This window comes from Psychroflexus salis, from assembly GCF_014640175.1.
Taxonomy (GTDB): domain Bacteria; phylum Bacteroidota; class Bacteroidia; order Flavobacteriales; family Flavobacteriaceae; genus Psychroflexus; species Psychroflexus salis.
This window is the reverse complement of sequence record NZ_BMGL01000010.1, coordinates 57,672-154,959: the sequence shown is the minus strand read 5'-3', so window position 1 is coordinate 154,959 and position 97,288 is coordinate 57,672. Positions and strand designations below refer to the sequence as shown.

Below are 97,288 nucleotides of genomic sequence, written 5' to 3'. Positions count from 1 at the left end.
AGATCCCGCTGGATTTGCAAATCAAACTGGCATTGATTTAGTTACCAACTCTTTCTACGATAGTGATATTACATCAACAGACAATAGTGATGCAACGGGCGAGACTACTGTAAATTTAAATTTAGATTCCACTTTTCTAACCGCTGGTTGGGATTTTGTCTGTGAAACGGACAATGGAACAGATGATATTTGGAGAATTGCTTCAACTGAAAACAATGGATATCCAATTTTTAATTCGAATTTTGAATTACCAGATTTAAGTCCAGCAGGAGATGGAACACCGGGTAATCCATATTTAATCGCGAATTTAGGAAACTTGATTTGGTTGGCTAATAATAATACGGAATGGGATAAGTTTTATCTTCAAACAGCAGACATAGATTTAAGTGCTACAATCGAGTTTGAATGTGATGGCGATAATGCTTTTCAAATTATAGCACAAGGAGAATTAGAAGCCTTTTCAGGAAATTATAATGCTCAAAATTTTACCTTATCTAACTTAAATTTAGATTTTAGCGATAACCGAATTGGATTTTTTGGAACGCTTGATAACGCTACAATTAGTAATCTTAATTTTGTTAATGCTTCCGTAATGGGAAACAGCAACTTAGGTGTTTTAGCTGGAATTATAAACAATAATTCCAGCATAGAAAATTGTTCGATAGACGGTACTGTAGCACAAAATAATGAAATTGACTTGATAAATATTGGTGGTCTTGCAGGTAGCATTAATAACTCGTCTGCATCTAATATTAATCTTGGTGATACAAGTTTAAGCATAACTTCTTTTGGAGATTATGCTGGTGGATTAGCAGGACGCACTAGTTCAGCTATCATAACTAACATTAATTTGTCTGGAAGCATAATTTCTGCAGGAGACTATACTGGTGGATTAGCTGGAGAAATAAACGCAACTAATCTTTCTGCAATAACATCTTCTCTTTCAACTGAAGGATTAAATTTTGTTGGTGGTATTGTCGGTGAAGCTAATAATGCTAGTACAATTACAAATGTATCGACGTCTGGAAATATAACGGTAAGTACAGCTTCCACAAAAATAGGTGGATTAGTTGGATATTTATTAAATTCAGAATTGACTACCACTTCAAACTTTACCGCAAGCATAACCGCTTCAAGTTCAGACGAAGTAGGTGGTGTTGTAGGAAACATGGAAAATTCAACTTTAGCATCTTTCAATCCAACTCCTAATGCAATAGCAGGTAATAACCAAGTTGGTGGTGTTGTTGGTTTAGCATTAAATAGTTCGATAGAGAATGTAGATGTTGTGTTTACTTCGATAAATGCTAACAACCAAGTAGGTGGTATTGTTGGTTTATTCGATCAATCTACAAGTGCAAGTGTTTCAAGTTTATTTAATGCGCTAGAAAATAATCAAATAACAGCTAACGACCAAGTAGGAGGTGTGTTTGGAAGGGTGCAAGGCGATGTAAGTGGAGATGGAGTGAGTATTTCTTCCATTACCAATCAAGTTGCCATAAATGGGAATGAACTTGTAGGTGGTTTAATTGGAGATTTAGATGCTACCGTAACTATTGAAGCTATTGTTTTAAGTCAGGTTAGTCTAGAAGCAGAATCTAAAGTTGGAGGTCTTATCGGCCAAACATCAACAGGAGTTACTTTGCAACAAGTAGGTGTAAGTAATGTAAACATATCTGGTGTAGATGGTTCACAAATAGGTGGTTTAATCGGTGTTTCTAATGGTACTGTTACAGAATCTTATGTAAAGAGTTTTTCTATTGATTATAGCACTTCATTAACTAATGCTGGTGGATTTGTAGGACAAATTGATGCTGGAAGCTTAACAGACAATTATGTTTTATCTACCAGTGCATCACCTAATCCTTTTTCTAATGTTGCAGTTACCAACAGCGCAGGTTTTGTAGGAAACGCTGTAGGTGGAACAATTTCTAGAGCTTACGCTGCAGTTAATTCAAGTTTAAATGGATTTACGGGTACAAACACAGGAACAACTATAACTAATAGTTTTTATGATGAAGACTTAGCTGTTGGAAGTACAGATACTTCAGCAACTGCCACGGCGACTAGCGATATGAACTTAGAAGCAACTTTTACTGCAGCTGGTTGGGATTTTGAATGTGAAATTGAAAATGGAACTTTATATACATGGGGTATTAATACAACTGATAATGAAGCATACGCATTCTTACGTTGGGAAGGTTTTGAAAGTGAGTGTGTTTTAGATGCAAATTGGATAGGTGTAATTAGTTCAGATTGGGCCGATGCATCAAATTGGGCTGAAGCTACCATACCAGAAGCAGATAATGACATTAGTATACCAGCTTCAGCACCTAACTACCCGTTGTTAGACGCTGATAGATCTATTAAAAATTTATTTATTGAAGATGGAGCTACATTAAGTATTGGAGAAAATAACACACTTACTTTAAGAGGTAATATTGTAGGACAGGGAACCATTGTTGGTAGTATGGATTCATCTATATTAATAATTGGAAATGGTGAATTAACACTACGAATGAATCAAGATATTCAAGAAGATACGAATATGCTCTCTAATTTAACTATCCAAGAGGGATCAGCAAACGAAAGAGCATTAATTTTAGAAAGTCCAGTATTTCTAAACAATGTGCTAAGTTTAGAATCTGCAACTACTAGTTTACGAAGCGATTTAAACCTTACGTTGTATTGCGATTTTAATTCTTCTAACTTAAAGGTAGCACAAGTAGATCAGCAATTAGGAGAGATTACTGGTGGCTTAGTTGCTGAACAGTGTTTCCCAACACGAAGAGGCTTTCGATTTATTTCACCGTCTCTAATAATGTCTGGTACTATACATGATAATTGGCAGGAAGGTGCATCTTCACATAATGATAATTCAGTACCTACTGGATATGGTACGCACATTACTGGTAACGGTTTTGAAAGTGCAACACCTACTCTTAACCAAAACAACAATGGTTTTGATTGGAACCCTTCAGGAAATCCTTCCATGTTTAACTTCTTTAGTACAACACAAGCTTGGGAGCCACAAAGTTCAACAAACCTTGGTTTAGGGCCTAGAAGTGCAAGAAGAATATTGATTAGAGGTGATCGTACAATTGACATAACACAAAACGATGCTCAGCCAACTAGTACGAAATTAAGAACTAGAGGTACTCCAGATGCAACTGCTAGTATTTCTGTGAATTTTGATAATAATTATCAAGAAGGTGACTTAATTTTCTCTGGAAATCCTTATTGGGCACAAATAGATATTAATCCAATAATAAATAATAATTCGAGTTTACTAAATTACTTTTACTACTGGGATCCAAGTTTAGGAGGTACACCTACAGCTGGCGAACCTGGTGGAAGAGGAGCTTGGGTAGCTTATTTAACAGGAGCTTTTGACGAATTATCAGCTGGATCTGTAATAGAATATGACTTAAATGGAGAAGCAAGCTTATCGAGCTCTAATGTTTCTAACCTTATACAACCAATGCAATCCATTATGTTTGTTGCATCCGGTGGTTCTGTTGCCATTAATTATCAGCAAAGTAACAAAGCTGTTAACGAAACTCAAGTTCAGACTTTCTCTAACGATGACTCTAGTAAGAAGCGGGTTAATGTAAAACTCTTTAAACAAAACGATCCTACTTCAGCTTTAGATGCTTTTAGAGTAATTTTTATAGAAGGTGCAAATAATGATATCGGTGCAGGCGATATTCCAAAATTATCGAATATAGATGAGAATATATCTAGTATGCAAAATGGTGAATTATTAACTATACAGCTTAGAGATATTCCTGAAGCTAATGATGAGTTAAGTATGTTTATTGGTAATTACAAACACACTGAATATACTTTAAACATATCGAATGAAAGTTTTGATGGATTAGATGCATATTTAATAGACCAGTATACCAATGATGAAGTTTTACTAAGTGATGGCGAAAACTACTTCGATTTTAGTATAGATGCAAATATAAATGCATCTTCAGCATATAATAGGTTTAAAATAGAATATAGAGTATCAGATTTATCTTCAACAGATTTTGATGCTTCGTTAATACAAATGTATCCAAACCCTATTGAAAATAATTTTGTAGTGAGATTACCTAAAATTATTTCTGACTTAAATTTTGAAATCTATACCATGTTAGGGACTCAAGTACCTAATAAAAATTACGCACAAACTATTAACAATAATGAATTAAGGGTAGATCATTTTAATGAAGTTCCTGGAGTTTATTTTATAAAATTATTTAATGAAGGTGAACATATGAAGACCTTAAAATTCATTAAAAAATAGTTATAACCTAAATTTATAGATAAGTCAAAGCTCAAATTTATGAAGCTAAAAAGCTAAAACATTTTTTAGCATGCCTTGTTGTTAATTCGAATAAATTGGTATATGAATTATATTAATGAATAAGATTGTTTGAATGATGTGAAGAAAAACTATACAATTAAATTTTTGGTAATTTAGGTGTATAGTTTTTTGTATTAAAATACTTTAGATGAATAAAAATTATTAAATGAAGTAGTTAAATAGCTATTTTTATAAGTGGTATAAATTACTAATTTAACCAACTTAATTTTTAAGTATTAATTCGTTATTACCTTATTTCGCATTTAGATTTTTATAATTTGAAAAGGTCAATAGTATAATCTAAGAGTTCTTTTCCACCGCTTTTGCCATGTCCCGGAATTACATAATCTACATCCGTAAATTCGTTTTTTACTTTTTCAACTGTTAAAGCCCAATCTTCTGTATTTGCATCTGCCAGGTTTCCTTTTGATGCATTCAATTCTTTTATTAAGCAACCACCGAATAAAGTCTTTTCACTAGGAATATAACCTACGATATTATCTTTTGTATGTCCTTCTCCAAAATATTTTGTAAAGACTAATTGCTTACCAATTTGAAATTCATTTAGATTGGTAAGTAGGTTTTGGGGTAATATTTTTTCGTTGTTTCCTTTAGCAAGTTGAATAGTTTGTTTAGTAGCATAAGATTGAATTCCTTTTGTATGGAAAGCACCTAAACCACCCAAGCAGTCGTTATGAAAATGTGTGACTACTACAGCTCTAATATTTTTTTGGCCAATCCAATTAATTAATTCCAAAGAAGCTTGATTATTAGTTGGCGTATCAAAAACAATAACCTCGTTGTCTTTAACGTAAACCATTCCGTTGCAAGGATAACTCTTGTAGTTTTTAGCATCTAAATAAGTAACATGCTGAAAAACATGTTCACTAATTTGAATGATTTTCAGTGTTTCGGATTCGTATGCCTTAAGAATTTTTTGATCTTGTTGACAACTATTAAAAATTAAGGCTATCAGGCTTATTTGCAGTAAGTACTTCTTCATATTTTGCAAGAATTTTATGTATTTAAAAGTAAATTAATTGCTTAACAAAAGCAACTTAAAAATTCTTATTTAGCTTTTTTGTTAATCGCTTTTGGTAAATTTATTTATTTCACGTATCAATCCATTCCAATAGCTATATTCTCCTCTTTCAGAAATATAGCTACCTTTATTGTTCATTATTACGTAACCACCACAAGGATAAGGAATAGGGTAAAATGTCTTTTCAATTAAATTGTTAATGTCAGGTTTCCAATCAATTTCATTACCAGATCCTTTTAATCCTTGCGTTGATTTATACACAAAAACTTGTTTTAAATTGTCTATTTTATCAAATTTTCTTCGATACTGATTATATTTTGATTTAAAGTTCGATTTATAAGCTTTTGTACTGCATTTGTCACTTCCAGGATAATAATTAATCAACAATATATCATTTTCACCGAATTCTTCATTTTTACTTTTAAAAAATGTGGTTTTGATAGAGTCTAATACCTTTAATTGTACTTTTCCTTCCTTGTACCTGGACACCTTCACATTTAAAAAAGTAGAGTCTAATTCAAATCTCAGCGTGTAGTCAAGCGCTTGATCAGACTTACGTTCAAACTCAGGTTTGGATATATATTCAAAATTATCATTAATATAAAGTTCCTTTTTTTGACCCAATAAAATACAGTTACATAAAAATATTAGTAATATCGTTGATATGATTTTCATTCTTCGTTTTTTTAGCTGTTGTAAATCCTATTCTTTACTATTTAACGTATAAAATCTATTTCTATCTTTTTATCGCTGTAATACACCCTTATAATTTCCCGTTTTAATCTTCTGTCTATTTCTTGTAAAATAGCACATACTTCTTTTAATTTCTATTCGTGTAGCACCAGATAAAGTTTTATAAAATATTTTACTTAATTTTTATTTGTAAAAATACTTTTACCTTCGTTTTCTTCAATTACCAAAGACTTTTTTTGCACGAATTTAAGTCTATAATTAATATGATTAACACTGCATTATCTTTCATTTAATTGGCAATCAATCTGTAACATAAGCTTAAAAGTACGCATTCATTTCAAATTAAAGCGTTCAACTAATGAAAATGATATAATTTGATTTTGTTACTTAACAGATTTATTATTAACAGATTATTTCTAAATTGTTTTTATATGTAATATAAATACTACAAAATACCTTATTTTGCGCAATTGTTTAGAACTAGAGATTCAACCTTATTTAACTTAACAACTATGCGTAAATTACATAAGACTTTATTACTTATAGGTTTATTGTTTCATGTTTTGGGTGTGTTTGGACAAGTACAGACCTATTATCAAGATATTGATTTGAGTAAGACTGGAAACGATTTATATGTAGAGCTTTCAGATCTATTGATTAATACGCATAGTGGTGTAAGTTATTCAGCTATATGGAATATTCTGCAACAAGCAGATTTAGACCCAGACGATAATTCCCTTACTGATGTTTTATTGGTGTATGGTTTTGACGATTTAGATGATGTTTACACCACCGACCGTACACGCGATAAAAATTTAATTTGCAATTTTTCTGGTAGTTGTACAGGTTTTTGGAATCGGGAGCATGTTTTTCCGCAATCTTTAGCAGATCCACCTATGAGTACAAGTAGTATAGGAACAGGAACCGATGCGCATAATCTGCGCGCTGCAGATGCACAGGCTAATAGTCAACGCGGTAATAATCAATTTGCTCCCGGTAGTGGAGATCCCTTTTATGGCGGTGTTGATTTATATTATCCGGGTGATGAATGGAAGGGAGATGTTGCGCGTATTATATTGTATATGTTTTTGCGCTACCAAGAAGAATGTTTGCCTACTTATGTTGGTAATGATACAACAACTTACGACACGCAAATACCTGATATTTTCTTAGAGTGGAATGCAGAAGATGAAGTTTCAGATTTTGAGATTAACCGTAATGAAGTGATTTATGGAGAACAAGGAAATCGCAATCCGTTTATAGATAATCCTTATTTAGCTACTTTAATTTGGGGCGGGCCAACTGCAGAAAATACTTGGCCACAAAATGGTTCAGATATTGTATTTGATACTAATTTTAGTACTCCTGAAAATATTGCTTACATCAATTATACAACAACATCAACACTTACTGCATCAAATTCCATAGAAATTGGTCGTTTTATTTTACGCGATGGTGGCAATTCTGGCGATTTAGATACTAAAGATACCGAATTAACTTCCTTAAGTTTCAGTGTAACTGGGCAGGAAGTGATTCATAAAGCAGCCCTTTATCAAGAAGGTGTTTTTCTTTCAGAAATACTAGTCGACCAGCATGACATTCAATTTAATAATTTGCAAATTGAAGCATTGGATGGGGCAGAAAGTGTCTTCAGTTTATATGTTTCATTTGAAAACACTGTTGCCGATCAAACCCAATTTGTATTTAGAGTACGAGAAGCTGTTGCTGAAGCTACAGGAACTAGTTTTGCTTATGCGAATGCAGGCGGAGCAGAAACAAGTTTACTTTTGGATGAAAACCGCATAAACGTAGAAGCAACTGCATTAAATTTTGCTGTGCAGCCTAGTGATGTAAATTTACAAAGCCTTATGCAAGCTCCACCTGTAGTTGAAGCTATTGATGCTAACGGAAATGTAGATTTAGACTTTATGGAAGAAATACAATTGAGTACGACTTCTAATTTTACAACCGATAGCAATAGTAGCCAACAAGCTGTTTTAGGTGAAAGTGTCTTTAATAATTTAGCTTTCGATATGGTTGGTCCGTCTTTCAGTTTAACTGCTTCGGCTAACGGTATTGCACAAAGCCTTGAAAGTGATTCATTTGCTGTTATAGATGCTCCAGTTTCGATGCAAGTCGGTGAAGTTTTTATAACAGAAATTAGCGATCATCCTACCTTTACTTTGGAGTTTATGGAGCTCTTTAATTTTAGTGAAAAACAAATTGATTTAACAGGAGCTAAAATAGTTATGTTACCAGACGAGACTGTTTGGGGTTTTGGTGCTAGTTCTGGAAATTCTATTGCCAATGCTGTAATACCACCCAAAAGTTTTGTGGTAATTAGTCGTGGCGGTACTTTAACTGATTTTGAAACAGCTTATGGTGCACTTCCTAGCAATACAACTTTTATCCAAGGTACGCAGGGAATGTTTTTTGTGCCTAACTCTACTAGAGAATGGCAATTGATTCAAGGTGGAACAGAGAGTTTAGTCGATGGAAATTTGATTGATGATAATGTAGGTTTTGGTGTTGATGCTAATCAACGGATATCGCGCAATTTATATCATAATTCCTTTATTAAAAATAATAGTAATACTGCAACACCTGGTAGCTTAGACGATTTAATTTATGTAGATGGAGATTGGGTTAATAACAGCGTACCTGATTTAAACAGTGAACAAAAAAACGTTTATTTTTTTGATGATTATGTATTAGATTCATCTTTTAAAGCAAAAGAAACAGGAATTAAGTCTGATTTTGTACTCCATCTTAATGGAAATATGCTTGAAGTTACCGATCATGTTCATTTTGAAAGTGCGGCTGCATCTACAGCTCAGTTAGCCGACCTGCAAGGTGGGAGTGTAGTAGGAGAAGCAATAGTTGAACGTTTTATACCTAAAAGAATTGATTCTGTTAGAGCATTTCGATTTATTTCATCTTCAGTTGGTAATGTATCTTTAACAGATTCATGGCAACAGCAAACACATATTACAGGTGCAGTTGGTACTGTAGGAGAACAAAGCAGCAATGGTTTAGATTATACTTTGTCTGGTAACCCATCTTTATTTACTTATAATGAAACTTGGAATCCTGTATTAGAGACACTCACCACAGCATTAGTACCTGGTCGTGGTTATCGGATGTTTATTCGTGGTGATCGCAGTGTAACCTTAAATAATAATAATGCTTTAGCCAATGATGTAAAATTAAGTGCTAAAGGAAACTTGGCAACTGGAAACTTAGTAGCTCCCGATATTTCTACAATTCCAAACAAATATTCATTTGTAGGAAATCCTTATCAGAGTATAGTAGACTTATCACAATTAAATTATGGAAGTGGTATTTTAAGCGATTATGCTTATTACTGGGATGCTAGTCTAGCTAATCAAGGTGCTTTTGTAAGTATAGATATCAGTACAAATACATCAAGTATTATAGATACTAATATTCCAGATCCTGGTAGTTCTAATGTAAATCGTTTTTTACAACCTGGTCAAGCTGTGTTTTTTCAGAACGATGGTTCTGGAAGTGGTTATAACATTTCTTTTACTGAATCTTCAAAAGCTTCACAAGAAAATTCTTTACAAGTTTTTAGTACTTCAACAACTCCTTATATAAATATACGCATATATGAACAACATAAATTTCAGCAAGGTTATTCAGAACAGGATGCAACTGGAATTCGTTTTTATGAAACAGAAGCTGATGTTTTACCTCAAGCTTCTAAGTTGGGTAACTTAAATGAAAATTTAGCTTTCGATGTTGGTCCAGCATTACTTTCCATTTATAATACGACTAAACCTGATGTCGATACGGTTTATCCTTTATTTCTTAATAACTTAGAGAATGAAAATTATGTATTTCAATATAATATCAATCACATAGATAATGCTGTAGAAGTACGACTTTATGATGCTTATTTAGATGAAAGTATAGTACTCCATAATGGTGAGAATATTTACGCTTTTGGTGTTGATACATCTGTTCCTGAAAGTTTAGCTTACAATAGGTTTTCATTGGTTTATGAACAAACTAATTTGGGTACTGATTTAACTGATTATAAAGATTTCTCGTTTTACCCCAATCCTGCTAATCAAGAGTTTTTTGTTAACCTACCACAGAAGTTTAATGAAGCAAATTTGCGAATGTATAATTTACAAGGACAAATTGTAATTCAACTTAAGATGAATCGATTAAAAACTTCGATAGATGTTTCTAATCTGTTATCTGGTCTTTATGTTATTGAAGTTTGTGATGAAAATGCAGAATGTTTTAGGGATAAGTTGGTTATTGAGTAAAATTAATCAATAGTTTGTATCGTATTAAATATTTTTCAAGCATACTCACAAATGTGATTTTTTTGGTAACCTAAATGCGGTACAATAGTAAAACAAAAAGCCGATTATAATTAAATAATCAGCTTTTGTTAAGTCGGGGTGGCAGGATTCGAACCTGCGACCTCCTGCTCCCAAAGCAGGCGCGATGACCGGGCTACGCTACACCCCGAGTGGTGTAAAAATTTCAAAATAACAATTAACCAAATAATATGGTTAGAACTTATACCCAACCGAGCGTAGTTTATGCCGCACTTGTTGCGGTACTACACCCGAGTGGTGTGATTTTATATAATTTGAACTATTGTGCTTTTGGCAAATAATCCAAAAAAACAGCGGAGAGACAGGGACTCGAACCCTGGCGACACTTTCGCGTCGACAGATTAGCAATCTGCTGCATTACCACTCTGCCACCTCTCCAATTTTATATAGGAACTTGTTCTTTTTGCGGTTGCAAATATAGATATAGACCTGATTGTAGCCAAATTTAATTGAGCTTTTTTTTAAAGTTTTTTAGCTAACTATTAAAGCTAATTTTAATCTTCTGGTAATATTGGATTTAACATACAATCTAATTCGCTAATAAAATAAAATTCAGGGTAGATTAATATATCATTTACTTCATCGTATAATTCAGATTTAAATACAAAGTCTAAATCATATTTGGTGCTTGATATGTTCGCTAAATTAACTTCAGAAGCTTGGAGCTTCTTTGCATTCTCGATCGAAATTTTAAAATAACTAAAGTTTGTAATGTTATAATAGGGTGCTGAATCGTCTGCTATGTTTACATAACCACATCTTTTAGGTCCGATTTGTGGTAGTTTAACTGTAAGGCCATTTTTCAATTTTAATTCTATGCTAGTTGAACTTCCAAAGCAGATGGGTTGTAAAATATCTTCGGCGTCTTCATGAATTTCTACCAATAGTATTAAATCATCTTTTGTTTTTAATAGGGTAAAATCAATTACCCTTCCGCTTGAAGGCGTCGTCCATTCTTCGACCATAATGGCTTCAGTTTGTAAATTTTCAATTTCTCCATTTGCACTTATAGTGTACGAAGTATAATAACAGGGCTCAGATTGAATAGGCTGAGGGTAGTACAGTATTTCTTCTTCAATAATTTGAGCAAAATTTATTGTTGTAACCAGGAAAAATATAAATGATAAAAATTTAGTCATACGAACTACCTTATTTTTCAACAATTAATTGTGGGTGTGTTACACATTCTAAGTAATCAATAAAATAAAAACTTGGGTAATTTACTCGATCATTTACATCATCGTAGATTTCAGTTTTAAAAATAAAATAAAGCTCATTATCTCCAGCTTTTAAATTTCCTGAAATTAATTCTACTTCTTTTAATTTATCAAATGCATCTTCTTTAATTAAAAAAGAACCCCGATTTTTTACATTATAAAATCCTTCTTGTGCAGACTCTAATTGGTTTCCACAAAGTTCTGCACCTACTTGCGAAAGCATTATATTTTCACCATTTTGAAGCTTTAAGTTAAAACTAGCTCCGGGGCCTATGCAAATTGGTGACAATGCTTCTCTGGCATCTTTGTAAATTTCAACGTTTAAAATAATATTTCCACGGTAATTTATTAAACTAAAATCTATTACTCTTCCTATTTCAAAAGTGGTAAAACTGTCTATTAATTTGGTATCGGTTCTTAAAATTGCAATGTGTTTATCTTCTCCAAGTTCTACCTGATCGTAGGTGCAATCTACTTCGTTTTGTGTATCTTGACTATAAACGGAATGGCTTAAAACCATACTTATAATTAGTAAACCTAATATTCTTTTGTACATAATATGTATTTTTTTTGTTGGTTTTTGTCGGTTGTAAAAAAGGCATATTGGTTTCCGCCTTCATTTATCTTAAATAGCTTAATCAAATCTTTTGCCATAATTGGAAAATTTCGAGTAGAAACATTTATTTTCTTGTTTTTCAATGTTTTTTTTAAACTTTTTGGCTTGTAGTCAATAATTTCCTTAATTAAAAAAGCCCTTCCGGGAAATGCTTTTATTAATTGATTAGATGTAAATAAATGAGAGTTTGGATGTAATTTTTTTAGTTGAAAAACTTCAGCTAAATCTTCAAATTTTCCTACTTTCATTAAAGCTGCATTGGGTTCGTATAAATACTGAAGTGGTTCAGAATAAATTAATGCATTTGTTGATTGGTTGTAACAAAAATTAAACGTGTTGGTTATACTCGACTTATATTGTATGGTTTTAATAGTTGGTTTTTGTTTTTCTACAGAAAAATCTAACTCCCAAAGCAATTCTTTTAGCTCATTACCTACACAAACCACATGTATTTTATTTACATACTTTAAGTTTTTAATACCATAACAAATATCGATTAACGGACTAGTTTTAATTAATGCTTTTTTAGATTTATCTTTCATTAAATTAAGCACATCCAGAATATTAGGTTCACATTCTTCAAATAAAAACACCTTTTGTTTTGCAGTGTTTCTTCGAGATGGATCCATGTATAACCAATCTACTCTTGTATGTAAATTTTCTAAATAAAGTTCTGCTGGAGATACTTCAAACTCTACGTTATTTTTTTCAAAAACTTCGCAAATATTGTGTTTTACAATCTCAGCGAGTTCATTGTCTTTTTCAATATATATAATTTTTTTGTTGGTGCCCGATAAGGCAAAAGTATCAATACCAAAACCACCCGTAAGGTCGCAAACTATTTTATTCCCTTGAATAATTTTGGACTTGTATTGGGCAGTTTGTTCAGATGAGCTTTGCTCTAAATTTAGTTTTTTAGGAAAAACAACAGTAGTGTTTTTTACCCAATTTGGAAGTTTCTTACCCAAATTTTGTCGAGCTGCAATTTGTTGTGCTATAAATGTTGTAGATACATCGCTAAATGGAATGCCTTTTAAAATAAGCTTTGAAACATTTTTACCTAAATTATTTTGAATGAATTTTATGTGTTCTTTACTTAGCATAGTACAAATAATGTTCAAATGTAATCTATAGTTGAATCTTTTACTAAAATGAAGCCAATATTTAAGAAGAATTAATATGGATGGTACAAAAAAATTAAATTTGAAGTAAAAAAATTATGTTTGGATTGTTTAAGAAGAAAAGTGAAATAGATCAATTAAGAGATCAATATAAAAAATTGCAGAAAGAATCTTTCGATTTATCTAAGTCTAATCGTTCTGCCGCCGATAAAAAGTTAGCTGAAGCTGAAGAAGTGTTTAAAAAAATTGAAGCATTGAAAGAAAAGGAGAATTAAAAGCCGCTTTCCTGCTTGTTCGATGCTTTGTTTTCTTCAAAATGATCAAACAAATACTTTTTGTTAAAAATATAAAGTAAAGGTACGTAACTCCCTTTTTCTTTTACACAATAGATGTTTACGTAATTTTTGTTTGTTGGATTTTGAAGCACTAAGCCATAAGCAAAGGCTTCTCCAACAAAGGCTTGTGGCCTAGACCATGCATCATTTGTATGGGTTATTTTATAGCCTAAATCTAGTAAGAAATCTCTGCTTTTTTTTAGGTGTGTTACGGTTTTTATATAATTAAAACCATTGCCCATATTAGAAGGAATTAAGCTTACCACTTTAAGTTGTCCATCTTCATTGTACCGAAATCGCTCTACATCAACTTTCCAAGATACTTCTGTTGAAAATGGTATTGAATTTAATTTTTCAGCATTAGAATTATAAGCAGCAAGTACTTCTTGTTTGCTCATGTTTTCATTAAATACTTTATAAATATTTTGTTGACTAAATCCTGTAATTGAATGGAACAGGAGAAATGTTAATATGATTTTTTTCAATTTGGTGCTTTTCATCAAAAATACAACTTCTATGTTGATTCCTTTTGGCTGAGTTGAAGAAGTTTCAAAACATCATAAAACATTAGTAAATTTTAATAGTGCAGATACAATTTCAATTAAATGAAGCAACACTGCTATTAAAACAATTCAAATTGAAGGAATTTTGGTTCTAACTTAAAATACGCTCTTTAATTACCGATTGCACAATATTAATGGCAACATTATTGTATTTGTTGTAAGGTATAATGATGTCTGCAAACTCCTTAGTGGGTTCGATAAATTGCTGGTGCATGGGTTTTAAGGTAGTTTGGTAGCGGTTTAATACTTCATCTAAATCACGTCCACGTTCCTGAATATCGCGCTTTAGTCTTCTTATTAAACGTTCGTCGCTATCGGCATGTACAAACATTTTTATATCGAACATATCACGCAATTCTTTATGTGCTAAAATAAGAATCCCTTCTACAATCATTACTTTTTTAGGAAGTGTAGTTACTGTTTCTCCTGTACGGTTATGTTCTTTAAACGAATATATGGGTTGCTCTATGGGAACGCCAGCTTTTAAACTGCTTAAATGCTCTTGAAGCAACTCGAAGTCGATCGATTTGGGATGATCAAAATTAATTTGTTTTCGTTCTTCAAAAGTAAGATGACTCGTATCCATATAATAAGAATCTTGGTAGATTACATCTACTTCGTCGTGTTGTAATTCGTCGATAATTTGGTTTACAACTGTGGTTTTTCCACTCCCTGTCCCACCTGCGATTCCTATAATAAGCATGAATACAATTTTGGACAAAAATACATTTTTATCTGTTTTTGATTGTATAACTTAAAAACTTATTGTTTTTTATAATATGAGCTTGCAATTTTCACACAAAAAGGGAAGATTTTAAGGTAAAAGCTTTCGAAAAGAAAAAGATTATAAAAATGAAAGGAATTCGATTACTCAAATACACAATTTATATTTACAATAAATTCAAAAATTGAAGTCCTAGCATAACACCACCTGTAGAATTTCCGTTATGAAACGATTGCACATAATCTAAACGAAAAAATCGAAACTTTCCAAAGCCTAAATTTTCGAGTCCAATATTCGCTTCAAAATATGGATTTCGCTCTTTAGTAAGTAAAGCTCTGCCACCTAGAACTAAATTATAGTTTAATTGATTGAGCAACGGAATTCGATTTAAAATCAGGCCTTTAAATTGATGTTCTGCATGTATTTCTGCATAACTGTGTTGAGTGGAAAAGGCATAATAATCCAAAAGCAAAAATCTTCCTACATAACTTGATGCAGATTCTACAAAAGTTTGGTTTCCGTTGAAGTGTTTGTAATCTAAAAAAGACATTTGTTTGCTATTGTTATTAATCCAACCCGCATTTACTGCATAATTGAAGCTTCCTAAATTGGCCAAATTAACATCTTGCTTAATTTGTGTACGAATCATATCGAAATTATAATCGCTTACCGAACTTCCAAAGCCTTTTTCGTACACAAAACTAATGTTAGGATAAGCTGGATTATTCATGTTGAATTTTCCGTCAGGACGGTTAATGTATTTTTGTCCAAATCTAAAAGTGGCTCCAATCCTTGCTTTAAAAATCTGATGATTTTTAAATAAGGTTTCACCCAATTGTTCAGAAAATAGGGGATGATTGCTAGTAAATCCATCAGGATTATTTACCCAAATTTGAGAATTGGTGGAATTTTTAAGAGCGTTCCTATCTTCAAAAGCAAAGCTTGCGTAAGCACGAAAACCATTTACAATTTCATCGGCAAATATAGCTTCTGCATAGTTACGTTCGTATAATTTTAAAAAGCTACGTTCGTAAAAGGTGGCAGCGATAGTGTTTATAAGTGGACTTATGGGTTCAGTACTATTAATTTGTTGGGCTTCGCTTCCAACAGAAATTCCTAAATATGTATCTTTAAAATTATTGAATTTATGACGGTAATTTAAGCTTCCACGTAGTTTTTCTTCAGAAAAGCCATAGTTTAACTTCGCACTTATGTCCCAAAATTGTTTATAAGAATTGTCTTCATCTTTTTGGAGATAGGTAAAAGACGTATTTATATTCCAACCTTGTACATTGTTGTAATTTAAACTTGTTGGCGAAAAACCAGTGTAGGAAAAACTTCGATTTTTGTATGAATTTTGCCAAGTGTAACCAGTTATGGGACTCAAGATTTTAAATTTATTTCGAACTTGGTCAACCGAATCTAAATAGCTTTTCGATTTTCGTAATTGTTGAATGCTGTCTTTTTTAAGGTAGTCGTTTTGTTCAACTTTAGTTAAAGGAACTGGACGGATGCCTTCCCAAAATATTGAATCACGTTTGTTGGCATCGCGTTCGTAAAATACAATTTCATTGGTAAATTGCAACTTTTCTTTAGCTGGTGTAAGTTCATAATTTTTGTAAAAACCTAAAAATTTTCCATTCCCCGACATGCCTAAAATTTTCCATGTAAAGTTGAAGCCTTTCGATAAACTCAGCCAAATTTCTTGCTCAGCATCGTAGGTAAATTCTTGCTGAAACTGAACGCTTTCTAAAGGTGGTATTTGCGTTGCTTCTCCTGTTGTACTTAAATCTACTCCGTAAATTTCCCAAGTGTCTTCTACAATATAGATGTAACCCGAAAATACTTTATCTTTTTTTCGCTTAGGAATTACTTCTACTTTATTGATTAAAAATCCATTGGAATCGTAAAAAATACCATCTAATTTATAATCATAATAATTGAAGGCATAATCGGCAATAGGAGAAATCATTTCGATATTGAAGCTAATGGTGTTGTTGTAAAACGAAACATTAAAGTCTTCTGCATTGTTCCAACTAAACCCATTATCGTTACCACTAACTTTAGATGCTGTAATTTCTTCTCTAAATTGATCTGGCGATTTATAGTAAATTTTAGAAACGGTTTCACTTAAATAAATAATCCCACTTCTGGTAGAGTCTAAAGTTCCATCGAAATCTCCTACTTCTACACCTAATATTTTCTCAGGAATATTTTCAGCTCTCCACAAACTTCGCGAATAAAAGTCTGCCACAAATGCATCAATTTTACTTTTATTCTCTTTTCTATGGTCTATAGCTTGTTCAATTATTTTTAAAGCAGGATTTTCGTCTGCATATACAACTACATTATCTAAACTGGTTACTTCTTCAATTAAAACAAGGTCTAGCTGTTGATTTTTATCTGCATCTTTTACTTCAATTTTTTCGGTTTTAAAGCCCAAGTATTGAAAAACTAAAGTAAATTCTGTATCAACTTCTTTCAGCTTTAACTCGTAGATGCCTTCTGTGTTGCTTGTAGTGCCTGTATACGAGCCTTCAATGTATATGTTTACATCTGCAAGACTTTCGCCAGATTGGTTTGTGATTTTTCCTGAAATAGTTTGCGCTACAATCCAAAAGCAATTGAGTAATAGGAGAGTGGTTAGTAGAGATTTTTTCATTAATACGATTTTTGAATCCGATCTAATTTGCGTTTGGTGTCTCGTTCTTTAATGGTTTCGCGTTTATCGTACAGCTTTTTTCCTTTGGCTAAAGCAATTTGTAATTTAGCAAAACCACGATCGTTTATAAAAAGCAGCAACGGAACAATGGTTAAACCCGAATTTTTTACTTCTTTGTAAAGTTTTTTAAGTTCTTTTTTATTCAGCAGTAATTTGCGTTCACTTTTAGGATTATGGTTAAAATGAGAAGCATGTGAATACTCCTGAATATTCATATTTACAACAAAGAGTTCACCTTTATCGTTAAACTCGCAAAAACTTTCAGCAATTGTTGCTTTACCTTCTCGAATAGCTTTAATTTCTGTGCCGCGCAAAACAATTCCAGCAATATATTTATCTAAAAATTCGTAATTAAATTTTGCTTTTTTGTTCTTTATTTTAATGTTGTTTCCTTTCATGAATATTCCTTCAATTGAATGACAAAGCTAATTAAAAACATTTGATGTCTTACCAAAAGTAAAACAACTATAAAACTTAACTTTAGCGTATAATTTAGCATTTCTTTAATTAAATAGCTTTCAAATAACTTGCCTTAAGTTCTTAAATTGTTACTTTTGTAGGACTTAATTTTAAGCAAAACCTGAATATGAATTTACACGAATATCAAGGAAAAGAAATACTAAATAGTTTTGGTGTTAACATTCAACGCGGAATTGTAGCACAAACTCCTGCAGAAGCTGTAGAAGCGGCTAAAAAACTTACCGAAGAAACTGGAACGGGATGGCACGTTATTAAAGCACAAGTCCATGCTGGTGGTCGCGGAAAAGGTGGTGGAGTTAAACTTGCCAAAAATTTAAAAGAAGTAGAACAAATTGCTGGTGATATTATCGGCATGAATTTAATTACTCCGCAAACTTCTAAAGATGGAAAAAAAGTACACCAAGTTTTAGTAGCTGAAGATGTATATTATCCAGGTGATAATGATCCTGAAGAATATTATATGTCTGTTTTACTTAATAGAGCTACTGGAAAAAACATGATCATGTATTCTACCGAAGGTGGTGTAGATATTGAATCGGTTGCAGAAAAAACACCTGAATTAATTTTTACAGAAGAAATTGATCCTGCTACTGGAATTTTACCTTTCCAAGCTAGAAAAGTTGCTTTTAATTTAGGATTAAGCGGAAAAGCCTTTAAAGAAATGACCAAATTTGTAACTGCTTTATACCAAGCTTACGACGGTTCGGATTCTTCTTTATTTGAAATTAATCCGGTTTTAAAAACTTCTGACGATAAAATCTTAGCTGTAGATGCTAAAGTAAGTATAGACGATTCAGCTTTATTTCGTCATAAAGATTATGCCGAATTACGCGATAAAAGAGAAGAAGACCCAACAGAAGTTCGTGCTAAAGAAGTTGGTTTAAGTTTTGTAAACTTAGACGGAAACGTTGGATGTATGGTGAATGGTGCTGGTTTAGCCATGGCAACCATGGATTTAATTAAATTTGCTGGTGGCGAACCAGCTAACTTTTTAGATGTAGGTGGTACTGCAGATGCCAAACGTGTAGAAGAAGCTTTTAGAATTATTTTAGAAGATGAAAAAGTGGAAGCTATATTAATTAATATTTTTGGTGGAATTGTACGTTGCGACCGGGTTGCAAACGGAGTAGTGGAAGCTTATAAAAATTTAGGCGACCAAATTAAAGTGCCAATTATTGTTCGTTTACAAGGAACTAATGCAGAAGAAGCTAAAGAAATTATAGACAATAGCGGATTAAACGTGGAGTCGGCTGTAATTTTTCAAGAAGCTGCAGATAAAGTACAGAAAGTGTTGGCTTAATTTCAACATAAAAATAAATTTAGAAAAAAGCCAAATCTTTAGATTTGGCTTTTTTTTTAGGCCTATCCCAATAGTTACCAATCCGTAAAAGTAATGCCAACACCCAAGGTAGTTTATTTGTGGTTGTAATCGATTAAAGTCTCGCCATAACCTATAAATAATAGCCCATAAAGCTTTGTGGATGAATTGTAAAACTTAGCAGCAAGCATAAAATAAGGTATCGAATTCTCATTGTAATTCAATTCAATTTTTTAATTTAAGATGGTCAATTATACTTAGAAAATAATACTTCATGAATATATGTTCTTAAAAACTTAAAAGTTTTATTGAAGCATTAGTTCATTGCTTTCTATACAAAATGCATCCATTAATTTTCTTTTTATTGAATAAACTAGAATTCGACGAATTTATCGAATTACAAATAAATTATAATGATGATATAAAAAGATGAATCTAGTTTAATTTCAAGTTTATTTATAACTCTGGTGTAAGGAATAACATACAATAGTTTAAGATTACTTATTTTTGAAACAAATTAAAATTAATGACCAACAACGATATTTTTAAAAGAATCCGTTTTATTGAAGGTTTTAACAATGCTAAATTGAAAGCCATTTTTGAAGAAGTAGATTACGATGCCAATTTAGTTGATGTAGAAGCTTGGCAAAAAGATGAAGAAGCTACTGATTTCAAAGTTTTAAGCGATGTGGAACTGGCTTTGTTTTTAAACGGACTCATCAATTTTAAACGGGGAAAGAAACCAGGTAAGCAACCAGCTATCGAAACTGAGTTAGAAAATAACGATGTGTTGAAGAAAATAAAAATTGCTTATCAATTAACAAGCGATGATATTTTAAAACTCTTTCAATTAAAAGGCAAACAATTAAGTAAAAATGAACTCAGTGCCTTTTTAAGAAACCCCAATCAAGATCAATATCGCAGATTGCAGGATCAATACCTTAGAAACTTTTTATCTGCTTTACAAATGCATTTAAAAAAGTAATTTTAATTTTATTTATAGTACCTAAAGACTTTATAAATTTTGTAAAATCCAATTTTTAGCTCGCTCAACTGAGTTTGGACGAAGTAAAATCTTTCTGTTTTTATCGATTAAATATAAAGTAGGCGTACTAAAAACATAGTAATCACTTACAGCTTGTGTATCCCATTTTTTATAATCGGATGCTGCATAAAAGTCGAAATCTTTTGTGAAATTTTGAAATTGCTGTTTAGAAGTATCCAATGAAATCATTACAATTTCAACGCCTTTTTGTTGAAGATTAGCGTATTCTTCTTGTAGTTTAGGTAACTCTTCTACACAAGCTGGACACCAACTCGAACCAAAAGCAATTAAGTAATATTCGCTTTGTAATTCATTTAAATTAGAAACAGAAATTTTAGTACCAGACTTAAAAACATCACCATCAAAAACAATATTATTTGCAATATTGCCTGGTTTCATTTTTCGGTAAACTTCCAATTGTTTTTCTAAGTTACTATTTAGGGTGCAACTGCTTTCATTTAAAAGCTTAACCGCTAAATATTCAGATGCTTCAAATAAACTTCTACTTTCTAAAAATTGAAACAAAAATTCGCCTGTTTGATTCATTTTTTCATCATCAAAAGCCAGGTTTTCAACAATAATGTCGATAGATTTTTTCATTTCTGCGAAAGCTTCATCTTGGCTTAAACCTGAATTTTCAATAAGCCAAAAATGGCCTTCAAAAGCATCTTTGTATAAACCACTTTTATAAAACAAATCATTATCGTGTTTTATATTTCTAAAGGCAGTTAAATTTTCAGGGATTAATTCGGGCTGATTTTGAGCGATATAAGAAACATCGCTCACAATTTTACGAACTGGTATAAACCATTGAATATAGGAGTTTTCAGGCAATTTTTGAATGAGATGCTGATTCACTTTTTTTAAAGATTCAATTTCATTGAGAATGTTTTCTAGGCTATTTTGTCTAGCTTTTAAATGTGAATTGTTCCTGTAAGTTTCAGCTAGGTACTGCCAAGCACCTAGAACATTTTGATTGATGTCAAACTCCTTTGTGTAAGTATTAAATAGTTTGTTTTGCTTTCCCTGTAAAAATTTCAAATTATTCTTATCAGAAAGTGCATTTGCTTGTATGCTAATGTTTTCTTTGGCAAGTACAAGGATTTGATTTTCGACTTGCGAGATACTTAAGTATCCTATTCCATAATCTTCGGCAGTGTAACTCATTGAAAAATGACCCTTGGCATCAGTTCGTGTTTCTTCAATTAAATAAGCCTGTATGCCTTCAAAACCAAGTAATTGTATTTTTTGATTTGCATTTTTAGCTAATGTTCCTTCTACTGTAAATTGTGCAAAGCAAGACAGATTAAAAAGATAAATCAAAAAGCTCAATACAAAGCATATACGCATTTTCATAAGTAAATTTTGCTTCAAAAATAGGAAAAACTTTAGTAAAAATGGGACGATGTATTATGGAAGTCTTTATATTATAAATGTTCTTTTAACGATACTAAATAGACCAGCCTTATTACAATTTCTTATATTTGAAATATGGAAAATTTGGAAGAAAAACTCATGTCGAAAAAGAAGCCAAGCTTCCCAATTAACGATTTACTTCATAAATATTTACAACACTACAACCGCAATACAAAAATCCCTGTTTTTTATGACGACTTACTTCGGTTTTCGGGTTCGATTGTGGTGTACGATCGCAACGACGAAGATACGCTTTGGGTACGTTGTTATTACCCGGATTACGAACGCGATGATATTGATAATTCTCTTAAAAAAGTATATTTATTACTGCATTCTGACGGTAAAGCAGATCGGCTTGATTTTTTAAGTATCGATGCAATTGATTATTGTACATTTGGGAATTCTAAACCCTTTAGAATAAAAATCAGGAACGTACTAAACGATAATTTCACGTACTTTTATGTAAAAAAAGCCGATGCTTCTCGGATTTATGGATTGGATTTTGAACATATTTTATCGCCACACCGAATTAATTTTTTAGTGTATAAAGACACTTTAATTGAAGAACATATTGCAGGAATCCCAGGCGATGTGTTTATAAAAGAAGAGCTAGATAAGTGTGATAACTTAGCGAAAAATCAAATTGCTAAGGAGTTTGTTAAGTTTAATGAACGTTGTACACTACGGCTGTTAGGCGATATGCGTTCGTATAATTATGTGGTGATTCCTACACACGATTTTGACCATGTTAATTATCGTATTCGTGCTATAGATTTTGACCAGCAAAATTATGAAGGCAGTTTAAAAGTTTACCGACCACAGTTTTTTAAAGAAAATTATAAAATGGTTATGTTGGTAGCCGACCGATTAGAAGAATCATCTATAGAGCAATACAGAAATGAAGAACGCTCCCAAGTAGCAAAACGATTAATTACATCTCAACGTAGATTTAGAACCTTAATTCGTTGTATGATTAAGGATCACGTATCTAAGCCAGAAAATGTAAAACAATTGCGAAAAGAATTAGTAGATTTTACCAAAGATGTTAAGTTTAAGCGAGCAAAAACAATGGGTAATATTTTAAAAACTGCTTTAGACTTTGTAAAACGAAATTACTTAGAAGATGAAAGATACCAATAAACAAAAACAATTTAAAAATAAGTATTGGCTTTATGGCGGTATAGGAACCGGTTTACTCGGCTTTGGCTTATCTGCTCTAGTCGAAAGCGGTTTTTTAAAGCATAGTAATGCACCGATTTGGCAATGGGTTTTGGCAGGAACTTTATCTTTAATTGTAATTATGGCAGGTGTAAATTTGTTGTTTGCATCTTTTGAGCATAAACTAAAATTAAACAATAAACAATGAAAGAAGATCTTATAATTCAGAAGCTTAAGGCTATTGTAGAACCTTATGTAAACAACCAATCTGCTTTTAGCAACTTATCTAAAGAGAGTAGTTTTATTTCAGATTTGGAAATTAATTCGGCTCATTTAGTAGATGTAATTTTAGATGTAGAAGACGAATTTGATATTCGTATTGAAAATGAAGAAATGGAACAAATGACGAGTGTTGGGGCTTCATTAAATATTATACAGCAAAAAATAAGTTAGTGTTAGGTAATGATGTAGTAGACTTAGAACTTGCTCAACATCAAATTCGTTGGGAAACTAAAGCTTTTCAGCAAAAAGTATTGCATCCACTTGAAATTAAAAAATATAAGGATAAAGTTTTAGGCTTTACCGATTTTTGGAAAATTTGGTCGTGTAAAGAAGTCGCATATAAAGCTCATCAACGTAAATTTAACTTAAAACCACGCTTAAATCCTTTTGATTTTTCTGTATCTGAAATTTCAACTAGTAGGAGTGAAGTTAAAATTGATAATTACAAATGTGAAGTAGCATCGTTTATCAATCCAAATTTTATTTATTCTATTATCCATAATCCTGAAGCTGTTTCTTCTCAAAATTTTGAAATTTCTTCATATAATTCATACTTTAAAAAAGATTTAAACAGAAATTGTTTAAATCACATGCTACATAAAGACAAAAATGGAATTCCTTATATTAAAATCAATTCTTCTTTTAAGCCCATATCAATTACACATCATGGTAAATATGTTGCTTTTCAATTTCAAGATAAAACTGATTTAAATTTCCTATGGAATGCAGATATTTTAAAATCTTAATACTGGCACAATTCATGTTTAATTATTATTGTTCGTATTATTTTTGTACTTTTAAATTATGAGACATTCAAGTTTTTATACAGCCTTTTTTTGTTTTGCTTTAACTTTTCAGTTTAGTATAGCACAGCTAGATCGTTCAAAAAACTCTTCAAAAACAGTAGATTTAAGACCGCTTTCTGGCAAATCTTTTCCTAGTCCTAATTTCGGAATCCCCAATCGAAACAAAGAGGGTTTATCTTTAGAAAAAGAAGGCTTTAATATGTCGAAACAACCAAATTTTATGGATCCTTCAGATTTGTATGAAGATAAAGTAAATAAACGCATGAAAGGTCCACAACGCGAACCAAAAGTCTTAGATGAATACAAAAACGATATGGATTTTGGAGAGTATAGAACTTCTGCAGGAAAAATTACTATTGTATGCCGAGACCACATGATGTTTGATGGAGACCGTGTTCAAATTTTACTTAATGGAGAAATTTTAACCGAAAATGTTTTACTAGAAAGTCAGTTTAAAAGTTTTATTATTGAATTAAATGAAGGCTTTAATAAAATTGAGTTTGTAGCGCTAAATCAAGGCTCTGCTGGTCCAAATACAGCCGAATTAAAAGTGTTTGATGAATTTGGCAACCTTATGATTTCGAATGTTTGGAATTTATTAACGGGCGTAAAAGCTTCGGCAATGGTTATTAAAGAATAATCTAAGATACCTTTACATTTTATTATGGATGTCATCCTTATTTTAGATATTTTAGGCGTTATAGCATTTTCTATTTCTGGAGTACTTACTTCCATGAGAAAGCATATGGATGCTTTTGGTATTTTAATTATTGCCTTTGTAACTTCTGTAGGTGGCGGAACTTTACGCGATGTTTTACTCGATGTGCCTGTAGCTTGGTTAACCAATATGACGTACGTATATACCATTATTGCTGCTTCACTTTTTGCCGTAGTATTTAGAAAACGATTAACCTATTTTAGAAAATCACTTTTTTTATTCGATACCTTAGGAATAGGCTTGTATACCGTAGTAGGTGTAGAAAAAGGAATAAACGCAGAATTAAATCCGATAATATGCATTGCTTTTGGTACAATGAGCGCTTGCTTTGGCGGAGTAATACGAGATATTTTATGCAATGAAATACCTGTAATTTTCAGAAAAGAAATTTATGCAACTGCTTGTATACTTGGTGGTTTTACTTACTTTGCTATTGCTCATTTTAATTTACCTAGCAGTATTGTATTTATAGGCGCATTTAGCGTTGTAGTTAGCATACGTTTAGTAGCTGTAATATTTAAAATATCCCTACCCAATATTTATAAACTATACGATTAATCTGTCCCTATGAATTTATCAGAATTTAAAGTAATCGAACCTATACAACTCAAGCAATTACCAACGGAGTTAGACCTTCAACTAAGCAATAAAAAGCTTAAAAAACAGCTTCGAAAAGAACGAAGAGATTTAGGTGAAATGCAAAACACATTATATGCACACAATAAGTATTCTGTTTTAGTTTGCATACAAGGTATGGATACTTCGGGAAAGGATAGTTTAGTTCGCGAAGTTTTTAAAGACTTTAATGTTCGTGGGGTAAATTCTTATAGTTTTAAAAAACCAACTGCCATAGAGCTACAACACAATTATTTATGGCGACATTTTAAGGTTTTGCCAGCTCGTGGTAAATATGCCGTTTTTAATAGGTCGCATTACGAAAATGTTTTAATCTCTAGGGTAAAGCCAGAAATTGTGCTAAATGAAAATATTCCAAATATCAATTCTATAGAAGATATTACACCTCAATTCTGGGAAAATAGACTAGAGCAAATCAAAGATTTTGAGCAAATTATTCACCAAAACGGATGCATTGTTTTTAAGTTTTTTCTGCATATTTCAAAAGAAGAACAAAAAAATAGAATTCTACGTAGGCTTAACAAACCAAGTAAAAATTGGAAATTTTCTCCAGAAGATTTAAAAGATCGTAAATTATGGAACACCTATATTGATTGCTATGAAGATGCTATTAATTCAACTTCTAAAACACATGCACCATGGTATGTTATCCCTTCAGATAATAAACATCAAGCACGATTATTAGTTGCCAAACTTATAAAGGAACGTATGCAAACCTACACCGAAATACAAAATCCTATTTTAGCGGAAGCTTTACAAAATCAAATTTCTAGTTATAAAGACGAATTGGAAAATTCATAATTAAACATTACAAATTACGAAGAATATTTTATGCACATCAATGCATATGCAGATAAATATATAATTGAACATATTTTATTTATGAAAGAAAAGCCACATTCTTTTTGGATACAGAAAGCTATAGCCCTAGCAAAGCAAGGTCAGACTCCATTTGGAGCACTTCTTGTAAACACAAAAGATGAGTTTATAACTGCTTACAACACGACAAAATTAAACGGACCCACTGCACATGCAGAAATGAATGTAATTCGACAAATGCATTTGCTTGATTATACAGAAACAAAAACATTAAGACTTTATACAAGCGTAGAACCTTGCCCTATGTGTATGAGCGCAATAGTTTGGGCTGGCATAGGTAGTGTAATTTATGGAGCAAGCATAGACGATGCTGCAAAATATGGCAAACAAATTCATGTTAATTCTTCAGAAATAGTTTCAAAATCATGGCTTTCAATACAAATTATCCATCATATTGAACGCAGTTTATGTTTGGAGTTATTTGAATAATCTTTTGAATAAGAACAACTTGTTTTAATATTGATAAAATAAAATTAAACTGTATTTATTATTTATTGGAAGCTCTTTTTAATTTATCATTTAAAGTAATACCAAGTCCTTCCGAAGGAAGTTTTTCGGCTAAAATTATATCTAATCCTAAATGGTCTAATCGATGTAGTGCAGCATATAAATTTTTTGCAGCTTCATTTAAATCACCTGTAGCTGTTAAAATTTCTTGATACTCCGGATTCACATTCGGGCTTAATTCTTTAAATCGCAATAATCCTATTTTTAAATTATCTTTTGAAGCTATAAACTGCACTTCATCTTGCAAAGAATTTACAAGAAATGTTGGAGTAGAAGGAGCGTAGTGCTTAAAAAGCATTCCTGGTGCTTGCGGCCTTTTATCCTTAGTTTTTGAAAACTGCAGCGGTTTGCCAATACAAGTTTCAATTTCTTCAACAGATAATGCGCCTAATCTATACAAAACCGGACATTCATTTTCAAAACCTACAATAGTAGATTCTATTCCGTGTTGGCAAGCACCTCCATCTAAAATAAGCGGCAATTGGTCTTTAAAGTATCTGTTAACATGTTGTGGAGTAGTAGGACTAATGCTAGTAAAAGGGTTTGCACTAGGTGCTACAAGCGGAAAAGACAATTTACCGAGAAGTTGTAAAGTTAGGCTATGATTAGGAACACGAACTGCAACCGTGTCTTTTCCTGCGGTAACTAAATTAGATATGTAATCTTTTTTAGGCAAAACCAGTGTAAGTGGTCCTGGCCAGAATTTTTCAGCTAACAATATTGCATCTTTAGGAATGTTTTGAGCAACTTCACTTAATTTATTTATACTCTGAATATGAACAATTAAAGGATTAAAAAGTGGTCTTTTTTTTAAATTGAAAATAGATGTTATAGCTTTATCACTAAAAGCATTTCCTGCTAAGCCGTAAACAGTTTCTGTAGGAATTGCCACAAGTTGATTATTTTCTAAAATCTTTACCGCTTCATCTATATTTTTACTTATCATTTTAATGAAGAGTTTTGTTCCACCACAAGCGCTTTTCCTTTGTGTAATTCATTAAAACTTCCGTGGTGATAAACTAAATTACCATTTACAAATGTGTGGGTAACCTGTGTAGTAAAGGTAGTATTTTCTAGAGGCGACCAACCGCATTTATACAAAATAGATTCTTTGGTAACTTGCCAATTAGCTGCTAAATCTACAATAGTAAGGTCTGCGTAATTACCTTCTTTAATGTAACCCCGTTTTTCTATATGGTAGAGTTTAGCTGGGTTATGACACATTTTTTCAACAATTTTTTCTAAAGAAATGGATCCTTGTTTATATAATTCTAGCATTACATTCAGTCCATGTTGTACCATAGGTGCACCCGACATAGATTTAAAGTAAGTTTGTTCTTTTTCTTCTAGGCTATGTGGAGCATGGTCTGTAGTAATTAAATCAATTTTATCTTCGATTAATGCTTTTAGTAGTGTTTGTCTATCATTTTCTGTTTTTATAGCAGGATTCCATTTAATTCGGGTGCCCAAATGCTCATAATCTTTTTCAGAAAACCATAAATTTTGGACGGCTACTTCGGTGGTGATTTTCTTCTTTTCTAGTGGAATTTCGTTAGTAAATAAATTGGTTTCTTTTCCTGTGGTTAAATGTAGAATATGTAATCTAGCATTGTGTTTTTTAGCTAGAGCTATTGCATTTTTTGTAGCTTCGAAACAAGCTTTTTCGCTTCTTATGTGTGGATGGTATTGTATAGGAACATCTTCACCATATTTTTCTCGATAAGCTTTTTCATTAGCTTCAATAATAGCTTCCTTCTCTGCATGAATAGCTATAATAGATTTACAATTTGCAAATAATTTTTCCATTATTATTGGATTATCTGCTATTAAGTTTCCTTTTTTTGTAAAGTATAAGCCATCATCAGATACAGCCAATAAATGTCTTGTATCCAGTTGTATAACTTCATCTATATTGTCTGCATTTACTCCTAAAAAAAAGCCGTAATTAGCAAGTGCTACTTCCGAAGCTCTTTTATATTTTTCATTCAAAATATGCATATCTAGTACGTTAGGGAGAGTGTTAGGCATGTCTATAAATGAAGTTACGCCACCAGCTACAGCTGCTTTGCTTTCAGTATACAAATCTCCCTTATAAGTAGGCCCAGGATCGCGAAAATGAACCTGTGCATCAATTACACCTGGTAAAATATATTTACCCTTTGCATCAATTTTATTTTCATATAAAGATTCGTTTATGTTACCTATTTCTGAAATTTTACCATTTTGAATACCAAGATCAGCTTGTATAATTTGATGATTATTAACGATGTGGGCATTTTTAATTAAAGTACTATTTTTCATGATCTTTTATTAAGAATTTTAGGAATAAACTGATGCAATAATCAATTTCATGTATATCAACTTACAGGAATTTAAAGTATTCAATTATGCCTAAGTATATAGGAATACCAAAGGTAATATTAAAGGGAAATGTAATTGCTAATGCCATGGGTAAGTACAAACCAGGATTTGCCTCTGGAACAGATAATCGCATAGCCGCTGGTACAGCAATATAGGATGCACTAGCCACTAAAATTGAAATTAACAAACAATTTCCTGTACTTTCTAAAAAGTATGGGGCAATCAAAGCCACTAATGAGCCATTGAATAGTGGAATTAGCATTGCGAATATCAATGCAGACCAGCCGTTGCTTTTAAAAGTTTTTAAATGTTTACCGCTCGAGAGACCCATGTCTAACAAAAAGACCGCCAGAAAACCTTTAAAAATATCGGTTGTAAAGGGTTCAATTCCTGCTGCTTGTTCATCGCTAGCTAGAAAACCAATTAATAAACTACCTATTAATAAAATTACACTTCCATTTCGTAAAGAATGTTTTATGGTAGCTCCTAAATTAACTTTTGTAGAGCTAGATTTTGAAAAAATAGCAAGAAGTATTACTCCCATAATAATAGCAGGAGCTTCCATAGATGCCATAACGGCTACCATAAAACCATCGTAGGCTATGCCTTGTAAATCTAAGAAGGAAACGGTAGTTAAAAAAGTAACAGCACTAATCGACCCATAGGCAGCAGCAATAGCAGCAGCATTGTATTTTCCAAATTGTTTTTTAGCTATCCAAAAAGTATATATAGGTATAACCGCAGCACTAATTATACCAATTATAAACGCCCAAATTATTTCATTACCAAAAACACTATGTGCAAGCTCTTGTCCACCTTTAAAACCGATAGAAAACATTAAATATAGCGAGATAAATTTAGAAGAATTTTTAGGGATTGCTAAATCACTTTTAATTAAAGAAGCAAAAATACCTAGGCCAAAAAACAGCAAAGCAGGATTGGTTAAATTGTCTAACAGTAGTTGAATATCCATAACTATATCTATATTTTGAATGTGCAAATATTCCATTAATGTTTCATTAATTCATATTTAAAAATTGTATGATATATATAAACTACTTTTATGCAAAGATGTTTGGCAAATTTCTTCAATTCATAAGTAAGATTTAATAAGTTGGTGGTTAAAGATTTATAGCTTAATAGGTAATAAAAATCAGCTAAAAAACCGAGTGAAAAATACTAATTTAGACATTTAAGCTTGTAAATTTTATTTATACACTTTAGTATTTTTTGTCTCGAAATAACCCTTTTAATTTAGTTATTTGAATTTTAGCTATGCAGTCTTAACTATAAGAATTTTTAAAAATGTGTAGCGCATTTATGATTAATAGTTAGGATTAACTTCTTGCCTTCATTAATAAAACACTTACTTTAGCAGTATATTTAAATGAAACCTTAATATGCAAATTGAGAATTTTATTTATTGTTTAGAAGCAGTTACAGATGTAGATGAAGTAAAGACTACCGAGGTTGTTAAAATCTTAGAAGATATTGCGCTTACTCAAAATATAGCCAGTATTTATAAAACCTGCGATACCATTGAAGGATTAGAAGAAAGCCTTAGTTTTTTATTGCACGATGACCATCACTTTAAAGATTATGAATTAATATACCTTGTTATTCCTGGTGAAGCCAATAATTTTTTAATTAATGGTTATTATTACAGTATAGAAGAAATTGCAGAACTTTTTGAAGGTAAAATGAAAGGAAAAGTTATTCATTTTTCCAATCGAAAAGTTTTAGACCTTAGTGATGAAGAGTCGCAATACTTTTTAGATGTAACAGGAGCAAGGGCGATTTCGGGTTATGGTTATCCTTCAGAAAATACATCCAGCGCATTTACGATAGATCGTGTTTTTTTTAGTTTGTTTTATGAAAATGATGATCTTGCAGAAGTTGTCGAAAATATGTTTCAAAAACATTATAAGCTCTGCAAATTTTTAAATTTTAGACTATATTATTAAATGAAGTATATTGACCCAAATTATAAATAATGTGTTAAGGCTTTTTCATTTAGATTTCCCTTTCATATTCATTTTTAATGAAGAAAAAGTCAGTCCGCTTTTTCTTCAAATTATAACTGCTTTTTTAGTGGTTTTAGTTTTGTTTATTTTCTTTTATCAAATTATAAGTTATTCTGAAAGTTTATGGGTTAGACATATTTCACCAAAACCCTTTTATTTACATCTATACATAAAGAAAAAAAAGCTTACAGCCGACCAACTTTACATTTTAGAAACCGAATTTAGCTTTTATCGAAACCTAAAATCCAAACAAAAAATATATTTTCAACATCGTGTAGCCAATTTTATGGAGCTACATCAATTTAAAGGCAGGTCTGGCGTGTATGTAAACGACAAAATGAAGATATTAATCTCTTCAACTGCCATTATGCTTACATTTGGCTACAGAGATTATATGATAAATTCGTTGAGTAGATTTATAATTTATCCTGATGTGTTCCGCTCTAAAATTAATAAAGCAAACCATAAAGGCGAGTTTAATCCTGCGTATAAAGCTATTGTTTTTTCATGGAAAGATTTTATGGGAGGTTACAATATAAATAATGATAACTTTAATTTGGGTATACATGAAATTGTACATGCCATGCATTTTGATTTTCGAAAACCTAATAACGATTCTATTAGTGCTATTATATTCATGCATTACTACAAAAAAATATTAAAGTTGATGCAAACCGACACAAACTATAGAGAACGACTTTTAAAATCTGAATACATCAGAAATTACGCTTTTACTAATAATTTTGAATTTATTGCTGTACTAATTGAGTCTTTTTTCGAAACACCACAGGAGTTTAAAAGCCAATTTCCTGAAATTTATAACTATGTAAAGCAAATGTTGAATTTCGATTTATATGCTTATTAATTGAATACATTAGCCATAACGGTTTATTTCAAATAAATTTAATGATAAAGTGATTCTAAATAGGATAAATATATTGAGTTAGATTTTTAGTGATGTTTGTAGGATACTAATAACAAGAAAGGTTTTCAAAGGAGTAAGACCCCGCATCTTGTGCGGGGTGACAGTAAAGTATAGGCTGTTTTTTAAAATTATAAGATTCCGAATCAGTTCGCTTTGCTCTCTGTTCGGGATAAGTTCAACTACGCAAATCGGAGATTTGCTGTTTCACTTACTTCCCGATACAGAAATTAGCGAAAATGTTTCCTAGTAATTCATCATTGGTGACTTGTCCTGTGATTTCCCCAAAATGAAATAAAGCTTGTCGGATATCGATGGCGAGTAAATCGGAACTTAAACCCATATTTAATCCTTCCTGTACTTTATTGATTTCTTCTAAGGCTAAAAGTAGAGCAGAGTAGTGGCGTGAATTGGTTACGATGGCGTCGTTGTTACGTAAAGCGCCTGTATCTACAAAATTGAGTAATTGTGCTTGTAATTCTTCAATTCCTATTTTTTGTTTAGCAGAAATAAATTGAATTTTGGGTAAAGCAGACTTCAATAAAGCTTGTTGCTGTTCTGTTAATTCATCTACCTTATTGGCCAATAAAATAAAAGGACGCTCTGGAAATTGAGCAGCTAGTTTATCGAGTTCTAGCTTAATGTTGTTGATGCGTTCTTGTATTAGTGCTTGCCCTTCATCAAATAAATCGGGAGAATTTAATAATTGAATAACCACTTGGGCTTGTTCAATTTTTTCGAAGGTTTTTTTGATGCCTAAACCTTCAATTTGATCTTGGGTTTCTCGTATACCTGCTGTATCGATAAAACGGAAACCAATACCACCAATACTAATTTCATCTTCTATGGTGTCGCGTGTAGTTCCGGCGATGTCGCTAACAATAGCCCGATCTTCATTGAGTAAGGCATTTAGTAAAGTCGATTTTCCTACATTAGGTTCACCTATGATGGCTACAGGAATTCCGTTCTTCAAAACATTACCAACCGCAAAAGAATCGATTAATCGACTCAGCACTTTTTGAATTTTAGTTACTAAACTTTGAAATTCTTCTTTGTTGGCAAACTCAACATCTTCTTCAGCAAAATCGAGTTCCAATTCAATTAAGGAAGCAAAATCTAAGAGCTCTTTTCTTAGAACAGCAAGTTCGTTAGTAAATCCGCCCCGCATTTGTTGCATGGCTAATTGGTGACTAGCAGCATTATCACTTGCAATGAGATCTGCAACAGCTTCTGCTTGACTCAAGTCCATTTTTCCATTTAGGAATGCGCGTAAGGTAAATTCCCCAGCATTGGCTGCACGACAGCCTTTTTGCATTAAAAGCTGAATGATTTCTTTTTGAATAAAAGCGCTACCATGGCAGGAAATTTCTACTGTTGGTTCACCTGTATAGGATTTATTTCCCTTAAAAACACTAATTAAAACTTCATCTAAAATACGTTCACCATCAACAATATGGCCCAATTGAAGCGTATGACTTTTTTGTTGAAGTAAAGGAAGCCCTTTTTTAGATTTAAAAAGAAGATTACAGATGCTCAATGCATCTTTACCGCTAACGCGAATAATTCCGATAGCACCACTTCCTGAAGGTGTAGCTAAGGCTACAATTGTATCTTGATTTAGCATATTGCAAAATTACAAAATTAGAAGTTTGTAAAATTGCTATACTTTAGCAAATCAATTGAAAAAAGAATTATAAAGTTGAAGCTAAAAGGAAGTTTATGTATACAAATGTTCAGCTGCAGTGCCCAATTTAAACTACCACAACACAATAAACTACTATTTTTGAAGCTTTTAATTTTACCTGTTACTGCTACAAAAAGAAAAAGCTGCGAATTTCGCAGCTTTTTCCATCATCACATCACATCATCAAAACAACTCAATCAAAAACCTAATTTACTGTGATGCTACCAGACATGCTTCCGTGTACTGTACATACATAATTATCAACTGCATTCGCTAAGTCTGGTGTTAAAGTAAAACTAATTACATTTCCATCAATTTGTACATCAACATCAGCGTCATTTTGGAAATCTGCACTAGCTCCATTTTGAGCAATTAATAAATCGCCTGCTGCATTTCTTAATGCAAATGGGTGGCTTGATGCACCGGTTACATTTAATACATAGCGTGTACCTATAGTTAGAGTCCAAGTACTGTTATTTTCATTTAAAGTAGTTACGTTTTCATCGCCTTGAATATCCGAAACAAAGTAAGCAGAAGCACCATCATTTTCTACAGTCATTCCAACAGATTCTGAAGTTTCTAATGCTGGTAATAAAACGCCTTCATCAATAACATGCACAACACCATTTTCTATTTCAACATTAGCCGTAACTACTGCATAAGTTGCGCCTGTAGTATCGGTTACTTCTACGGTTGAACCAGTTCTGGTTACAGTTAAATCTTGTCCTGCTAGTGTATTATATTCGGTAGATCCTTCGGGCAGGTCTTCAGCAAAAGCAACTGCAGGAATTACATGAAAACCAAGTACCGTTGCTAAATTGTCTACTCCACCTATGGCAGCCACTAATTCATCTAAGCTTTCTACTTCAAATGCATTTAGTGCATTTTCAAAAGCGTTATTTGTAGGAGCAAAAACGGTAATAGCTTCTGCATCTAATAATTGTTGGTCCAATCCGTCAACTGCACTAATTGCAGCTAATAAGGTTGTTAAGCCAGCTTCTTGAGCAGCTTCAATTAAATTTGGTAGATTTGATGCTAATTCAGGCAAAACCACACCATCAATTACGTGTACAACACCATTTTCTATGGCTACGTTTGGAATAGTTACATTATAAGTACTGCCTTCGGTATCTGTAACGCTAACTGCATCTCCTGTTCTAGTTACGGTTAATTCTTGACCAGCTAGAGTAGTGAAATTACTTGCTCCTTCTGGTAAGTCTGCTGCAAAAGCTACTGCAGGAACAACATGAAAACCTAATACAGTTTCTAGATTTTCTAATCCAATTGTTTGTACTAATTCGTTTAAATCTGCTACTTCTAAAGCTGTTAGTAAGTTTCCAAAAGCTTCATCGGTTGGGGCAAATACGGTAATCGCTTCAGCATCTAATAATTGTTGGTCTAAACCATCGATAGCTCCTATAGCTTGTAACAATACATTTAAATCTGCAGCTTCAGCAGCTTCAACTAAATTGGGAAGTGGCGCTTCTGGTAAAATAGGTAATAATACTTCATCGATAACGTGTACTACACCGTTTTCTATTAAAACATCTGCATTAGCTACAGTAGCTTCATTTCCTAAAGCATCTTCTATAGTTATTACTCCGTTATTTTTACGTACAATAATTTCTTGGTCTGCTAAAGTAACAAAAGACTGCTCGGCCTGTAAATTAGCAGATAAAGCTACGGCTGGAACAACATGAAAACCAAGAACTGTTTCTAAATTTCCAACTCCGCCGATTGCTTCAACTAATTCGGGTAATGTTTCAACTTCATACGCAGCTAATGCGTTAGCGAAAGCTTGGTTGGTAGGAGCAAATACAGTAATTTCTTCTTGACTTAACAAAGTTTCTCCTAAACCATCTACAGCTGCAACTGCATCTAATAAAGTGGTTAAACCAGCAGTTTCTGCAGCTTCAACTAAATTGGGTAAGTTTCCTGGATTGTTGTAATTAGAATTGTCATCATCGTCTGAGCAGGAAAAAATTCCAAAACTCAGAAAACATAGCATAAGTAATTTACTTATTGATTTCATAGTAATATTGTTTTTGTTTTACATCAATAAGACATATACAGCTTAATTTTTCCTACTTAGATTATTTGTTTTAATACCAATTTAACAGGAAAAAATGATTAATCTTAAAAATTTAAGAAGCAGTTCGTGAAGTGATAACCTTTCTTTGTTTGAGTTAATCATTTGAAATACATATTCATATGCATAAAGCACATTTTTTTTAATGGAAAATAAAAAATGGCTTACATAAAATTAAATCAATAGAATTTGCTTTTATAAATAGGATTTTTTGGCATGTATTGTGGAATTATACAGATCGGAAAATGCTGAAGTTTTTTAGTCTGGGTTAGATTGAAAATAAATAATTGAGTAATCTAATATTGTTTAAAATTGAATTTAGTCCAATTCTTTTAGGCATTCAATTTAACATGAAATATGATTGATTCACAAAAAAAGCGACACCAATAGGTATCGCTTATCAATTCATAAAAAAGTACTTGTTTTACTGAATAGTAATCGGAAAAGTAGCTTCAATATCGGTTTCTCCACCTACATTAGTTGAGTCACCAGCAGCTGCTCCTTCTGCAAACTTATCTCCATCGTGTACTAAAATAATCGATAAGTTTCCTGAGCTAGCTTCGCCTGTAGTTAGAGTAAAATCTACTCCAATAGGGTTGTTGTTAGCATCAGCATCTTCATAAGTAAAGGTAGTTTGCAAGCTGGTTGCGCTTACAAAAAATACTTGGTGTTCTGCACCTTCTTCAACTACTTCTAAAGTAATATTTTCTGCAGGATCTTCTAGTTCATTTAAAAACAAAATACTGCCTTGGTAGGTTGTATTTGCCTCTAAATTGTCTGCTGTAATTACTGGACTTTCTGGCCCATCGCCGTCTAAATCTCTAGATTGAAATGTTTTGGTTTGATTAGTAGCATTATCTACCAAAGTAACGGTAAGGGTTGTAATCACTTCTTCTTCGTTAATTAGTTTTACATCATCATCGTCTGAGCAGGATGCAAAAATGAATAATAAACTTAAAAGACTGGTAATTTTTAATGATTTCATAAGTAAAAAATTTAGGGTTAATAATTGTTTTTAAAAGTGTTTAGGGTTAATAATTAAATTGAATTTGTAATTGAATATTTCTTCCCATCTCGTCTGCATAATAACGTTGCCTATTTAAATAGTTCCGATAGGAAGTATTGAATATATTTTGAACTTGTAAACGAACTCGCAAGTCTGTTTGATTAAATTTAAATGGCATTTCCGCAGTAACATGAAATAATTGAAAAGCCGCTGGCGATTCACTTATATTGATAAGCGTAGGCTCTAATTCTCCTGTTTCTGTATTCAATATTAAAGTAGAAAAATCTAAATCTGGGAACCGCTCTTGTTTAGCAAAAAATTCGTGAGAAACAGACAGGCTTAAATTATTCCAATTCGGTTGATTGTGCACCAATTCCAATCGCGTATTTAAAGGTGGCATATTAATAATAGGTTGGTTTAAACTTACATCTTCTGCATAGATGTAGGCTATTTGACCTTGCAAGCTAGTTTGTTTATTGAATTGGTAACTAGCTTCTGCATCGATTCCCCATAATTGAGCTTGAGTTTGTCGGTATTCAAAAACAGGAAAAGCTCCTCGAATGGTTGTTTCTATTCCACTAGGTTCTAAAACCATAAAATTATCGATTGCATTAAAGTAGGGGTTTATTTCAAACTTTAAATTTTTAAAAGCTTGAGAAAGTGATAAGTTAACTTTATAGGATTGTTCTTGCTTTAAACGTAAATCACCTAATTCAATATTAGCAATGCTATGGTGTAAGCCATCGCTAAAGAGTTCTGATGGATTTGGGTTACGAGTGGCCAAACTAAAATTGCTTCTTATTTCGGTTTCTTCTCCTAGTTTAAATAAAGCTCCAAGGCTACTGGAAAAATTATGAAAATTAAAAACTGGATTGGTGAGCAGTTGAGTTCCGAAATCTTCAAGGATAATATCAGCAAAATCAATTGCATAACCTCGTTCTTCCCAACGGCTTACTCTGTAAAACTTTAACGCATCTATATGCGTAAAGTCGTAACGCATTCCTGCATCAATAGTTATTAATTTATTTAAGTTATAGGTAGAAGTAACAAAACTTCCTAACGTAAACATATCGTAATCGGGTATTAAACGGCGCACTCCAGTTTCAGGATTAGCATAATTATTCTGAAAGCTGGTTTCAACTCCTATATCTAAAGCTAAACGGTCAAATTGTCTAACTTCTAATTGAGTTAATACTTGATGGGTTGTTAATTCTAAATCTAAAGCAGCTTTTTCACTACGCTCGCCCCGTCTTACGTCAAATTCTTTTCTTCTATTAAACTGAAAAGCATATTGCGCTTTTAATTTACCAAGATTTTTAATCTTTTTGAAATAATCCAACTTGACTAAATGATGATTAACCTGTTGTTTTGGGGAATTAATTTGATAATTAAAACCATCTATAAAACTAGGAACTAAGCTGTTAATTGAATTTTCTAAATCGCGTAGGTTTCCAATATGTGAAGCTCTTAAAATTCCTATTTCAGTTGAAAACAAACTGTAATATGCGTTGAAACCAGAATCGATTTTATTTAGTCCGAAACCAAAAGAGATATTGTTTTCTTGCACACCTGTATTCGACAACACATAATCTGGTGCTTCTAGGTCACCATGGCGTTTTAAGCTAGCCTGAGTTTTAAAATACCATCCTTTTTTTGTCGATTTAAGCAAAGAAGTACTTAAGTTGCCCCCGCGACCATTTGAATTGATATTAGCTATTGTACTTCCAAAAATGGTATCGGTTAAAGGAGCTTTTTGTGGAGTGCTCACAATTACACCACCTACAGCATCTCCACCATATTGTAAAGCTGCTGAACCTTTAATTACTTGAATATTAGCAGCCGAATTAATATCGAGATTAGGTGCATGGTCAACTCCCCATTGTTGATCTTGCATTCGAACATTATTATTAATTATTAATACTCTTGAACTGTGCATGCCTTGTATAATGGGTTTGGAGATAGATGTACCTGTACTTAAAGTTGAAACACCATTAATTTGAGCTAGTGCTTCACCAAAACTCAGGTTACTTAAGTTGCTTATTTGTTTTTGGTTTAACTCTTGAATTGAATTAGAAAGAATTTTATTTTGATACAGTTTTCCTGTAAGTAATACTTCGTTTAATTCATCTATATGATGCTCTAACTTAAAGTTGAATACCTTATCGGAAGTTAGTTCAAATTTTACACTGCGTTTTTCGCAACTAACATGGCTAATTTCAAATGTATAATTTCCTGCACATAGATTTTTAAAAATGTAATTTCCCTTAGCATCTGCTTCAGCATATTTCGTACTTCCTTCTATTTTAATAATAGCGTAGGGCAGGGCAGAGCTATCGTGAATATCGATAACTTTTCCAGATAATTGAAAAGTGCAATCTTGCGCCTGAAGCGTAAATGTAGTTAGCCATAAAAAACTAACCCAAACAAAAAATCTCATAAATAAAATACAAATTAACTTAAGTCTAAATCAGAAACTAGAATTGTTAAATTGTATGTGGTGGTGGTTTATTAAAGTATTTACCCAGCGATTTCTGTGGTAACAAACTAAAGCTTTCTGTAGATATGAAAGCGGTAAAAAGTTCAGAAAAATTTGGTGTAGAAGAGTAGTTAAAGTTTGGTATTAAGGCATTCGTGTTTTCATCTTCGGTTGAGCTAACAACAAACTCTTCACAAACATCACAATTTTCAATTTGAGTATGATCATCACCTTCTATTAAATGCGAAAGTGCATGCACGTCGGTAATGTTAACCAATGCAAGGAAAGCGCAAATAAAAGAAAGAAATTTAATAAGTCTCAAATTAAAAATATGTTTTACAAAAGTATATTAATAATATTTGAATAGTATCAATTTTTAAAATTTTAGTAAATTTTAATGTTCATTGTTGAAAAGAAAACCTAGTCCTAAGCGTGAAAGCATCTTTTTTTCAAAATTCCAAAAGAATTTAAATTGGCCAAAAATGAAACCAATTAGTACTAATAGAATTTGGTATATAGGAAAAATAATAAGAATTCGTAAACTATAGTACATAAAACCACCCAAGAAATTATCCTGAAAGTTTTCTCGAGCAAGGTTAAAGTAAGCTAAAATAGGTTTTCCTACAAACAAAGCTGCTGAGCCAGTAATACTAAAAACAATGAAGATGATTATAATTTGGAAATTGGAATCAATTCCCCAGCGTTCTTTCAATTTTTTCATGCTGCAAAACTACAATTATCGCCTTAAATTTTGGTTGTATTTTTCTTCGAAAAATAAAAAGTAATGGTAAAGCATATAATTTACATCGTAACCATAATCAGTTTCAGGATCGTACTCAATACTAAATTGGTATAAATTTTTGTCATAGCCTCTGGAATTGCGCACTCTAGAATTGTATTCGAAAACATAATTTTCATTTTTTTGTTCTAGATACTGCTGGGTATAATCATTTCTTTGCGATTTAGATTTTAGCCAGGATTCAAAACCATAATCTAAAATTACTAGTTTGTAATTTAAACTGTCGTTTTCAATTATAATGGTATCTTTTTCCTGATTTTGAGAAGATGATGTAGACGACTTAGACTTCGTACTTGCACAATTAGATAAAAACAGTGCAAGCATTAGGATGCTTACGAAAACAAAAATTGGGGATGTTTTTTTTATACTCATCTTTTTATTTTGTTAAGTTAACAATAAAAGCACCTTGGTAATTAGTCTTGATGTTTACTAACAATTTTTCTGTTTCTAATCGAGTAGCTAATTGACCTAAGGCCAATGTATACAAAGCTTTACCGTTTAATAGTTTATAACGTAAAGTAACTTCTTCTTGGTAAGCTTTTTCAAGTTCTAATCCTAAATTTAAAGCGTTTGAAGCATCTGCAAAACTTGCAATTTGCACAGCATAAAAATCAGGTTTTACCGGTTCAGCTCTTACATTAAAATAGAGTTCTGTTGCAGAAGCATTGTTAATTTGAGATAGTAATTTTTGCTCTAAACTGATATTATCTTCGATTTTGTTAACTGGAGACTTTGCATTATGGGCTATTTGATCTTCTTCATCTTCTAAAGGAAGATTAGATGGAGTAGGATGTGAGTTTCCAAAAGAAATTACTTCTAATTCAACTTCGGCTACACCCGTATCTATAAAATCTAATTCAACTGCAACCGACTTGGTTACATCAACAATTCGGTTACGAATGTAGGGACCCCGATCGTTAATGCGAACTTCAACCGATTTTCCGTTAGCTCTATTGGTTAATTTTACAATAGATCCAAAAGCAAGCGACCGATGAGCTGCCGTTAATAAATTTTGTTGAAATATTTCTCCATTTGCAGTTTTTCTGCCTTCAAAAACATCCTTATAATAGGATGCTTCACCTTGTTGTATTTGGCTGTAACATGTCAAATTAAAAGATATGTAAAGGCAGAAAAAAGCAAATAGTGTTTTCATTTTTTAATGTTTAGCAAATTCAATAATTTGTTCGGCCAACTCTGTACCAATTCGATCTTGTGCTTCTAAGGTTGCACCGCCAATGTGAGGACTCAAAGATAAATCAGGACACATTAAAAGCTTTATGGGTGGAGTTGGTTCTTCTTCAAAAACATCTAAAGCTGCAAAGCCTAATTTTTTATCTTTTAAAGCTTCTAATAATGCTTTTTCATCTACTACGCCACCACGAGCCGTATTAACAATTGCAGCAGTATTCTTCATCATTTCAAACTCTTTAGCACCAAGAATATAATCTTTTTGAGCTGGAACATGTAAACTTACAAAATCAGCTTGTTTTAATAAAGCATCTAAACTAATGCTTTTTAAATTAAACGAAATTTTTTGTCCATCAAAAAAGTCCAATTCAACATCTACTGTATCAATAAATTGGTCGGTAACTACCACCTTCATTCCCAAGCCAATTGCCTTTTTTGCTAAAGTCTGGCCAATCCTTCCAATGCCGATAATGCCTAGAGTTTTTCCAGAAAGTTCTATTCCTTTAGCATATGCTTTTTTCAATTCTTTAAACTTGGAGTCGCCTTCTAAAGGCATTTCTCTGTTGGATTTATTTAATTGTCTCGCTCCGCTTAACATATGTGCTAGAACCAATTCTGCAACACTTTCAGAAGATGCAGCAGGTGTATTGATAACCTTTAAACCTTTGCTTTTTGCATAAGCTACATCTATATTGTCTAAACCTACGCCACCACGGCCAATAAGCTTTAAACTTGGACAAGCTTCAATTAAATCTTTTCTTACTTTCGTTGCGCTTCTTACTAAAATAGCATCTACTAAATGCGTATTTATGTAATGTTCTAATTGTTCTTGGGCTACTTTAGTTAAGATTATTTCGTGTCCATTTTTTTCTAATAAATCAACACCGCTTTGCGAAATCCCGTCGTTGGCTAATATTTTCATTTTAAATAATATTTTATTTTTAGTAATTAAGCTTGTTTTTCTAATTCTTGCATGGCTTTAACCACAACCTGAACACTTTCTAAAGGCAGTGCGTTATACATCGATGCGCGATAACCACCAACACTTCGATGACCATTTAAACCATTAACACCAGCTTCAACAAGTAAATTATTAAATTTATCTTTTAAACTTTCGTCTGTTAGGTTAAAGGTTGCGTTCATCATTGAACGATCTTCTTTTGCTGCAAAACCAGTAAATAATGGATTCCTATCAATCTCAGCATACATAGCATCGGCTTTAGCTTTGTTTTGTTTCTCAATAGCTTTTACACCTCCTTGTGCTTTTAACCATTCTAGAGTTAGCATAGACACATAAACAGAAAAAACAGGTGGAGTATTAAACATACTATCCTTAGCAGCATGTACTTGGTAGTCTAGCATAGAAGGGATTTTACGGTCAACTTTACCTAAGCAAGATTTTTTTACCGCCACTAAAGTAGCTCCAGCTGGACCCATGTTTTTTTGAGCACCAGCATAAATTACATCAAAATAAGAAAAATCAATATCCCTAGAAAAAATATCACTACTCATATCGCAAACCACAGGAGCATCAACTTTTGGAAAATGCTTCATTTGTGTTCCAAATATGGTATTATTACTCGTGCAATGAAAATAATCTACATCTTTAGGAATTTCATAATCCTTTGGAATATAATTGTAATTTTTATCTTTAGATGAAGCCATAACATCTACTTTACCCAACAAGTTAGCTTCTTTAACAGCCTTAGCAGACCAAGCTCCAGTATCTAAATAAGCGGCTTTTGTTTGCATTAAATTAAAGGCAGACATAATAAATTGCATACTTGCACCACCTTGCAAAAATAGAACCTGATATTCATCTTTTGGAAGTTTTAGGTGTTCTAAAGCTAAGCTTTGCGCTTTGTCCATAACTTCGACAAAGGCTTTACTCCGATGTGAAATTTCCAATATTGATAGACCAGAATTATCTAAATCTAAAACCGCCTGAGATGCTTTCTGAAATACTTCTTGCGGTAAAATGCACGGACCAGCACTAAAATTATGTTTTTTCATAGGTACTATATGTGTTGATAAATTTACGGGTAAAGATAATTTTTTTGTATCCTATAAACCACTTTTTATACTGTTATTGAAATACTTTTGTTATTTTTTAGGAATTCTTATTATATAATTGAAGAGATTAGAATTTTTTATCAATTTGCGACTTTTACATAGAATGTTTTAGTCAATTGCTAAATGAAGTTTGTAACATTTAGTTAATTTACAAGACTAACTAATCGAAATTTATTTTTGTGAACAAAGCAATAGAAAAAGAATTTGTAAAAAAGCTGGAAGCCAACCAGAACATCGCGCATAAAATTTGCCGAATTTATGCTACTGGTGAAGCTGAACACAAAGATTTATTTCAAGAAATCACCATTCAATTATGGAAAGCTTACCCCAAATTTAGGGGCGATGCTAAATTCAGCACATGGATGTATAGGGTTGCATTAAATACAGCTATAACACTATATCGAAAGCAAAAAAGACGTATTAAAACTCAAGAATGGGATCAGTATGCTTTTAAAATTAAAGCAGAAGAATACGACGATACAACCGAGCAAAATTTAAAATTAATGTATCAGGCCATTAAAGAATTAAACGATATAGATAAAGCATTAGTTTTTCTATATCTAGAAGATAAAAATTATACAGAAATTTCAGAAACTCTAGGGATATCTGAAGTAAACGCAAGAGTGAAGATGAATCGAGTTAAGAAAAAGCTGAAAGAGCTGTTAAGCATAGATTAAATGGAAGAATTAGATATTTTAAAACAAGATTGGAAAAAGCAGGAAGCAAGTTTGCCACAGTTTAAAACTGAAGAAATTTGCGCTATGTTAAAAAAGAAATCATCTTCATTAGTAAAATGGATTTTCTTTATAAGCTTATTAGAATTTGCTTTTTGGATTGGACTTGAAGTTTTTAGTAGTTTTCAAGGCTATAACGATATTTTTGAAAAAGCAGGTGTAGAACTTTTATACCAACTCATATTAATTATTAATTATGTTGTTATAATTGGTTTTATTGCAATTTTCTTTTACAACTATCAAAAAATCAAAATTACAGATGATGCTAAACGATTAATGAAAAAAATACTTACAACCCGTAAAACAGTAAAGTGTTACGTTTGGTTTAATATTGTTTATTTTGCCCTTAGTTTTATGGTGATGAATTATTTTGTAATTACCAATTTGCAAGAATTCCAAAACTTAAACATTTGGATATTTATTGGTATAATGTTCGGAATAATGCTTTTGTTTATTGCGATTATTTGGCTATTTTATCAATTATTGTATGGATTTTTAACTCGAAAATTATATAAAAATTATAAGCAACTTGAAGATTTAGATTTATAGCAATCTTAAGATTAAAATTATGAAAATTAAATTTATAATCCTTTTGGGTTTTTTTTAAGTGCAATTACATTTAAAGCACTAGAATTAGAATCGAGTTTATTATGGAAAATTTCTGGGAATGGGCTTAGCAGTCATTCATACTTGTTCGGAACCTTACACGCCACCTGCAATACCAAACTAAAACCAAGGGTTTTAGATGCTCTAAATAAAACAAAGCAGTTAGCTTTAGAAATTGATTTGTCCGATACAAGCATGCAAGTAAAAATGATGCAAATGATGTATATAAAAGATGGAAAAGCTGTAATGGACTTTGTTAATGAAGAAGATAAGCAAGTACTTTATTCCTTTTTATCCGAAAACATAAAGACGATAAATTATGAAATGCTGAAACGTTTAAAACCATTTATACTACAAAGCATGCTCGTACCAACTATGCTTGATTGCTCATTGCCCCAAGCTTATGATATGTTGCTTTTGCATCAAGCCCAGCTAAAAAAACTTCCTATTATAGGTTTAGAAACGATAGAAGATCAGATGGCAATTTTTGATGCTATACCTATTGAAGAACAAATTACAGACTTAATTAAGATGGCTAAAGACACCAACAAATTATATGAAAGACAATTCGATGAATTAGTAAAAGCCTATGAAGATGAAAATTTAAAGGAGTTAGAAAAGTCTTTTGCAAAAGACAAAAGTCTAATGTCCAACTACAATTTTGAAATTCTCGATAACCGAAATGAAAATTGGATACCTATAATTGAAAAAATGTGCCAGGATAAACCGAGTTTTATTGGTTTTGGCGCACTTCATTTAATTGGTGAAAAAGGAGTGATTCAATTACTAAGAACCAAAGGGTATTCAGTTGAAGCTGTAATGCCTGAATAATCAGTAACTAATTACAAATTAATCTTTTAAAAAAAAACAGCTTGAAATTTATTATCAGGCTGTTTTTTAATAATATAGAACAACTTTATTAAATAAATTGTTGAAGTTTAAATTTTTAAGTTAAAGCTAATTTTATTCGTTTAAAGGCTTCTTTAATATCTACTTCACTAGCTGCATACGAAATACGTATACAATTTGGATTTCCAAAAGCTTCACCAGTAACAGTAGCCACATTGGCTACTTCTAGTAAAAACAAGCTAAAGTCAGATGCATTATTAATTTCATGTTTGCCAATAGTTTTTCCAAAAAAATCGCTTACATTAGGAAAAACATAAAAAGCGCCTTCAGGAACATTTGATGTAAAACCTTTTATGTCTTCAACTAAATCTAGAACTAATTTTCTTCGTTCTTTAAATTTGTCAATCATAAATTTAATTTCGCTAATAGGCGCATCTAAAGCAGCAATAACTGCACGTTGTGCTATACAGTTTGCTCCGCTTGTAACTTGGCCTTGTAATTTTGTACAGGCCTTAGCAATATATTCTGGTGCGCCAATATAACCAATTCGCCAACCCGTCATGGAGTAAGCTTTAGAAACACCATTAACGGTAACCGTTCTTTCTTTCATAAAATCAATTTCTGCCATAGAAAATTTTTCTTCAGAGAAATTAATATGTTCGTAAATTTCATCACTTACAACAACAATTTGTGGATGTTTTTTTAAAACTTCTGCTAAAGCACGTAATTCTTTTTCACTGTATACAGAGCCAGAAGGATTACAAGGAGAGCTATACCAAAGCATTTTTGTATTGGGAGATATGGCTTGCTCCAGCTGCTCTGCGGTCATTTTAAAGTCGGTTTCTAAGCTTGTAGAAACTTCTATTGCTTTTGCACCAGTTAATTGCACAATATCGCGATAACTAACCCAATACGGACAAGGTAAAACAACTTCGTCTCCAGGATTTAAAATGGCATTGGCAACATTATATAAAGATTGTTTTGCACCTGTAGAAACAACAATCTGAGATGGTTGATAATCTAAATTATTATCTCGTTTAAATTTTTGTTGAATGCTTTTTTTTAAATCTGCATAGCCATCTACTGGGGTGTAAGCATGATAATTCTCATCAATAGCTTGTTTAGCTGCGTCTTTTATAAATTGGGGTGTATTAAAATCGGGTTCACCTAAACTTAAGCCAATGATATCTTTTCCTTGACTTTTTAGCTCTCTAGCTTTTGCAGCCATAGCAAGGGTTGCAGAAGTTTCTAGGCTATTTACTTTATCAGATAATGTATTGTTCATGTTTGTTTATGCTAATTTTGGTTGATTTCCTAATTCTTTTAAAAACCGGTAGTGAGAAATTATTGCAGCTCTAGTACTTTTATACTCAAAGTAGGGTAGATTAAATTCTTCTGCAGTTTGCTTTACGATTTTTCGGATTTTACCATAGTGTATATGGCTTATATTCGGAAAAATATGGTGTTCTACTTGTTGATTTAAGCCACCAGTAAACCAACTAACAAACTTGTTATGTACCGAAAAATTAGCAGTTGTAAATAGTTGGTGCGTTATCCAAGCATGCTCAAACTTTAATTCTTCATCTGGAATTGGCATTATGGTATTTTCTGTAACATGCGCTAATTGAAAAACGACACTTAAAATTAAACCGGCGGTAAAATGCATTGCTACAAAACCAATTATAACCATCCACCAGGTTAATTCTGTTAGTAAAATAGGGGTGACAATCCAAAGCAAAACATAAACCACTTTACTAATAGCAACTGTGCTCCATTGTTTTAGCGGGTTGGGTAATTTACCATAGGATAATTTTTGCTTTAAATATTTTCTTGATTGTCTAAAATCTGTAGTAATTGCCCAATTTATAGTTAATAATCCATATAAAAAGAAAGAGTAAATATGCTGAAATTTATGAAATTTTCTCCATTTAGCTTCAGGTGTAAAACGCACAATTTGTCCAACGCTAATATCTTCGTCATGACCATGCACATTGGTATATGTGTGGTGTAAGACATTATGCTGAACTTGCCAATTATACACATTTCCAGCTAAAATGTAAATGCTTCCACCCATAAGCTTATTCACCCATTTTTTCTTAGAATAACTTCCATGATTGCCATCGTGCATAATATTCATACCTACGCCAGCCATTCCAACTCCCATTAAAATAGACATGCCTAGTTTAATCCACGGCGAAAAAGGAGTAAAAAGAATAAGAATATAAGGGACAAAAAAAAGTGAAAACATAACTACGGTTTTTACATGTAGTTTCCAATTTCCTGTTTTTGAAATTTGATTGTCTTTAAAATAAGTATTTACACGCTTATTTAGGGTTCTGATGAAGTCTTTAGAGTCGGTTCTGGAAAATCGAATAGGGCTTGCCATAAAATAAAATTACAATAAGCCCAAAAATAATAGATTAACTGAATATGGCATATTTTTTATGCATAAAGTTTAACCAAGAATTTGACTTTCGTATTTTTGAAAAAAAAATCAATTTGAAAGAAATACAAAACTATTTTCCAGATTTAACTGAAAATCAAACCCTTCAATTCAATAAAATAGCTGATTTATATAAAGATTGGAATCAGAAAATAAATGTAGTTTCTCGTAAAGACATCGATGAAATTTATACTCGCCATGTATTGCATGCTTTAGCTATTGCGAAAATCAATCCTTTTTTACCAGAAACAGAAATTTTAGATGTAGGTACAGGTGGTGGATTTCCAGGAATTCCTTTGGCCATTTTATTTCCAGAATGTAAATTTACTTTGGTCGATAGTATTGGAAAAAAAATTAAAGTGGTAGATGAAGTAGTGGAAGGCTTAGGACTTACAAACGTAACAACAATTAACGACCGTGTTGAAAATATAGATGCGCAATTTGAATTTATTGTTAGTAGAGCAGTTGCTGCTATGCAAACTTTTACACATTGGGTAAAAGGTAAAATATCCAGTACCAACCGACATGAAAGAAGAAATGGTATTTTGTATTTAAAAGGTGGAGATTTATCTGAAGAATTAGCAGCTTATACCAATGTTGAAGTTTTTAATTTAGAAGAGCTATTTAATCTATCTTTTTTCGAAACAAAGAAGCTAGTTTATTTACCAAGAAAAAAATAAAAATGAACAAAGAAAATTCAGATTCTAAAAAATCATGGTTTCAGAAAAACTGGAGCAATATGCTTTTTGTTGTTTTTGCTGTTTTGTTCTTAATTCCATCAACACGTTTTCATTTGCAGGTAGCTATTAATAGAGTTTTTTCTTTTGCTCCTTCAATTGAAGAAGAAACAGAGCTCAAACAACTTACAAATTATAATTGGAGATTAATTGATAGTAATGAATTGTCTCAAAATTTTTCTTCTTCAAAAGGAAAAGTTGTTTTTATTAACTTTTGGGCTTCTTGGTGTGGACCTTGTGTTGCAGAAATGCCAAGTCTTCAAAAATTATACACAAATCATAAAAATGAAGTCGATTTTTACTTTATAGCTCGCGATGAACAACCGGCCATCCAAGAGTTTATGGCTAAAGAAAACTTAGATTTACCAGTGTATTATGAATTACAAAATCCACCAAAAATATTACAAAGCAATCAATTGCCAACTACCTACTTAATCGATAAGCAAGGTCAGGTTTGGATAGAAAAGACTGGAGCAGCCGATTGGAATAGTGAGCGAGTAAATAAATTGATTAATGAACTCGTAGCTGAGTAAGGCTCGGTTCAAGTTTCAATACTAAAGATTTACTATATTTGCGCTTTCAAAAAAATGAAGCATGGGAATGATGAATAAAAATACAGTTTTAGGGTATGCTACTTTAATCATGATTATTGTAGGCTGTGGCTTAATAATTCTTGGCGCTACAAAGTACAGTGAAATAGCAGGCTGGGGTTTTGCTTCGGTGGGAATTGGCTTTTTTGCTATTGCTTGGGTTTTTAATGCTTTAAAAGGAAGAATGTAAAATTTTAATTTGGCAGATGTAAAAGTATATCAACTTTCTGATATTGGTAAAAGTCTTCAAAATATGATTGAAAAGCATTACCAATCAGGTTTTTGGATTAAAGCTGAAATCTCAAAATTAAATTATTATCCAAAAACAGGACATTGCTTTCCTGACTTAGTTGAACGAAAAAATGGTAAAATCAAAGCGCAAATGCGCTCTATTATTTGGTCCACACATTACCAAAAAATAAGTAAAAACTTTTTACAGATTGCTAAAACTCCTTTAGAAGACGGAATGCAAATTTTGTTTCGCGCTAAAGTTTCTTATCACCAAACCTATGGTTTTTCTCTTCAAATTTTGCGTATTGACCCTAAGTTTACTCTTGGCGAATTAGCCGTTGAAAAAGAAAAATGCATATATAAATTAAAGCAAGAAGATTTATTTTTAAGAAATAAAAATTTAGCAAGCCCATTGTTGATTAAAAGATTAGCAATCATTTCTTACAATACGAGTAAAGGTTATGCCGATTTTTTAAATATTATTAACCAATATAAAAATGAGTTTAAAATTCACTACCAACTTTTTCCGTCTCTTTTACAAGGTGATAAAGCAGAGCAACAACTTGTAGAACAACTGCAACTTATAGAGCAACGTAAAACCGCTTTCGATGCGGTTTGTATAATTCGTGGTGGTGGCGGCGAAGTAGGGATGAACTGTTACAACAGCTTCGATGTTGCCAAAACTTTAGCCGAAATGAGCTTGCCGGTTTATACAGGAATTGGTCATTCTACCAACGAAACCGTTTGTGAAATGATTGCTCATAAAAATTGCATTACACCAACTGATTTTGCTTACGATGTAATTCATAAGTTTAAAGATTTTGCCTTACGAGTAGAAGTAGCTCAACAACAAATTGAGCTTACTGTTTCCCATGCATTTATCTATACAAACAAGTATTTACAAGGTATTAGCATAAACTTACAAAAACAAGTTCATAATTTAGTACGGTTCCAATATCAAAAAATCAAGCAGTTAAATACCCAATGCCAATTGGCTTCTCCACGTATTGTGAATTCTGCAAGAGAAAATTTATTTCAGATACAAAATGGTATAAAACGTAAACCTGTTTTTGTCTTGCATACTGCCAGTCAAATGCTAAATCATCAAAAAAGAATACTGAGTTTATTATCGCATCAAATATTAAATTCAAATCAGCAATTGCTTGCCAACCAAAAACAGCGGGTAAAGTATCTATCGCCAGAACATGTTTTAAAACGCGGATATTCACTAATTTTGAAAAAAGGTAAAATAATTACCGATTTGGATAATTTAAAAAAAGGTGATGTTATTGAAAACCTTACCAGTAAAGGAAAAATTAAAAGTTCCATTAAAGACATACAGAAATGAAAAAAATGAAATATAATCAGGCTTTAGAAGAGTTGGAACAAATCGTTACCGAGATTGAAAATGAAGAAATTTCTGTAGATGATTTAGCAGAAAAAGTAGAACGTGCTTCAAAATTAATTGAAGCTTGTAAAGGCATTTTATCCAAAACTGAAGCAGAAGTTGAAAAAATATTAAAAGGAATGGAAGGAGAAGAATAATTTCTGTATTCATGAATACTTAACCAATACAAACAGATTTTTTCTATTCAATTTTTTTCGTATTTCAGTATACAATTTGTTGTAACCAAAAGCGTATATATTTTTAGCTTATCTAATAAAATAAAAAAGCCGCTTCCATTAGGAACGGCTTTTTCAATGTAATAAGTTAAATGTAATTAGATATTAGCAAATAATTTGTGCATTTTATCTTCTTCTTCCTTAGCCAATTCTTGGTCAACTAAAATCCTTCCGCTGTGTTCGTCGGTCATAATTTTTCGTCGAGAAGCAATTTCCATTTGTACTTGTGGGGGAATGGTAAAGAAAGATCCACCAGCAGCACCACGTTGTATGGTTACTACCGCTAAGCCATTTTTTACATTTTTACGGATGCGCTCGTAAGCTTTTACTAAACGCTCTTCGATATCTTTTTTTAAAGTTTCAGCTTTTTTAGACAAAGCGTCTTCTTCTTTTTGTGTGTCTTTTAAAATACCATCTAGTTCAGATTTCTTATGTTCTAAATGATTCTGACGTTCTTCAAGCTTTGCTTTAGTTTCTTCAATAACCTGATTTTTATGCTCTATTTTAGCACCAAATTCGCGAGTATGCTTTTCAGCTAATTCAATTTCTAATTCTTGGTACTCAATTTCTTTGCTTAAAGAGTCAAATTCGCGGTTATTACGAACATTATCTTGTTGGTCTTTGTATTTTTTAATGCGCGCATTGGCTTCATCAATAAAGATTTTTTTCTCTTTAATTGCAGTTTCAGCTTCTTCTACTTCGGTGTTTAATTTATCTACACGCTTGCTTAAGCCTTCCACTTCTGCATCTAAATCTTCTACTTCTAGAGGCAATTCACCACGCATGTTTCTAATTTCGTCAATGCGAGAATCTACAAGTTGTAAATTATACAGAGCTCTTAACTTTTCCTCTATGCTAACCTCTTTTTTCTTTGCCATAATCAACTATATTGAATTGGGTTGGTATTTATTTCTGATAAAACGATTGCAAAATTAGTGAATTTTTCTTGAAGTAAAGCAAGTAAAAGTGCTTTTGTATATTGCTCACTTTCATAATGACCGACATCGGCTAATAAAATCTTATTTTCGGCTTGGTAAAAATCGTGGTATTTTAAATCTGCTGTTACATAAGCGTCTGCTTGTACTGCTTTAGCTTTAGAAATAGCAAATGCACCACTTCCTCCTAAAACAGCTATTTTATGTATAGGTTTTCCTAAATAATCTGAATGTCTAATTACAGGTGTTCCGAATGTATTTTTAAGCAGTTGAATAAAATCTTTTTCAGAAATTGGTTTTTTTAAATATCCACTCATACCAATTCCTCGTTGTTGATTGGTGTTTTCTAGTGTTTCTACTTCATAGGCAACTTCTTCATATGGATGATTTTTTATTAAAGTTGAAATTACTTGCAAAGTTAAATGCGCATCAAACGTAATATTAATTTGAGTTTCAGCTTCAATTTGTAATTTTCCTTTTTCGCCATATTGTGGATTCGATGTTTCACTACCCAAAAAAGTTCCATTTCCTTCTACTGTAAAACTACAGTTGCTATAATTTCCAATATTTCCTGCCCCAGCTTTAAATAAAGCTTCCTTTACTTTTTGAGCATGTTTTTTGGGTACATAGGTAGTTAGTTTTTTAATACTCTTTTGTTTTGGTATTAAAATTTCCATATTTTGTAATCCCAATTGTTTACCCATTTGATAATTTACCCCTTGGTAGTGATTGTCTAATGCAGTATGTATGGCATAGATGGCTATGCTATTTTGTATGGCTTTAATTAATGTTCGCTCTACATAGTTTTTGCCAGTAATTTTCTTTAAGCCTTTAAATATAATAGGGTGGAAGGCAACTACACAGTTGCATTTTTTTTGAATTGCTTCATCAATAGTTGCTTCTAAACAATCTAAACTAACTAATATTCCATTAACCTTTTGATTTGTATCTCCAACGAGCAAACCTACATTGTCAAAATCTTCAGCATAATGCGTTGGCGCAAAATCTTCTAAAAAGCTTATAACTTCTTGTAGAATCATATATTTTTTTTGAGTTCATAAATATAAAAATTATACTTTCGTGTTAATGAAATTACTTAGAAAATTTTTACTTCCTCTTACTTGGCTTTATGCACTAATTTTGAGCTTGCGTAATTTGTTTTACGATTGGGGTGTTTTTTCATCCAAACAATTTTCAGTTCCAGTAATTTGTGTAGGAAATTTAAGCATGGGTGGCTCAGGTAAATCGCCTACAATCGAATATCTTATTCGTTTGTTGAAAAACCAATACCATGTGGCTACGCTAAGTCGTGGTTATGGAAGAAAAACAAAAGGCTTTGTAAGTCTTGATGCTTCAAATGAAGCTGTTGAAGTAGGCGATGAACCCTTGCAGTTTAAAAATAAGTTTCCAGAAATTGAAGTTGCTGTGGATGAGTTGCGTGCTCATGGAATTCAAAAAATCTTGGAAGATAAAAATACAGAGGTAATTTTGTTAGACGATGCTTTCCAACATCGAAAAGTGCAAGCTGGGTTTACTATTTTACTAAGTGTTTATAATGACTTATATGTAAACGATTTTGTTTTGCCTGCGGGTAATTTACGTGAACCAAAATCGGGTGCGAAGCGAGCTGACATCATTATTATTACTAAATGCCCGCCGAGTTTATCAGAAAAAGAACAAACCCAAATTAGACTTCAGTTAAATTTACAAAAACATCAAAAAGTATTTTTTAGCTACATTGCATATCAAAAAGAAGCTCAGGGTTTAAATTCGAAAATTAAGCTCAGTGAATTACAAAATTATACCTTAGTAACTGGTATAGCTAATCCTAAGCCTTTGGTAGATTTTTTAAATGAAATTAATCCGCCACAAAAACACTTAAAATTTAAAGACCATCATAATTTTAGTGCAAGTGAAATTAATATTATGCGTCAAGAACGTATTATTCTAACGACTGAAAAAGATTTTACGCGCTTAAAAACAAGCTTAGCTTCAGACCAATTGTTCTATATTCCAATAGAAATGAAAATTTTAGACCATGCTGAAGATTTTAATCATGCAATTTTAAGTTATGTTGCTGAGTTTGCTTAAACCGAAAGCTAATGCAGCTTTGTTATGTATTTATTTAGGAGCATTAGCATTTACTTTATCAGTTGTTAATACTACTATAGCCACAAGAAACTCTTCCATAACTTACCAAATTACAAACAATTGAAAGATTTGAGCTGGTGTTTTCATCCATAATTTTACCGAGCGTTTCTGTTGTATGGATTGATTTACTTTTTTTAGGATTTCATCGAAAGTCTCCCAAGGCAACCAAATTTCTTTTTGCGGTAATACTGGCCAATCTTGTTTGGGCAAAACCATAAATTTATACGCATTAAAAAGTTGATTCTTAAATTCGTGTGCATAATACCATCGACCTAAAATAGCATCTGAATTAATTCCTATAAATTGATTTTGTTCTTCTTTAAAATGAATAAACATTTGCGCTTTAAAACATATGTTTTGTTGAAAATCTGTTGACTTTAGATTCAATTTTTCTTTTAAAATCTTTTCAGTTGAAGCTTGATACAACAAAGGAAATTGTCGCTCTTTTAGTTTTTTTAATTTCCAATGTAAAAAATCCTTTTTGTTAGGACCAACCCAATTTTCTAGTTCATTTTCACCCAAATTACGAATAAAAATATACTGTTTATATACCAATTCAGTGTGTAAATAATGATTTCCTTTTTTCCATAAAAAATCAAATTCGCCTAGAGTAAGCTTATCTTTTATAATTTGTAAACTAAAAGCTAAGCATTTAGATTCTTGCTGCTTCTCTAGCCATTCTTTAAAAAATAATTCAACTCGTTTGCCTAAATACTGCTGTTTTTGTAGTTCTTGGATAGTTTCATAGGATACTTGTACGTTTTCACCCGGATTGATTTTCACTTCTAGATTTGGATAGGGAAGTAGTTGCTTGTTTAGCAACACATCTGGTGTTTTTAAAAAACCGATGCATTGTTCCCAAATTTGTTGCTTAAAAGCTTGTGATTTTTGCATTAAGCTAAGCTTAAACCAATTTTCACCATTTCACTAAACGTAGTTTCTCTTTCTTCAGAAGTGGTGACTTCTCCAGTTACTAAACTATCAGAAATTGTTAGTAAAGCCAATGCATTTACATTGTATTTCGCACAAGTTGTGTATAAGCCAGCTGCTTCCATTTCTACACAAAGCACACCAAATTTAGCCCAATGTTTCCATTCTTCAGGATCATCGGTATAAAATGTATCCGAAGAAAGTATATTTCCAGCTTTTAGTTTAATTTGCTTAGTTTTTGCAATTTCTATAGCTTTATTAAAAAGTTGAAAACTAGCCGTAGGAGCAAAGTCGCCACCTAAGAATCGAGTTTTATTCAACCCACTATTGGTTGAAGCCGACATAGCAACCACCACATCGCGAATTTTAATTTCTTTTTGCATAGAACCTGCGCTACCTACACGAATTAAGTTTTTTACTCCAAATTCAGTAATTAATTCGTGAGCGTAGATGTTGATAGATGGAATTCCCATTCCACTTCCCATTACCGAAACCCGATTACCATTATAGGTACCAGTAAAACCTAACATACCGCGAACTTCATTAAAGCAAACTGGATTATCTAAAAAAGTTTCTGCTATCCATTTTGCACGTAATGGATCTCCAGGAAGTAAAATAGTTTCTGCTATGTCGCCTTTTTGTGCGTTGATGTGTATACTCATAAATTATATTTAATACGATGAATTTGATGCTGTTCCTTCCATAATAGCAACTCCTGATGATGCACCAATTCTACTTACTCCTAAATCGATATACTTTTGTACCGTTTCTAAATCGCGAATTCCACCAGAAGCTTTTATTTTTACATTGGCGCTAATATTCGCTTTCATAATTTGAACAGCTTCAACAGTTGCACCATCTGAAGCAAAACCAGTTGAAGTTTTTACAAAATCAGCACCCGCTCGGTCTGCTTCCTGACAAGCTCTAGCTATCTCTTCATCGGTTAAATTACAAGTTTCTAATATTACCTTTAAAATATAGTTTCCTGTAACTACTTTTACTTGACTAATATCACTTTGTACATCATCCCATTTATTCGATTTTATTGCTGCTTGGTTAATAACCATATCAATTTCTTCGGCTCCATTTTCAATAGCAATTTGAGCTTCTCTAACCTTTGTTTCGGTTGAAGAATTTCCTAGTGGAAAACCAACCACCGTACAAACTTTTACATTGGTTTGTCTAAGTATTTTATACGCATCTGCAACAAAATAAGAAGGAATACAAACACTAGCAAATTGGTATGTCTTTGCTTCTTCACAGAGCTGTTGTATTTGTGCTAAAGTTGCATCAGCTTTTAAAAGTGTATGGTCTATGTATGTGTTTATTTTCATTATAAATTCTATATTTTTTTCAAATATAATGTCTTTAGCTTCTTTAAACAATGATGAATGTCAAAGTTTAATTACTATAGAACTTATATAAATATTGTGAACTTCTATGAAGTAAAATTTGTAATTTTGAATATGCAAAAACTACTATTTATGAATAAAATATTTCTTGTATTCACAGCATGTTTATTTTTGAGTTGCGGCTCATCTAAACTAATAAAAGAAACAGAAAAATCCTTTAATGGTGAGTGGATTTTAAAAGAAGTTACCTATCCAGATTCTTCTGGTTTTTTTGATGTTACTTTGTTTCAAACAGCAAGTGCAGCATGTTTTGAATCTTCCCTTTGGAAGTTTGTTGCAAATAATAATCGGGGAACGGTCAACATTTATAATACAGACTGCGTAACGCAAGCACATAATTTGGTTTGGTCTGTAGAAGAAAGCTCATCAACTAGTTATGCCTATAATGTTATTTTAAAAATGGGAAAAGATGAAAAAGCAAGCAAAATGAAAGAAGGTTCGCGCTTACAAATTAAAAAGATATCTGAATCGTTGATGATATGGGATTTAAATGTTCAATTTCAATCGCAACCTATGATTGTTCGTCTTAACTTTGAAAGAAATTAATTACAAATTTATGATTATGAAATTTACACGATTTAATAAAATTCTGCTGCTGGTTAGCTTGAGCTTTAGTCTCCTAGCTTGCGAAGCAGTTAAAAATACAAACAGTACACAACGTGGAACTGCTATTGGAGTGGCTGGTGGTGCTGTAATTGGCGGCATTTTAGGCAATAATTTAGGCGATGGAAAAAACTCAGCTTTAGGCGCTATTGTTGCTGCAGTGGTTGGTGGTGCTTCGGGTGCGTATATTGGTAACCGAATGGACGAACAGGCTAAAAAAATACAAGATGAAATACCTGGTGCTGAAGTAGTTCGAGTAGGGGAAGGCATCGCTGTTACTTTCGATGAAAATTCTGGGGTTTATTTTGCAACCAACAAAGACCAAATTAACGCCGATTCTAAAGAGTCATTATCAAAACTTATTGAAATTTTAAAGGAATACCCTAAAACTAATATTGTGGTTGAAGGTCATACGGATAGTTCGGGAAGTGATGCGTATAATATGGATTTATCGAAAAGAAGAGCCATGTCGGTTACCGATTTTTTAATTAAAAACGGAATTGAGAGTAAACGTTTAATAACTGAATGGTATGGCGAAGAGCGACCAAAACACGATAATGAAACCGAAGAAGGAAGAGCGAAAAATCGCCGTGTAGAATTAGCAATCGTTGCTAATGAAGAATTAAAACAAGAAGCTAAAGAACAAGCCAATTAATTTTTGTTAAAGATTTACTTTTTCAATCCCGATGTACTGCATCGGGATTTTTTTGTTTTATTTTTCAGCTGTGAAAAAATGGGACGTAATTATAATGGGTGGTGGTTTGGCTGGATTAACGGCTGCTATTCATTTGGCGCAACAAAACAATACTGTTTTGGTGTTTGAACGTCATCAATATCCAAGACATAAAGTTTGTGGAGAGTATGTTTCTAATGAAATAATACCTTATCTTGAATATTTACACATCGATATAAAGGCTTTACAAGTTCCTGAAATTAATGAATTGCTTATTACATCGCAGTCAGGCAAAGAAATACAACAAAATTTAAGCTTAGGTGGATTCGGAATTTCTCGCTATACTTTTGATGAATTACTGTATAAAAAAGCACTTAGCTTGGGAGTAAAATTTATTTTTGAAAAGGTAAAAGATGTTTTTCAAACTGAAGCATTCTACCAAGTAACTAGTCAAAATTATACTCAAAATGCAGAATTAGTCTTAGGTAGTTTTGGCAAGCGCTCTAATTTAGACCAACATTTTAACAGAAATTTTATCGCTAAACCAGCGCATTGGGTAGGTATAAAAGCTCATTATTCGCATCCAAATTTTGCTAAACATAAAGTAGAATTACATAATTTTAATGGTGGTTATTGCGGTTTGTCCCTAACGGAAACCAATCATGTAAATGTTTGCTATTTGGCAAAATACGAAAGCTTTAAACAATATAAAAACATAGATGAATTTAATGAAAATGTACTTAAAAAAAACAAACACTTAAATCGTTTTTTTGATGAAGCTTCCTTAGTGTTTGAAAAGCACTTAGCTATCGCGCAAGTTTCATTTGAAGCAAAACAAGCTGTAGAAAACAACATATTAATGCTAGGTGATGCAGCTGGTTTAATTCACCCTTTATGTGGCAACGGAATGGCAATGGCAATTCATTCGGCTAAAATTGCATCAGAAGCAGTTTTAGATTTTCAAAAGCATCAATCTAAGTCCTTATTATTTGAAACTTACAGCCAAAAATGGCAACAAACTTTTCAAAAACGAATGCGATATGGTCGGTTTTTTCAAAAATTACTAATGCACGATCAACTGACTAATATAGGTATTGAAATTGGTACAAAAGTCCCATTTTTAGTCAAAAAAATGATTCAACAAACCCACGGAAAACCAATTGTATGCTAGGTATATCTACTAAAAAAAGAAGCGAACTTCCTGAAATTATGGATGAGTTTGATTTTAATGGTAAAGAATTAGAGCGAGTTTTAAAAAGCATAGATCAAATTAATGCTGCCTTAGGTGGACATCGGGTTAGTATAAACGGAATTAAAAAAATAATTAAACCTGCTGTTCATTCTACATTTACCATTGTAGATGTAGGATGTGGAAGTGGAGCTAGTTTACGAAAATTAGCTCAATGGGGAGAAAAACAAGCTATAAAGCTTCAATTTATAGGTATCGATGCGAATCCTGATTGTATACAAATAGCAAAAAAAGCTTCTAAAGAATTTACTAATTTGTCTTTTCAATGTATGGATGTGTTTTCTAAGAAGTTGCATACGCTTAATGTAGATGTATTTATTTCTACCTTAACTTTTCATCACTTTAAAGATGAAAAATTAGTTCAATTATTGCAAGTGCTTCAACAACAAGCTAACATAGGAATTATAATTAACGATTTGCATCGCAGCAAATTAGCTTATGTGCTTTTCAAACTTTATGGTTTTTTCTTCATTAAAAGTAAAATTGCTAAACATGATGGATTAATTTCAATTTTACGCGGTTTCAAGCAACAAGATTTTAATAATTATGCCCAACAAGTTTCAATAAAAAAACATAGTTTAAAATGGTTTTGGGCGTTTAGATATCAATGGATAATACAAAACAAATGAGTGTAAAAATAACAAGTGCGGTAAGTCAATTACCCGAATACTCCAAAACTACAGCCGAAGTAATTCCTTTTGTAGAATTATGGCTTGCCAACGAAGATGATCGTTTTAGACGAAAAGTAGTAAAGTTATTTGAAGGAGCAGGAGTAGACCAACGCTATTCTATCATGGATCCTGAAGAAGTTTTTACGGCAACATCTTTTGAAGATAAAAACAAAATTTATGAGCGCGAAGCCAAGTCTTTAGGCAAAAAAGTGCTTCAAAAAGCATTAAAAGATGCCGATTGGGAAGCAAGCGATTTAGATTATATTATTACGGTAAGCTGTACAGGAATTATGATTCCTTCTTTAGATGCTTATTTAATAAATGAATTGGGTTTACGCGAAGATGTTATTCGCTTACCCGTAACCGAAATGGGTTGTGCAGCTGGAATTTCAGGAATTATTTATGCCAAGCAATTTTTAGCAGCCAATCCTAATAAACGTGCTGCTGTTGTTGCATTTGAAGCACCAACTGCTACTTTTCAATTGAACGATATGAGCATGGCCAATATGGTAAGTGCAGCAATTTTTGGCGATGGAGCGGCTTGTGTTTTATTATCGTCTAATGAAAAAGATCAAGGTCCAAGTATTCTTGGGGAAGGCATGTATCATTTTTACGATGCCACACACATGATGGGTTTTGATTTGACGAACTCAGGTTTAAAAATGATTTTAGATATTGAAGTTCCACAAACCATAGCCGATCATTTTCCTAAAATAATTCATCCGTTTTTAGCTAAATACAATACCAAAATTGAAGAAATCGACCATTTAATATTTCATCCTGGCGGAAAAAAAATCATTCAAACCGTGGAGCATTTATTTTCAGATTTAGGAAAAAACATCAACGACACTAAAGCTGTTTTACAGTTATTTGGAAACATGAGTAGCGCAACCGTTTTATTTGTTCTCGAACGTATTCTTCAGCAAAAACCCAAAAAGGATGAAAAAGGAATTATGTTAAGCTTCGGACCAGGTTTTTCAGCACAACGAGTTTTATTGAAGTGGTAATCAATTATTACTATGATTTCTTGTTTAAGATTGAACGGCTAAAATTTTCTATTATTTTCATCTTAAGAAAAAGGAACCCAAAAACTAATCTAAATCAGTTATAGTTCATTTTTACAAGATTTTTATTCAAAATAAACTTAAAAAATAAGAAGCTAAAAAGTAATTTATTAGGTTTGCACTATTTAATATTAATCTAAATAAAACAAATGAGTATTGCGGATTTAAAAAGTGGGCAAAAAGCTATTATCACTGATATTTCAGCTTTAACAATTCCGTTGAAATTATTGGAAATGGGATGTTTGCCAGGAAGTGAAGTAGAAGTAATTAAAATTAATAAAATAAAAGACCCTTTGTATTTAAATATTAATGAAACCTATTTAGCCATTCGCTTAGAAACCGCAAGAGACATTTTAGTAACTACCTTAAATACAAGTGATGAGACAAATTAATGTTGCACTTGTTGGCAATCCGAATACAGGTAAAACTTCTGTATTTAATAGCTTAACCGGTTTAAATCAAAAAGTAGGGAATTACCCAGGAATTACAGTTGAAAAAAAGGAAGGTGTTTGTAAACTTTCCAGAATGTTGAAAGCACATATTCTAGATTTACCAGGCACGTACAGCCTTAATGCATCTTCTTTAGATGAAGATGTAGCCATTAAACTACTACTTAATAAAAATGATAAAGATTACCCAGACGTAGTTGTTGTGGTTAGCGATATTGAAAATTTAAAACGCAATCTGTTACTTTTTACCCAAATTAAGGATTTAGGTTTACCCACCATCTTAGCTATTAATATGGCTGATCGGATGGAGAAAAAGGGAATTCGAATTGATATTGAAGCTTTAGAAGCAAAACTTAACACTAAAATAGCTCTAGTTAGTGCTCGCAAAAACTTAGGTTTCGATAAGCTAAAAGAATTAATAAGTAACTATAAAATGCTTTCTACCGAATCTTGTTGCGAAATAACGCATATCGATTCTGCTTATTTTGAAAATTTAGAAAAGGCTTATCCTAATCAAAATATTTACAAGTTATGGTTAATTATTAATAACGACGTAAATTTTGGTGATCTTAACCGAAACCCAATTGAAAATAAAACCCAAGATTTTACGCCTAAAAGTAAATCTGAATTAAAGCATTTACAACAAAAAGAAGTTATTGCTCGCTATCTCTTTATCAATAAGTCTTTAAAAGCAACGCTTACCAAAGACATTAATGCAGCCAAAGGATTAAGAGCTAGTTTAGATAGATTACTTATTCATAAATTTTGGGGATATTTTATTTTTGCACTCATTTTGCTACTTATTTTTCAAGCCATTTACAATTGGTCTGCTTTTCCAATGGATTTAATTGACTTAGGTTTTGCTAATTTAAGTGAATTAACCAAACAACATTTGCCGGATGGTCAATTTACCCGATTAATTGCCGAAGGTATTATTCCTGGTATCGGTGGAATTGTAATTTTTGTTCCACAAATTGCTTTGTTATTTTTATTTATCAGCTTACTTGAAGAAAGTGGTTACATGAGTAGAGTAGTTTTTCTAACCGACCGCATCATGAAAAAGTTTGGATTAAGTGGCAAAAGTATAGTTCCATTAGTTTCAGGAACGGCTTGTGCAATTCCTGCAGTTATGGCTTCAAGAAATATAGAAAATTGGAAAGAACGACTCATTACTATTTTAGTAATTCCGTTTACTACCTGTTCTGCTAGATTACCAGTTTACTTAATTATCATTTCATTAGTTATTCCTGACGAAAATTTATTAGGCTTTTTAAACTACCAAGGTTTAGTATTGTTTTTCTTATATTTTCTGGGTTTTGGTATGGCTTTATTTTCTGCATGGTTGCTGCATTTAATTATGAAAAATTCTAAAAAAACATATTTTGTAATCGAAATGCCAGATTATAAGCTGCCTATTTTTAAAAATGTAGTTATTACCGTTGTAGATAAAACCAAGTCTTTTGTTTTTGGGGCGGGAAAAATTATTTTAGCCATTTCGATTATACTTTGGGTTTTGGCTAGTTATGGACCGAATGAAAAATTTAGCAAAGCAGAGCAAATCGTAAATGAAGAAATTACTGCTGAAAATTTAACTTTATCAGCTGAAGAAGTTAATACCAAAATTGCTTCGCATAAATTGCGGTATTCGTATATTGGATATATGGGAAAAGCGATTGAGCCAGTTGTTCAGCCTTTAGGCTACGACTGGAAAATTGGTATTGCTGTTATTACTTCTTTTGCAGCAAGAGAAGTTTTTGTAGGAACCTTAGCAACCATTTACAGTGTTGGTAGCGAAAATGAAGAAACCATTAAACAACGCATGTCTAAGGAAGTGAATCCTGTAATAGGAGGAAAGCTGTTCAATTTTGCTAGTGGAATTAGTTTATTGTTATTTTATGCTTTTGCTATGCAGTGTATGAGTACGCTGGCAGTAGTAAAACGAGAAACCAATACCTGGAAATGGCCCATTCTTCAACTGGTAATTATGAGTGCTTTTGCGTATGTAGTTTCCTTAATCGCTTTTCAACTTTTAAAATAATTACTATGGAATTTCAAGAAGTATTAGTTTGGATAACTTTTTTAGCAGCCATAAGTTTTTTGTTGAAGAAATTCTTTTTCAAAAAGAAAAAGAATACTAAAATATGTGGACAAGATGAATGTGGTTGTTGATTTAAACAACTTCCAAATCATTAGCATCTATTTCAAAATTCATTCATAAATTATGGATAAAAAAAAAATCATCATTGTTGGAGCAGGCTTAAGCGGTTTGAGTTTAGCTTATTTCTTGCAAAAACAAAATTATAAAGTACAGTTGTTAGAAGCTACGCATCGCGTAGGTGGGAGAATTAAAACCATAGTAGGTAAATTACAAACACCAATGGAATTAGGAGCAACTTGGTTTGCTAAAGAACATTTGCATTTATTGGGTTTGTTAAACGAAATGGGAATAGATAAATACCCACAGTACAGAAAAGGGATTTCATTATTTCATACTGAAGCAAATCGACCACCACAACAATTTGAAGTGCCCGAGCAAGAGCCGCCAACTTACCGAATTGCTGGTGGAAGCGAACGTATTATTGATGCTCTTTTTAAACAATTAACAACAGTTGATATAAAATTAGAAACCGAAGTGCAAGCTATTACAGAAACTTCGAGCGGAGTAGAAGTCACTTCTAAAAAGGAAGAAGTTTTTACAGCGCATCAGTTAGTAATTTGCATACCACCACAATTGGTCTTTTCGAACATACAATTTAAGCCAAGTTTAGCAGATGATTTAATGCAACTTTTACCCAAAGTACAAACTTGGATGGCGGGATCGATAAAATTTGTGTTGGAGTTTAATCAAGCCTTTTGGCGAACTAATAATCAATCTGGTATGTTTTTTAGTCATGTTGGTATAGTTACCGAAATGTATGACCATACTAACAAAGAAGAAAATCGTTTTGGTTTTACTGGTTTTTTACATCCGTATGCTGCAAGACTTACTAAAAATGAACGTAAAGATGCAGTTTTAGCCTATTTAAAAGATTTTTTTGGTCAACAAATAGAAAATTTCAGTATTTACGAAGACCAGATTTGGAATGCTCATAATTTGGTTGGAAAAGTAGAGCTTATACAACAGCCGCATTATAATAACGGTCATTCTTTATTGAAAAAAGGCTACTTTAATCATAAATTGTTTTTTGCAGGTACTGAAACTTCAGACAAATTTCCTGGTTATATGGATGCAGCAATTGCTTCGGCTAGGCGAGTAAGCTTACAAATTGAAGAAGAATCTCTTAAGCAATAACTAGAATAAATTTTTCATTTGAATTTAAAAAACTCAGTGATGACTTAAATGTCTAATTCCGCCTTCTTTTCTTCTAACATTTTTAGTTGGTCGCGGTATTTAGCTGCTTCCATAAAGTCTAAATCTTTCGCTGCTTTTTCCATAGCTTTACGCACTTTTCTAATCTGTGAATCGAAATCTTTGATGTTATAATCTTCGGCAGCTTCTTCAGCAGCGGCTAAATTAGGTGTAGTTTCAATTTTATAAGGTTCAGGTTTTTTATTGAAAGTAGTTGTAATAGATTTATTTAAGGCTGTAGGCGTAATGTTATTCGCTTTGTTATAACTTATTTGTTTGTTTCGGCGATATTTCGTTTCATCGATGGTTTTTTGCATACTGTCCGTAATTTTATCAGCATACAAAATTGCTTTTCCTTCAATATTTCTTGCTGCACGGCCTATGGTTTGGGTTAAGGTTCGGTTACTTCTTAAAAAGCCTTCTTTATCAGCATCTAAAATCGCCACCAACGAAACTTCGGGTAAATCTAATCCTTCCCGCAACAAATTAACACCAACTAAAACATCAAACAAACCTTTACGTAAATCAGTCATGATTTCTACACGTTCTAAAGTGTCGATATCACTATGTATATAGCGCGTTCTGATGTCTATACGAGATAAGTATTTTGTTAATTCTTCTGCCATTCGCTTGGTCAAGGTCGTTACTAAAATACGTTGGTCTTTTTTTACACGAATATCGATCTCTTCAATTAAATCGTCTATTTGATTTTGACTAGGTTTTACTTCAATAACAGGATCGAGTAAACCTGTAGGACGAATAACTTGCTCCACATAAACTCCTTCAGTTTTTCGAAGCTCATAATCGGCTGGAGTTGCACTTACATAAATCACCTGATTTTGGAGTGCTTCAAATTCTTCTAGTTTTAAAGGTCGGTTATCCATTGCAGCTGGTAAACGAAAACCATATTCTACCAAATTTTCTTTTCGAGAGCGATCGCCGCCGAACATGGCACCAACTTGCGAAATCGTAACGTGACTTTCGTCTACAATCATTAAATAATCGTCTGGAAAATAATCTAGTAAGCAGAATGGGCGAGTACCTGGTTTTCTACCATCTAAATAGCGCGAATAATTTTCAATTCCGCTGCAATAGCCCAATTCTTTTATCATTTCTAAATCGAAATTTGTGCGTTCTTCAATTCGTTTAGCTTCAAGTGGTTTCCCAATTTCTTTGAAATACTCTATTTGTTTTCCTAAATCTATGGCAATTTGGTCGATGGCTTGGTTTAAGACATCAGGAGAAGTTACAAATATATTGGCTGGATAAATATTTAATTTATCGTATTTCGCCCTAATCTCATTAGTTTGCGGATCGAAAGCTTCAATTTCTTCAATTTCATCACCAAAAAAGTGAATGCGGTACGCATGGTCAGCATAGCCTGGAAAAACATCTAAGGTATCACCTTTAATTCTGAAGTTTCCGTGGTTAAATTGAGCTTCAGTACGGGAATATAAACTTTGTACTAATCTTCGTAACAAGTGCGTTCTTGAAATTTCTTGATCAACTTCAATATTAATTACGTTTTTTTGAAATTCAGCTGGATTTCCAATTCCATATAAACAACTAACCGAAGCAACTACCAATACATCTCTACGGCCAGAGAGTAGGGAAGAAGTGGTGCTTAATCTCAATTTTTCTATTTCTTCATTTATAGAAAGATCTTTTTCTATATAGGTTCCACTAGATGGAATATAAGCTTCAGGTTGATAATAATCGTAGTAGGAAACAAAATATTCTACTGCGTTTTCAGGAAAAAAAGCCTTGAATTCTGCATATAATTGTGCGGCTAAGGTTTTGTTATGCGCCAAAACTAAAGTTGGTTTTTGCACTTCTTGTACCACATTTGCCACCGTAAAGGTTTTACCCGAACCTGTAACTCCGAGTAAAGTTTGGTAAGTCTCATTAGCAAGTAAACCATCGGTTAGTTTTTTGATGGCTGAAGGTTGGTCGCCAGTAGGTTTAAATTCAGATTTCAATTCAAACTTCATGTTTAACGCTTTAAGGTTATGTTTCCTGTAAAAACTCGGCCATCTCTAAAATTTACTTTATACCAATAATCGTTGGGCGGAACGGGTTTACCATTATAAGTGCCATCCCATTTTCCACCAGGTCCAAAATTAATCATCAATTTTCCAAAACGATCGAATATTTGAACTGATTTTAGATTTGCATTTTCATTTTGAATTCCACGTGGTTGCCATGCATCATTAATTCCGTCGTTATTTGGTGTAAAAAACTCGGGCAAATCAATTACCGTAAATGAACGAGCTACAATTCCGCATCCACTTGTATCTTGGATATAAACAACATTGTCTACTTGATTGATATCGAATACATTATTTTCTTGAAATTGACTTGTAGAATTTAAGGAATACAAATAATCGCCATCAGGAAAAGCTTCAATTATTGCGGTTTGTGTTTGGTTTGGATTACCTATGATTTGCACTTGAATACTTTCTATACCTACCAATTCTACAGTAAATGAAATTTGATTACTACAAGTAATGGATTCACCTTCATTTATTGAAGTTTTTGTAGCTGTTAAGGTATAAGTTCCAGCATTTGAAAGCGTTATATTTTGTGAAGTTTCACCTGTATTCCATTCAAATTGCACATTTTCATTTCCATTAATCAATCTTGGGTTTAAAGTCAATGTTTCGTCTTGCCTACATAAAATTAGATTTGTAGTTGTGTTTTCGAATTCTGGTCTATCAATTACATTTAATTCTATAGGAACTAAGCCTTGACATTCGCCAGGATTTTGCAAACGCGCGTAATAAGTTTGAGGAAAGTTTGCTATATCAATTGAAAAATTATCGGCTAAAACTTCATTAGCATTTTGTAGAGCATCAAATCTAGAAGGAAAAATAGCAACTTGATCTACTTGTTCTCCGATTAAATTAAGAATAGAATTTCGAATTTGACCTGTATTGAATGAAAGTTCATTTACAGAAGGGTCTGGACATTCTGTGAAGCGAAGACCATCAAATTCAAATGCGTTATTTTGAAGAATAATGGGAACAATAAGCTCACAGCCGCCAATATTTTCTAAACGAACAAATACATCGAAGTTTTGAGTATTTGGTGAAAAAGAAGTAGGGTTATCAATCGCATTTGTTTCAATGATAGCATCTGCTTCAGTTAAATAAAAATCCTTAATATTAAAATTATTAGGAAGCGCATCGACTTCATTTTCTATATCGGTTAAGTTGTAAGTTACATCTAAGTCGTTTGCTTCACCACAAGTAACAATACTAAACGGATCGGGTTGTGCATTACTTTGAAACTCCACTTCAATTTCATCAGTAGCGATGCAGCCATTGGCTAAGGTAGCTTCAACAGCATAAGTGCCAGCTCCAAAATTTGCTTCAGAAACACTTAAAGTATCTTGATTTTGTTGAATTAAATTTCCATTAAAAAACCAATTTACTGCCGTTGGATTATCTTCACTTACGTCTAATAAAGCTTCATCTCCTTCGCAAATAGCTCTATCGTTTGTTCGGTCTAAACCTAAATTTACCCCAACTTCGAAGCTTCCGCCTTCTAAAAAAACAGCCGAATCATATCGGTAATTAGCTTCATCTGCAATAACTAATTTTACTTCGTAGGTTTGGTTAGGAATAACTTCAGCTATAGCTGTAAGAACCTGAGTTTGTCCATTAAAATTTGTTGGAGAAACAGCTGCCGCACCACCAGATTGATTAAACTGTCCAAACCACTCTTCATTTTCAGCTGGGCATCCGTTTGGGATTTCAGGTCGAACTGTGGTTACTTTTACAGGAATATTAGTATTGGGCACAACTGCAATATTTTGATAGGGAGAAATTGCTTGTCCATTTTCCATCGGGCGAATTAAAAAAGCAAAAACATCTGAAAAAATACACGTATTAGCATTATTTTCTTGATACTCTTCTGAAGCAAAAATGTAGTCGAAACTCAATTGACTAGCTTTAGGGGTAAATGTAAAAGTAATGCTAGTTGCGTTAGTCAGCACTTCGTTGTCAGGAATATTCAAGGCGTTTCTTAAATCTAAATCTTCGCCCCAATTATCTGCATCATCATCGCTTAAAGAAGAATTAGGACCTTCGGTATTGTCTAATCTTCCAGTGCTTAAAACAATACCTTGTTCAAAAGGAAAAGTAGAGTTAGAAGGAGTTGAAAAATAGCCATAGCTTTTCATTCCATCTTGAAAATTAGCAGAAACAGTATTGATGATTTGAATGTCTTCAACACAATTGGAGTTATCGAATAATACTTCTTCAATTAGCAATTGGTCTGAAAAAGCCGTATGATCAGCTTCAATAAATTGAGCATGATTACACAAAGTGAATAAGGCTAAAAATAGAAATAAAAAATGCTTCAAAGCTACACGAATATTTTAGGGGCAAAAATACAATCTAATACTAGTAATGACTGCAGTATTAACAAATGGTTTAAGGAAGATAAAAATTAGCGTTTTAACGTAAAATTACCTGTTAAAACTCTGCCATCGTCTACCTCTACCGCATACCAATAATCATTATTCGGCATGAGTTTACCATTGTAAGTGCCGTCCCAACCAGGGCGATTTTGTGCAGTAAATTGGATAAGTAATTTACCAAAGCGATCGAAAATACGTACTATAGCATTACGGTTTGCTGATAAACCTGCCACATTCCAAGTGTCGTTTATTCCATCGTTATTGGGCGTAAAAAATTGTCTTAATCCGATTAAACCGACGGTTCGTTTAGCAATACCACAACCATTTTTATCGCGAATAAACACATCGTAAAAACCGGGAGGTAAATCTTCATAAAGTCTATTATCGGAGTAAGGACCGCTAGGATCTTCTATTGCAAATTCGTAATCTCCAAGACTATCATTTTCATTTATTTCAATAAAAAGGCTATTGGCTTCTTCGTCGCCATCATCTACCAAAACATTGAAAGATGGTAAACCAGAATTGGATACGATTATATTTTGAAGAGAAGAACAACCTGTTGCAATTTCAGTTACTAAAACTTGATAAGTACCCGTTTCATTCACATTAATTGCAAAAGTTTCTTGATTTGTGGCTGGCCAAAAATATTCATAATTGTTGATTATGTTTTCAGGCACGCTAGGAGCAATCTGAATTGGATTAGGGCTATCTTCTACACAATAAAAAACTTGCTGGTCATCAAATTCAAATGGTAAATTATTAACCCTTAAATCTAGAATACCAAGAATGCCACAGCCATCACCTTCGGAAGTTCTAAAATAAATGGTTTGCAAATAAGGCTCTGTATTAATAAAATTGGTTGTATTATTTATTCTATCTACATCTTGCAAGGCATCATTTATACTTCTATAAAATGAAGTAGGTGTGAAGCTAGTTTCATTAGCAGCTAATTCTAAATTAAATTCTTGTATGCCATTTAAATTATCGTCGCAAACAAATAAGTCTATTTCTTCGGTGCCTTCTACATCATCGACTATTAGAGTTAGGTTAACTGTAGTAGAACAACGTGTAAAGGTATTAATTATTTTAGCAATAATAGTTTGGGGGTTTGAAGTGTTTTCATAATTTGAAATTGCTTCAATTGGAGTTTCATTTTCAAAATCATCTTCAGTTTCAAAAAACTGATATTCAAAATCATTTACTGCTAAATCGGTATTTGTAATAAAATCTGCTCTTGCATTATTCAGATTAAAAACTGCAGTTTGGTTATCGAAATCGTTAACACATTGTACTAGTGTAGCATCATCGAGCGAAGGAACTTCGCCAAAAACAACATTAGCAATACCACTTAATTTACATTCTCCATTTTCTGGAAAAATTTCTAAAGTGTAAGCTGTTTCGTAAGGTGCTATTAGAGTAGCTGACAAACTTATTTCTAAATTTGGGCTTGTCTCACCATCTAGAGCTTGTCCATTTTCAAACCACTGGTAAGTTGCAGGTTCTTCGTAATCAAATCCTAAAGTGTAGGTTTCGCTTCCGCACAAATTTAATTCAGTTTCAATGATGAAATTCTGATCATTAGATTCGGATACATCAGTAATAATATCAACTCTTGATGTAAAAATTGATTGAATAAATGGTGGTAGTCCAAAATATGCTGGAAAACCTTGTAAAGCAATTGCACCGTTTAAAGTTGAACTGGAATAATTCATGTTTTCACCAAGTTCGTTTGGATTATTAATAACGTTTAATCTTGCAGTTGAAATTTGTGGTGTATAAATTTTACCGTTTGGCCCTAATTGTATAGCAGTTGCTTGAAGCATGGCAGTAAGTTGGGTGTAAATAGAACTAGAAATATCGTCTGCATTTAAATCCCATTGATAAATTAAAGCATTTTCTTGACCGATAGATGAAGTTGCATAAGCCTTTTTTGAATCAGGTGAAAATTCAACTCCATAAGGTCTAATGTTGTTAATTAACTGCAATGGGTTAGAAACTATTCCTGTAGCATTATCGAAATCGTACAAATAAACATTTCCATTTGCATTGCCTGTATTGGCTGTTTGTGTGTTCGCCATGAGTAATCTTTCGGCATCGGGAGATGCTTTCAAATAACCTAAGGCATTTCTTCGGTAACCAGCAAGACCGATAGTAGGGGCTAATTGAGAAATTACTGGATTTTCATTAACTCCATCTTCATCAATTAAAAAAGCATAAAAGTTATTAATGAAATGTGTTATTAACCAAATGGTTTCGCAGTCCGCACCAATTACAGCAGTAATTTTTTCTGCACATTTATAGGATTGATTGCTGAAATTATTTTCATCGTAGGTAATTAGCGGATTGTTTCGTTCTCCCTGTACAACATCGCCAAGACCATTTCTAAGGCTAATATCTACAATGCTATAATTTAATCCGTTGTTAAAACCATCGTCTTCTTCAGGAACGGTATATTGTTCACCTTCTTCATAATTAGGAATCGGATTTCCGATTTGGTCGGCTGGACCTTGATTGGGATAAGCATTTGCATTATCTTGATGTGGTTCATCTACCGTAAAAACAAAATAAATATCAGTGTTTGTTGGATGTGGCACAATTAAACCACTTGAAGTGCTTGATGGGTCGCCATGTAAACCAGTACCTCCAAAATAATCTGCATTGGGCATAATATCATGGTTTTTGTCCCAAATTGTACGCCCATCTGTATAAAAGAGTAGGTTTCCGCCTGTATCTGAAATAGATGAACAGCCTTCTAATGTATTTAGCTGACCATCAAAAACGGCCGAAGGTGGATTGGTATTAAATGTTATACCAGCATTACTGCCGAAATACCAATTATTAGCTTCGCCTTGTGCATTAATCTGTGTAGATAAAAAAAGACAAACAACAATAAAATAGAGAAGTTTCAATTTTTAATTCAAAAATAATATAATTAACAATACAGTTAAGTTTACGAGACATTTTAACAAATAATAATACTATCTCTAAGCTTTACTGCTTCTAAATTTGCTTTTAACGCTTTAGCGTAAAGTTTCCTTTTATAATTCTGCCATTATCTAAGTTTGCTCTGAACCAATAATCATTATTTGGCATCAAATTTCCATGATAAGTACCATCCCAACCTGGAAAGTTTTTAGCATTAAATTTTATGAGTAATTTTCCATATCGATCAAAAATATATATCTCAGCATTTTGATTGTTAGGCAAGCCCACTAAATTCCAAACATCATTAATTCCATCGTTATTTGGAGTGAAAAACAACATTGCCCCAACAACATGAACAGTTCGTTTTGAAATTCCACATCCTAATTTGTTTCTTACATATACTTCATAATTTCCAGGTGTTAAATTACGAAAAACTGGAAAATCTTGATAAACATCAGTCGGACTGTTTAATGAATATTCAAAATTATTAGTGTTGAAAGTTTCGTCTAGAATTACTTCAATGCTATTGTCCTTTTCTTTTCCATCCTTAATTTGAACCTGAAAATTAGCTGTACTTGTGTTTACAACACTAATGTTTTGAGTAGATACACAACCCGAAGCAATTGCCGTGACCTGAACTTGATAAATTGCTGCTTCATTAACTTCTATAGCATAACCTTCTTGGTTAGTTGCAGTCCAAAAATATTCATAATTATCAATTTCGTTTTCGGGCACACTGGGAAAAATTGTTATTGGGTCTGGGCTATCTTCTATGCAGTAGAATACTTTTTTATCTTCGAAAGTGAAAGGTAAATCTTGCACCCTTAATGTTAAAACTCCTAGAACATTACAACTTCCATTTACTAAAACTCTAAAATATATAGTTTGAGCATAAGCTTCTGTATTACTAAATTCAGTAGTGTTGGTTATTCTGTTTCGATCTTCGAGCGCATCTTTTATTTTCAAATAAAAGTTAGTAGGATTTAAATTTGTTTGTTCGGCTACTAATTCTAAGTTAAATTCCTGAAAACCATCTAAGTTTGTATCACATTCGGTTAATTCAACTTCTAAAGTTTCTTCAATTTCGTTATTAATTACATTTAATTGTAAATCTGCAATACTCGAACACCGAGTTTCTTTACTGGTAATTTCTACGATAATATTTTGTGGATTAGTTAGGTTTTCATAATTCGTGATGTTTTGAATAGAATTATAATTAAGTAAGTCTTCAGATGTTTCGAAATACGCATATTCAAAGTCATCTACTCCTAATGCTGATGGTGCAATTAAATCTTCTTTAGCATTATTAAAATTAAAAAAAGAAGAGCCCGAAGCGCATTGACTCAAGCTAGCATTTTCGATTGCTGGGGCTTCACCAAAAATGGTATTTGCCAAACCACTAAGTTTACAATCTCCAGATTCAGGAAAAATATCTAAAGTATAAGCTGTAGTAAACGGAGCTTGTTCGTTAGCAGGTAAACTTATAGTTAAAAACGGACTTGTTTCACCCAGTATAGGTTCTCCATTTTCGTACCATTGATAGCTAGCAGCTTCAGGATATTCGTAACCTAAGGTATAGGTTTCACCATCGCAAATACTAATAGTGCTTTGAACAGTTGAATTGCCAATCCCATCTCCATCAACAATATCTACTCTAGAATTTAATATGGACTGTAAAAAGTTTGGCAAGCCCACATTAGCATTATTTCCTTCTAAATCAATTGCTCCTTCTAAAAATGAAGATGAATAATTCATGTTTTCGCCATAAGCGTTTGGATTATTAATTACGTTTAGTTTAGTACCACTTGCAGAGTATATTTTTCCATCAGGTCCAAATTGTAAAGAAGATTGATTTTCTCCAGTATTTAATAAAAACACAGATCCAGCAGGGTTTCCACTACTTAAATCCCATTGAGCAATATCGTTACCAATAGTTGCAAAAACTTTTTGAGAATTTGGAGAAAATTCGATTCCATAAGGCCGCATATTATTTAATATTTCAACAGGATTATTTACTTCTCCTGTTAAATTATCAAAATCGTAAAGGTTTACAAACCCAGATATAGCTAGTGGTGGTATTGTTTGTGTGGTTGCCATAGCTAATTTTTGACCATTTGGAGAAGCTTTTAAAATGCCCGATGCTGCTTCCCCATAATATTCAAGTCCGATAGCTGGTGGATGTTTAGATTCAACAGGCTCTTCATTAATACCATTTTCATCTATAAAAAAAGCATAAAACCGTTCAACAAAATGAGTAATAACCCAAATGGTGTTACAATCTGCTCCAGCTACGGCTGTAACTTTCTCTGAGCATTTATACTTTAAATGTTCTGAATTTTCTTCTTGGTAAGTTCTTAAGTGAATGTTTTTATTATCTGCAACAACATCTCCCAAGCCATTTCTTAAGGACATATCTACCAAACTATAATTTAACCCGTTATTAAAACCGTCATCAGCTTGAGGAACTGTTAAATTCTCTCTTTGATCATAAAATGGAAGTGGAAACCCATTATTATCTCCAGGGCCTTGATTAGGGTAAGCATTTGCATTTTCTTTATGTGGTTCATCTACGGTAAAAATGAAATATAAATTAGGTTGTCCTGGGTGGGGAATAATTAAAGCACTCATTGTACTAGAAGGATCGCCTAATAAGCCTGTTCCACCAAAATAATCTGCATTAGGCATAATATTGTGTTCTTTATCCCAAACGGTTCTACCATCTGTATAAAACAATAGATTTCCTGAAGTATCTGATATAGATGAGCTACCTTCAATAGTGTTTATCTCAGCATTTGTTAAAGCTAGTGGTGGATTTGTATTAAAGCTTACACCTGCTTTATTTCCAAAATACCAATTATTGGCTTCACCTTGGGCAAGCAAAGAAAATGGAATAATAAGCAATAAAAGACTTATATATTTATTCACCTTTTTCAACAAAAATAATCTAAGTAGATGAATAAGTAGGTAGATTTTTGAATTTAACAAATGCTTATAGGTTATATGCATAGATTTTTACCGGTTAATTTTTAGTTTACACAACACTTACTTTAAAAATTAGGCTTTTGGTTAAAGTATTTAGCGTTTCAAGGTAAAGTTTCCACGCAAAACTCGACCATCATCTAAGTGAATAGCATACCAATAGTCGTTATTCAACATTAAATTACCATTATAGGTGCCATCCCAACCTGTGTTGGCTTCATCAAACTCATGAAGTAATTTCCCATACCTATCAAATATTCTAATTTTAGCTCTAATATTATTATCTAGGCCAATAACTTTCCAGTAATCATTTATTCCGTCGTTATTAGGTGAGAAGTAAGGCATTATTCCTAGTAGCGCAACATTTCTTTTAATAATACCACACCCATTTATTTCTTTTACATAAACTGTGTAAAAACCAGGTTCAAGGTTTTCAAAACGCGGTGAATCTTGAAAAGGTCCAAAAGGATCATTAAGTGCAAACTCATACTCACTTAAACTATCATCGTGAATAACAACTTCAATAAAATTATCATAACGGGTTGCATCTTGTGTTACTAAGCTAAATCTAGCCAGATTAACCCCAGTTACTTCAATTTGTTGAATGGCTTCACAGCCTGTATCTAGGTCTGTTACTAATACACTATAATTTCCAGCTTCATTTATATTTACTTGGTAAGTGGTTTGGTTTGAATGTGGCCAAAAGTAGCTGTATAAATCAGCTTCATTTTCATTTATATTTGGTTTAATTTCAATGGTTTCAGGATAACTATCTAAACAATATGTGTAATTAAAACTTTCCGAAAGCATGGGTAAATTAAATACTGTTAAATTTACTTTACCAATCGTACTACAGGTATTGTTTTCGATGCGATAATAAACTTCATTTGCATAGCTTTCTTCATTCGTATACGTTTGAAAGTTTAGAATACTGTTATTTTGGTTAAGTGCATCATTTATACTTTCGTAATAGCCAGATATTTCAGCACCCATATTATTTTCAATTTCAGATAAATCAAAGTTTTGTATTCCTGTTAAATTATCGTCACAACGCAATAAATCATAGGTTTCTCCTTCTGTGTAATCGGTTACACGAAGAGTGATTTCAGAAACAGAGAAGCAATTTGGCACTTCATTTTCTACACGAACAAATATTGTTGTATCATTAAAAGAAGTAAATTCTGTTTCATTTTGAATAGCATTTTCATCGACATAAGCTTCTTCTTCGGTTAGAAAATACGAGAAAATAAAATCATTTGAATTTAAGTTGTTAGTTAATACATTTTCTTGCGCATCGTTGAGATTAAATTCTGATGAAAAATCGTCTATATCTGTTACACATTTATTAATGCTTGCATTTTGGATTTGGGGTAATGGTTCAATTAATACATTGGCAATTCCTGAGAGTGCACATTCTCCATCATCTGGAAAAACATCTAAGGTATAATTTAAGTTTTCTGTACTATCTAAATTTAAAGGAATTACTAAAGTGGAAGATGTTTCATTTTCAATAGGCTCTCCATTTTCGTACCATTGGTAAGTTGCAGAAGTTTCATGCGTATAGGATAACTCAAAAGTTTCGCCTTCACAAAGCTTTAGTTGGGTTTTTATTTGATTTGTATCACCTTCTTCTAAAAGACCAATTCTGGAGGTAAAAATAGATTGTATAAAAGGTGGTAAACCAATGCTAGCTATATTTTCTCCTAAATCAATAGCACCATCATCAAGACTATCTGAAAGTCCCATACTTTCCCCTAAATTATTGGGAGAATTAATAACCTTTAATAATGATGTTTGTTGTTGCGGAAAATATATTTTTCCGTTAGGCGCTAATTGAATGGCAATACCAAGATTTGTTGTATTTTGTACTACATATTCGGTACTAAGGATGTCGTCTGCTTCTATATTCCATTGCAGTAAATCTCCAGTAGAAGTCGCATAAGCAACTTTAGAATTTGGAGAGAATTCAACCCCATAAGCTAATGTATTGTCTTTTAAAAGCAGAGGATTTTCTAGTTCTCCAGTAGCATTATTAAAATCGTATAAATAGATGTTTCCAGTATTCTGACCCGAATTGGCATTCTGAAGATTAGCAACTATTAATTTTTCACCATTAGGAGAAGCTTTTAAGTAACCTAGAGCACCACGACGATACGAACTTAAAGGAATAGTTGGTCCAATTTCTGTAATTACTGGATTTGGGTCTACACCATTTTCATCGATGCTAAAAGCATAAAACCGATTGATAAAGTGTGTAATTACCCAAATTGAATTGCAATTGTCGTTTACAACTGCAGTAATTTTTTCGGCACATTTGTATTTAATTTCTTCTGGATCATTTACGTCATATGTTACTAAATGTAAGTTTCTTTGGTCTGGAATAACATCGCCAAGACCGTTTCTAAGATTCATATCTACCAAACTGTAATTAAACCCATGATTATAACCATCGTCTTCTTGTGGTATAGTAAATTGGAAACCTTCATCGTAAAAGGGTATAGAGTTTCCATTTATATCAGCTGGACCTTGATTAGGATAAGCATTCGCATTGTTGTGATGTGGCTCATCTACCGTAAAAATATAATATAAGTTTGGATTTGTTGGATGCGGAACAATTAATCCGCTAGAAGTACTTGAAGGGTCGCCCATTAATCCGGTGCCATTAAAATAATCTGCATTGGGCATAATGTTATGTTCTTTGTCCCAGACCGTTCTACCATCTGTATAGAAAACTAAATTTCCAGCTGAATCTGAAATCGATGAGCAGCCTTCTAATGTAGTTAATTGTCCATTATTTAAGGAGCTTGGCGGATTTGTATTAAAAGTTACCCCGGCAAATTGACCAAAATACCAATTATTTGCTTCGCCTTGAGAGAAAGAAGAGACAGAAAAAATTAAAAGAAATAAAAGAAATAAGCTTTTCAACTTTTTTTAACAAATGTAAAAATTCAATTTACTTTGTTGAAGATATTGTTAAGTTTAACAGTATTTAAAAGCGAAAAAATTATAAATCTCGTTTCTTTAATAGGTTTAAACTTCCCCAAACAAAAATGAAAGTCCAAATTACAGGAATAATGAGTTTGAATAAACTTATTGTATAATCTTTCACAAAATCTGGATTAATTTGTGCTGTTGCCGATTTTACAATACCTAACCTAGTAAATGGTTCAACAATTAAGTTACTCATAGAATTTAAAGGAAAATAATCTGCTATAAATAAAAAGTCTTCAGCTTGAAAACGCAAAATACCACCCAAAATAGATTCACCTAAATAAATTAGAAAAACAAAACCCAAAGTAAAAGCCGACTTGCGAACCAAAATGGCTAAGAACATGCATAAAGAAAAGAAACTAACCAATTTTACAAAATAAGCCAAGATGTATTCTAATTCAGAAAAAATAATTCCAATTTCGGTATAGTCTGAAAAAATAAGTCCTAAAACGAGAGAAACAACAAAAACAAGCAGAGTAGAAGCTAAGGAAAATAAGACAATTGCATAAAATTTAGAGAGAATAAATTCCTTTTTACTTAAGCCATCAATTAAATTTTGTTTTAAAGTTCGGTTACTATATTCGTTAGTAATCATCGAAATCATAACGATAGCCAAGAGTATTTTAATGATGGAAATAATATAGGTGTTAAAATGCCAGATATACGGAAAATTGAAAATACCTTGGTCGGCTATTCTAAAATTGATACTACCAAAATCGAAATTAATAGTAGCAAAAAGGGCTGTAAATGTAAATAGCACAAAATAAATAATACTTAGTATTTTAGCCGAACGACTCTGTTTAAGTTTAAACAATTCAATTGAGAGTAATCTACGCATGTTGGGCTTCGTTTTTGGTTAGGTTTAAAAAACTTTCTTCTAAACTTTCTTTTCGTTTAACCAAGTGACTTAATACAAGGTCATTTTTAAAAGCCATTTCATTTAAAGTATCAGCTTCCATTGGTTTGTTTAATATTAACTTATACAGATTATTAGGTAATTTTATTACCGTTTCGAATGCTTCATTTTGATTTGCAAATGCTTCTAACTTTTCACTGTTTTCAGCTGCAACTTCAAAATAACCATGGCTGGCATTCATCGCATCAACACTACCATCGTAAATCATTTTACCGTTGCGTAAAATGATTACATGAGAACATATTTTTTCAACTTCATCTAACAAATGTGAAGCCAATAAAATTGTAGTTCCTTGCGCGGCTATTTTTTGAATAATTGCACGTATTTGATGAATTCCCTGTGGATCTAAACCGTTGGTGGGTTCATCTAGAATTAAAATTTCGGGATTATTTAAAAGAGCTGAAGCAATGGCTAAACGCTGTTTCATACCTAATGAATAGGTTTTAAAAGCATCGTTTTTTCTATCCCATAAACCTACAAGTTCGAGTTTTTCTTGATAGTTGGGATGAGTTAAGCACTTAATTTTAGTTACAAGTTCTAAATTTTCAATTGCAGACATGTTTGGATAAAAATTGGGATGCTCGATAATAGCTCCAATTTTCTTTAAAGCATCGTGTGTATTTAAATTTCCATTAAACCAAGAAAAAGATCCACTGCTAGGGTTTACTACATTTAAAATCATGCCTAAAGTGGTAGACTTACCACTTCCATTTGGTCCTAAAATACCGTAAACATGGCCTTTTTCAATTTTAAAACTGACCTGGTCTACGGCTTTGTTTTTACCATAAAATTTAGTGAGTTGGTGTATTGATAAGATTGTTTCCAATTAAATTTGTTTATAAATAGGACGAAAACAAAAGAAAATTGTTACAAAATTGATAAAAGCTTTTTATTTAATTGTGTAAGACTTTAAAAAAGTGAATATTAGTTGAATTGATATAAATTTATGGATTTAATTTCGAAATTACCCTACGGAAAAGACTTTTTATTTGTCGATAAAATTTCAGAAGTGTCTGAAAAACATATACTTGGCAGTTATTTTTTTTCAGAAAATCTGGGCTTTTATGCAGCACATTTTAAAGATAAGCCAGTAACTCCAGGCGTAATTTTAACCGAATGTGCTGCTCAAATCGGACTCGCTTGTTTAGGTTTGTATTTAATAGGAGACCTTAATACACAAATACATCGGCATTTTATTGCTTTAACAGAAACCCAAATTGATTTTTTTAAACCAGTTTACCCCAATGAAACCGTTTGGGTTAAAGCAAATTTAGTTTACTTTAGGTTTAATAAAATGAAAGTAAATATTGAAATACGTTTAGCTAATCAACAACTAATAGCTAAAGGAACCCTTGCAGGAATGCTTACTAAAACTAATAATAACAATGCAGAATAGAGTAGTAGTAACAGGAATGGGAGTAGCGGCACCAAATGCCGTTGGTTTAGCAAATTTTTATAAAGCTTTAGTCGAAATGCGAAGCGGTATAGCTTTTATACCCAAACTAGAAAAATTAAAATTTAGTTGTCAAATTGCAGGTATTCCTAATATAGATGAAGAACTATTGAATCAGTATTTTTCACAATTAGAACAAAAAGGATTAAAAGCTACTGGATTAATTTATGGAGTAATTGCAGGTTTACAAGCTTATGAAGATGCAAAACTTAAGCGTTTAGCAAACCACATTGATTATGATACAGCTGTAATTTTTGGAACAGGAATCTTAGGAGTAGATAAACTTCATGAAGCTTTTCATTTAATTGATGCGGCCAAGGTAAGACGCTTAGGCAGTACAAGTGTAGTACAAACTATGGCAAGTGGAATTTCAGCATATTTAGGTGGGAAAATTGGAGCAGGAAACCAAGTAACCACAAACTCTTCTGCTTGTACAACAGGAACCGAAGCCCTTTTAATGGGTTATGAACGCATTAAAAATGGTAAAGCAAAACGTGCACTTGTAGGTAGTTGTAGCGATAGCGGTCCTTATGTTTGGGGTGGTTTCGATGCCTTACGCATTTTACCTAACCAATTTAATGAAAATCCTGAAAAAGCATCTAAACCTTTAGACAAAGATGCCAGTGGTTTTGTGCCATCTTCTGGTGCCGGAGCTATTATGTTAGAAAGTTTAACTTCTGCATTAGAAAAAAATGCAACTATTTACGCAGAGATTCTTGGAGGAAATATTAATTCTGGTGGACAACGCCAAGGCGGAAGTATGACGGCACCTAATCCAAAGTCAGTACAAAAATGCATTAAAGATGCTTTAATTGATGCTAAAGTAGATGCAAATCTAATCGATACCATAAATGGCCATTTAACAGGTACGAAAATGGATGCTCTCGAAATAAAAAATTGGTATGAAGCACTTCAAATTCATAAGGATAAATTTCCTAAAATCAACTCATTAAAAGGAATGATAGGTCACCCGTTAGCAGCTGCGGGAAGTATAGAATTGGTAGCTTCTATCTTGCAAATTCGATATAATTTCGTTTTTGGAAATTTAAATTTGCAGGAAATTCATCCAGAAATAGTTCAAATTTTACCCCACGAAGTTTTTCCAAAAGAAAGTATCAAAACCGAAATAACTCATGTATTAAAAGCAAGTTTTGGCTTTGGAGATGTTAATGCAGCTGTAGTTTTAAAAAAATATACAAGTTAATTAATGTGCACAACTTCTATGGAGTTGCGGTGTAAGATAATATTTCCATTTTTCTCTAAAGTCTTCAATAAACGAGAAATTACAACCCGAGATGTATGCAAATCGTAGGCAATTTCTTGATGTGTGTTTTTAATTATTTTGTCTTCGCTGTATCTTAGTTTGTTTTTTAAATACTCTAACAAACGCTCATCCATTTTTTTAAAAGCAATAACATCTACAACTTCTAGGAGCTCATCCATTCTTTCGTTATAACTATTTAAAACAAAATTTCTCCAAGATCGGTATTTTCCCATCCATTCTTCCATTTTTTGAATAGGCACCATTACTAATTCTGTGTCTTTTTCGGCTATTGCTTTTATTTCGCTACGCTTTTGATTTAAGCAACAATTCAACGTCATGGAACAGGTTTCTCCTTTTTCAATATAATAAAGTAACAATTCAAAACCATCGTTATCTTCCCGAAGTATTTTAATGGCACCATTTAATAACAATGGCATAGACTTTATATATTGTCCAATTTGCATCATTTCAGCACCTTTAGGTACATCTTTTAACGTACCCACTTCAATAATTTCAGTAATTAAATCTTTTTCAAAAATATGAGCGTAATTCTCTTCAATCAGTTCTCTCATTTTAATATGCTTCAAATTAATTCAGATTTGCTAATTTAAGCCTTATAATCTTTTTAAATTTGTAATAAAAGTAAAATAATTTTAAATTTTTGAAAGCACATTTCCACTTTAAACTCTTTAAGCCTTATGGCTATTTAAGCCAATTTGTTTATAATCAAAACACTCGAAAAAACAAACACCTTTTAGGTGAATTATTTCATTTTCCTGAAGCTACAATGGCTATAGGAAGACTAGATGAAACATCGGAAGGTTTATTATTATTAACAACAGACGGCAAATTGAGTTACGAAGTTTTAAGCAAAAAAGTAGAAAAAGAATATTATGTGCAAGTAGATGGATTAATTCATGAAGAAGCTATCGATAAATTGAAAAATGGTGTAGAAATCAATATTCATGGAAAAGCTTATCAAACTTTAAGCTGCAAGGCGAAAAAATTAGAAACCATACCCGATTTTCCAAAACGTACTAAATCCATACGTAACGAAAAGCACGGTCCAACATCTTGGATTAGCATTACGCTAAATGAAGGCAAGTTTAGGCAAGTTCGAAAAATGACAGCGAAGGTGGGTTTTCCTACATTGCGTTTGGTACGCTACCGAATTGGCAATGAAACTTGCGAAGGAATGAAAGCGGGTGAAGTACAACAAGTAAATAAGTTTAACTATGCATAATAAAGCAGATTACATTATCCAAAAGTTAGGATTACAAAAACATCCAGAAGGTGGATATTTTAAAGAAACCTATCGCAGTAATAAAAATGTATTTGTAGAAGATTTAGATGGGAAAAGAAACTTTTCTACCTGTATTTACTTTTTAATTACTAATGAAGCATATTCTGCATTTCATAAAGTGAGTCAGGATGAAATATGGCATTTTTATGAAGGAAGTTGCATTCATTTACACCTTATATCTCCCGACGGTACTTTTAGGATGCAGAAAATAGGTAATGCATGGAATGCAGGAGAATTACCCCAATTTGTAGTACCTGCCCAAACTTGGTTTGCAGCAGAAGTGATACAGACAAAAGCTTATGCATTGGTGGGTTGCACCGTTTCTCCTGGATTTGACTTTAAAGATTTTCAATTAGCTGATAAAAAGCAACTTTTAGAAGAATACCCTGAACATGAACAAATAATTGATAGATTAACTCGTTAGTTTTTACGAGGTTTAGTCATCATTAACCACTTTATAAGCAGTTCCTTGTTGTTTGTTGTCGCTACCAACTAAAGAATATTCGAAGGTGTATTGATTGTTTTCGGTAGTTAATATTTTAAAATGCATAGCTTGTGCTTCCTGTCTGTTTTTAGGATCTTGGCTCTTAAGTACATATTCACAATCGTTGATCCATCTAATTTGAGCAGTATCGGTTTTTCCTTCGTAATATTCAATTTCAAAACTTTCATTTCGCAAAAAACGTGTTTTTTTTAATTCACCTTCAACCAGCGCTTCAAACTCAAAAGTTCCTTGTTGAAATTTAGCACAATTTTGCTCTGGCGCATAGCAAGAATGCATACTTAAACTTGAAATGATGAATAAAGTAGAGTAGAAGTAGGGTTTCATTTTTTTTTACAAAATTAGACAAATAGAAAGATATTACGCATGATTTGTTGGGTTAAAAGCTTCAAAAGTTCCGTCTTTATAAAAAATTACAATACGTTCAATTTCGCGAATAGCCGAATCTGATTTGTTATGAGTATGCATGGGCGTAGCAGGCATAAAAGATGTTGAATTGGTTACTGAATTGGAGTCTACAGTTTTATTGGTATCTCTAAAAACTTCTTGATTTGGAGCATGGCTTTGCTTTTGGTTAGTTTCATTTTTAGCAGGAAAACTTCCTTTACCATTTAACAACCAATACAGTTCTACTTCAGGAAAAGCCTTAACAACTTTTAAAACAAATTCTAAACTCGGTTTATTTCTTCCAGAGAGTAGGTGAGAAATAGAAGCCCTACCCACATCTATTTTTTCGGCAAAAGAAGATGCATTTAATTCGTAATAACTAAATACTTTTTCCAAGCGTTTAGCAAAATCTTTACTGTTTACCATTGTAACACTATTTTCCTGATTCAAATATATACAAATGTAAACAAGACTATTGAAACTTACAACTAATGTTTAAAAATAGATCTTTTTGCATTAAATCTATACTAGATATAAAAAACTTTATAATACTAAAATAGAATACTTTAACATTAAAAAATTTTCATATAGGAAGTTTTCCAAGTCAAATAGATTAGTGCTTACAGATTCATGTGTATATTGTTTACATAAATATACAATTGGGTTTTTAAAAGTGTTTACATTTGTAAAATATGTTTTGTTTACTTTTGTGAACATTTCAATTTTTATGGATTTAAAAAGTTTACATACTAGTCATCATCTTTACCAAGACAATGTGTTTTCAGATCGCTATTTATCCCTAGATAAGCTCCATAGTTTTATGAATAGCTTGCCTGAAGCATTTAAGCTAATCCCAATTGGAAAATCAGTAAATCAACTTCCTATTTATGCAGTACAATGGGGAAGTGGTGTTAAAAAAATCATGGCTTGGTCTTTAATGCATGGTAATGAAACCACCACCACAAAATCGCTTATTGATTTAGTGCATTTTTTGGATCAGGAAAAAGAACATGAATTTGTAAAAGAAATTTCTAAACAGGTTCAGCTTAACATGGTTTTCTCCCTAAATCCAGATGGTACAAAAGCTTATACGAGAGTTAATGCAAATGGAGTAGACTTAAATCGCGATGCTTTGCAAGCAACACAACCAGAAATGAAAGCTTTGCATCAACTTTACAACACAATTAAACCTGATTTATGTTTAAACCTGCATGGTCAACGAAGTATTTTTAGTGCGGGGAATGCAAATGAACCCGCAATTGTTTCATTTTTAGCTCCTGCAGTAAACGAAACACGCTCAATCACTTCTTCAAGAAAAACTAGTATGCAGTTAATTGTTGGTTTACAGAATGCCTTAAACTCCTTTATTCCTAAGCAAATTGGAACTTATGATGATGCTTTTAACCCCAATTGTACAGGCGATTATTTTCAAGGATTAGGTACACCAACTATTTTATTTGAAGCTGGTCATTTTCCTGGAGACTACCAACGCACAGAAACTCGAAAACTTATTTTTTTAGCTTATGTAGAATTACTAAAACAATTTACTACTGAAAGTTATAAAAACATACCCTATAAACTATATATGAACATTCCTAAAAACCAGAAGCTTTTTGTGGATGTGATTTTAAAAGAAGTAAGTTATAAGGGAAAATGCTTAGACTTTGTTGTACAGTATGAAGAACACCTGCAAAACGAACATGTAATATTTGTGCCTAAATTAATACGAATGGAAGAAAACACAAGTTACTTTGCACATCAAACTATTTTAGTAGAAGATGAATTGGTTTTTATAAATGAAGATAAAGTAAACAAACTGCCAGTATTGAATACAATAATTCATAATATTCGTACAAAAACAAAGTTTTTTTCATTAAAAATGGTTAAAAATCCAAAATAAGTTGCAGTATTTTTAAAAAATATATCTAATTTTGTCAATTCATTATTTAAAAAGTTTAAAATGGCAAAGTTTAAATTAGACGAAACGGATCACAAAATCCTAGGAATGCTAATCGACAACACACGAACACCTTTTACTGATATTGCTAAGAAGTTACTTATTTCTGCAGGTACAGTACATGTGCGTGTTAAAAAAATGGAAGAAGCAGGAATTATAACTGGATCTTCGTTATCCTTAGATTATCAGAAATTAGGCTATTCATTTATAGCTTATGTTGGTATATTTTTAGAAAAAACATCGCAAACTCAATTTGTTTTAAATAGAATTAATGAAATTCCTTATGTAACGGTTGCTCATATTACTACAGGAAAATTCAATTTATTCTGTAAAGTACGTGCTCGAAATACTGAACACGCAAAGCAAGTTATTTTTAAAATAGATGATATTGACGGTGTTTATCGAACCGAAACCATGATATCTATGGAGGAAAGTTTAAATGATAAAACTCGCTTGATGAGATCTATTTTTGACGAAATGATGAAGTAATCCTTATCAAATCATCAAATGCAGTTACTTAGCTCATTCATTAATTATTGTATTTCCCAGTTTACATTTTCTATTGTATTTGTACGGGATGTAAATTAATTAGAGTTGTTAACTAAGAAACAAATCAATTTCAATTTATTAATAACTTTAATAGTCAAATTAGTAAAAAAAAAAATCCTGAATAATATTCAGGATTTTTTTTTATTCTTCTAGCATATTGTGATAAACATTCTGCACATCATCGTCTTCTTCAATTTTTTCTAGGAGCTTGTTTACTTCTTCCTTTTCTTCTTCGCTAAGTTCTTTTGTGGTTTGTGGAATACGCTCAAATCCCGAAGAAATTATTTCAAAATTTCTATTCTCTAGTTCTTTTTGTAAATTTCCATAAGACTCAAATGGAGCGTACATTACAATGGCATTTTCTTCTGATTCTGAAAATATTTCTTCAACACCAAAATCAATCAGTTCTAGTTCTAATTCTTCAACATCAATAGAGTCTTGAGCTTGTATTTTAAAATTACAAACATGGTCGAACATAAACTCAACAGACCCAGAAGTTCCCAAGTTTCCATTACTTTTATTGAAATACGAACGAATGTTAGCAACAGTTCGGTTGTTGTTATCCGTTGCGGTTTCAACTAATATGGCTATGCCATGTGGTGCGTAACCTTCAAACAATACTTCTTTAAAATCACCTAGGTTTTTGTCTGATGCTCTTTTTATGGCACGTTCTATATTATCTTTGGGCATGTTTACAGCCTTGGCATTTTGGATAACCGCACGCAACTTAGAATTGGTATCTGGATCTGGTCCAGCTTCTTTTACAGCCATAACAATATCTTTGCCTAGGCGAGTAAAAGTTTTAGCCATAGCAGACCAGCGTTTCATTTTACGTGCTTTCCTGAATTCGAATGCTCTTCCCATATTGTATTAAATTGAAAACTCTTCTAAGTAGGTGTTATACTCTCTAATTTCGGAAAGATTCAGTTTATTCTCACAGTTTTTAATTAAATTCATAAGGTAAACCAAACTATCTGAGCCTGTAATTTTTTCTTGCTCTTCTAATTCTCCTTCATCATTAAATATTTCTTCTTGAGGAATAGGAGCTACAAAAGTTTCATATTCTTCTAAATGTTCATAAACTAAACGCAGTGTTTTTGCTACAACCGGAAGCTCTTCTTCTACAGCTAAAGCCCGTAAGTTCTTCAGATTTTCGAGTTGTTTTTCAACTTTAATACCGTTGCTATTTAATTCTTCAACAATTAATTTAATTAATTTAAGTGCTTTTTTATTTTCCAAAGTTATCGGTTTAAATTATCAGGTAACAAAAATAATTTTTTAGTACTGGTTTTGGTCTATTGTAAGCAATTATTTTAAAAACTTTACTTTATAATTTATGTGTAAAGCTTTCAGAATAGCTTTTAAAGTACGTATTTTTGCAAAATCAAAATTAGAACAAGCAGTCATTTTATGTCTAGAGAAACTGAAGAGAAGGAGCTATACAACTACCAAGAACGAGATCTGCAGAAGATTTTTGATTATATAGAGAATTATCCAGACAACTATAATCTGCTTTACCAATTACCAACTGGTGGTGGCAAAACTGTTGTTTTTTCTGAAATTGTACGTCGTTATATAGAAAAAAAAGGAAAAAAAGTACTTGTACTTACACATCGTATTGAATTGTGTAAACAGACTTCTAAAATGCTCAAGGGATTTGGTGTGCGCAACAAAATTATTAACAGTAAAGTTAAAGAATTACCCGACGGGAACGATTACATGTGTTTTGTGGCTATGGTCGAAACTTTAAATAATCGATTAAACGAAGAAAAACTCAATGTAGATAATATTGGTTTAACCATTATAGACGAAGCACATTACAATTCGTTTACTAAGCTGTTTAAGCATGTAGAAGACTCTTTTGTGCTAGGTGTTACCGCAACTCCCTTAAGTTCGAACATTAAATTACCTATGAATAGGAATTACGATAAACTAATTGTAGGTGATTCTATTTCTTCTTTAATTGAACAAGGTTTTTTAGCAAAAGCAAATATGTATACCTACGATGTGGGTTTAAGTCAACTACAAGTTGGTATAAATGGAGACTACACAGTAAAATCTTCAGAAGATTTGTATACCAACATGAATATGCAAACCAAACTAATGCAGGCTTACGAAGAGCGATGCAAAGGGGAGAAGACGCTTATTTTTAATAATGGTATTAATACTTCGTGGTACGTTTACCAAACTTTTAAAGAAGCAGGTTACGAAATAAAACATCTAGATAATACGCACTCTAAAAAAGAAAGAAGCGATATTTTAAAATGGTTTCATGAAAAACCGGATGCTATTTTAACATCAGTAAGTATTTTAACTACAGGTTTTGACGAACCTACGGTTAAAAATATTATTTTAAATAGAGCAACTAAATCGCTTACACTTTATTTCCAGATGATTGGAAGGGGATCTAGAAAATTAGATAACAAAGATTATTTTAATGTTATTGATCTTGGAAACAATTTAGCGAGATTTGGTCCTTGGGATGCAAATGTAGATTGGCAATTAATCTTTAAAAATCCAGATTACTTTTTAGATAATATGGTATCTGACGAAGAAATTGAAAGTCAGTTTAGATATGTTATGCCCGATGAAGTACGAGAATTGTTCAAAAATACCGAAAATATTGGTTTCGATATAAAAAAGCGTTACGATGAAACGGTAAATAACGGAGAGAAATCCAAGCTTGTATTAGAAGAATCTGTAAATCAACATGCTCAAATGTGTGTTGAAAATTCTGAAGATGTTTTCGATGCCCGAATTTTATCGAGAGAATTAAAAGATGACATACAAGACCGCATTTCGCAATATTCAAAATGTATTATTAATAACACAAAAAATTATAGGGACTGGCTATTCGAAGATTATAATAGAAAACTAAGATCTAAAATAAACGAAATGTTTAGGTAAGCCAATAGAAGAATGATATTATGATAAACAATAGGAAGTTAGGGAATCAAACCAAGCTTCTTTATTTTATATTTTACTATTTAACATAATATAAATTATAGAGTGAAACGAGTATATTTTTAACAAGCCTAATATTTGCTTGTAATAAGCTTTCAAAATAATATACGGAAATTATAATTTAATGTATTTTCGTTTAAAATGAAATCTTATGACAGCTCCTAAACTTGTCAACATCAAGAAAGAATTACAATTTAGTTCGCGCGATCAATTAATTGAAATGATACTTCGCATAGCTAAGCATAAAGTTGAAAACAAAGAATTATTACATTATTTATTATTCGATGCTGAAAATGAATCTGAATTTGTAGCTCACATAAAAACACACATCGCTGAACAATTTGAAGAAATTAATAATAAAAATTACTATTGGATGCGAAAATCTGTTAGGAAACTACTTAAGGAAACAAAAAAATACATTCGTTTTTCTAAAAACAAATCGACTGAAATTGAGCTTTTACTTCATTTTTTAGCAGAAATGCTTAAACTAAAACCGAATGTATTAAAAGATAAACGCTTATCTAATTTATATGAGCGAAATTTACTCATGCTCGATAAAAAAATAAACGCTGTTCATGAAGATTTACAATATGATTATAAAGAACAACGAGAACATTTATAAGTAATTCAAATTTACCCTTGGGTGAAATCTCCTATTATTTTGCTTAGTTCGCTCATATCTAGCTGATTGCCTAAAAGCATGATTTTGTAAATGTTTTCTGGACTTAAATCATTGCCAAGTACACGAGCAACTACAAACCCCGTACTTTTATCGTTACCAAAAAATATGATTTCTTTTATTTGTTTTCCTTCTCCAACATAAAGTACTTCCATACTTTTACTAGGTTCACCAGCATTTAAAAGCGGTTTGTATTGCTCTTGCTTTAAAATTTTATTCAGTTTATTTAACTCGGTTTCATAAACATCGTTTTTTGAATCATTTTTCAACATTAACACATTAAGTTTTGTGATATTTTCTAATTGTGCTCTGTTTTCTTCGCTTAAGCTTTCTGCATTTTTAATAAAACTTTGTGGACTTAAACTGATATTTTGAAAAACCTTATTTTCGCTACTATCAACAAAATAACGCTGTAAGCTTGGTTCTGTATAACATGAAACTAACAACAAAATAGTAAACATTAGAGCTATTTTTGTAAATAAAGAAATCATATTAGTTGTTTTTTTCAAGTTTGTTAAATTCTTTGGAACCTGGCAGGTTAAATTCTTTTGCTAATTTACCAATCTGAGATAGGTTTACATTGCCTTCAATCATAATTACTAAACTTTCGTCTAGATCGTTAATGTGCATAAAGAGTTGCTTCACTATTTCTTCATTTTTACCTGGTCTAAAATAAAACTTTACTTTTTTTCCATCTTCACCATTAATGTTCATCAACTCTTCTAGTTTTTGACTTTTCATATAGCTAGCTGCATCTTTATTTAGCATTGCCATAGTTTTTGGGTCAGATGTAGTAAATATTTGAATGTGTTCGAGTTGATTAATCATTTCCAGCATTTCTTGTGCTTCTTGATCTTCAATTTCTAAATCCATTTGACTCATCAATTTAAATAGATTTTTATTGATATTAACTGATGATACACCATTCATTTCTTTGTATTTTTCGAAATCTTGTGCATTAAGACTTGCACTGAATAGTATAATAGCAAGACTACATAATTGAATTAATTGTTTCATTTGGTTCATTTGTTTCATTTGGTTCATTTGTTTCATTTGTTTCATTTTTAGGGGTTAATAAATTTTTGAGTTTCTTGGGTAAAATCTTCAATTTTTGAAAGGTTTTTTGTAGCCATATTCATTTCATTAGAGATTATTAATAAAGCTTTTTTGGTTTGCAAATAAGCCATTTCTGCCATTTCTCTTTTTTGTATATTACTCTGATATTGAGATGTGAAATAAACTCCACTTAAAGCAATAATCAATATAGCTGCGTATTTGTAAAAAGATATAAAAGCATCTGAAAACGATTTTTTATTTTGTTTTTTAGCTTCTATGTTTTGCACAAAATCTGAAACACTAAAAGGACTTTTAGTTTCAGCCTTTATGGCTGAAGCATAGTTTAATAAATATGCAATTTCAGGATAGGCATTTTTATATTTTGGTAACAATAGCTTTTTTTTAAGCAACTCCTCTTCTGCTCTGCTTGTTTCTGCCTTTAGATAGCGAGTTACTAAAGCTTCAATTTTTATATTGTCGTTAGGCTTCATAAGCTCTTATTTTTAATTTTCTTAATTACTGTTTTTCTTGCTCTTGATAAATTTACTCTTGCTGCACCTTCAGTTATAGTTAAAATCTCTGCAATTTCATTAAAACTATAATTTTCTAAATCACGCAATTGCATAACCAAAGCCTGTAATGGAGGTAATTCATTTAAAGCAGCCTTAATTAGTTGAATTTTTAATTTCTTTTCTCTTTCATTATCAACTGTATAATTTTCTTCGTTTGTTTCGTTTTCAATTTCTTCAGTAAAAAGTCTCAAATTTTGGTTTTCTTTTAGCTTTAATTGGTCAAAACAATAATTTTTAGTAATTCGCATTACATAAGCTTCAAGGTAATCTACAGTATTCAACTTATTTTTTTGTTGCCACAATTTCATAAACACTTCTTGTAAAGCATCTTTTGCAGCATCTTCAGAAGTTAAAATATACTTAGCTAAGCGGTACATTTTAGCTTCAAAAGCTTGTATATTTTCTATAAACTGAGTCGAATTCATTTAAAACCTCTTACCTATAAAACGAATTACTATAAATATTGTTACATATTTTTTTCTATTCTGTTTTAGATATGTATTTTTAATAAAAATTAAATATGAAAAATACCAAGCTAATGGTTTTGGTTGCTTTGCTAAGTATGCTAAGCTTTGGTTGCCAAGATGATTTAGATGATGCAATTAGGCCTGCTAATGCGCTCGAATTAAATGATTTTATTTGGAAGGCCATGAATATTTTTTATTTGAATAAAAGTGAAGTTCCAGATTTAGCTGATAATCGTTTTAACACTGTAGAAGATTACACTACTTATTTAGAAACATTTTTAACTCCCGAAGCACTTTTTGATAATTTAATTACTACCAATGATCGTTTCAGCATTATTGTTAGCGATTTTAGAAAATTAGAAGATGCATTAAATGGAGTACGCCTAGATAATGGTATGCGTTTCGGCTTAGTTCAACTAAATAATTCTAACGATGTTTTTGGTTATGTTCGATACGTGCTACCTAATTCGCCTGCTGCAAATGCTGGTGTTGAACGTGGAATGTTATTTAATAAAGTAAATGCAGTACGTTTATCGGAAGACACCGATTTTAGTTCGCTTTTTTCTGGTTCGAACTATAGCATTAGTTTAGCCGAATTAAACGAGAGCAACTTACAAGATACAAACCAAGAAATTGCTCTTGAAAAAATTCAACTTACAGAACAAGCTATTCATAAAACTGAAATTTTCGAAAATTCATCTTCTACCGTTGCTTATTTAATGTACAATGGTTTTAGAAGTGGACAAGAAAACCAACTAAATGCTGTTTTCGGAAATTTTGCTGCACAAGGCGTAAACGAATTAGTCTTAGATTTGCGCTACAACAGTGGTGGAGATTTACGTACAAGTGTAGATTTAGCTTCTATGATTACAGGGCAATTTGCTAGCGAGCTATTCGCTACGCAAGAATATAATGCTAATTTTGAAAATGAAATAATTAATTTTACTACTCAAAATAGAAACGGTGGAAGTTTAAACAGTTTAAATTTATCGAGAGTTTTTATATTAACATCTCCTAGTACAGCTTCTGCAAGTGAAATGGTTATTTCTGGATTACTTCCTTATATAAATGTTGTTCAAATTGGTACGAGTACGGTTGGTAAATACCAAGCTTCAACTACGCTTTACGATTCGGATAATTACAGAAGGCAAAATGCTTCTTTAGCGCATACATATGCTTTACAACCTTTAATTTCAAAATTAAAAAACGCCAACAATTATACTGATTTTGATGAAGGAATTCCGCCTAGCATTTCTCTTAATGAAGATTTTAATAATTTAGGAGAATTAGGAACTACGTCTGAACCTTTACTCAAAAAAGCTTTAGAAGAAATCGGTTTTGTTTTAGATCGGCCTTTAGTGCTTGAAAATACCATTTCTACAAATACACATTTAATTCTTGATGATGCTTTTATGGATTTAGATTATCAAAATATGTATATAGAATTTCCTTCTTACTAATCATTTGAATTTTATATATTTACCAATCAATCTTATCCTAATGCGAGCATTTTTTAAGGCATTACTTTGCTTTTTTTTTATATCATCTAGTCAAGCTCAAGATTTTATTGATACCTGGTATGATGATGATTCTGGATTGCTGCAAAATTCAATTAAAGATATTGCCAAAGATAATGATGGTTTTATTTGGTTTGCTACGGAGTCTGGATTAGTCAGGTTTAATGGAAAAAGATTTAAAGTTTTTTCAAGCATCCAAGGTTTAAAAACACAAAGAATGGATCATTTTTATCGTAAAAATGATACCTTGTTTGCTGCTACATCTCAAAACGAATCGGTTTTTATTAAAAACTTAAACCCACAGTTTTATAGTTCTATCGAAGATAATCTTGAAATAGAGTTTTCAGAAATTTCAAAAAAAACTTTTGTATTCGAAAAAATTATAGAACAAGAAGATGTTAATTTACTCTACCATAAGCTTGCAAATCGTTTAGTTTATGTTGCTAGTACAGCTCAAAACTTTTATTTAATCAATAAAAATAAAAGAATTCTTCAAGAATTTCCCAAGCAAAAATTCAAGGGTTTGCTTGCATCACTTGTTGTAGATGAAGATTGGTTTTTGATTTTAAATACTAAAATTTTAAAGTTTAATTTTGACCTACTTCAATTTGAAGATGCATACAAAACAGCGACTTCTAAGATTAAAAATGTATACTATAACAAAGCCCATGACCAAGTTTTTATAGCATTACATAGTCAAATTTTTATATTCTCGAATAAAGAAACAGGCTTACAACTAGATAAAGTTCACGCTAATTTTAATGTTACCAATAAATTTACAACTTGCTTATATAAAGATGAAACTTATAACACACTGTATTCAGGTAGTTGGGCTTATGGCTTAGGTATTAGTAAACCAAGTAAGTTTACTACTATTCAGCTTAAAGAAGACCGCTCTAAAAACTTAATATACGCCTTTAATTGGAATCAAAAAGACAGTATTTTTTTGCCCAATGGTTTAGTGATTCACGATCAAAAAATTATTAAGACCGATGCTATTGGTCATAACTTATTAATTAATCAATACTTCCCCAGAGATCAAAATGATAATTTTTATGCTGCAAAGCGCAGAAAAATCATGAAGCTTAGGTATAATGCTGAAAGTTTAAAATACAAAGAAGATTTGTTTTTGGATTTTAAAGAAGATTTAGGCGTGCTTTACGTTTCTAAAGAGAATGAATTATATATAAGTACAAAGTCTTTCAATAATTCTAACCAAGTTTATTTTTTTAAGACAAATAATTTAAATGAAGCGAACACAAAACTTGATACTTTATTTAAGTTCGAGCATGAAATATATTACATTAATGAATCTCTTGATGGCTCCAAATTATGGATAGGTACAAATAACGGTCTATTTATTTACAAGCCTACATCTAATAAAATAGACTCTATTCCTGGATTAAATAACACCATTGTTCGAACTATTAAAGAAACAAAAAAGTATGTTTGGATTGGCAGCTATAACAATGGTTATTTTCATTACAGCAAAGCAGATAAAAAATTAACTAAACTGCCTTACGATAATTTAAACTATTTAAAAACTGTACACCATATTGTTGAAGACGATTACAACAATATTTGGCTGCCTACAAATAAAGGTCTTTTTAAAGCCAATAAAGATGAAGTCTTAGCTTATATAGATGGAAAAAAAGGATACATTAATTACTATTATTTTAATACACAAGATGGATTAGCTATTAATGAGTTTAATGGTGGTTGTTATCCATGTGAATACTTAGATAAGAATAACAATATTATTTTTCCTAGCTTAAATGGTTTGGTGAAATTTAATCCAAAAGATTTTTTAGATTACAAATTAGCAAATGAAGAAATTTTTATTGACGAAATTATTTTAGATGGTAAATCATATTTACCAACTACGCACTTTAAAATCCCAAAAAATTTTAAAAATCTTGAAATTCATGTTGATGCTTTAGCTTTTAACAAATTGCCAACCATTAATTTTACATCCCCGCTCAATACTAACTTATCTAAATACTCATCAATTTCGGATGGTAAATTAGTTTTTACTAGTCTTCCACATGGCAAACATCAACTCAATTTTAGCCTAGGAACATCTAATAAAGCTATCATTACTAGCATGCAATTAGAAAAAGAAATGTTCTGGCACGAAACCAATTTTTTTAAAGTAAGTTTAATAATGTTTATTGGCTTGTTAGTTGTTTTTGTGATTTTTGTAATTATAAATCACGAGAAGAACAAGAGTAACCAATTACAAAGAATTATCGATGAAAAAACCAGGCAACTTCAATCTACCATACAGGACTTAAGGAAATCTCAAAAATACTTCGAAAATCAGTTAGAAAATCAAAAAAAAATTGTAGCATCTATCTCTCACGACATTAAAAGTCCTTTACAATATTTGGCTTACGGAATTGAATATTTAGAACAAGGCTTAAAGGATAAAAAATTAGAGAGAGATGTATACGAAAACATAGAAGCCCTGAGTTCTTCAATAGAAAAATTAAAAGAGTTTACACAAAATATCTTAGATTTTTCGAAAGCAATTATTCAAACAGATGCCAATCTTATAGAGTCATCTAACATTAGGAAGCTAGTAGATGAAAAAGTAGGCTTATTTGAGCAGATGGCAAAACAAAAAAAGAACCTATTAGAAATTAAAAGTAAAGAAGATGTATACTTTTCTTTAAACCGAAATTATTTTTCCGTTATACTACATAACATCTTAGATAATGCCATCAAAAACACTTTTAATGGAACAATAGAAGTAAAACTTCAAAAATTAGGGAACAATTTAATTTTAAAAATTAAAGATACTGGAGCCGGAATGAGTATGGAGACACTAGAGAGATATAAAAAAGTTTTTGATAACAGCGATAATGAAAAAATAAACGTATCAGGTTCAGGTCTTGGATTACACATAGTTTCGGAAACAGGGAAACTTATGAATGCAAAAATCGAAATTAATAGTGAAAAAGGAAAAGGTACAGAATTTTATATGCTATTAACCCATAAAATTAAATAACTAAACATCTTCTAAAATTAAGCTTCTATATCTATCTATTAAATCAATAGGATTTTCTGCATTAAATTTTTCCATAACACGTTTTTTATAAGTGCTTACGGTAGATGTTTTTAAATCTAATTCTTTCGAAATTTCTAGATTTCCAAAACCTTCAGACATTAAAGATATAATTTCGAGTTCTCTAGCCGATAAATTATCTAAAGAATTTGTCGAATTATTTTTCATTTTATTAGCTAAGTCTTTACTAATGTAGGTTTTTCCAGAGTTAATTACTTCAATTGCATTTAAAACTTCTTCAACAGCTTCATGTTTGCTTAAAAAACCGTTAACACCTAGCTTTAAAAACCGATGTCCGTACTGTTCTTCGTTTAAACCTGAATACATAAGTAATTTAGTTCTTGGCTGTATTACTTTAATATGCTTAACCAAATCAATACTGCTGCCTCCA

89 protein-coding genes and 2 tRNA genes (1 of these 91 running past the window's edge) are annotated in these 97,288 nt (G+C 32.0%); 42 read left to right on the top strand and 49 right to left on the bottom strand.

Annotated features, from left to right (window positions below; genetic code table 11):
* On the top strand, positions 1 to 4,291 hold a 4,291-nt coding region (locus IEV63_RS09840; RefSeq protein ID WP_188406635.1), incomplete at its 5' end, for a DUF8693 domain-containing protein.
* Between the two features lie 331 nt (positions 4,292 to 4,622).
* On the opposite strand, the gene bla is transcribed toward IEV63_RS09840, so the two are convergent.
* Both bla and IEV63_RS09830 read right to left on the bottom strand, forming a co-directional pair.
* Entirely contained in the window at positions 4,623 to 5,354 is a 732-nt protein-coding gene (gene bla, locus IEV63_RS09835) for a subclass B1 metallo-beta-lactamase (RefSeq protein WP_188406634.1), read from the bottom strand.
* Between the two features lie 81 nt (positions 5,355 to 5,435).
* The gene (locus IEV63_RS09830) at positions 5,436 to 6,068 is read right to left on the bottom strand and encodes a hypothetical protein (RefSeq protein WP_188406633.1); all 633 of its coding nucleotides are present in this window, start codon (positions 6,066 to 6,068) and stop codon (positions 5,436 to 5,438) included.
* Positions 6,069 to 6,598: 530 nt separating this feature from the next.
* Here IEV63_RS09830 and IEV63_RS09825 point away from each other — a divergent pair.
* Positions 6,599 to 10,384 carry an endonuclease gene (locus IEV63_RS09825; protein ID WP_188406632.1) on the top strand — a complete coding sequence of 1,262 codons (3,786 nt, stop codon included), beginning with the start codon at positions 6,599 to 6,601 and terminating at the stop codon, positions 10,382 to 10,384.
* A 133-nt stretch (positions 10,385 to 10,517) separates the two neighbouring features.
* Here the strand turns inward: IEV63_RS09825 and IEV63_RS09820 are convergent.
* From IEV63_RS09820 to IEV63_RS09800, 5 genes are all read right to left on the bottom strand, one after another.
* Positions 10,518 to 10,592, bottom strand: a tRNA-Pro gene (locus tag IEV63_RS09820).
* 164 nt (positions 10,593 to 10,756) lie between these two features.
* A tRNA-Ser gene (locus IEV63_RS09815) sits at positions 10,757 to 10,840 on the bottom strand.
* A 116-nt stretch (positions 10,841 to 10,956) separates the two neighbouring features.
* Positions 10,957 to 11,601, bottom strand: coding sequence for a hypothetical protein (locus tag IEV63_RS09810; protein ID WP_188406631.1), 645 nt, complete (start codon positions 11,599 to 11,601; stop codon positions 10,957 to 10,959).
* 10 nt (positions 11,602 to 11,611) lie between these two features.
* A complete protein-coding gene (locus IEV63_RS09805) occupies positions 11,612 to 12,235 on the bottom strand; it encodes a hypothetical protein (RefSeq protein ID WP_188406630.1) in 624 nt (207 codons plus the stop codon).
* Positions 12,217 to 13,398 (bottom strand): THUMP-like domain-containing protein, encoded by a 1,182-nt coding sequence (locus IEV63_RS09800; protein ID WP_188406629.1) that lies wholly within the window; start codon positions 13,396 to 13,398, stop codon positions 12,217 to 12,219. The genes IEV63_RS09805 and IEV63_RS09800 overlap by 19 nt, the downstream gene beginning before the upstream one ends.
* A 116-nt stretch (positions 13,399 to 13,514) precedes the next feature.
* Between IEV63_RS09800 and IEV63_RS09795 the strand changes: the two genes are divergently transcribed.
* Positions 13,515 to 13,691 carry a Lacal_2735 family protein gene (locus tag IEV63_RS09795; RefSeq protein ID WP_188406628.1) on the top strand — a complete coding sequence of 59 codons (177 nt, stop codon included), beginning with the start codon at positions 13,515 to 13,517 and terminating at the stop codon, positions 13,689 to 13,691.
* Here the strand turns inward: IEV63_RS09795 and IEV63_RS09790 are convergent.
* The 4 genes from IEV63_RS09790 to smpB all read right to left on the bottom strand — a co-directional run bounded on the left by IEV63_RS09790 (position 13,688) and on the right by smpB (position 18,158).
* Complete coding sequence (locus IEV63_RS09790; protein ID WP_188406627.1) at positions 13,688 to 14,236, bottom strand: hypothetical protein; 549 nt, start codon at positions 14,234 to 14,236, stop codon at positions 13,688 to 13,690. The genes IEV63_RS09795 and IEV63_RS09790 overlap by 4 nt on opposite strands.
* A 169-nt stretch (positions 14,237 to 14,405) precedes the next feature.
* Positions 14,406 to 15,017, bottom strand: a complete 612-nt coding sequence (gene udk, locus IEV63_RS09785) for a uridine kinase (RefSeq protein ID WP_188406626.1) — start codon at positions 15,015 to 15,017, stop codon at positions 14,406 to 14,408.
* A 187-nt stretch (positions 15,018 to 15,204) separates the two neighbouring features.
* Positions 15,205 to 17,700, bottom strand: coding sequence for a DUF5686 and carboxypeptidase regulatory-like domain-containing protein (locus IEV63_RS09780; RefSeq protein WP_188406625.1), 2,496 nt, complete (start codon positions 17,698 to 17,700; stop codon positions 15,205 to 15,207).
* On the bottom strand, positions 17,700 to 18,158 hold the full coding sequence (gene smpB, locus IEV63_RS09775; RefSeq protein WP_188406624.1) for an SsrA-binding protein SmpB: 459 nt from the start codon (positions 18,156 to 18,158) through the stop codon (positions 17,700 to 17,702). The genes IEV63_RS09780 and smpB overlap by 1 nt, the downstream gene beginning before the upstream one ends.
* Before the next feature lie 188 nt (positions 18,159 to 18,346).
* Between smpB and sucC the strand changes: the two genes are divergently transcribed.
* Positions 18,347 to 19,540 carry an ADP-forming succinate--CoA ligase subunit beta gene (gene sucC / locus IEV63_RS09770; RefSeq protein ID WP_188406623.1) on the top strand — a complete coding sequence of 398 codons (1,194 nt, stop codon included), beginning with the start codon at positions 18,347 to 18,349 and terminating at the stop codon, positions 19,538 to 19,540.
* 544 nt (positions 19,541 to 20,084) lie between these two features.
* On the top strand, positions 20,085 to 20,543 hold the full coding sequence (locus tag IEV63_RS09765; RefSeq protein WP_188406622.1) for a YehS family protein: 459 nt from the start codon (positions 20,085 to 20,087) through the stop codon (positions 20,541 to 20,543).
* 30 nt (positions 20,544 to 20,573) lie between these two features.
* Here IEV63_RS09765 and IEV63_RS09760 read toward each other — a convergent pair whose 3' ends face one another.
* The gene (locus IEV63_RS09760; RefSeq protein WP_188406621.1) at positions 20,574 to 21,959 is read right to left on the bottom strand and encodes a peroxiredoxin family protein; all 1,386 of its coding nucleotides are present in this window, start codon (positions 21,957 to 21,959) and stop codon (positions 20,574 to 20,576) included.
* A gap of 144 nt (positions 21,960 to 22,103) precedes the next feature.
* On the opposite strand from IEV63_RS09760, the gene IEV63_RS09755 reads away from it, so the two are divergent.
* The 8 genes from IEV63_RS09755 to IEV63_RS09720 are packed head-to-tail and all read left to right on the top strand — an operon-like array spanning position 22,104 to position 26,927.
* Complete coding sequence (locus tag IEV63_RS09755) at positions 22,104 to 23,159, top strand: hypothetical protein (protein WP_188406641.1); 1,056 nt, start codon at positions 22,104 to 22,106, stop codon at positions 23,157 to 23,159.
* Positions 23,143 to 23,385: a hypothetical protein gene (locus IEV63_RS09750; RefSeq protein WP_188406620.1), complete on the top strand. Its 243-nt coding sequence runs from the start codon at positions 23,143 to 23,145 to the stop codon at positions 23,383 to 23,385. The genes IEV63_RS09755 and IEV63_RS09750 overlap by 17 nt, the downstream gene beginning before the upstream one ends.
* Positions 23,382 to 23,630 (top strand): acyl carrier protein, encoded by a 249-nt coding sequence (locus tag IEV63_RS09745; RefSeq protein ID WP_188406619.1) that lies wholly within the window; start codon positions 23,382 to 23,384, stop codon positions 23,628 to 23,630. Before IEV63_RS09750 ends, IEV63_RS09745 begins: the two co-directional genes overlap by 4 nt.
* Entirely contained in the window at positions 23,630 to 24,205 is a 576-nt protein-coding gene (locus tag IEV63_RS09740) for a 4'-phosphopantetheinyl transferase family protein (protein WP_188406618.1), read from the top strand. Before IEV63_RS09745 ends, IEV63_RS09740 begins: the two co-directional genes overlap by 1 nt.
* Positions 24,206 to 24,263: 58 nt before the next feature.
* Positions 24,264 to 24,905 (top strand): hypothetical protein, encoded by a 642-nt coding sequence (locus IEV63_RS09735; protein ID WP_188406617.1) that lies wholly within the window; start codon positions 24,264 to 24,266, stop codon positions 24,903 to 24,905.
* A 24-nt stretch (positions 24,906 to 24,929) separates the two neighbouring features.
* A complete protein-coding gene (locus IEV63_RS09730; protein WP_188406616.1) occupies positions 24,930 to 25,541 on the top strand; it encodes a trimeric intracellular cation channel family protein in 612 nt (203 codons plus the stop codon).
* A 9-nt stretch (positions 25,542 to 25,550) separates the two neighbouring features.
* Positions 25,551 to 26,420, top strand: a complete 870-nt coding sequence (locus tag IEV63_RS09725; protein ID WP_188406615.1) for a PPK2 family polyphosphate kinase — start codon at positions 25,551 to 25,553, stop codon at positions 26,418 to 26,420.
* A 30-nt stretch (positions 26,421 to 26,450) separates the two neighbouring features.
* The gene (locus IEV63_RS09720) at positions 26,451 to 26,927 is read left to right on the top strand and encodes a nucleoside deaminase (RefSeq protein WP_229737228.1); all 477 of its coding nucleotides are present in this window, start codon (positions 26,451 to 26,453) and stop codon (positions 26,925 to 26,927) included.
* 58 nt (positions 26,928 to 26,985) lie between these two features.
* Here the strand turns inward: IEV63_RS09720 and IEV63_RS09715 are convergent, their stop codons facing one another.
* From IEV63_RS09715 to IEV63_RS09705, 3 genes are all read right to left on the bottom strand, one after another.
* Positions 26,986 to 27,951: an L-threonylcarbamoyladenylate synthase gene (locus tag IEV63_RS09715; protein ID WP_308419939.1), complete on the bottom strand. Its 966-nt coding sequence runs from the start codon at positions 27,949 to 27,951 to the stop codon at positions 26,986 to 26,988.
* Positions 27,948 to 29,306, bottom strand: a complete 1,359-nt coding sequence (locus IEV63_RS09710; RefSeq protein WP_188406614.1) for a dihydroorotase — start codon at positions 29,304 to 29,306, stop codon at positions 27,948 to 27,950. Before IEV63_RS09710 ends, IEV63_RS09715 begins: the two co-directional genes overlap by 4 nt.
* Positions 29,307 to 29,367: 61 nt before the next feature.
* Positions 29,368 to 30,339, bottom strand: a complete 972-nt coding sequence (locus IEV63_RS09705; RefSeq protein WP_188406638.1) for a sodium-dependent bicarbonate transport family permease — start codon at positions 30,337 to 30,339, stop codon at positions 29,368 to 29,370.
* A gap of 427 nt (positions 30,340 to 30,766) precedes the next feature.
* Here IEV63_RS09705 and IEV63_RS09700 point away from each other — a divergent pair, with 427 nt between their 5' ends.
* Both IEV63_RS09700 and IEV63_RS09695 read left to right on the top strand, forming a co-directional pair.
* Positions 30,767 to 31,330 carry a DUF6642 family protein gene (locus tag IEV63_RS09700; protein ID WP_188406613.1) on the top strand — a complete coding sequence of 188 codons (564 nt, stop codon included), beginning with the start codon at positions 30,767 to 30,769 and terminating at the stop codon, positions 31,328 to 31,330.
* Positions 31,331 to 31,340: 10 nt separating this feature from the next.
* Entirely contained in the window at positions 31,341 to 32,255 is a 915-nt protein-coding gene (locus tag IEV63_RS09695) for a zinc-dependent peptidase (protein ID WP_188406612.1), read from the top strand.
* A 268-nt stretch (positions 32,256 to 32,523) separates the two neighbouring features.
* Here the strand turns inward: IEV63_RS09695 and mnmE are convergent, their stop codons facing one another.
* From mnmE to serC, 10 genes are all read right to left on the bottom strand, one after another.
* Entirely contained in the window at positions 32,524 to 33,936 is a 1,413-nt protein-coding gene (gene mnmE / locus IEV63_RS09690) for a tRNA uridine-5-carboxymethylaminomethyl(34) synthesis GTPase MnmE (protein WP_188406611.1), read from the bottom strand.
* 265 nt (positions 33,937 to 34,201) lie between these two features.
* The gene (locus IEV63_RS09685) at positions 34,202 to 36,028 is read right to left on the bottom strand and encodes a fasciclin domain-containing protein (RefSeq protein ID WP_188406610.1); all 1,827 of its coding nucleotides are present in this window, start codon (positions 36,026 to 36,028) and stop codon (positions 34,202 to 34,204) included.
* Between the two features lie 481 nt (positions 36,029 to 36,509).
* Complete coding sequence (locus IEV63_RS09680; RefSeq protein ID WP_188406609.1) at positions 36,510 to 37,070, bottom strand: beta clamp domain-containing protein; 561 nt, start codon at positions 37,068 to 37,070, stop codon at positions 36,510 to 36,512.
* Between the two features lie 46 nt (positions 37,071 to 37,116).
* The gene (locus IEV63_RS09675) at positions 37,117 to 39,528 is read right to left on the bottom strand and encodes a TonB-dependent receptor (protein WP_188406608.1); all 2,412 of its coding nucleotides are present in this window, start codon (positions 39,526 to 39,528) and stop codon (positions 37,117 to 37,119) included.
* Positions 39,529 to 39,574: 46 nt separating this feature from the next.
* Positions 39,575 to 39,889, bottom strand: a complete 315-nt coding sequence (locus tag IEV63_RS09670) for a hypothetical protein (RefSeq protein ID WP_188406607.1) — start codon at positions 39,887 to 39,889, stop codon at positions 39,575 to 39,577.
* Positions 39,890 to 39,961: 72 nt separating this feature from the next.
* Entirely contained in the window at positions 39,962 to 40,288 is a 327-nt protein-coding gene (locus tag IEV63_RS09665; protein WP_188406606.1) for a DUF6787 family protein, read from the bottom strand.
* A 15-nt stretch (positions 40,289 to 40,303) separates the two neighbouring features.
* Positions 40,304 to 40,738: a DUF6146 family protein gene (locus tag IEV63_RS09660; RefSeq protein ID WP_188406605.1), complete on the bottom strand. Its 435-nt coding sequence runs from the start codon at positions 40,736 to 40,738 to the stop codon at positions 40,304 to 40,306.
* Positions 40,739 to 40,742: 4 nt separating this feature from the next.
* The gene (locus tag IEV63_RS09655; RefSeq protein WP_188406604.1) at positions 40,743 to 41,519 is read right to left on the bottom strand and encodes a septal ring lytic transglycosylase RlpA family protein; all 777 of its coding nucleotides are present in this window, start codon (positions 41,517 to 41,519) and stop codon (positions 40,743 to 40,745) included.
* Between the two features lie 3 nt (positions 41,520 to 41,522).
* The gene (locus IEV63_RS09650; RefSeq protein ID WP_188406603.1) at positions 41,523 to 42,476 is read right to left on the bottom strand and encodes a D-2-hydroxyacid dehydrogenase; all 954 of its coding nucleotides are present in this window, start codon (positions 42,474 to 42,476) and stop codon (positions 41,523 to 41,525) included.
* A gap of 26 nt (positions 42,477 to 42,502) precedes the next feature.
* Positions 42,503 to 43,567: a 3-phosphoserine/phosphohydroxythreonine transaminase gene (gene serC, locus IEV63_RS09645; protein ID WP_188406602.1), complete on the bottom strand. Its 1,065-nt coding sequence runs from the start codon at positions 43,565 to 43,567 to the stop codon at positions 42,503 to 42,505.
* A 239-nt stretch (positions 43,568 to 43,806) separates the two neighbouring features.
* On the opposite strand from serC, the gene IEV63_RS09640 reads away from it, so the two are divergent.
* Genes IEV63_RS09640 through IEV63_RS09630 form a run of 3 tightly spaced genes read left to right on the top strand, consistent with a single transcriptional unit; the run spans position 43,807 to position 45,798 of the window.
* Entirely contained in the window at positions 43,807 to 44,304 is a 498-nt protein-coding gene (locus IEV63_RS09640; protein ID WP_188406601.1) for an RNA polymerase sigma factor, read from the top strand.
* Entirely contained in the window at positions 44,305 to 44,910 is a 606-nt protein-coding gene (locus IEV63_RS09635) for a DUF8845 family protein (RefSeq protein ID WP_188406600.1), read from the top strand.
* A gap of 30 nt (positions 44,911 to 44,940) precedes the next feature.
* The gene (locus IEV63_RS09630; RefSeq protein ID WP_188406637.1) at positions 44,941 to 45,798 is read left to right on the top strand and encodes a TraB/GumN family protein; all 858 of its coding nucleotides are present in this window, start codon (positions 44,941 to 44,943) and stop codon (positions 45,796 to 45,798) included.
* A 115-nt stretch (positions 45,799 to 45,913) separates the two neighbouring features.
* Here the strand turns inward: IEV63_RS09630 and IEV63_RS09625 are convergent, their stop codons facing one another.
* Both IEV63_RS09625 and IEV63_RS09620 read right to left on the bottom strand, forming a co-directional pair.
* Positions 45,914 to 47,101, bottom strand: coding sequence for a pyridoxal phosphate-dependent aminotransferase (locus IEV63_RS09625; RefSeq protein ID WP_188406599.1), 1,188 nt, complete (start codon positions 47,099 to 47,101; stop codon positions 45,914 to 45,916).
* A gap of 6 nt (positions 47,102 to 47,107) precedes the next feature.
* Complete coding sequence (locus tag IEV63_RS09620) at positions 47,108 to 48,202, bottom strand: fatty acid desaturase family protein (protein WP_188406598.1); 1,095 nt, start codon at positions 48,200 to 48,202, stop codon at positions 47,108 to 47,110.
* A 113-nt stretch (positions 48,203 to 48,315) separates the two neighbouring features.
* Here IEV63_RS09620 and rsmG point away from each other — a divergent pair, with 113 nt between their 5' ends.
* From rsmG to xseB, 5 genes are all read left to right on the top strand, one after another.
* Positions 48,316 to 48,939 carry a 16S rRNA (guanine(527)-N(7))-methyltransferase RsmG gene (gene rsmG / locus IEV63_RS09615; RefSeq protein ID WP_229737226.1) on the top strand — a complete coding sequence of 208 codons (624 nt, stop codon included), beginning with the start codon at positions 48,316 to 48,318 and terminating at the stop codon, positions 48,937 to 48,939.
* Positions 48,940 to 48,941: 2 nt separating this feature from the next.
* On the top strand, positions 48,942 to 49,529 hold the full coding sequence (locus IEV63_RS09610; RefSeq protein ID WP_188406596.1) for a TlpA family protein disulfide reductase: 588 nt from the start codon (positions 48,942 to 48,944) through the stop codon (positions 49,527 to 49,529).
* 70 nt (positions 49,530 to 49,599) lie between these two features.
* Positions 49,600 to 49,776, top strand: a complete 177-nt coding sequence (locus tag IEV63_RS09605) for a CAL67264 family membrane protein (protein WP_229737229.1) — start codon at positions 49,600 to 49,602, stop codon at positions 49,774 to 49,776.
* 9 nt (positions 49,777 to 49,785) lie between these two features.
* Complete coding sequence (gene xseA / locus IEV63_RS09600; RefSeq protein ID WP_188406595.1) at positions 49,786 to 51,165, top strand: exodeoxyribonuclease VII large subunit; 1,380 nt, start codon at positions 49,786 to 49,788, stop codon at positions 51,163 to 51,165.
* Positions 51,162 to 51,362 (top strand): exodeoxyribonuclease VII small subunit, encoded by a 201-nt coding sequence (gene xseB / locus IEV63_RS09595; RefSeq protein WP_188406594.1) that lies wholly within the window; start codon positions 51,162 to 51,164, stop codon positions 51,360 to 51,362. Before xseA ends, xseB begins: the two co-directional genes overlap by 4 nt.
* A 176-nt stretch (positions 51,363 to 51,538) precedes the next feature.
* Here the strand turns inward: xseB and IEV63_RS09590 are convergent, their stop codons facing one another.
* Together IEV63_RS09590 and IEV63_RS09585 are read right to left on the bottom strand one after the other, a co-directional pair.
* Positions 51,539 to 52,318 carry a zinc ribbon domain-containing protein gene (locus IEV63_RS09590; protein WP_188406593.1) on the bottom strand — a complete coding sequence of 260 codons (780 nt, stop codon included), beginning with the start codon at positions 52,316 to 52,318 and terminating at the stop codon, positions 51,539 to 51,541.
* Positions 52,319 to 52,320: 2 nt separating this feature from the next.
* A complete protein-coding gene (locus tag IEV63_RS09585) occupies positions 52,321 to 53,415 on the bottom strand; it encodes a Nif3-like dinuclear metal center hexameric protein (protein WP_188406592.1) in 1,095 nt (364 codons plus the stop codon).
* A 46-nt stretch (positions 53,416 to 53,461) separates the two neighbouring features.
* On the opposite strand from IEV63_RS09585, the gene lpxK reads away from it, so the two are divergent.
* Positions 53,462 to 54,466 (top strand): tetraacyldisaccharide 4'-kinase, encoded by a 1,005-nt coding sequence (gene lpxK / locus IEV63_RS09580; protein ID WP_188406591.1) that lies wholly within the window; start codon positions 53,462 to 53,464, stop codon positions 54,464 to 54,466.
* A 102-nt stretch (positions 54,467 to 54,568) separates the two neighbouring features.
* Here lpxK and IEV63_RS09575 read toward each other — a convergent pair whose 3' ends face one another.
* From IEV63_RS09575 to deoC, 3 genes are read right to left on the bottom strand one after another with little or no spacing between them, the layout of a single operon-like run.
* Positions 54,569 to 55,420: a DUF1853 family protein gene (locus IEV63_RS09575; RefSeq protein ID WP_188406590.1), complete on the bottom strand. Its 852-nt coding sequence runs from the start codon at positions 55,418 to 55,420 to the stop codon at positions 54,569 to 54,571.
* Complete coding sequence (gene deoD, locus IEV63_RS09570; RefSeq protein ID WP_188406589.1) at positions 55,420 to 56,118, bottom strand: purine-nucleoside phosphorylase; 699 nt, start codon at positions 56,116 to 56,118, stop codon at positions 55,420 to 55,422. The genes IEV63_RS09575 and deoD overlap by 1 nt, the downstream gene beginning before the upstream one ends.
* Before the next feature lie 9 nt (positions 56,119 to 56,127).
* Positions 56,128 to 56,790, bottom strand: a complete 663-nt coding sequence (deoC, locus tag IEV63_RS09565) for a deoxyribose-phosphate aldolase (protein ID WP_188406588.1) — start codon at positions 56,788 to 56,790, stop codon at positions 56,128 to 56,130.
* Between the two features lie 150 nt (positions 56,791 to 56,940).
* On the opposite strand from deoC, the gene IEV63_RS09560 reads away from it, so the two are divergent.
* The 8 genes from IEV63_RS09560 (at position 56,941) to IEV63_RS09525 (ending at position 64,869) form a co-directional block, all read left to right on the top strand.
* Positions 56,941 to 57,414: a lipocalin family protein gene (locus tag IEV63_RS09560; protein ID WP_188406587.1), complete on the top strand. Its 474-nt coding sequence runs from the start codon at positions 56,941 to 56,943 to the stop codon at positions 57,412 to 57,414.
* Positions 57,415 to 57,430: 16 nt separating this feature from the next.
* Positions 57,431 to 58,126 (top strand): YiaD family glycine zipper/OmpA-like lipoprotein, encoded by a 696-nt coding sequence (locus IEV63_RS09555; protein WP_188406586.1) that lies wholly within the window; start codon positions 57,431 to 57,433, stop codon positions 58,124 to 58,126.
* Between the two features lie 70 nt (positions 58,127 to 58,196).
* Complete coding sequence (locus IEV63_RS09550) at positions 58,197 to 59,315, top strand: NAD(P)/FAD-dependent oxidoreductase (protein WP_188406585.1); 1,119 nt, start codon at positions 58,197 to 58,199, stop codon at positions 59,313 to 59,315.
* Positions 59,309 to 60,022: a methyltransferase domain-containing protein gene (locus tag IEV63_RS09545; RefSeq protein WP_188406584.1), complete on the top strand. Its 714-nt coding sequence runs from the start codon at positions 59,309 to 59,311 to the stop codon at positions 60,020 to 60,022. Before IEV63_RS09550 ends, IEV63_RS09545 begins: the two co-directional genes overlap by 7 nt.
* Positions 60,019 to 61,071 (top strand): type III polyketide synthase, encoded by a 1,053-nt coding sequence (locus IEV63_RS09540; RefSeq protein WP_188406583.1) that lies wholly within the window; start codon positions 60,019 to 60,021, stop codon positions 61,069 to 61,071. The genes IEV63_RS09545 and IEV63_RS09540 overlap by 4 nt, the downstream gene beginning before the upstream one ends.
* Before the next feature lie 206 nt (positions 61,072 to 61,277).
* A complete protein-coding gene (locus tag IEV63_RS09535; RefSeq protein ID WP_188406582.1) occupies positions 61,278 to 61,520 on the top strand; it encodes a FeoA family protein in 243 nt (80 codons plus the stop codon).
* Entirely contained in the window at positions 61,504 to 63,615 is a 2,112-nt protein-coding gene (gene feoB, locus IEV63_RS09530) for a ferrous iron transport protein B (RefSeq protein WP_188406581.1), read from the top strand. The genes IEV63_RS09535 and feoB overlap by 17 nt, the downstream gene beginning before the upstream one ends.
* A gap of 183 nt (positions 63,616 to 63,798) precedes the next feature.
* A complete protein-coding gene (locus tag IEV63_RS09525; protein WP_188406580.1) occupies positions 63,799 to 64,869 on the top strand; it encodes a flavin monoamine oxidase family protein in 1,071 nt (356 codons plus the stop codon).
* Positions 64,870 to 64,913: 44 nt separating this feature from the next.
* On the opposite strand, the gene uvrB is transcribed toward IEV63_RS09525, so the two are convergent.
* The 7 genes from uvrB to IEV63_RS09490 form a co-directional block, all read right to left on the bottom strand.
* A complete protein-coding gene (uvrB, locus tag IEV63_RS09520) occupies positions 64,914 to 66,917 on the bottom strand; it encodes an excinuclease ABC subunit UvrB (protein WP_188406579.1) in 2,004 nt (667 codons plus the stop codon).
* 2 nt (positions 66,918 to 66,919) lie between these two features.
* Positions 66,920 to 69,292: a T9SS type B sorting domain-containing protein gene (locus tag IEV63_RS09515; protein WP_188406578.1), complete on the bottom strand. Its 2,373-nt coding sequence runs from the start codon at positions 69,290 to 69,292 to the stop codon at positions 66,920 to 66,922.
* A gap of 86 nt (positions 69,293 to 69,378) precedes the next feature.
* Positions 69,379 to 72,258: a T9SS type B sorting domain-containing protein gene (locus IEV63_RS09510; RefSeq protein WP_188406577.1), complete on the bottom strand. Its 2,880-nt coding sequence runs from the start codon at positions 72,256 to 72,258 to the stop codon at positions 69,379 to 69,381.
* Between the two features lie 103 nt (positions 72,259 to 72,361).
* Positions 72,362 to 75,199: a T9SS type B sorting domain-containing protein gene (locus IEV63_RS09505; protein WP_188406576.1), complete on the bottom strand. Its 2,838-nt coding sequence runs from the start codon at positions 75,197 to 75,199 to the stop codon at positions 72,362 to 72,364.
* Positions 75,200 to 75,349: 150 nt separating this feature from the next.
* On the bottom strand, positions 75,350 to 78,178 hold the full coding sequence (locus IEV63_RS09500; protein ID WP_188406575.1) for a T9SS type B sorting domain-containing protein: 2,829 nt from the start codon (positions 78,176 to 78,178) through the stop codon (positions 75,350 to 75,352).
* Positions 78,179 to 78,257: 79 nt separating this feature from the next.
* Positions 78,258 to 79,082 carry an ABC transporter permease gene (locus IEV63_RS09495; protein WP_188406574.1) on the bottom strand — a complete coding sequence of 275 codons (825 nt, stop codon included), beginning with the start codon at positions 79,080 to 79,082 and terminating at the stop codon, positions 78,258 to 78,260.
* A complete protein-coding gene (locus tag IEV63_RS09490) occupies positions 79,075 to 79,986 on the bottom strand; it encodes an ABC transporter ATP-binding protein (RefSeq protein WP_188406573.1) in 912 nt (303 codons plus the stop codon). The genes IEV63_RS09495 and IEV63_RS09490 overlap by 8 nt, the downstream gene beginning before the upstream one ends.
* Positions 79,987 to 80,106: 120 nt before the next feature.
* Between IEV63_RS09490 and IEV63_RS09485 the strand changes: the two genes are divergently transcribed.
* A complete protein-coding gene (locus IEV63_RS09485) occupies positions 80,107 to 80,556 on the top strand; it encodes a 3-hydroxyacyl-ACP dehydratase FabZ family protein (RefSeq protein WP_188406572.1) in 450 nt (149 codons plus the stop codon).
* A complete protein-coding gene (locus IEV63_RS09480) occupies positions 80,546 to 81,817 on the top strand; it encodes a beta-ketoacyl-[acyl-carrier-protein] synthase family protein (RefSeq protein ID WP_188406571.1) in 1,272 nt (423 codons plus the stop codon). The genes IEV63_RS09485 and IEV63_RS09480 overlap by 11 nt, the downstream gene beginning before the upstream one ends.
* Here IEV63_RS09480 and IEV63_RS09475 read toward each other — a convergent pair.
* Complete coding sequence (locus IEV63_RS09475; protein ID WP_188406570.1) at positions 81,814 to 82,449, bottom strand: Crp/Fnr family transcriptional regulator; 636 nt, start codon at positions 82,447 to 82,449, stop codon at positions 81,814 to 81,816. The genes IEV63_RS09480 and IEV63_RS09475 overlap by 4 nt on opposite strands.
* Before the next feature lie 89 nt (positions 82,450 to 82,538).
* Here IEV63_RS09475 and IEV63_RS09470 point away from each other — a divergent pair, with 89 nt between their 5' ends.
* Entirely contained in the window at positions 82,539 to 83,120 is a 582-nt protein-coding gene (locus tag IEV63_RS09470; RefSeq protein ID WP_188406569.1) for a pseudouridine synthase, read from the top strand.
* A complete protein-coding gene (locus tag IEV63_RS09465; RefSeq protein WP_188406568.1) occupies positions 83,113 to 83,604 on the top strand; it encodes a cupin domain-containing protein in 492 nt (163 codons plus the stop codon). The genes IEV63_RS09470 and IEV63_RS09465 overlap by 8 nt, the downstream gene beginning before the upstream one ends.
* A 12-nt stretch (positions 83,605 to 83,616) precedes the next feature.
* On the opposite strand, the gene IEV63_RS09460 is transcribed toward IEV63_RS09465, so the two are convergent.
* A complete protein-coding gene (locus tag IEV63_RS09460) occupies positions 83,617 to 84,009 on the bottom strand; it encodes a DNA topoisomerase IV (protein ID WP_188406567.1) in 393 nt (130 codons plus the stop codon).
* Positions 84,010 to 84,042: 33 nt separating this feature from the next.
* Positions 84,043 to 84,495 (bottom strand): helix-turn-helix domain-containing protein, encoded by a 453-nt coding sequence (locus IEV63_RS09455; RefSeq protein WP_188406566.1) that lies wholly within the window; start codon positions 84,493 to 84,495, stop codon positions 84,043 to 84,045.
* A gap of 301 nt (positions 84,496 to 84,796) precedes the next feature.
* On the opposite strand from IEV63_RS09455, the gene IEV63_RS09450 reads away from it, so the two are divergent.
* The gene (locus tag IEV63_RS09450) at positions 84,797 to 85,969 is read left to right on the top strand and encodes a M14 family zinc carboxypeptidase (RefSeq protein WP_188406565.1); all 1,173 of its coding nucleotides are present in this window, start codon (positions 84,797 to 84,799) and stop codon (positions 85,967 to 85,969) included.
* Positions 85,970 to 86,029: 60 nt separating this feature from the next.
* Positions 86,030 to 86,515 carry an Lrp/AsnC family transcriptional regulator gene (locus IEV63_RS09445; protein ID WP_188406564.1) on the top strand — a complete coding sequence of 162 codons (486 nt, stop codon included), beginning with the start codon at positions 86,030 to 86,032 and terminating at the stop codon, positions 86,513 to 86,515.
* 201 nt (positions 86,516 to 86,716) lie between these two features.
* On the opposite strand, the gene IEV63_RS09440 is transcribed toward IEV63_RS09445, so the two are convergent.
* Together IEV63_RS09440 and IEV63_RS09435 are read right to left on the bottom strand one after the other, a co-directional pair.
* On the bottom strand, positions 86,717 to 87,439 hold the full coding sequence (locus IEV63_RS09440) for a YebC/PmpR family DNA-binding transcriptional regulator (protein ID WP_188406563.1): 723 nt from the start codon (positions 87,437 to 87,439) through the stop codon (positions 86,717 to 86,719).
* Between the two features lie 6 nt (positions 87,440 to 87,445).
* Positions 87,446 to 87,814: a hypothetical protein gene (locus IEV63_RS09435; protein ID WP_188406562.1), complete on the bottom strand. Its 369-nt coding sequence runs from the start codon at positions 87,812 to 87,814 to the stop codon at positions 87,446 to 87,448.
* A 171-nt stretch (positions 87,815 to 87,985) separates the two neighbouring features.
* Here IEV63_RS09435 and IEV63_RS09430 point away from each other — a divergent pair, with 171 nt between their 5' ends.
* Positions 87,986 to 89,482 carry a DEAD/DEAH box helicase gene (locus IEV63_RS09430; RefSeq protein WP_188406561.1) on the top strand — a complete coding sequence of 499 codons (1,497 nt, stop codon included), beginning with the start codon at positions 87,986 to 87,988 and terminating at the stop codon, positions 89,480 to 89,482.
* 208 nt (positions 89,483 to 89,690) lie between these two features.
* Positions 89,691 to 90,161, top strand: a complete 471-nt coding sequence (locus IEV63_RS09425) for a hypothetical protein (RefSeq protein WP_188406560.1) — start codon at positions 89,691 to 89,693, stop codon at positions 90,159 to 90,161.
* A gap of 11 nt (positions 90,162 to 90,172) precedes the next feature.
* Here the strand turns inward: IEV63_RS09425 and IEV63_RS09420 are convergent, their stop codons facing one another.
* From IEV63_RS09420 to IEV63_RS09405, 4 genes are read right to left on the bottom strand one after another with little or no spacing between them, the layout of a single operon-like run.
* Entirely contained in the window at positions 90,173 to 90,709 is a 537-nt protein-coding gene (locus IEV63_RS09420; RefSeq protein ID WP_505891267.1) for a GFO_1091 family lipoprotein, read from the bottom strand.
* A gap of 1 nt (position 90,710) precedes the next feature.
* A complete protein-coding gene (locus IEV63_RS09415) occupies positions 90,711 to 91,271 on the bottom strand; it encodes a GFO_1090 family protein (RefSeq protein WP_188406558.1) in 561 nt (186 codons plus the stop codon).
* An 11-nt stretch (positions 91,272 to 91,282) separates the two neighbouring features.
* A complete protein-coding gene (locus IEV63_RS09410) occupies positions 91,283 to 91,765 on the bottom strand; it encodes a hypothetical protein (RefSeq protein ID WP_188406557.1) in 483 nt (160 codons plus the stop codon).
* Positions 91,762 to 92,271, bottom strand: coding sequence for a GFO_1088 family ECF-type sigma factor (locus IEV63_RS09405; RefSeq protein WP_188406556.1), 510 nt, complete (start codon positions 92,269 to 92,271; stop codon positions 91,762 to 91,764). Before IEV63_RS09405 ends, IEV63_RS09410 begins: the two co-directional genes overlap by 4 nt.
* Positions 92,272 to 92,366: 95 nt before the next feature.
* Here IEV63_RS09405 and IEV63_RS09400 point away from each other — a divergent pair, with 95 nt between their 5' ends.
* Both IEV63_RS09400 and IEV63_RS09395 read left to right on the top strand, forming a co-directional pair.
* On the top strand, positions 92,367 to 93,773 hold the full coding sequence (locus tag IEV63_RS09400) for a GFO_1087 family putative carboxy terminal peptidase (protein WP_188406555.1): 1,407 nt from the start codon (positions 92,367 to 92,369) through the stop codon (positions 93,771 to 93,773).
* A gap of 40 nt (positions 93,774 to 93,813) precedes the next feature.
* The gene (locus tag IEV63_RS09395) at positions 93,814 to 96,840 is read left to right on the top strand and encodes a sensor histidine kinase (RefSeq protein WP_188406554.1); all 3,027 of its coding nucleotides are present in this window, start codon (positions 93,814 to 93,816) and stop codon (positions 96,838 to 96,840) included.
* Here the strand turns inward: IEV63_RS09395 and IEV63_RS09390 are convergent, their stop codons facing one another.
* Positions 96,841 to 97,288, bottom strand: the 3' portion of a protein-coding gene (locus IEV63_RS09390; RefSeq protein WP_188406553.1) for a response regulator. 173 nt of this gene lie beyond the right edge of the window; only the last 448 of its 621 coding nucleotides appear in the window; its start codon lies off the right edge, out of view; its stop codon occupies positions 96,841 to 96,843.

Bases quoted from the DNA above. Each gene is read 5' to 3' on its own strand.
- IEV63_RS09540 (WP_188406583.1), top strand. From the start codon at position 60,019: ATGAGTGTAAAAATAACAAGTGCGGTAAGTCAATTACCCGAATACTCC.
- IEV63_RS09635 (WP_188406600.1), top strand. From the start codon at position 44,305: ATGGAAGAATTAGATATTTTAAAACAAGATTGGAAAAAGCAGGAAGCA.
- IEV63_RS09710 (WP_188406614.1), bottom strand. From the start codon at position 29,306: ATGAAAAATAGTACTTTAATTAAAAATGCCCACATCGTTAATAATCAT.
- IEV63_RS09655 (WP_188406604.1), bottom strand. From the start codon at position 41,519: ATGAAAACACTATTTGCTTTTTTCTGCCTTTACATATCTTTTAATTTG.
- IEV63_RS09680 (WP_188406609.1), bottom strand. From the start codon at position 37,070: ATGAAATCATTAAAAATTACCAGTCTTTTAAGTTTATTATTCATTTTT.
- IEV63_RS09665 (WP_188406606.1), bottom strand. From the start codon at position 40,288: ATGAAAAAATTGAAAGAACGCTGGGGAATTGATTCCAATTTCCAAATT.
- IEV63_RS09765 (WP_188406622.1), top strand. From the start codon at position 20,085: ATGACCAACAACGATATTTTTAAAAGAATCCGTTTTATTGAAGGTTTT.
- IEV63_RS09830 (WP_188406633.1), bottom strand. From the start codon at position 6,068: ATGAAAATCATATCAACGATATTACTAATATTTTTATGTAACTGTATT.
- xseB (WP_188406594.1), top strand. From the start codon at position 51,162: ATGAAAAAAATGAAATATAATCAGGCTTTAGAAGAGTTGGAACAAATC.
- IEV63_RS09460 (WP_188406567.1), bottom strand. From the start codon at position 84,009: ATGAAACCCTACTTCTACTCTACTTTATTCATCATTTCAAGTTTAAGT.
- IEV63_RS09745 (WP_188406619.1), top strand. From the start codon at position 23,382: ATGAAAGAAGATCTTATAATTCAGAAGCTTAAGGCTATTGTAGAACCT.
- IEV63_RS09425 (WP_188406560.1), top strand. From the start codon at position 89,691: ATGACAGCTCCTAAACTTGTCAACATCAAGAAAGAATTACAATTTAGT.
- IEV63_RS09720 (WP_229737228.1), top strand. From the start codon at position 26,451: ATGCACATCAATGCATATGCAGATAAATATATAATTGAACATATTTTA.
- IEV63_RS09675 (WP_188406608.1), bottom strand. From the start codon at position 39,528: ATGAGATTTTTTGTTTGGGTTAGTTTTTTATGGCTAACTACATTTACG.
- IEV63_RS09805 (WP_188406630.1), bottom strand. From the start codon at position 12,235: ATGTACAAAAGAATATTAGGTTTACTAATTATAAGTATGGTTTTAAGC.
- IEV63_RS09730 (WP_188406616.1), top strand. From the start codon at position 24,930: ATGGATGTCATCCTTATTTTAGATATTTTAGGCGTTATAGCATTTTCT.
- IEV63_RS09475 (WP_188406570.1), bottom strand. From the start codon at position 82,449: ATGAGAGAACTGATTGAAGAGAATTACGCTCATATTTTTGAAAAAGAT.
- IEV63_RS09725 (WP_188406615.1), top strand. From the start codon at position 25,551: ATGAATTTATCAGAATTTAAAGTAATCGAACCTATACAACTCAAGCAA.
- IEV63_RS09560 (WP_188406587.1), top strand. From the start codon at position 56,941: ATGAATAAAATATTTCTTGTATTCACAGCATGTTTATTTTTGAGTTGC.
- udk (WP_188406626.1), bottom strand. From the start codon at position 15,017: ATGCTTATTATAGGAATCGCAGGTGGGACAGGGAGTGGAAAAACCACA.
- IEV63_RS09525 (WP_188406580.1), top strand. From the start codon at position 63,799: ATGGATAAAAAAAAAATCATCATTGTTGGAGCAGGCTTAAGCGGTTTG.
- IEV63_RS09465 (WP_188406568.1), top strand. From the start codon at position 83,113: ATGCATAATAAAGCAGATTACATTATCCAAAAGTTAGGATTACAAAAA.
- IEV63_RS09395 (WP_188406554.1), top strand. From the start codon at position 93,814: ATGCGAGCATTTTTTAAGGCATTACTTTGCTTTTTTTTTATATCATCT.
- smpB (WP_188406624.1), bottom strand. From the start codon at position 18,158: ATGAAAGGAAACAACATTAAAATAAAGAACAAAAAAGCAAAATTTAAT.
- IEV63_RS09555 (WP_188406586.1), top strand. From the start codon at position 57,431: ATGAAATTTACACGATTTAATAAAATTCTGCTGCTGGTTAGCTTGAGC.
- IEV63_RS09810 (WP_188406631.1), bottom strand. From the start codon at position 11,601: ATGACTAAATTTTTATCATTTATATTTTTCCTGGTTACAACAATAAAT.
- IEV63_RS09795 (WP_188406628.1), top strand. From the start codon at position 13,515: ATGTTTGGATTGTTTAAGAAGAAAAGTGAAATAGATCAATTAAGAGAT.
- IEV63_RS09610 (WP_188406596.1), top strand. From the start codon at position 48,942: ATGAACAAAGAAAATTCAGATTCTAAAAAATCATGGTTTCAGAAAAAC.
- IEV63_RS09660 (WP_188406605.1), bottom strand. From the start codon at position 40,738: ATGAGTATAAAAAAAACATCCCCAATTTTTGTTTTCGTAAGCATCCTA.
- IEV63_RS09650 (WP_188406603.1), bottom strand. From the start codon at position 42,476: ATGAAAATATTAGCCAACGACGGGATTTCGCAAAGCGGTGTTGATTTA.
- uvrB (WP_188406579.1), bottom strand. From the start codon at position 66,917: ATGAAGTTTGAATTGAAATCTGAATTTAAACCTACTGGCGACCAACCT.
- IEV63_RS09605 (WP_229737229.1), top strand. From the start codon at position 49,600: ATGAATAAAAATACAGTTTTAGGGTATGCTACTTTAATCATGATTATT.
- IEV63_RS09430 (WP_188406561.1), top strand. From the start codon at position 87,986: ATGTCTAGAGAAACTGAAGAGAAGGAGCTATACAACTACCAAGAACGA.
- mnmE (WP_188406611.1), bottom strand. From the start codon at position 33,936: ATGCTAAATCAAGATACAATTGTAGCCTTAGCTACACCTTCAGGAAGT.
- IEV63_RS09545 (WP_188406584.1), top strand. From the start codon at position 59,309: ATGCTAGGTATATCTACTAAAAAAAGAAGCGAACTTCCTGAAATTATG.
- IEV63_RS09420 (WP_505891267.1), bottom strand. From the start codon at position 90,709: ATGATTTCTTTATTTACAAAAATAGCTCTAATGTTTACTATTTTGTTG.
- IEV63_RS09410 (WP_188406557.1), bottom strand. From the start codon at position 91,765: ATGAAGCCTAACGACAATATAAAAATTGAAGCTTTAGTAACTCGCTAT.
- IEV63_RS09455 (WP_188406566.1), bottom strand. From the start codon at position 84,495: ATGGTAAACAGTAAAGATTTTGCTAAACGCTTGGAAAAAGTATTTAGT.
- deoD (WP_188406589.1), bottom strand. From the start codon at position 56,118: ATGAGTATACACATCAACGCACAAAAAGGCGACATAGCAGAAACTATT.
- IEV63_RS09405 (WP_188406556.1), bottom strand. From the start codon at position 92,271: ATGAATTCGACTCAGTTTATAGAAAATATACAAGCTTTTGAAGCTAAA.
- deoC (WP_188406588.1), bottom strand. From the start codon at position 56,790: ATGAAAATAAACACATACATAGACCATACACTTTTAAAAGCTGATGCA.
- IEV63_RS09480 (WP_188406571.1), top strand. From the start codon at position 80,546: ATGCAGAATAGAGTAGTAGTAACAGGAATGGGAGTAGCGGCACCAAAT.
- IEV63_RS09760 (WP_188406621.1), bottom strand. From the start codon at position 21,959: ATGAAAATGCGTATATGCTTTGTATTGAGCTTTTTGATTTATCTTTTT.
- IEV63_RS09625 (WP_188406599.1), bottom strand. From the start codon at position 47,101: ATGAACAATACATTATCTGATAAAGTAAATAGCCTAGAAACTTCTGCA.
- IEV63_RS09700 (WP_188406613.1), top strand. From the start codon at position 30,767: ATGCAAATTGAGAATTTTATTTATTGTTTAGAAGCAGTTACAGATGTA.
- IEV63_RS09445 (WP_188406564.1), top strand. From the start codon at position 86,030: ATGGCAAAGTTTAAATTAGACGAAACGGATCACAAAATCCTAGGAATG.
- IEV63_RS09735 (WP_188406617.1), top strand. From the start codon at position 24,264: ATGAGACATTCAAGTTTTTATACAGCCTTTTTTTGTTTTGCTTTAACT.
- IEV63_RS09780 (WP_188406625.1), bottom strand. From the start codon at position 17,700: ATGAAAAAATCTCTACTAACCACTCTCCTATTACTCAATTGCTTTTGG.
- IEV63_RS09495 (WP_188406574.1), bottom strand. From the start codon at position 79,082: ATGCGTAGATTACTCTCAATTGAATTGTTTAAACTTAAACAGAGTCGT.
- IEV63_RS09685 (WP_188406610.1), bottom strand. From the start codon at position 36,028: ATGAAATCAATAAGTAAATTACTTATGCTATGTTTTCTGAGTTTTGGA.
- IEV63_RS09440 (WP_188406563.1), bottom strand. From the start codon at position 87,439: ATGGGAAGAGCATTCGAATTCAGGAAAGCACGTAAAATGAAACGCTGG.
- IEV63_RS09825 (WP_188406632.1), top strand. From the start codon at position 6,599: ATGCGTAAATTACATAAGACTTTATTACTTATAGGTTTATTGTTTCAT.
- IEV63_RS09715 (WP_308419939.1), bottom strand. From the start codon at position 27,951: ATGATAAGTAAAAATATAGATGAAGCGGTAAAGATTTTAGAAAATAAT.
- IEV63_RS09450 (WP_188406565.1), top strand. From the start codon at position 84,797: ATGGATTTAAAAAGTTTACATACTAGTCATCATCTTTACCAAGACAAT.
- IEV63_RS09535 (WP_188406582.1), top strand. From the start codon at position 61,278: ATGAGTATTGCGGATTTAAAAAGTGGGCAAAAAGCTATTATCACTGAT.
- sucC (WP_188406623.1), top strand. From the start codon at position 18,347: ATGAATTTACACGAATATCAAGGAAAAGAAATACTAAATAGTTTTGGT.
- IEV63_RS09620 (WP_188406598.1), bottom strand. From the start codon at position 48,202: ATGGCAAGCCCTATTCGATTTTCCAGAACCGACTCTAAAGACTTCATC.
- IEV63_RS09705 (WP_188406638.1), bottom strand. From the start codon at position 30,339: ATGGATATTCAACTACTGTTAGACAATTTAACCAATCCTGCTTTGCTG.
- IEV63_RS09575 (WP_188406590.1), bottom strand. From the start codon at position 55,420: ATGCAAAAATCACAAGCTTTTAAGCAACAAATTTGGGAACAATGCATC.
- IEV63_RS09585 (WP_188406592.1), bottom strand. From the start codon at position 53,415: ATGATTCTACAAGAAGTTATAAGCTTTTTAGAAGATTTTGCGCCAACG.
- IEV63_RS09485 (WP_188406572.1), top strand. From the start codon at position 80,107: ATGGATTTAATTTCGAAATTACCCTACGGAAAAGACTTTTTATTTGTC.
- lpxK (WP_188406591.1), top strand. From the start codon at position 53,462: ATGAAATTACTTAGAAAATTTTTACTTCCTCTTACTTGGCTTTATGCA.
- IEV63_RS09800 (WP_188406629.1), bottom strand. From the start codon at position 13,398: ATGCTAAGTAAAGAACACATAAAATTCATTCAAAATAATTTAGGTAAA.
- bla (WP_188406634.1), bottom strand. From the start codon at position 5,354: ATGAAGAAGTACTTACTGCAAATAAGCCTGATAGCCTTAATTTTTAAT.
- IEV63_RS09400 (WP_188406555.1), top strand. From the start codon at position 92,367: ATGAAAAATACCAAGCTAATGGTTTTGGTTGCTTTGCTAAGTATGCTA.
- IEV63_RS09415 (WP_188406558.1), bottom strand. From the start codon at position 91,271: ATGAAACAAATGAACCAAATGAAACAAATGAACCAAATGAAACAATTA.
- serC (WP_188406602.1), bottom strand. From the start codon at position 43,567: ATGAAAAAACATAATTTTAGTGCTGGTCCGTGCATTTTACCGCAAGAA.
- IEV63_RS09750 (WP_188406620.1), top strand. From the start codon at position 23,143: ATGAAAGATACCAATAAACAAAAACAATTTAAAAATAAGTATTGGCTT.
- IEV63_RS09590 (WP_188406593.1), bottom strand. From the start codon at position 52,318: ATGGCAAAGAAAAAAGAGGTTAGCATAGAGGAAAAGTTAAGAGCTCTG.